The organism is Paenibacillus athensensis, assembly GCF_004514475.2.
Lineage (GTDB): Bacteria > Bacillota > Bacilli > Paenibacillales > NBRC-103111 > Paenibacillus_AL > Paenibacillus_AL athensensis.
Map to the genome: position 1 here is coordinate 1 of NZ_MYFO02000015.1, position 115,343 is coordinate 115,343.

90 protein-coding genes, 2 rRNA genes and 1 riboswitch (1 of these 93 running past the window's edge) are annotated in these 115,343 nt (G+C 53.1%); of the genes, 76 read left to right on the forward strand and 16 right to left on the reverse strand.

The features are described 5' to 3' along the window. The 3 genes from B5M42_RS21010 to B5M42_RS21020 form a co-directional block, all read left to right on the forward strand. Positions 1 to 85, forward strand: a 23S ribosomal RNA gene (locus B5M42_RS21010); the annotation flags it as partial. Between the two features lie 83 nt (positions 86 to 168). Then, positions 169 to 285: ribosomal RNA gene (rrf, locus tag B5M42_RS21015) — 5S ribosomal RNA — on the forward strand. A 179-nt stretch (positions 286 to 464) separates the two neighbouring features. Next, positions 465 to 899 carry a hypothetical protein gene (locus tag B5M42_RS21020; RefSeq protein ID WP_134756583.1) on the forward strand — a complete coding sequence of 145 codons (435 nt, stop codon included), beginning with the start codon at positions 465 to 467 and terminating at the stop codon, positions 897 to 899. Between the two features lie 85 nt (positions 900 to 984). Here B5M42_RS21020 and B5M42_RS21025 read toward each other — a convergent pair whose 3' ends face one another. Further along, on the reverse strand, positions 985 to 2,271 hold the full coding sequence (locus B5M42_RS21025; protein ID WP_134756581.1) for a glycoside hydrolase family 16 protein: 1,287 nt from the start codon (positions 2,269 to 2,271) through the stop codon (positions 985 to 987). Between the two features lie 26 nt (positions 2,272 to 2,297). Continuing rightward, a complete protein-coding gene (locus B5M42_RS21030) occupies positions 2,298 to 5,354 on the reverse strand; it encodes a glycosyl hydrolase (RefSeq protein WP_134756579.1) in 3,057 nt (1,018 codons plus the stop codon). Between the two features lie 461 nt (positions 5,355 to 5,815). Between B5M42_RS21030 and B5M42_RS21035 the strand changes: the two genes are divergently transcribed. Beyond that, positions 5,816 to 8,302, forward strand: coding sequence for a glycoside hydrolase family 9 protein (locus tag B5M42_RS21035; RefSeq protein ID WP_134756577.1), 2,487 nt, complete (start codon positions 5,816 to 5,818; stop codon positions 8,300 to 8,302). 280 nt (positions 8,303 to 8,582) lie between these two features. On the opposite strand, the gene B5M42_RS21040 is transcribed toward B5M42_RS21035, so the two are convergent. Continuing rightward, a complete protein-coding gene (locus tag B5M42_RS21040) occupies positions 8,583 to 9,608 on the reverse strand; it encodes a LacI family DNA-binding transcriptional regulator (RefSeq protein WP_209280782.1) in 1,026 nt (341 codons plus the stop codon). A gap of 432 nt (positions 9,609 to 10,040) precedes the next feature. On the opposite strand from B5M42_RS21040, the gene B5M42_RS21045 reads away from it, so the two are divergent. From B5M42_RS21045 to B5M42_RS21160, 24 genes are all read left to right on the forward strand, one after another. Further along, on the forward strand, positions 10,041 to 12,170 hold the full coding sequence (locus B5M42_RS21045; RefSeq protein ID WP_134756575.1) for a methyl-accepting chemotaxis protein: 2,130 nt from the start codon (positions 10,041 to 10,043) through the stop codon (positions 12,168 to 12,170). A 245-nt stretch (positions 12,171 to 12,415) separates the two neighbouring features. Beyond that, a complete protein-coding gene (locus B5M42_RS21050; RefSeq protein WP_134756573.1) occupies positions 12,416 to 13,774 on the forward strand; it encodes an ABC transporter substrate-binding protein in 1,359 nt (452 codons plus the stop codon). A 95-nt stretch (positions 13,775 to 13,869) separates the two neighbouring features. Beyond that, on the forward strand, positions 13,870 to 14,760 hold the full coding sequence (locus tag B5M42_RS21055) for a carbohydrate ABC transporter permease (RefSeq protein ID WP_134756571.1): 891 nt from the start codon (positions 13,870 to 13,872) through the stop codon (positions 14,758 to 14,760). Further along, on the forward strand, positions 14,760 to 15,578 hold the full coding sequence (locus tag B5M42_RS21060; protein ID WP_134756569.1) for a carbohydrate ABC transporter permease: 819 nt from the start codon (positions 14,760 to 14,762) through the stop codon (positions 15,576 to 15,578). The genes B5M42_RS21055 and B5M42_RS21060 overlap by 1 nt, the downstream gene beginning before the upstream one ends. Before the next feature lie 48 nt (positions 15,579 to 15,626). Then, positions 15,627 to 16,988 (forward strand): GH1 family beta-glucosidase, encoded by a 1,362-nt coding sequence (locus B5M42_RS21065; RefSeq protein WP_134756567.1) that lies wholly within the window; start codon positions 15,627 to 15,629, stop codon positions 16,986 to 16,988. A 195-nt stretch (positions 16,989 to 17,183) separates the two neighbouring features. Then, positions 17,184 to 22,079 carry a carbohydrate binding domain-containing protein gene (locus B5M42_RS21070; protein WP_134756565.1) on the forward strand — a complete coding sequence of 1,632 codons (4,896 nt, stop codon included), beginning with the start codon at positions 17,184 to 17,186 and terminating at the stop codon, positions 22,077 to 22,079. A gap of 243 nt (positions 22,080 to 22,322) precedes the next feature. Further along, positions 22,323 to 22,424: riboswitch (purine riboswitch) on the forward strand. 116 nt (positions 22,425 to 22,540) lie between these two features. Further along, positions 22,541 to 23,026, forward strand: a complete 486-nt coding sequence (gene purE, locus B5M42_RS21075) for a 5-(carboxyamino)imidazole ribonucleotide mutase (protein WP_134756563.1) — start codon at positions 22,541 to 22,543, stop codon at positions 23,024 to 23,026. Beyond that, on the forward strand, positions 23,023 to 24,180 hold the full coding sequence (gene purK / locus B5M42_RS21080; RefSeq protein ID WP_134756561.1) for a 5-(carboxyamino)imidazole ribonucleotide synthase: 1,158 nt from the start codon (positions 23,023 to 23,025) through the stop codon (positions 24,178 to 24,180). The genes purE and purK overlap by 4 nt, the downstream gene beginning before the upstream one ends. Before the next feature lie 22 nt (positions 24,181 to 24,202). After that, positions 24,203 to 25,498, forward strand: coding sequence for an adenylosuccinate lyase (gene purB / locus B5M42_RS21085; RefSeq protein ID WP_134756559.1), 1,296 nt, complete (start codon positions 24,203 to 24,205; stop codon positions 25,496 to 25,498). 16 nt (positions 25,499 to 25,514) lie between these two features. Then, on the forward strand, positions 25,515 to 26,408 hold the full coding sequence (locus B5M42_RS21090) for a phosphoribosylaminoimidazolesuccinocarboxamide synthase (RefSeq protein ID WP_134756557.1): 894 nt from the start codon (positions 25,515 to 25,517) through the stop codon (positions 26,406 to 26,408). A 20-nt stretch (positions 26,409 to 26,428) separates the two neighbouring features. After that, positions 26,429 to 26,668, forward strand: coding sequence for a phosphoribosylformylglycinamidine synthase subunit PurS (purS, locus tag B5M42_RS21095; RefSeq protein ID WP_134756555.1), 240 nt, complete (start codon positions 26,429 to 26,431; stop codon positions 26,666 to 26,668). Between the two features lie 31 nt (positions 26,669 to 26,699). Further along, entirely contained in the window at positions 26,700 to 27,395 is a 696-nt protein-coding gene (purQ, locus tag B5M42_RS21100; RefSeq protein WP_134756553.1) for a phosphoribosylformylglycinamidine synthase subunit PurQ, read from the forward strand. Further along, positions 27,373 to 29,616: a phosphoribosylformylglycinamidine synthase subunit PurL gene (gene purL / locus B5M42_RS21105; protein WP_134756551.1), complete on the forward strand. Its 2,244-nt coding sequence runs from the start codon at positions 27,373 to 27,375 to the stop codon at positions 29,614 to 29,616. Before purQ ends, purL begins: the two co-directional genes overlap by 23 nt. Further along, entirely contained in the window at positions 29,601 to 31,070 is a 1,470-nt protein-coding gene (purF, locus tag B5M42_RS21110) for an amidophosphoribosyltransferase (RefSeq protein WP_134756549.1), read from the forward strand. Before purL ends, purF begins: the two co-directional genes overlap by 16 nt. Before the next feature lie 97 nt (positions 31,071 to 31,167). Further along, a complete protein-coding gene (gene purN / locus B5M42_RS21115; RefSeq protein ID WP_134756547.1) occupies positions 31,168 to 31,779 on the forward strand; it encodes a phosphoribosylglycinamide formyltransferase in 612 nt (203 codons plus the stop codon). A gap of 31 nt (positions 31,780 to 31,810) precedes the next feature. Next, positions 31,811 to 33,358, forward strand: coding sequence for a bifunctional phosphoribosylaminoimidazolecarboxamide formyltransferase/IMP cyclohydrolase (gene purH / locus B5M42_RS21120; RefSeq protein ID WP_134756545.1), 1,548 nt, complete (start codon positions 31,811 to 31,813; stop codon positions 33,356 to 33,358). Between the two features lie 18 nt (positions 33,359 to 33,376). After that, complete coding sequence (gene purD, locus B5M42_RS21125) at positions 33,377 to 34,648, forward strand: phosphoribosylamine--glycine ligase (protein ID WP_134756543.1); 1,272 nt, start codon at positions 33,377 to 33,379, stop codon at positions 34,646 to 34,648. A gap of 183 nt (positions 34,649 to 34,831) precedes the next feature. Beyond that, positions 34,832 to 36,157, forward strand: a complete 1,326-nt coding sequence (locus B5M42_RS21130) for an AAA family ATPase (RefSeq protein ID WP_134756541.1) — start codon at positions 34,832 to 34,834, stop codon at positions 36,155 to 36,157. Beyond that, positions 36,150 to 36,809, forward strand: a complete 660-nt coding sequence (locus tag B5M42_RS21135) for an RloB domain-containing protein (protein ID WP_134756539.1) — start codon at positions 36,150 to 36,152, stop codon at positions 36,807 to 36,809. Before B5M42_RS21130 ends, B5M42_RS21135 begins: the two co-directional genes overlap by 8 nt. Before the next feature lie 115 nt (positions 36,810 to 36,924). Further along, positions 36,925 to 37,788, forward strand: a complete 864-nt coding sequence (locus B5M42_RS21140) for a hypothetical protein (protein ID WP_134756537.1) — start codon at positions 36,925 to 36,927, stop codon at positions 37,786 to 37,788. 338 nt (positions 37,789 to 38,126) lie between these two features. Further along, positions 38,127 to 39,887 carry a cellulase family glycosylhydrolase gene (locus B5M42_RS21145; RefSeq protein ID WP_407946139.1) on the forward strand — a complete coding sequence of 587 codons (1,761 nt, stop codon included), beginning with the start codon at positions 38,127 to 38,129 and terminating at the stop codon, positions 39,885 to 39,887. 279 nt (positions 39,888 to 40,166) lie between these two features. Then, positions 40,167 to 41,867 carry an extracellular solute-binding protein gene (locus tag B5M42_RS21150; protein ID WP_134756535.1) on the forward strand — a complete coding sequence of 567 codons (1,701 nt, stop codon included), beginning with the start codon at positions 40,167 to 40,169 and terminating at the stop codon, positions 41,865 to 41,867. An 86-nt stretch (positions 41,868 to 41,953) separates the two neighbouring features. After that, complete coding sequence (locus B5M42_RS21155) at positions 41,954 to 43,528, forward strand: helix-turn-helix domain-containing protein (RefSeq protein ID WP_134756533.1); 1,575 nt, start codon at positions 41,954 to 41,956, stop codon at positions 43,526 to 43,528. Positions 43,529 to 43,534: 6 nt separating this feature from the next. Further along, complete coding sequence (locus B5M42_RS21160; protein WP_134756531.1) at positions 43,535 to 45,304, forward strand: sensor histidine kinase; 1,770 nt, start codon at positions 43,535 to 43,537, stop codon at positions 45,302 to 45,304. 21 nt (positions 45,305 to 45,325) lie between these two features. On the opposite strand, the gene B5M42_RS25405 is transcribed toward B5M42_RS21160, so the two are convergent. After that, positions 45,326 to 45,457: a hypothetical protein gene (locus tag B5M42_RS25405; RefSeq protein WP_268999306.1), complete on the reverse strand. Its 132-nt coding sequence runs from the start codon at positions 45,455 to 45,457 to the stop codon at positions 45,326 to 45,328. Positions 45,458 to 45,569: 112 nt separating this feature from the next. Here B5M42_RS25405 and B5M42_RS21165 point away from each other — a divergent pair, with 112 nt between their 5' ends. Together B5M42_RS21165 and B5M42_RS21170 are read left to right on the forward strand one after the other, a co-directional pair. Next, positions 45,570 to 46,724, forward strand: coding sequence for a dioxygenase family protein (locus B5M42_RS21165; protein ID WP_167690239.1), 1,155 nt, complete (start codon positions 45,570 to 45,572; stop codon positions 46,722 to 46,724). A 73-nt stretch (positions 46,725 to 46,797) separates the two neighbouring features. Further along, positions 46,798 to 47,745, forward strand: a complete 948-nt coding sequence (locus tag B5M42_RS21170) for a helix-turn-helix transcriptional regulator (protein ID WP_134756527.1) — start codon at positions 46,798 to 46,800, stop codon at positions 47,743 to 47,745. A gap of 452 nt (positions 47,746 to 48,197) precedes the next feature. On the opposite strand, the gene B5M42_RS21175 is transcribed toward B5M42_RS21170, so the two are convergent. Continuing rightward, entirely contained in the window at positions 48,198 to 48,608 is a 411-nt protein-coding gene (locus B5M42_RS21175) for a thiol-disulfide oxidoreductase DCC family protein (protein WP_134756525.1), read from the reverse strand. 188 nt (positions 48,609 to 48,796) lie between these two features. Between B5M42_RS21175 and B5M42_RS21180 the strand changes: the two genes are divergently transcribed. Together B5M42_RS21180 and B5M42_RS21185 are read left to right on the forward strand one after the other, a co-directional pair. After that, a complete protein-coding gene (locus B5M42_RS21180) occupies positions 48,797 to 49,873 on the forward strand; it encodes a DUF3048 domain-containing protein (RefSeq protein ID WP_134756523.1) in 1,077 nt (358 codons plus the stop codon). 224 nt (positions 49,874 to 50,097) lie between these two features. Beyond that, positions 50,098 to 51,003 carry an NAD-dependent epimerase/dehydratase family protein gene (locus tag B5M42_RS21185; RefSeq protein WP_230633101.1) on the forward strand — a complete coding sequence of 302 codons (906 nt, stop codon included), beginning with the start codon at positions 50,098 to 50,100 and terminating at the stop codon, positions 51,001 to 51,003. 716 nt (positions 51,004 to 51,719) lie between these two features. Here B5M42_RS21185 and B5M42_RS21190 read toward each other — a convergent pair. Next, positions 51,720 to 52,247, reverse strand: a complete 528-nt coding sequence (locus tag B5M42_RS21190) for an aminotransferase (RefSeq protein ID WP_167689975.1) — start codon at positions 52,245 to 52,247, stop codon at positions 51,720 to 51,722. Between the two features lie 235 nt (positions 52,248 to 52,482). Between B5M42_RS21190 and B5M42_RS21195 the strand changes: the two genes are divergently transcribed. From B5M42_RS21195 to B5M42_RS21355, 33 genes are all read left to right on the forward strand, one after another. Beyond that, on the forward strand, positions 52,483 to 52,773 hold the full coding sequence (locus B5M42_RS21195; RefSeq protein WP_134753610.1) for a YerC/YecD family TrpR-related protein: 291 nt from the start codon (positions 52,483 to 52,485) through the stop codon (positions 52,771 to 52,773). A 213-nt stretch (positions 52,774 to 52,986) separates the two neighbouring features. Beyond that, positions 52,987 to 53,784 carry a sirohydrochlorin chelatase gene (locus B5M42_RS21200; protein WP_134753612.1) on the forward strand — a complete coding sequence of 266 codons (798 nt, stop codon included), beginning with the start codon at positions 52,987 to 52,989 and terminating at the stop codon, positions 53,782 to 53,784. Next, the gene (locus tag B5M42_RS21205; RefSeq protein ID WP_134753614.1) at positions 53,750 to 54,754 is read left to right on the forward strand and encodes a diacylglycerol kinase; all 1,005 of its coding nucleotides are present in this window, start codon (positions 53,750 to 53,752) and stop codon (positions 54,752 to 54,754) included. The genes B5M42_RS21200 and B5M42_RS21205 overlap by 35 nt, the downstream gene beginning before the upstream one ends. Positions 54,755 to 55,275: 521 nt before the next feature. Further along, positions 55,276 to 56,859: a 23S rRNA (uracil(1939)-C(5))-methyltransferase RlmD gene (gene rlmD, locus B5M42_RS21210; protein ID WP_230633128.1), complete on the forward strand. Its 1,584-nt coding sequence runs from the start codon at positions 55,276 to 55,278 to the stop codon at positions 56,857 to 56,859. Positions 56,860 to 57,066: 207 nt separating this feature from the next. Then, positions 57,067 to 58,089, forward strand: a complete 1,023-nt coding sequence (locus B5M42_RS21215) for a hypothetical protein (protein WP_134753620.1) — start codon at positions 57,067 to 57,069, stop codon at positions 58,087 to 58,089. 380 nt (positions 58,090 to 58,469) lie between these two features. Continuing rightward, positions 58,470 to 59,297: a ParA family protein gene (locus tag B5M42_RS21220; RefSeq protein WP_134753622.1), complete on the forward strand. Its 828-nt coding sequence runs from the start codon at positions 58,470 to 58,472 to the stop codon at positions 59,295 to 59,297. Continuing rightward, complete coding sequence (locus B5M42_RS21225) at positions 59,245 to 60,189, forward strand: ParB/RepB/Spo0J family partition protein (protein ID WP_456238743.1); 945 nt, start codon at positions 59,245 to 59,247, stop codon at positions 60,187 to 60,189. The genes B5M42_RS21220 and B5M42_RS21225 overlap by 53 nt, the downstream gene beginning before the upstream one ends. Before the next feature lie 86 nt (positions 60,190 to 60,275). Further along, complete coding sequence (locus B5M42_RS21230; RefSeq protein ID WP_134753624.1) at positions 60,276 to 60,476, forward strand: hypothetical protein; 201 nt, start codon at positions 60,276 to 60,278, stop codon at positions 60,474 to 60,476. Between the two features lie 3 nt (positions 60,477 to 60,479). After that, a complete protein-coding gene (locus B5M42_RS21235) occupies positions 60,480 to 61,709 on the forward strand; it encodes an SAF domain-containing protein (protein WP_134753626.1) in 1,230 nt (409 codons plus the stop codon). Positions 61,710 to 61,720: 11 nt separating this feature from the next. Next, positions 61,721 to 62,431, forward strand: a complete 711-nt coding sequence (locus tag B5M42_RS21240) for a hypothetical protein (protein WP_134753628.1) — start codon at positions 61,721 to 61,723, stop codon at positions 62,429 to 62,431. A 74-nt stretch (positions 62,432 to 62,505) separates the two neighbouring features. Continuing rightward, the gene (locus tag B5M42_RS21245; RefSeq protein WP_134753630.1) at positions 62,506 to 63,348 is read left to right on the forward strand and encodes a MinD/ParA family ATP-binding protein; all 843 of its coding nucleotides are present in this window, start codon (positions 62,506 to 62,508) and stop codon (positions 63,346 to 63,348) included. After that, a complete protein-coding gene (locus tag B5M42_RS21250; RefSeq protein ID WP_134753632.1) occupies positions 63,345 to 65,207 on the forward strand; it encodes an ATPase, T2SS/T4P/T4SS family in 1,863 nt (620 codons plus the stop codon). Before B5M42_RS21245 ends, B5M42_RS21250 begins: the two co-directional genes overlap by 4 nt. Next, a complete protein-coding gene (locus B5M42_RS21255) occupies positions 65,197 to 67,263 on the forward strand; it encodes a hypothetical protein (protein WP_134753634.1) in 2,067 nt (688 codons plus the stop codon). Before B5M42_RS21250 ends, B5M42_RS21255 begins: the two co-directional genes overlap by 11 nt. Before the next feature lie 111 nt (positions 67,264 to 67,374). Beyond that, positions 67,375 to 67,854 carry an ABC transporter permease gene (locus B5M42_RS21260; protein WP_134753636.1) on the forward strand — a complete coding sequence of 160 codons (480 nt, stop codon included), beginning with the start codon at positions 67,375 to 67,377 and terminating at the stop codon, positions 67,852 to 67,854. A gap of 85 nt (positions 67,855 to 67,939) precedes the next feature. Further along, positions 67,940 to 68,329 carry a hypothetical protein gene (locus B5M42_RS21265; protein ID WP_134753638.1) on the forward strand — a complete coding sequence of 130 codons (390 nt, stop codon included), beginning with the start codon at positions 67,940 to 67,942 and terminating at the stop codon, positions 68,327 to 68,329. Between the two features lie 12 nt (positions 68,330 to 68,341). Then, on the forward strand, positions 68,342 to 68,893 hold the full coding sequence (locus B5M42_RS21270) for a hypothetical protein (protein ID WP_230633103.1): 552 nt from the start codon (positions 68,342 to 68,344) through the stop codon (positions 68,891 to 68,893). Next, positions 68,880 to 69,857, forward strand: a complete 978-nt coding sequence (locus B5M42_RS21275; RefSeq protein WP_134753640.1) for a hypothetical protein — start codon at positions 68,880 to 68,882, stop codon at positions 69,855 to 69,857. Before B5M42_RS21270 ends, B5M42_RS21275 begins: the two co-directional genes overlap by 14 nt. Before the next feature lie 220 nt (positions 69,858 to 70,077). Continuing rightward, the gene (locus tag B5M42_RS21280) at positions 70,078 to 71,190 is read left to right on the forward strand and encodes a copper amine oxidase N-terminal domain-containing protein (RefSeq protein WP_134753642.1); all 1,113 of its coding nucleotides are present in this window, start codon (positions 70,078 to 70,080) and stop codon (positions 71,188 to 71,190) included. 267 nt (positions 71,191 to 71,457) lie between these two features. Continuing rightward, a complete protein-coding gene (locus tag B5M42_RS21285; protein ID WP_230633105.1) occupies positions 71,458 to 75,018 on the forward strand; it encodes a DUF5704 domain-containing protein in 3,561 nt (1,186 codons plus the stop codon). Positions 75,019 to 75,043: 25 nt separating this feature from the next. Beyond that, positions 75,044 to 75,511 carry a hypothetical protein gene (locus tag B5M42_RS21290; protein WP_134753644.1) on the forward strand — a complete coding sequence of 156 codons (468 nt, stop codon included), beginning with the start codon at positions 75,044 to 75,046 and terminating at the stop codon, positions 75,509 to 75,511. Positions 75,512 to 75,524: 13 nt separating this feature from the next. After that, on the forward strand, positions 75,525 to 75,791 hold the full coding sequence (locus B5M42_RS21295; protein ID WP_134753646.1) for a helix-turn-helix domain-containing protein: 267 nt from the start codon (positions 75,525 to 75,527) through the stop codon (positions 75,789 to 75,791). A 925-nt stretch (positions 75,792 to 76,716) separates the two neighbouring features. Further along, positions 76,717 to 76,992: a TnpV protein gene (locus B5M42_RS21300; protein ID WP_230633129.1), complete on the forward strand. Its 276-nt coding sequence runs from the start codon at positions 76,717 to 76,719 to the stop codon at positions 76,990 to 76,992. A gap of 3,677 nt (positions 76,993 to 80,669) precedes the next feature. Beyond that, a complete protein-coding gene (locus B5M42_RS21305) occupies positions 80,670 to 83,174 on the forward strand; it encodes a DEAD/DEAH box helicase family protein (protein WP_230633131.1) in 2,505 nt (834 codons plus the stop codon). 71 nt (positions 83,175 to 83,245) lie between these two features. Beyond that, a complete protein-coding gene (locus B5M42_RS21310; RefSeq protein ID WP_134753648.1) occupies positions 83,246 to 83,947 on the forward strand; it encodes a Fic family protein in 702 nt (233 codons plus the stop codon). An 86-nt stretch (positions 83,948 to 84,033) separates the two neighbouring features. Further along, a complete protein-coding gene (locus B5M42_RS21315; protein WP_134753650.1) occupies positions 84,034 to 84,984 on the forward strand; it encodes a DUF3991 and TOPRIM domain-containing protein in 951 nt (316 codons plus the stop codon). Positions 84,985 to 85,520: 536 nt separating this feature from the next. After that, the gene (locus B5M42_RS21320) at positions 85,521 to 85,889 is read left to right on the forward strand and encodes a plasmid mobilization protein (protein WP_230633107.1); all 369 of its coding nucleotides are present in this window, start codon (positions 85,521 to 85,523) and stop codon (positions 85,887 to 85,889) included. 18 nt (positions 85,890 to 85,907) lie between these two features. Further along, entirely contained in the window at positions 85,908 to 87,296 is a 1,389-nt protein-coding gene (locus B5M42_RS21325) for a relaxase/mobilization nuclease domain-containing protein (protein ID WP_134753652.1), read from the forward strand. 37 nt (positions 87,297 to 87,333) lie between these two features. Then, positions 87,334 to 88,206 (forward strand): PcfB family protein, encoded by an 873-nt coding sequence (locus B5M42_RS21330; RefSeq protein ID WP_230633109.1) that lies wholly within the window; start codon positions 87,334 to 87,336, stop codon positions 88,204 to 88,206. After that, on the forward strand, positions 88,203 to 89,114 hold the full coding sequence (locus tag B5M42_RS21335) for a hypothetical protein (protein ID WP_134753656.1): 912 nt from the start codon (positions 88,203 to 88,205) through the stop codon (positions 89,112 to 89,114). Before B5M42_RS21330 ends, B5M42_RS21335 begins: the two co-directional genes overlap by 4 nt. Before the next feature lie 35 nt (positions 89,115 to 89,149). After that, positions 89,150 to 89,338: a hypothetical protein gene (locus tag B5M42_RS21340; RefSeq protein WP_134753658.1), complete on the forward strand. Its 189-nt coding sequence runs from the start codon at positions 89,150 to 89,152 to the stop codon at positions 89,336 to 89,338. Then, entirely contained in the window at positions 89,325 to 91,094 is a 1,770-nt protein-coding gene (locus tag B5M42_RS21345; protein ID WP_134753660.1) for a VirD4-like conjugal transfer protein, CD1115 family, read from the forward strand. The genes B5M42_RS21340 and B5M42_RS21345 overlap by 14 nt, the downstream gene beginning before the upstream one ends. A gap of 5 nt (positions 91,095 to 91,099) precedes the next feature. Then, on the forward strand, positions 91,100 to 91,399 hold the full coding sequence (locus tag B5M42_RS21350; protein WP_456238744.1) for a glutamyl-tRNA amidotransferase: 300 nt from the start codon (positions 91,100 to 91,102) through the stop codon (positions 91,397 to 91,399). A gap of 81 nt (positions 91,400 to 91,480) precedes the next feature. Further along, positions 91,481 to 92,320, forward strand: a complete 840-nt coding sequence (locus B5M42_RS21355; protein WP_134753662.1) for a hypothetical protein — start codon at positions 91,481 to 91,483, stop codon at positions 92,318 to 92,320. A 52-nt stretch (positions 92,321 to 92,372) separates the two neighbouring features. Here the strand turns inward: B5M42_RS21355 and B5M42_RS21360 are convergent, their stop codons facing one another. Continuing rightward, a complete protein-coding gene (locus tag B5M42_RS21360) occupies positions 92,373 to 92,624 on the reverse strand; it encodes a helix-turn-helix domain-containing protein (protein WP_134753664.1) in 252 nt (83 codons plus the stop codon). Between the two features lie 242 nt (positions 92,625 to 92,866). Here B5M42_RS21360 and B5M42_RS21365 point away from each other — a divergent pair, with 242 nt between their 5' ends. The 3 genes from B5M42_RS21365 to B5M42_RS21375 are packed head-to-tail and all read left to right on the forward strand — an operon-like array spanning position 92,867 to position 95,941. Beyond that, positions 92,867 to 93,211, forward strand: a complete 345-nt coding sequence (locus B5M42_RS21365) for a hypothetical protein (protein ID WP_134753666.1) — start codon at positions 92,867 to 92,869, stop codon at positions 93,209 to 93,211. A 44-nt stretch (positions 93,212 to 93,255) separates the two neighbouring features. Next, complete coding sequence (locus tag B5M42_RS21370; RefSeq protein ID WP_134753668.1) at positions 93,256 to 93,621, forward strand: PrgI family protein; 366 nt, start codon at positions 93,256 to 93,258, stop codon at positions 93,619 to 93,621. After that, entirely contained in the window at positions 93,614 to 95,941 is a 2,328-nt protein-coding gene (locus B5M42_RS21375) for a VirB4-like conjugal transfer ATPase, CD1110 family (RefSeq protein WP_134753670.1), read from the forward strand. Before B5M42_RS21370 ends, B5M42_RS21375 begins: the two co-directional genes overlap by 8 nt. 59 nt (positions 95,942 to 96,000) lie before the next feature. Here the strand turns inward: B5M42_RS21375 and B5M42_RS21380 are convergent, their stop codons facing one another. From B5M42_RS21380 to B5M42_RS21400, 5 genes are all read right to left on the reverse strand, one after another. Further along, the gene (locus tag B5M42_RS21380) at positions 96,001 to 96,426 is read right to left on the reverse strand and encodes a DMP19 family protein (protein ID WP_134753672.1); all 426 of its coding nucleotides are present in this window, start codon (positions 96,424 to 96,426) and stop codon (positions 96,001 to 96,003) included. A gap of 79 nt (positions 96,427 to 96,505) precedes the next feature. Further along, the gene (locus B5M42_RS21385; protein ID WP_134753674.1) at positions 96,506 to 97,156 is read right to left on the reverse strand and encodes a hypothetical protein; all 651 of its coding nucleotides are present in this window, start codon (positions 97,154 to 97,156) and stop codon (positions 96,506 to 96,508) included. A gap of 66 nt (positions 97,157 to 97,222) precedes the next feature. After that, positions 97,223 to 97,375 (reverse strand): sporulation histidine kinase inhibitor Sda, encoded by a 153-nt coding sequence (sda, locus tag B5M42_RS21390; protein WP_230633111.1) that lies wholly within the window; start codon positions 97,373 to 97,375, stop codon positions 97,223 to 97,225. A 59-nt stretch (positions 97,376 to 97,434) separates the two neighbouring features. Further along, entirely contained in the window at positions 97,435 to 97,872 is a 438-nt protein-coding gene (locus B5M42_RS21395) for a hypothetical protein (protein ID WP_134753676.1), read from the reverse strand. Between the two features lie 239 nt (positions 97,873 to 98,111). Further along, a complete protein-coding gene (locus tag B5M42_RS21400; RefSeq protein ID WP_134753677.1) occupies positions 98,112 to 98,306 on the reverse strand; it encodes a hypothetical protein in 195 nt (64 codons plus the stop codon). A gap of 66 nt (positions 98,307 to 98,372) precedes the next feature. Between B5M42_RS21400 and B5M42_RS21405 the strand changes: the two genes are divergently transcribed. The 3 genes from B5M42_RS21405 (at position 98,373) to B5M42_RS21415 (ending at position 105,925) form a co-directional block, all read left to right on the forward strand. After that, positions 98,373 to 100,700 carry an ATP-binding protein gene (locus B5M42_RS21405; RefSeq protein ID WP_134753679.1) on the forward strand — a complete coding sequence of 776 codons (2,328 nt, stop codon included), beginning with the start codon at positions 98,373 to 98,375 and terminating at the stop codon, positions 100,698 to 100,700. A 54-nt stretch (positions 100,701 to 100,754) separates the two neighbouring features. Further along, complete coding sequence (locus B5M42_RS21410; protein WP_134753681.1) at positions 100,755 to 101,963, forward strand: S-layer homology domain-containing protein; 1,209 nt, start codon at positions 100,755 to 100,757, stop codon at positions 101,961 to 101,963. Positions 101,964 to 102,028: 65 nt separating this feature from the next. After that, on the forward strand, positions 102,029 to 105,925 hold the full coding sequence (locus B5M42_RS21415) for a hybrid sensor histidine kinase/response regulator (protein ID WP_134753683.1): 3,897 nt from the start codon (positions 102,029 to 102,031) through the stop codon (positions 105,923 to 105,925). On the opposite strand, the gene B5M42_RS21420 is transcribed toward B5M42_RS21415, so the two are convergent. Next, positions 105,926 to 106,843: a polyprenyl synthetase family protein gene (locus B5M42_RS21420; protein ID WP_134753685.1), complete on the reverse strand. Its 918-nt coding sequence runs from the start codon at positions 106,841 to 106,843 to the stop codon at positions 105,926 to 105,928. A gap of 134 nt (positions 106,844 to 106,977) precedes the next feature. On the opposite strand from B5M42_RS21420, the gene B5M42_RS21425 reads away from it, so the two are divergent. Continuing rightward, the gene (locus B5M42_RS21425) at positions 106,978 to 107,382 is read left to right on the forward strand and encodes a hypothetical protein (RefSeq protein WP_134753687.1); all 405 of its coding nucleotides are present in this window, start codon (positions 106,978 to 106,980) and stop codon (positions 107,380 to 107,382) included. Positions 107,383 to 107,419: 37 nt separating this feature from the next. On the opposite strand, the gene B5M42_RS21430 is transcribed toward B5M42_RS21425, so the two are convergent. Together B5M42_RS21430 and B5M42_RS21435 are read right to left on the reverse strand one after the other, a co-directional pair. Continuing rightward, a complete protein-coding gene (locus tag B5M42_RS21430; protein WP_167689980.1) occupies positions 107,420 to 108,541 on the reverse strand; it encodes a C39 family peptidase in 1,122 nt (373 codons plus the stop codon). 236 nt (positions 108,542 to 108,777) lie between these two features. Beyond that, positions 108,778 to 109,413: a response regulator transcription factor gene (locus tag B5M42_RS21435; RefSeq protein WP_134753691.1), complete on the reverse strand. Its 636-nt coding sequence runs from the start codon at positions 109,411 to 109,413 to the stop codon at positions 108,778 to 108,780. 243 nt (positions 109,414 to 109,656) lie between these two features. Here B5M42_RS21435 and B5M42_RS21440 point away from each other — a divergent pair, with 243 nt between their 5' ends. The 4 genes from B5M42_RS21440 (at position 109,657) to B5M42_RS21455 (ending at position 113,222) form a co-directional block, all read left to right on the forward strand. Further along, positions 109,657 to 109,869 carry a hypothetical protein gene (locus B5M42_RS21440; protein ID WP_134753693.1) on the forward strand — a complete coding sequence of 71 codons (213 nt, stop codon included), beginning with the start codon at positions 109,657 to 109,659 and terminating at the stop codon, positions 109,867 to 109,869. Positions 109,870 to 110,262: 393 nt separating this feature from the next. Then, a complete protein-coding gene (locus tag B5M42_RS21445) occupies positions 110,263 to 110,682 on the forward strand; it encodes an RNA polymerase sigma factor (protein WP_134753695.1) in 420 nt (139 codons plus the stop codon). A 135-nt stretch (positions 110,683 to 110,817) separates the two neighbouring features. Further along, positions 110,818 to 111,228, forward strand: coding sequence for a DUF6075 family protein (locus B5M42_RS21450; RefSeq protein ID WP_230633113.1), 411 nt, complete (start codon positions 110,818 to 110,820; stop codon positions 111,226 to 111,228). A gap of 32 nt (positions 111,229 to 111,260) precedes the next feature. Beyond that, positions 111,261 to 113,222, forward strand: coding sequence for a C40 family peptidase (locus B5M42_RS21455; RefSeq protein WP_209280726.1), 1,962 nt, complete (start codon positions 111,261 to 111,263; stop codon positions 113,220 to 113,222). 130 nt (positions 113,223 to 113,352) lie between these two features. Here the strand turns inward: B5M42_RS21455 and B5M42_RS21460 are convergent, their stop codons facing one another. Then, positions 113,353 to 115,343, reverse strand: the 3' portion of a protein-coding gene (locus B5M42_RS21460; RefSeq protein ID WP_134753697.1) for a hypothetical protein. It continues 295 nt past the right edge of the window; only the last 1,991 of its 2,286 coding nucleotides appear in the window; the start codon falls outside the window, past its right edge; the stop codon is at positions 113,353 to 113,355.

Genomic DNA, 115,343 nt, shown 5'->3' on the forward strand with positions numbered 1-115,343 from the left:
GAAGACGACGAGGTAGATAGGTTCGAGGTGGAAGTGCCGTAAGGTATGGAGCTGACGAATACTAATCGGTCGAGGGCTTAACCACAACACAAGCAACACTCACGCGTAACACAACGACTTGTTTCGTATCTAGTTTTCAGGGAATACCGTAAGGTATTGGACTGACTGTTTGGTGATGATGGCGGAGGGGACCCACGCGTTCCCATCTCGAACACGACCGTTAAGCCCTCCAGCGTCGATGGTACTTGAGCCGCAGGGTTCCGGGAGAGTAGAACGTTGCCAAGCAGACGATAAAGAAGCCTTTTGAGCTGATGCTCGAAGGGCTTCTTTTTTTGCAATTTGTTGCTCTTGCAGACAAGGTTTCCGAAATGCAGTCTGCCCGACGTCGCACATAAAGGCGGAGTGGAAGGCTCATACTGAATAGGTAGCTGCGTGCAAGCTAAGAGAAGCAGGAGGATACGCCTATGAATACAAACCAGACAACATCCGGAATGGAGCACGTGAGCCCATCCGGTTTTACTGTGATGAACGATCCGGGAAGCCGCACGGTAATCCAGGAAGTCGAAGCTTGGCTGCAGGGGCAGGTGGGCCGTGTATTGTATATCCGCAAAGGCGAGCAAAGGGACATGGACCGGATCGGCATCCGGCTGCAGCGCGTAGAGCTGCGGCATCGCGAGGAGCCCGTCGATGCATACGAGAGCGCGCATGAGCTCATTTTGCATGGTCAAGGGTGGACGGAAACGCAAGGCGAGGCAGGTCCGGTAAAAAGCCCTTTGCCGGAGGAGGTCTTTGAAATTCCGCTGCTTGGCCGTTGTACAGCCGTTGAAACCGAAACCGGACTGGAGCTGGCGACGGGCCGCGCTTGCTACTGGATCGAGCGAGAAGCGAGTCTTAGCTGATCAACTAACAAACCGCCTTTCCCCATCCTGGAGAAAGGCGGCTGCATGGAGAGCTCGGCATGTTGCTTGGTGCAGAGCCTGCTTTTTAGAAGGTGAACGATTTCTGCGCGGTTTCCGGTTGCTGGACGCCGTTTTTGGTATAGGTGAACGTATATTTGACGACGTTGCCCGTGCTCAAGCCGCCAATCGTGTACGACCAGCCCCCTGATACGGAGTTCATGTAGACGTTTTGCTGCACGCCGCCAAACAGCGCTGACGATTGGAAGTGCAGAATCGGTGCGGTTGTCGCTACGCCGGAAGCCGGAGTGAACTTAATCGTTGCGTTGCTGCCCGATTTGGTCACGGTCACTGTATAGTCTGCACTTGGCGACGGTGTAGGCGTCGGTGTAGGCGTTGGCGTCGTTGTGCCGCTGCCGGCTTTCGTGCGAACCTGAACGTAGTCGATTTTCATGGCCGCGCCGGAGGTCGTGGAGCTTGTCGGGTTGCCCGGCCAGCCGCCGCCAATCGCTACGTTAAGGATGATAAAGAAGCCGTGATTGGTAGCGTTGTTCCAAGTCGTGGAGTCGACTTGATTGGCATTGATGGTGAAGAAATTAACGCCGTCCAGGTAGTAACGTAGCTGCTGCGGAGAAACGCTTTTGTCGAACTCCACGGCATAGGTGTGGAAGCCGGCTTGCAGGGTCGGCGAGACGCCGCTTTTGTTGCCGCCGATTCCCGTCGTTTCATTACACGGCCCGCCTGGGCTCACGCCGCAGTGGAGGGTGGAGTATAGCGTGTTGACACCGTTGACATTCTCCATGATGTCGATTTCACCCGCTTGCGGCCAGTTGGTATAGTTGCCGCGGAACGGAGCGCCAAGCATCCAGAAAGCCGGCCAGTAGCCTTGTGCGGCAGCTCCTGTGACGTTGGGCAGTTGAATGCGTGCTTCAACGTGCATAATGCCGCCCGCAGGGGGCTGGAAGCTGCTGGATTTGCTTTCGATGCGGCCGGAGGTCCATGTGCCGTTCGAAGCGCGGATCGGCTTGATGTTAAGGTTGCCGGAGCCGTCCTGGAACACGTTGGCGGTGCTGTTGGTCATCGTTTCAATTTCGCCGGTTCCCCAATTGGCTGCGCCGCCCGGATAGCTGGTGCCGAGGTCGTATTGCCAGTCGGACGTATTGACGCCGGTGTTGGCCGCGCCGGTGAAGTCATCGGTGAACACGTTGGTCCACCCCGACGGCACAGCTGGTGCGGACGCATGGGCTAGCGGCGGATTCTGCAAGGTCGGAATCAGCAGGGTGATCACAAGCGCTAGAATCAACAGGGCGCATAAAAGCAGGTGAATCCGGTTGCGGCGATAAGCGGGCAGCAGGGATTGAAGCAGGTTGGACATGGACAGACCTCCCGGTCATTTTAAAATTAGAATGTAAAGGTTTGTTGTGCGCTTTCCGGCTGCTGAATCCCGTTTTTATTGTACGTGAACGAATATTTGACCACGTTGCCTGTGCTCAGACCTGTGACGGTGTAAGTCCATGTGCCGCCGGAGCCTGCGTTCATATAGACGTTCTGCTGAGCGCCGCCATACAGAGCCGTGCTTTGGAAATGGATGATCGGTGCTGTTGTCGCTACGCCCGATGCAGTTGGCGTGAAGGTGAAGATGGCATTGCTGCCCGATTTGGTGATGCTGACGCTGAAGTCGCCGGATACGGCAGTGACGGTAAACGCCGCGGCGCCGCTAGTGCCTGCGCTTGTCGTGACGGTTACATTGGCGCTGCCCGCAGCCAAACCGGACGGAACTGTGGCGACAATGGAGCTGGCGGACCAACTCGTTACAGCTGCAGTAGTCGAGCCGAATTTCACTGTGGAGCTGCCTTGCGTGCTGCCAAAGTTGGAGCCGCTGATGGTCACGCTTGTGCCTACAGGTCCGGAGGTTGGGCTCAGTGAGCTGATCGCCGGGCTGGAAGCGGCCGTTACGGTGAACGCGGACGTATTGCTGGTGCCTGCGCTTGTAGTGACGGTTACGTTTGTGCTGCCTGCAGACAGTCCTGTCGGCACATTGGCTACAATGGAGCTGGCCGACCAACTGGTGATTGTTGCTGTGGTCGAACCGAATTTCACTGTGGAGCTGCCTTGCGTGCTGCCGAAGTTGGAGCCGCTGATGGTGACACTTGTGCCTACAGGTCCGGAAGTCGGGCTAAGCGATGTAATCGCCGGAGCGGTCGAGCCGGTCGAGCCGATCGAAGTCGCGATTTGACCAGCCGGTACGGACAAGGTTTTTCCGTCGGAGAAGGTCACGGTGATCGCCGATGTGCCGGCGTTGTAAGCGACGTAGTTGCGTGTGGAGCCTTTTTTGAATACGCCGTAGGTTGGTACGTTTGCCGTTACGCTGGTATCGACTTGGCCAAGCGCTTGCATGTTGTAGAGGAAGCTGTACGTGTGCGCTTTCGTTTCGCCGTCCTCTGGCGTATAGCCCGTGTTGGCATTGTAAAGAGCAATCGCGCCGGTAGCGTCGTAGAGCGCCTGATACTCCCAGAAAATGTCCGGCCACATGTTCCAGTTGTTGTTGCCGCGTTCGGTTTGCAGCTGGTTGATGAATGATTGCGAATAAGTCGGGTTGTAGCCGAGATACATAGAGGCGCCGGTAACCGGCAAAATATTGATGCCGCGAATGGCTTGCGGATCGGCCGAGAACCAGGTCGCGTAAACGCTTTTGCCGCCCCAGATCATCGACGAGTAGTTGTGATTGTAGCCGGATTTGAAGTTCGTGCCGCTGGTGTTGAACCAGTATTCATTAATGGCATTAACTTCAGTGGTGTACAGGGAAATGCCGAGATCGCGAATGGTCGTATTGCCTGTTGCTTGGCCCCACAGGATCATCGCTTCCCATGCGTTGATGGCTTCGGACGACGACTCCTGATTGTTGCCGTCAGCAAACGGCGAATCCCCGGAGGCCCAAGAGTGGCCGGCATAAGGATCGAAGTTGCGCAGATAAGGAAAACGCGTATCGGTGCGGTCCCAGTTGGCGAAATCTTTGATCAGCAGGTTGACCATGCCGCCCCAGTTCGATTGCGAAGCCCACGTCGGATTGTTGCGGGCGACTTCAGCCGCTGCGCGCACCCAATAGCCATAGTGGAAATGGTGGTCGTTCAATTCGCCATCCGAGCCGTAGCTGGCCGGATAACCGATCAGTGTGCCCCAGTTGCCATCGTAATAGAACAGGTTGTTGCTTTTGCCGGAGGCGTTGAAGTTGCTGCTCAGCGTATTTTCCAGATACGATTCGAAGTTGCTGACCGCGGCGCTGTTGCCCGCTTGTTGAGCGATCGGCAGCAGGTTGGCGATCCGACCGAGATATTTGCCCAGCCAGTAGGTGTCTGTAGCGCCTACCGTATGATTCGCTTCGGTGCGAACCGCTTCGATTTGGCTATTCAGCGTCGAGGCGTTGTAGCTGCCGACAGCCGGGAGGTACGGCAGAATGCCCTGATACGTCATTGTGGTGGAGAAGGAGCTGCCGGAGAGCGTTTTCATCGTACCGCGCACGCTATTGTACGTGTAGGACAACAGCGAGTTGGAGCTGTTTTTCCACTGGTGCGGGTAGAGGGCGAAAATCGTTCCGGTTTGCGTGCCTTCTTTGGCCGATGTGGTTACGTTGTAAGTTGTCGTAACTTTGCTGGTCGAAGCGTTGTAGGAATAGCTTGTTTGCGTATCGGTGATAAATGAGTAGGCATACGTTTTAAAAGCGTTGAGCGTTGCCGTCGTATTATCGGGCAATACGGCTACGGAGAAATACGTTTTGCCGCCCAGATTGTTGGTCAGCGTAGCCGAGCCGATTCCGGACCAGGTCGTGCCGGTTGCGCCGAACAAGGCGTAGTGATGACCGTTTACGGTAACGCCGAGCACGTTGCTGGAAGCGGAGCCAGACCAGACAGTAGGCGTGGAGCTGAATGTCAGCTTGGGATTGCCGCCGGCATAAGTAGCGTACAGATACGGCACGCCGTGACCACTGGTAACGCGCATGGTGCCGCCGCCGCCGTTGTTCCACAGCATGGAGACGGTCCAGTCGGAATAGCCGTCCAGACGCGTGTCGGGGAAGGAGCTGGATGCGCTCGAACCGAGCGTGAAGTCAAGGGAATAAGCGCCGAACATGGCGTCGGCGGATGCCGATTGCACCGGATAGCTGACGCCGAGGCCGTCTGCTTTGGCTTGAATGCCGAACGGATGCGGGAACATCACGTCAGAGTATTGCTTCCAGGCCAGAGAGCTCCACCAGTCGTTGGTAGGTACGGCGCCGGTGACGCTGCTGGTTTTATAAATGGTGCTTTGCGGGCCGGTTGCTCCCGCCGGAAGCGTGTTGGTGTAGCTGCCTGCGCCTACAGTTACCGTAGCGGCCGAAGCGACGCCTGCGATAGAAGCGAGCATAGAGACGGTCATTGCTGCGGATAAGCCGAGGGAAAGCATTTTGTTTTTCCATGAAGCCATGAGTTTATACCTCCTAAATAGTCAGATGCGGTGGACAGAAGCTAATAAAAAGACAACGCCTCCTTCCCTAAAATTTTCCTTGAAAGCGCTTTTCACCGAGCGCTCCACTACATACTATTACGAAAAAATTCGGACGTCAATGAAAATCGTGAACGAAAATTTTCGATTTCTGGATTTTTGCGATAATGCTGAAATATTGGACGAGATATGCTTTGAAACGCTTGTAAATTGCATGATAAAAGCATTTTTGCATGAGTATAAGTGCGAAAAACGGCGAATTAATTAACGATGTAAAGAATGTTTGGAAGAAGAGATAGCGAAAATGTCCGAAAACTTTTAGTTATTTACTTGACTAAAGCTTGGGTTACGAAATATATTAGATGTAATAGTCGGCAAAGGCCGACTAAAATTTGGGGCGAGCTTTCGGCGTCTATATTTCACCATAGAAAGGAACTTGAACGATGGCCAATCGCGAACAATACCAGCAAATGAAATTCGGCAAGCGGATTCCGCTGCCGATTGATGAAACCGCTACCGCTGTACACCGTTGGCTGCACAAGCCTGTGCACAAAAGCCGCTTGCTCGATGCGGGCGAACACCTTGACCGCTGGGAGCATCAGGGACTTGGCGAGTTGGGGCTGACTGAGGAGCGCAGCTTGGACGGACGTCATGCCGTGCGGCTTTCTTCGGCTACCCTTTCAGATAAATCATACCAAACGGAGGCGCCGGGCCGATCCTACGGGAAGGCGCAGGCTTTTTTGAAATTTGACGGTGAGGACTGGACGGAGATGAATCGCATTTCGTTCTGGGTCTATCCGGATTTGCCGGGCTTTCGCAAGATTGTGCTGGAAGTAACGCTGCATAACGAAGGCGAGCTGATCAGCCCGGATAAATACAAGCGTGAAGGCATTAATTACGTGATGCTGGAGCCTGACAAGTGGAATCAAATTGTGTGGGAGATCGAGCATTTGCCGCGTGAACGCGTGACAGGCCTGGAGCTGGCGTACCGGCTTCAGGGCAGCGATGTCGGAGCCGCGACGACGGTGGCTTTCGACTTCAATCGGGTCGAGCTGCAACTGGTTGATCCCGATCATAACGAAGGCTGGCAGGTTGCGCCGGGCCAGATTGCTTTTTCCCATTCGGGGTATGACGTGCACGGTCTAAAGCAGGCGATTGCCAGTGGCGTGGCTGCCGAAAGCTTCGAGCTGGCGCAAGCGGCGGACGGAGCTGCGGTATTCACGGGACCGATTGTGAATGAAACAACGGCAACGGGAACTTTCCAGATTCTGGACTTTACGGCATACGCGGAGCCAGGGACGTATGTGCTGCGGGCAGGCGACATCACCAGCCGGGAGTTTGCGATTTCCGCCACGCCTTGGGAAGACAGCATCTGGAAGTCGATTAATTTCTTTTATTGTGAAAGGTGCGGTACGGAGGTGCCGGGCATACATGGCGTTTGCCACCGCGATTGGCTGGGCACGCATGGCGAGCATAGTATGGTCATCAATGGCGGCTGGCACGATGCCGGCGATTTGTCGCAAGGGCTGGTGAATACAGCTGAAGCGGTATATGCGATGCTGGCGCTGGCGCAGCATGTGCAAAGCACGGATGCCGGGCTGTACGAGCGGCTGCTGGAAGAAGCGCAATGGGGGCTGGACTGGATGCTGCGCACGCGTTTTGGCGACGGCTACCGGATGGTCTGGGCGACGATGGATTTGTGGACCGACGGTATTTTCGGCACTGCGGACGACGAGCAAAGCGAGGCGAAAAATGATCCGTTCTCGAACTTCACGGCTGCGGCGTCGCAGGCGCTGGCGTACAAGATGTATGGGCCGCACGACCGGATTCTTGCCGATTACTGCCTGCGGACGGCGGTTCAGGATTGGGGCTTTGCGCTGGAGCAGGTCAAGGAATGGGATGTGCTGCTGGCGTCGTCTGCGGTCCAAGCGGCTGCCGAGTTGTTCAAGGCGACCGGCGAGCAGGTGTATCTGGACAAGGCGGTGGAGCTGGCGCGTTTCGTGATGGATTGCCAGCAGGTCGAGCTGCCGGAGTGGGAAGTGCCGCTGAACGGATTTTTCTATAAAAAGCCTGGTTCCGGTCAGTTCGTTCACTACCATCACCGCGGGCACGATCAGGCGCCGATTCTGGCGCTTGGCGCTTTGTGCGAGTTGCTTCCGCAGCATGAGGATCAGCCGCGCTGGTATGCCGCGATTGGACTTTATGCGGATTTTGTCAAGAAAACGGCTGAATATATGGCTCCGTACTGGATGCTGCCGAATTCGATTTATTCGCTGGACGAGACGGACAATCCGGATTATCAGGAGCAGATTCGCGCAGGCGTTCGCTTGAGCGACAAGTTTTATTTGAAGAGATTCCCGATTTGGGGTGATTTCCGCGGCAATCTGGGCGTCGTATTGTCCAATGCCAAGGCGATTTCGTATGCGGCACGTTTGCGCGGCGATCGTTCTTTGTACGAACTGGCGCAAAAGCAGCTAGAATGGACCGTAGGCGCCAATCCGTTTGCGCAAAGTCTCATGTACGGGGAAGGTTATGACTATGCGCCGCAGTATACCGCGATGTCCGGCGATATTGTCGGCTCGCTGCCGGTCGGCATCCAGACAAAGCGCAATACGGACGAGCCGTATTGGCCGGTGCAAAATTGCTACAATTATAAAGAGGTATGGGTGCATCCTTCGTCCCGCTGGTTGTGGCTGATGTGCGACATGTCCGGCACGGGCTCCGTGAGCGGCGTCGCTCCGGGCGGCAGCGGGGGGCTTGAGATCCGCGAGCTGCAAACAGGCAAGCGCTACAGCGCGGTGGTGCGGGAGGACGGCGGCTTCGAGCTGCAGCTGCCATACGGCAAGTATGCTTTCGGCGACGGACAGCTGGAGCTGGATGTATTCCCGGGCGGCGTGTATGCCATTGAACTGACGCAAGCGGTCCGCTAAGTCAGCGGCGCGGGCGGCTGAGGGGTAGGCGGCGAGTTTTGCCTCCGCCGAGGCGTCGGCGGGCGTCGCTTGCTGCCGGGGGCAGAAGCTCGGCTTGACGAGCCGCGCCAAGCAGCTACAAATCAGGCTTTCGAGGGTTCTGCCTAAGCAGGCCAGAGCCGAACTACGCGCAAAAAGGACTGCGCCTGCCGGTAATAAACGGCAAGAGCAGTCCTTTTTGGCGTGCCCGAAATTCGTATAGGGAGAAAGCCATGTCCCGATTCACTGGCGAGCGGCCGAATTATAACGGTTCGACCTGCAGGTTGCAGGTTTGGCGGATGATCAGCTCCGGCTCCACCATGACCGAGCTCGACGAAAGCTGATTGTTGATCAGATCAAATAGCATCAAAGCTGCCAGCAAGCCGATTTTTTCCTTGTCCTGGCGTACTGTCGTCAGCGGCGGATCGATATATTTGCAAGCTTCAATGTCATCGCAGCCGATAATCGCGACATCGTGAGGCGTCGAATAGCCGTGTTCCTTCAGTGCGCGCATCGCGCCGATCGCCAGAAGATCGGATGCTGCGAACAAGGCGGTTGGCGGCGGTCCCTGCTGCAAGATGCTGCTCATCGCCGTGTAGCCGCTCTCTTCAAAGAAATCGGAGCCGTTGGCGAACCAGTTGTCGTTGATGGTCAAGCCGAAATTTTGCATCGCTTGCTTGAACGATTCCTCGCGCATCTTGGAAATCGGGCTCATCGTTGCGCCGAGGAAGCCGATTTCCTTGTAGCCCTGAAGGTAAAACTGCTCGACGACCTTGTAAGCGATTTTCGAATTGTCCGACATGATGAAGCCCGAACGCTTGCCCTTGAGCTCCAGGTCGATGCCGATGCATGGAATGTCGCTTTGATCCAGCTCGCTGATGCTTGGCTCCAGCTCATTGCCGTTGATCAGCACGCAGCCGTCGACTTGATAATAGTTGCAGCGGGCCAAGTAGTCCTCGCCGGCGCTATGAAACTTTTCGTTGGAAAAGAAAATAAGATCGTAGCCAAGCAGGCCGATTCGTTTCTTGAAGGAGTTGATGACATCTATAAAGAAAAGATGATTGAATTCCGCATTCACCTTGCCGGCGTAAATGACGCCGATCAAATTGGACTTTTTCGCCGCGGAAGCCCGCGAGGAAAAGGATGGCTGATAGCGATGCTCCTCAATAATTTTCATGACGCGCTGCTTGGTCTCTTCGCTGACGTCGTCGTAGTTGTTTAAAATTTTCGATACCGTCGATATGGAGACGCCGGCCAGCTTGGCAATTTCCTTAATTGTAATTTTCATAATGCTCACCTCGTTCTGTCTCCGAAAGCTTTTTCGTTTAATGAAAGTTTTCGTTAATTTTATATTATCATATTGAGCAATTTCGTCAATTGAATTTGTGCCTGAAAACGAAAAAACAGCAAAAAAACATAATATAACGCAATAAAACACCTAAAAAGCAAATCAAAGTGCATGTACATGGCAGACATTACCACCGTTAATTTTTTCAATGATAGTACGTTCTGCTAAAATTTATGAAAACTTTCGAAAAATCCACCTTTACAACAACGAAATTTTCGCCGATAATGGGGTAAAATAAGCATGCTGCGTTCTGCGTCTCTCCACAATCATGTCGGTTGAGGGGCGACGGAAGCGGCCGGTGAAGAGAGACTATTGCGCGGATCGCGCCGGGCTCTCTTTCCTTTTTACACCATCTAAAAGTGAGGGGACAACATGAAGAAGTCGAAGGTGGTTCCGAAGAGCATTCCTGGGAGAAGCAAGGCGCGGGAGCTGCTGCAAGCGGTGCGGCGCGGCGGGCGCTGGCGTTGGCCGGGCTTGCTGAATTCGGTGGGCAAGAAGCTGTTTTTGCTGTTCTTCGTCAGCATCGTGCTGTTTGTAGGCGTATCGGGGATTACGTCGTATCAAATATCCGGCTCCGTCGTCAAGTCGAAATATGCCGAAGCCACGCAGCAGACGATCCAGGAGGCGACGCAAAAGCTGGACATCTTGTTCCAATTGTATGAGGGTCTGGTGCTGCAAACTGGAACGAACTCGCAGATTCAGGATTATGCCAAGCTGATTTTCGAGAAAAAAGAGACGAGCGCAGTTGGCATCATTACCAATCTGAACAAAGTGAAGGCTTCGCTGCGCAGCAGCCGGCTGACGCTGCCGGGCATCGACAGCATCTCGATCATTCCCGAGGACATGCCGGACATGGTGTTCGAAGGCGGCGACTTGCCGGGGACGGTCCCGCGTGCCGGTCTGAACGAGCTGGGCTGGTATCACGCCATGCTGGAATCCAAGGATAAGCCGATTTGGCTGGCGACGAATCCGCAAGGGCATATTTACGAAACCGGGCATCCGGTGATTGCGGTCGGCAAGGTGTTTACGAATTATTATTCGAACAAGTCGGTTGTGGTGGTCGTTGAGGTCAATACGAAGGTGCTGGAGCAGCAGCTCGGCGGGATCGACCTGGGCACGGATAGCGCTGTGACGATTGTAGGAGCGGACGGCAATACGATTTACCAGAAGGAACAGGAGAAGATCGGCACGCCGTCGCCTTTCAAGGTGAAGGCAGACGGAGGCGTTGCGTATCAGGACGCCGAGGACGGACGATCCTTTCTCACGGTCAGCTCGCCGTCGGAGCGTACCGGCTGGAGCGTGCTCGGATTCGTGCCGGTGAGCGAAACGCTGAAGGATATGGACAGTATCTTCTACGCAACGCTGGTGATTGCGCTGGTTTCGGGCGTTTTCGCTTTGGTGATCGGCAACGTTGCGGTTCGGATGTTCGGCAAGCCGCTTGTCCGGCTGCGCAATCTGATGCGTTCCGGCGAGGAAGGCGATTTGAGCGTTCGCGCCAGCTTCGTATCCAATGACGAGATCGGCCAGCTTAGCGACAGCTTTAACCGGATGATGACGAAAATCAACGAGCTGCTTAGCCATACCCGCAGTTCGGCGAATCAGGTCCTGGAGATGTCGGCACAGCTTACGGAGGTTTCCGAGAAAACGGCGCATACCGCGCAAGAGGTGTCGCTGGTGATGGGGCAAATTGCCGACGGCACGTCGCATTTGGCGCAGGAGGCCGAGACGAGCAACAATATGAGCTTGACGATCAACGACAAGATTCACGATGTGGTGGAAGCGAATGAAGAGATGCACCGGCTGGCGGACAAAGTGCAGTCTTCAAGCGAAGCTGGCGTGCGCTATTTGCTGGAGGTCGTCGGCCATGCCGAGCAGACGGATCAGATGACGCGGGAAATGGCGGAAAAGGTGGAATCGCTCAAGGCAAGCGCGGAGTCGATTCGCAGCATCGTCGATTTGCTGAAAAATATTTCGCAGCAAACGAATGTGCTTTCGTTGAATGCCAATATTGAAGCGGCGCGGGCCGGCGCGGCGGGCAAAGGATTTGCTGTCATTTCGAACGAAATTCGCAGTTTGGCCGATCAATCCAAGGAGTCGCTGAAGGTCGTCGAGCAGTTCACGCTCAATATCCAGCAGGAGGTGGACGGCACGGTGGGCGTGCTGACGCGGGCCCGGCCGCTGTTTGCGCGGCAAATCAGCGCGGTGCGCGAGTCCGGCACGATTTTTCAGCAGGTCGAGCAGCGAATGGGCGAGTACAAGAGCCAGCTGGAGCTGGTGTCTGCCCATATCGGTACGCTGCAGGGCATTCAGGCGAAGATGAACGAGACGATCAGCGGCGTCAGCGCGGTATCCGAGGAGGCAATGGCATCGACGGAGGAGGTTGCTTCGCTTACCGAAAACCAGCTTTTCGTGAGCCGCGAGGTGGTCGATATTGCCCGTCAGCTGGAGCGGCTTTCCGAGGGATTGTCGGTGAATTTGTCCAAATTTAAGGTCAAAGAGTAGGTATTCGTGGAAGAAAGCGGATACACAGACGTTAACTCGAAATATTTTTCGAGCGTGATTTCGTGCTTTTTCGCTGCTTGGTCCAGAATTTGTCGAATGAAAGCGGAATTACGCATATTTTCACGAAAAATAGTACAGGGTATTTAAAAAAAGTACTTTACATTTACGAAAATTTCGGTAATAATATGGTTGTGGGACGAAACAATTTCAGAACAATACTCAAGAAGACTCAAGGGGGAAATGAAATGCTTAAAAAATGGTCTGTAGGACTCGTATCCGTAGTCGTAGCGGCATCTCTCGCCGGTTGCGGCGGAACCAGCACGGATTCCGGCAGCAGCGCAACAACATCGCCAGCTGCAACCGACGCGCCGAAAACTGATTCGGGCAAAGCGGTAACGCTGAAAGTGATTCACTGGAAAAACGAGGCGGCCAACAAATGGTTTGACAAATTCAACAAAAAATTCGAAGAGAAGTACCCGAACATCAAAATCGACTACACGACGGTTCCTTCCGACGATACGTTCAAACAACTGCAACAAACGCGTATCCAAGCGAATGACGTTGACGTCATCACGAACCTGTCCGCTCTGGTAGGCGCACCTGCCGACTGGTCGAAAGGCGCAGCCGACCCAACTTGGAAACAATGGATCGACGCCGGCCTGATCGCCGACCTGTCCGACCAACCATTCATCAAAAACTACACGCCTGAGTCGATTAAAGACGGCGGCACTTACAATGGAAAAGTCTACGGTATCACAACCGGTTCGGTTGCGTTCTCGGGTCTCTTCTACAATAAACAAATTTTCAGCGACAATGGCTTGAAAGTTCCTACTACTTGGGATGAGTTCGTAGCTGTATGCGACGCGCTGAAAGCGAAAGGCATCGCGCCAATCGGTTTCGCCGGCAAAGACATCTGGCCGATCAACCTGGCGGTTCAAGGTCTGCAAGCAAGCGTTCACAAGGATCAGCTGAGCTACATCAAAGGCTTGTGGGACGGTTCCAACAAGTTTAACGATGCCGAGTCGATGGATATCCTGACGAAAGCTCAAAAAATGATGGGTTATGCAGTTGACGGCTTCATGGGTGTTGACTACGGCTCTCTGCCAGGTCTGTTCGCTCAAGGTAAAGTAGCTATGATCGCTGACGGTACTTGGGACGCTCCAACGATTGCCGCTGCCAACCCTAACCTGAAATTCGGTTACTTCCCGATTCCAGGCAGCAGCGACGCCGCTCAAAACAAATCGCTTGCCGGTAAATATGACATGACGTTCATGGTTGCCGAAAAATCGAAAAACAAAGAAGCAGCCCTGCAATACCTGAGCTTCTTCTCCGAGCCGGCTAACTACGCTGAATACGTTAACGACGTAGGCTTCCTGCCAGTTCAACCGAACGTTGATCTGAAAAGCGAATTCATCAAAGAACTGACGCCTAACATGGAAGGCTTCAAACTGGCATGGGATCAGCTCTTCATCAACCGTAACAATGCTGGTGAGCACGTAGCTGGATCCAGCGTTCATGCTGAGTTCCTGGCTCCTGCAGGTCCAATCAAAACCGTTCAAGAGCTGGCTGATCTCTCGCAAAAAGAGTGGGACGCAGCGAAGTAATAATCGAATAAGCCTTTAACCTGATTTAGGGTCTGAGCAACTTGTCAGGCCCTAAATCTATAACAAAACAGCTATGACTGGAATGAGGTGTGAAGATGTATCCATTCGCAAGAGGGTTTGGCAAGCATGTGCCACTGCTGCTTCTTTTGCTTCCCCTGGGTTTGTATGTACTGTTCGGATTGCTGCCGTCACTCGGCACAGTGGTGTTTTCCTTCACAAATATGACCGGTTTGCCAGGTCAAGATTGGCATTTTGTCGGATGGCACAATTTCCATCGTTTCTTTTTCTCCTCTGACCAGCATGAGCGTCTTGTCGCGATTCGCCGCACGCTCGTTTTCTCGGCAGCGGTTACGGTTTTGCAAAACGGCATCGCGTTGTTTGTCGCCGTATTAATTAACCAGCGCCTGAAGGGCGATTCCTTTTACCGCGCGGTATTTTTTCTCCCGGTTGTACTCGGTGTTACGGTTTCCGGCTTGATCTGGAAAATGATGTTTAACTCGATGGATGGTCCCGTGCAAAAATTGATCGGACTGTTCGGCTGGCATTCGAATTTCTTGGGCAGCTACGACGCTGCGTTCCCGCTCGTTATTTTCGTGCAAATCTGGATGTACATGGGCTACTCGATGGTGATCTTTCTCGCCGGTTTGCAAACGATTCCAAAAGACTTGTACGAAGCCGGTTATATTGATGGCACGACGCCTTGGCAAGCTTTCCGCAATATTACATTCCCGCTGATCGCTCCATCCTTTACGGTCAACATTCTGTTGTCAATGATCGGCGCTCTGCAAACCTTTGATACGATTTTTGTTCTGACACAAGGCAAATTCTACACCAACACCCTCGCGGTGGACGTGTTTAACGCAGCGTTTAACGGCACCCTTGATCTGGGTTACGCTTCCTCTGTTGCTATGATTCAGTTCGTATTCGTGTTCGTGGTCGTCATCGTTTCCCAGTATTACCTGAGAAAAAGAGAGGTGCAGATGTAATGAAGGTGAATCGTACGCTGCAGATTGCCTCTTATATTGTTATTTTGGTGCTGATCGCGCTTTACGTGATTCCGCTGTTTCTGGTTCTGAACACATCGGTGAAAACGGTGGAGGAGTTCAATTTAAGTCCGAACGCTCTGGCCACCTCCATTCATTTGGGCAATTTTGTGAAAGCCTGGCAGCTTGGCAATTTTGAAAAATACTTCTTGAACAGCTTGCTGTACACGTCTGTTGCTACTGTACTGACCGTTCTGCTCTCGCTGTTTGCTGCTTTCCCGCTTGCCCGGGGTTATGTCAAATGGAGCTCAGCCATTTACTTATTTTTCTTGCTTTCGATTTTCCTGCCGAACCCGATGGTTCCGCAGTTCAAAATGATTCAATGGATGCATCTGTATAACAATCCGATCGGTTACATGATTCTCAAAACGACGGGAACCGGCATCGTATTCATGATGTTCGTCGGTTACATTAAATCGATTTCGAGAGATTTGGACGAAGCGGCCGGCATGGACGGCTGCGGCTACGGACGCTTCCTGTTCTCCATCGTGTTCCCGCTGATGAAGCCGGTGGTGGCGACAGGCATTACGCTGACGGCGATTCAGACATGGAACGATATCATCGGTCCGACGATTTATTTGTCCAACGAAAAATATGCGCCGGTGACGAAGGGGCTGTTCAGCTTCTACGGGCAATACACGAACCAGTGGCCGCTGCTGGCGTGCGGCATCATGATCATTGTGCTTCCGCTGATTATTCTTTATCTGTTCGTACAGCGCTATCTGGTAGACGGTGCTTTGGCCGGTGCGGTGAAATCGTAAGCCGCCGGAGGAGAACTACAAAATACAAGGGCAAGTGGGGAGAGCTGTATGAGTCGTTTTTTACAGGATTTTATATGGGGAACGGCAACCTCATCTTACCAGATTGAGGGAGCCGCTTACGAGGACGGCAAAAAGGCATCGATTTGGGATACCTTTTGCCAAGTGCCCGGACGTATTGTGAATAACGATCACGGCGAGGTGGCCTGTGATCACTACCACTTATATAAGGAAGACATCGCGCTTTTAAAAGAACTGAATATGCAGTCGTACCGCTTTTCGGTGTGCTGGCCGCGGATTTTCCCCGACGGTGCCGGCAAACCGAACGAAAAAGGGCTTGATTTCTACAAACGGGTTGTTGACGAGCTGCACAAGCAGCAGATTCATCCGCTATTGACGTTGTATCACTGGGATCTGCCGCAGGCGCTGCAAGAAAAGGGCGGCTGGGCGAATCGCGATACGGTGGAGCGCTTTGGTGAGTTCAGCTCCTACATGTATGAGCAGTTTGGCGACGTGATCAACGATTGGGTGACGATCAACGAGCCTTGGGTTATTTCGTATCTCGGACATTACACCGGCGAGCACGCTCCCGGAATTACCGATATATCCGCCTTTCTGAAGTCGGCTCATAATGTGCTGCTGGCGCATGGCGAAGGCGTGCAGCGCTTCCGTCAAAGCAAGGCGAAGCACGGCAAGATCGGCATTGTACTGAATGTGGCGCAGGTGTATCCGGCCAGCGATTCGGCGGAAGACCGTCAAGCGGCTCATGTGTGGGACGGCCTATTGAACGCTTGGTTCATCGATCCTGTCTTCAAGGGGCGTTATCCGCAGTACATGCAGGATTTGTACGGCAAGCTGACCGACCTGAGCTTCATTCAACCCGGCGATCTGGAATTCATCTCGCAAAAAACGGATTTCCTCGGCATCAATTATTATTCGGTAGCCCGCGTCAAGCAGGGCGACAGCGCATTCGGTACGGAGCTGGTCAAGGTGGCCGAGCCGGTCACGCATATGGATTGGGAAATCGCTCCGCAAGGACTGGTCGATATCCTCAAGCGGCTGTCGGCCGATACTGAAGGAAAGCTGCCGATCATTGTAACCGAAAACGGAGCCGTGTACGACGATGTCGTAACGCCGGAAGGCGAGGTTCATGATGACGAGCGTCTTGATTATGTGAAAAAGCATATCGAGGCCTGTCAGCAGGCCATTGCCGAAGGCGTCGACTTGCGCGGGTACTACATCTGGTCGATGTTGGACAATTTCGAATGGGCGTTTGGCTATGATAAACGGTTCGGCATGGTGCATGTCGATTTCGAGACGCTGAAGCGCACTCCGAAAAAAACCGCTTACTGGTACCGTGATTTCATTAAAAACAGCACGACGGGATCGGTTGTAGACACTGCCTCCAGATAAAAGGATGAGGGCAGCCGAGCCGGCTGCTCTCTGTTTCATCCTGTGATGTCCAGCTTCCGCGTAAAATGCGGTCGTTCCATGTCGAAGGACTCCATCCGGAGTTTTTCTATAAAGCTTTTCCGTTGCGTTCGGTGTTTATACCCGGCGTAACAGCTGCTTCAACACGTTTATTTCAGGAAGGAGCAAGTAAGATTTATGAAGAAAAAGATGAATTTGCTCACCCGCAGCGTCTCGCTCGTCATGGCTTCTCTGCTGGTTGTTCCCAGCGTTGGCTTTGCCGCCGACGGCGGACAAGCGTCGCAGGCGTTCAGCGACCTGCCAAGCTCGCATTGGGCTTCGGCTGCACTGAATCACTGGCAGCAGTTGGGTATCGTAGAAGGCTATGAGGACGGAACGATCCGTCCGGAGAAATTGATTTCACGCGCAGAGTTCGCAACGGTGATGAACCGCATCTTCGGTTATCAGGCGGAAGCGGCATCGGCGGGCAACGACGTAGCGGCCGGCGCTTGGTATCGCGCGGATATGGCCAAAGCGCTTGAGGCCGGATATTACACGGCGGATGCCCAAGGCAACGTGATGCCGGATGCACCGCTTAGCAGAGCGGCTGCGGTAGTGGCCCTGCAGGCGATTTTTGGTTTTGTAGGCCAAGATGGAAGCGCATCCACGTTCAGCGATGTGGCCCAATTGGACGCAGCGACGCAAAGCGCGATTGCCGCTTTTAGCTCGCTGGGCTATCTGGAAGGCTTTGAAGACGGCACGTTCCGCCCGGAAGCGACGCTGACGCGCGCGCAGCTGATGACGCTCGCCGAGCGGCTGGTCGGTTATCTGGGCCAAGATGCCGCTGAAACGACAGCAGGCGAAGTAGACGGCAACGTGGTTGTTAATCATCGCGACGTTGTATTAAAGGATACGGTCATTGACGGCAATTTGTATCTGACTCCGGGAATTGGCGACGGAGACGTGAAATTGAATCACGTGACGGTTAAAGGGAAAACGTTTATCCAAGGCGGCGGCGAGCATAGTATCTCGGTCGAGAACTCCGAGCTCGGCGAAGTGGAAGTCAACAAAAAGGACAATCATGTGCGGCTGTTCGTTACCGGATCCAGCTCGGTTGGCAAGGTAACGCTTTCTTCGGGAGCCAAGCTGGAAAGCGCCGACGTCAGCGGCGACGGCTTCCGCGAAGTCATCATTCATTCGAATATCGATCATGCGGACTTGTCCGGCAGCTTCGGCAAGATCAGCACCTTGCAAAAAAATGAAAATGACGCGCCTCCTCTGATATCGATTTCAGGAACGGTCGACGAATTGAACCTGAACAGCAAAACGAAGGTCACCTTGTCCGACAATACGGTCGTGAAAACGCTGAACGCCGATCCGAAAGCGAAGGATTCCAGCGTTGAAGGCAACGGTAAAATCGAGAAAACGAACAACCAGGCGGGTGGCTTGAAGGTTAAGGGCTCGGATGTGCCGGTAACGCCTGGCGGCTCCGGTGCTGAAAGTTCAAACGCTCCGGTATCGGGCGGCTATTCGAATTCGATGCCAGTATTAAACGTGACCGCAGCTCCGGGCAGCGAGGCGAAAACAACCAAGCTTTCCGGTTCAATCCCCGAGGGTCATCATCTGATCGTCAAAGTATCGAATACAAAAGTAAGCACGCCGGCGAACGGTTCCGTAGCGCCAAGCGGTGCGGGTGTGATCGATCCGTATACGATCGGCAACGACATTCCGAACGTCGATGTGGAGAACAATAAATATTTGGCGGTTTACCAAGTAAATCCGAATAACCGTGTTGTGAAGTTCCGCCAGTTTACGCTGACGCAAGCCGAGGTCAACATTTGGCAGCTCAGCTTCTCCGATGAATTTGACGGTACCGGATCGCCGGATTCCAACAAATGGACATACGATATCGGGACAGGCAGCGGTGGCTGGGGCAACAATGAGCTGGAGTACTATACCGACCGTACCGACAACGCCAAGCAGGAGAACGGTGAGTTGGTTATTACGGCCCGCAAAGAAAGCTATGGCGGCATGGGTTACACGTCGGCCCGTTTGAAAACGATGGGAAAACACGCTCAAAAATATGGCAAGATTGAAGTCAGAGCCAAAACGCCGGAAGGCTCCGGCATGTGGCCGGCGATCTGGATGCTGCCAGAAGACAACGATTACGGTACATGGGCGTCATCCGGTGAAATTGACATTATGGAGAATAAAGGCCGCTTGCCACATGAGGTATACGGCACGATTCACTACGGGGAGCAGTATCCGGGAAATACGTACACCGGCAAAGCTTATCAGTTCCCGAACAATGGCACTGTAGCCGATTATCATGTGTATTCGCTGGAGTGGGAACCGGGTGAAATGCGCTGGTACGTCGACGGACAACTGTATCAAACGCAAAATGACTGGTACAGCAAAAGCTTGAATCAGCCTGCGAACAATACGTATCCGGCACCTTTTGACAAGCCGTTTCATTTGATTTTGAACCTGGCTCTGGGCGGTAACTTCGATGGCGGCATTGTTCCTGCCGACTCGCTGTTCCCGAATACGATGAACGTTGACTATGTCCGTATCTACGACATGGTTGGCAAATCTTATCGTCAGCCGACGCCTCCAGGTGTTGTAAAAGAGCCGCTTCCAAGCGATGCGCGTCTGCCTAGACCGGACGGCAACTTGTTGTACAACTCCAGCCTGACGGAAGATGCGCCGGGCGTAGCGAACCTGCTTAACAATCCGAATGATCCGAACACGAGCGTACCGAATACCGACTACTGGTCTCTTTTTCAAGGTGAAGGCGGCGTAGGCTCAGTTTCTGTCGACGATCTGAACGGAACGAAATTTGCCAAAATTTCCATTACTAACGGAGGCTCGCAATCGTATTCGGTCCAGCTGCTGAATACACTTTCGATTGCCAAAGGACGTTTCTACAAGCTGAGCTTTGACGCCAAGTCGACGGCAAGCCGTCCGCTGACGGTGAAGGTGACGGGTGGAGCCAGCCGTGGCTTTGCAGCTTATTCGCAAGCCAACACCGTTTCGCTGACCGATCAGGTCAAGCATTATGAAATGATGTTCCAAATGAAACAGGACACGGACATCGCGGCCAGAACGGAATTTAACTCTGGCTTGAACGCGAATACGGTCTGGATCGGCAATGCCCGCGTCGAAGAGATCGATCATATCGCGGTAGACTATGACGCTGCCAAAGAGCCGCTGGATGGAGACGGCAACCGCGTCTATAACGGTACATTCGATCAGGGCGACCAAACACGTATGAACTACTGGCATCTGACAACCTCTGGCGGAGCAACGGCTACGGGTTCCGTATCCGAGCAAGATCGCTGGTTGGCGGTGAATGTGACCAATGCCGGAGACAGCAGCCTGGGATCGGTGCAATTGCTGCAAAAAGGTGTTCAACTGCAGCAAGGTCAAACCTATGATGTTACGCTTGACGCTTCAACGGGCGCGGACCGTCCGATTGAAGTCGAGCTGCTGAGCAAGGACGGAGCCGTATCTTACGGCAAGCAAAGCGTCACGCTGAATAGCCGCAACTTTGATCAATTTAAAGTGTCCTTCCCGGCTGTATCGGCTACCGATAAAGAAGCACAGTTTGTGATTCGTCTTGGCGGCGCGCAGGCTTCCAACATTTTGCTTGATAATATCAAACTCATTCAAACGAGCGTTTACATCGATCCAAGCGTGAAGCTGTTCCCGCTGACAAACGGCGGATTCGACGGCACCATCGCGCCTTGGCAGGAAGTGAATGCCGGCGGTTTTGCAACGGCGGCGCTGAGCGGCTCCGAAGCGAAGGTTTCCGTAACCAATAACGGCGGCGGCGATCCGTGGGGCATTATGTTTATGCAAGACGGCGTAGCGTTGTCCAAAGGAATGACCTATACGGTTGAATTCTCCGCCCGTTCGACGGTTGCCCGTAAAATGGAGATCGATCTGGAGAATGCTTCGTACACCCGTTTCTTTGATGAAACCGTTAGTCTCACTAACGATATGCAGCGCTACAAATTCGAATTCAAAATGACCAAAGACGATACGGCTGCACTGAAATTCTTCCTCGGCAAAATTGCTGGAGAATCGGCAATTACGACGGCTCACGACGTTTACATTGACGACGTAGTTGTTGAAGTAAAAGGTGCGCGCCAGTATGCGAACATGCTGCAAAGCGGCACGTTTGATAACGGCTCCACAGGCTGGGATTCGTTCTTTAACACAGGCGAAGTAACCGGCAGCCTTGCAACGGTTGACGGCGAGCTGAAGGCTTCCGTGAGCGGCACAGGCGGCCAGAACTGGAACGCGCAGGTGTTCCACAACGGCTTGTCGCTGGTGAAGGATAAAGCATATCAGCTGACCTTCGATATCAGGTCTTCCGTGAATCGAGACGTAAACGTTGTGGTCGAGCATAACGGCGATCCGTACACGAAATATCTGGACAAAACGATTGGCGCTACGGTGACAGGTGCGACTTACAGCTACCTGTTCACGATGCCGGTTAATGACGCCGGAGCGCATTTGAACTTCATGCTGGGTCTGATCAACAACCCTGTCTCGGTCAGCCACGATGTCTACTTCGACAACGTGAGCCTCGTTGAAGTGAATCCGCTGCCGCTGCCTCCGGCTGAAGGCCACGCACTGCTGAACGGCGATTTCGATACAAACGTCGATAACTGGAGCGTCTATAAAGCAGATGGCTCGGATGCCCAAATCAGTGTGGTGGACGGCAAGTTGCAAGTGCTGTTCCCGAACTACGACGGTTGGGAAAAATGGTCGACGCAAGTATACCAAAACGGTCTGAAGCTGGAAGCCGGCAAGACGTATAAACTCAAGTTCGATGCAGCGGCGAATCCTGGCAAAGAGATCAAAGTGGAGATTCTACGTTTGGACAATTCGGCGTTGCTCGTCACGCAAGCGTTGAACCCGGATTCCACGAACCATACGTATACGTATCAGTTCACAGTAAATGGGGATACGGAGCAAAATGCCAAGCTGGCGTTCCTGCTCGGCGGCAATCATCTGGATGGAGCCGATTTCCCTGATGGCGCAACGATTACGCTGGATTCGATCAGCATTACGGAAGTTAACTAACTTGAAGTAAGGCAAGGCCGCTCTTCTGCGACAGCAGGAGGGCGGTTTTTTTGATGTTTTCTGATAAAAAGCACCGAACGACGCTAAAAAATTCGACAAAGCCGTGGCGCAACGGAATGTTCGGATTTTCATGTGAAAAAGCGAACTTTTTAAAAACAAAATACGAAAATCGTTCGCTTTTTCAAATTGACACCCAATGCGGATTGCTGGTAAACTAGATAGGCGGGAAAAGCTTTCCGACTAACTGAAAATGTCGAATTGACTCGTATAATGTCGGGAATACGGCCTGAAAGTTTCTACCCAAAAACCGTGAATTTTTGGACTACGAGGAAGCGAATGCGGGGAACCATAGAAGGACATGGTCTGTTTGCATTCGGTTCTTTTGCTGTCCGGCGAGTAGAATGGCAAATTCTATTTCTGGGCATTTTTTGTTTGCAAAGAAAGAAGAAAGTAGGTTTATCATGACAGTACGTGTGGGTGTCATAATGGGAAGCCAGTCGGATTGGGAGACGATGAAGCTGGCTTGTAACATGCTGGACGAGCTGGGCGTGTCTTACGAGAAGAAGGTCGTCTCGGCGCATCGTACGCCGGATTTGATGTTTGAGTACGCGGAATCGGCGGCAAGCCGGGGACTGCAGGTCATTATAGCCGGAGCGGGCGGGGCGGCGCATTTACCAGGGATGGTAGCGGCCAAAACCGAGCTTCCGGTTATTGGTGTTCCGGTCAAATCGTCCACGCTTAACGGGCTGGACTCCCTGTTGTCGATCGTCCAGATGCCGACCGGCGTGCCGGTGGCGACAGTCGCGATCGGCAATGCCGGAGCCGCCAATGCAGGCTTGTTGGCTGCGCAAATTCTTGGCGCGTTTGACAGCGAGCTGCAGGGACGCATTCGCGAGCGCCGCGAGCGCATTCGCCAGACTGTTATAGAGAGCAGTGACTTGTCATGACGGAAATGAATGTCATTAAGCCGGGCGCGACCATCGGCGTTCTCGGGGGCGGTCAGCTCGGACGTATGCTGGCGCTGGCCGGCCGCAATATGGGCTATCGGTTCGTTACGCTCGATCCGACAGAGGACGCGCCTTGCGGTCAGGTTGCCGACGAGCAGCTCGTTGCCGGGTACGACGACGTGGCTGCAGCGCGACGCTTGGCTGCGTTGTCCGACGTGATTACGTATGAATTCGAGAACGTCGATGCGGAAGTGACCGAGATTCTGATGAAGGAATCCTACGTGCCGCAAGGCAGCAAGCTTTTATATACAACGCAGCATCGGCTGCGCGAGAAGCGGGCGATCGAAGCGGCGGGCGTGCCGGTTGCGCCTTACGAGGAAATCGTCAGCGCTGCGCAGCTGCGCGAGGCGGCGACCCGCTTTGGCGTGCCGTGTGTGCTCAAGACAGCGACCGGGGGCTACGACGGCAAGGGCCAGTGGGTGATTCGCTCGCTGGACGAGACGGACGAGGCTTATGCGACGCTGAGCAAGGCCGGGACGGAGCTCGTGCTGGAGCAGTTCATTCATTTTGAAAAGGAGCTGTCGGTCATTGCTGCACGCAGCCCGCGCGGCGAGACGAAGACGTTCCCTGCGGCAGAGAACGAGCATGTCGAGAATATTCTTCATCTGTCGATTGTGCCGGCGCGCATCGCCGAGGACATTCAACGCGAAGCCGAGCGGCTTGCCGCACGTATTGCCGATGCGTTGGGCGTGATTGGCTTGATCGCGGTAGAGCTGTTCCTGACGAGAGAGGGTCAGCTGTATGTGAACGAGCTGGCGCCGCGGCCGCACAATTCCGGCCACTATACAATGGAAGCGTGCCGGACTTCGCAATTTGAGCAACACGTGCGGGCCATTTGCAACCTGCCGCTTGGCTCAACGGAGCTGTTGTCGCCGGTGGTGATGGTGAATGTGCTCGGCGAGCATGTGGAGCCGCTCCTGGACTGGATTGGCCGGCCGGAATGCGAAAGCGAAGCCGTGTGCGCGAAGGTGCACCTGTACGGCAAGCATGAAGCGAAGCACAAGCGCAAGATGGGCCATGTGAACCTGCTTGTGCAGGACATTGGACAAGCGATGGATTGGATAGAACGCTCGGAGATTTGGAAAAGTAAGTAAATGAGAAAACGGAGGATCGGCCATGATTGATCGTTACAGCCGCCCGGAAATGGCGCAGATTTGGACTGAGGAGAATAAATTCAAGGCTTGGCTGGAGGTAGAGATTTTATCCTGCGAAGCTTGGTCCGAGCTTGGCGTTATTCCCAAAGAGGACGTGCAGACGCTGCGTGCAAACGCCAGCTTTAACATTGACCGCATTTATGAAATCGAGCAGGAAACGCGCCATGACGTCATTGCTTTCACGCGCGCCGTTTCGGAAACGCTGGGCGCTGAGCGCAAATGGGTGCATTATGGTCTGACCTCGACGGACGTCGTTGATACGGCGCTGGGCTACCTGCTGCGTCAAGCCAACGAAATTCTCGAAAAGGACATCGTGAATTTCATCGAAATTCTCCGCGACAAGGCTGTGCAGTACAAGCACACCGCAATGATGGGCCGCACGCACGGCGTCCATGCCGAGCCGACGACGTTTGGCTTGAAGATGGCCCTGTGGCATGAAGAGATGAAACGCAATCTGGAACGCTTCCGCTTTGCCGCCGACGGCGTGCAATACGGCAAAATTTCCGGCGCAGTGGGCACCTACGCAAACATTGATCCGTTCGTCGAGCAATATGTGTGCGGCAAGCTCGGCACGAAAGCGGCGCCGATTTCGACGCAAACGCTGCAGCGCGACCGTCACGCCGAATATATGGCGACGCTGGCGCTGATCGCGACTTCGCTCGACAAGTTCGCGACCGAAATCCGCGCGCTGCAAAAGAGCGAGTTCCGCGAAGTCGAGGAGCCGTTCGCCAAAGGCCAAAAGGGCTCGTCGGCGATGCCGCACAAGCGCAATCCGATCGGCTGCGAAAGCATCTCCGGCCTGTCGCGCGTCATTCGCGGCCACATGCTTTCCGCTTACGAGAACGTACCGCTGTGGCATGAGCGCGATATTTCGCACTCCTCGGTCGAGCGGATCATCCTGCCGGATGCGACGACGCTGCTGAACTACATGCTGAACCGCTTCGGCAACATCATCAAGAACCTGACCGTGTTCCCTGAGAACATGAAGCGCAATATGCGCAGCACGTACGACGTGCCGTTCTCCGGCCGCGTCATGACCAAGCTGATCGACAAAGGCTTCAGCCGCGAGCAGGCGTACGATACGGTGCAGCCGCGGGCGATGCAGGCGTGGGAGGAGCAGCGCTCGTTCCGCGATATCGTGACCGCCACGCCGGCGATCACCGAGGCGCTGAGCGCCGAAGAAATCGCCGATTGCTTCGACCCGAGCTGGCATCTGAAGCACGTGGATACGATTTTTGACCGTTTGGGCTTGAAATAAAGAAGGGACGTGACCTGTGGCAAACGCGGCACTGGATTCCGCACAGGCGCTGATTAAAGCGCCCTTGGTGCACAAAGGCAAGGTGCGCGAGCTGTACGACCTTGGGGAGCATTTTCTGATCGTCGTAACGGACCGCATTTCCGCTTTCGATTACATTCTCCGTCCGGGCGTTCCGGACAAGGGCTACGTGCTGAATACGCTCAGCAAGTTCTGGTTCGACAAGACGTCTGATTTCATGAACAATCACGTCGTACATACCGACGTTGAGCAGTTGACGGACATCGTGCCTGACGCGGCAGCGCGCGAGCTGCTCAAGGACCGGATCATGGTCGCGAAAAAAGCGGAGCGCATTTCGATCGAATGCGTCGTGCGCGGCTACATCACCGGCAACGGCTGGCGGCAATATCAGCAAACGGGCGAAATCAACGGGCAGAAGCTGCCCGAAGGCCTGCGCAAGAACGAAGCGTTCGCGCAGCCGATTTTTACCCCGGCGGCCAAAAACGATGTCGGCCACGACGAGGACATTTCGGTCGAGCAGATGAAGGCGCTCGTTGGCGAAGCGCTGACGCTGGAGCTGCAGGACAAGAGCATTCAGCTCTACACGCTGGCCCGCGATTACTGCGAAAGCCGCGGCATAGTGCTGGCGGATACGAAGTTTGAATTTGGCATCTACGGCGGCGAAGTAATTATTATCGACGAGTTGTTTACGCCGGATTCGTCGCGCTACTGGTCGAAGGACAAATACGCGCTCGACATCGAGATTGATTCGATGGACAAAGAGCCGGTCCGCACCTATTTGGCCGGGTCGGGTTGGGATAAAAACAGCGAGCCGGACGAGCTGCCGCAAGCGGTAGTCGAAGAAACGTCGCGCAGATATAAAGAAATACTCCATCGGTTGATGGGCGAATAGGTGAAGGAGGAGAACGAGAGATGAAAGCGACCGTTTACGTAACGATCAAACAAAACGTTCTGGACGTGCAAGGAACTGCGGTGCAAGGCGCGCTGCATTCGATGGGATTTGAAGAGGTAGGCAAGGTGCGGATCGGCAAATATCTGGAGCTGGAGCTGGGTGAAGTGGGCAAAGCGGAGGCTGAAGCGCGGATCAAGGAAATGTGCGAAAAGCTGCTGGCCAACACGGTTATCGAAGATTACCGCTACGAATTGGCTTAGGCCACACCAAAGGATGAAGGAGGGCAACGCCATGAATTTTGCGGTTCTCGTATTTCCGGGATCGAACTGCGACATCGACTGCTACAAGGCGATCGAAGACACCATCGGCCAGCCGGTCGATTACGTATGGCATACGGCGGACGATTTGTCCAAATATGACTGCATCCTCGTGCCGGGCGGATTCTCGTACGGCGACTATCTGCGCTGCGGCGCTATCGCCCAGTTCACGAACGTGATGAAGGCGGTTGTGAAGGCGGCTGAGGAAGGTAAATACATTCTCGGCATTTGCAACGGCTTCCAGGTGCTGACCGAAGCCCGTTTGCTGCCGGGCGCGCTGCTGCGCAATAACGGCATGAAGTTCCGCTGCCATCAGACGCTGCTGCAGGTCGTGAACAACACGACGGCGTTCACCCGCGATTACGCGGAGGGCGAAGTGATCGACATTCCGATTGCGCACGGCGAAGGCAACTACTACTGCGACGCCGACACGCTCAAGGAGCTGCAAGAAAACAATCAAATCGTGTTCCGCTATGCGGCCGGCACCAATCCGAACGGTTCGGTCGACGATATTGCGGGCATTTGCAACCAAGCGGGCAATGTTGTTGGTATGATGCCCCATCCGGAGCGGGCCATTCACGAGCTGCTCGGCTCGGCGGACGGCAAACGGATGTTCACATCGATTTTGAGTACGTGGAGGGAAAAACATGACGCAGCAGCTATCCGCTAAGGAGCCGAACGCTCAGCAAATCGCGGACCAGAAAATCTACAAGCAGATGGGCGTCACCGACGACGAGTACGCCAAAATTTGCGGCTTTCTCGGACGCAACCCGAACTACGTGGAAATCGGCGTATTCAGCGTCATGTGGTCGGAGCATTGCTCTTATAAAAACTCCAAGCCGGTGCTGCGTAAGTTCCCGGTTACCGGACCGCGCGTCCTGATGGGACCGGGCGAAGGCGCGGGTATCGTCGACATCGGCGATAATCAAGCTGTTGTATTCAAAATCGAAAGCCATAACCACCCGTCGGCAATCGAGCCTTATCAGGGCGCGGCGACAGGCGTGGGCGGCATCATCCGCGACATTTTCTCGATGGGCGCTCGTCCCGTTGCGCTGCTCAACTCCTTGCGCTTCGGCAAGCTGACGAACGACCGCGTCAAATATTTGTTCGAGCACGTCGTATCTGGCATCGCCGGTTACGGCAACTGTATCGGCATCCCGACCGTGGGCGGCGAAGTGATGTTTGACGAGAGCTACGAGGGCAACCCGCTGGTCAACGCGATGTGCGTAGGCATCATCGATCACGATAAAATCCAGCGCGGCGTCGCCAAAGGCGTCGGCAACCCGGTCTTCTACGTCGGACCGGCAACGGGCCGCGACGGCATTCACGGCGCGACGTTCGCGTCCGAGGAGCTGACGGCGGAATCCGAAGCGAAACGTCCAGCGGTACAAGTCGGCGATCCGTTCATGGAGAAGCTGGTGCTCGAAGCTTGTCTGGAATTGATCAATTCCGGCATCGTGCTTGGCATTCAAGACATGGGTGCAGCCGGTCTGACCTGCTCCAGCGCCGAAATGGCTAGTAAAGCCGGCAACGGTATGGAGCTGTATCTGGATGAGGTGCCGCAGCGCGAAGAAGGCATGACCGCTTACGAAATGATGCTGTCCGAGTCGCAAGAGCGCATGTTGTTCGTTGTGGAGCCGCAGCATGAGGCGCAAGCGAAAGGGATTTTCGAGCGTTGGGGCCTGCATTGTGCGAAAGTCGGCAAAGTGACCGACGACGGCCGCCTGCGTCTGATCCACCACGGCGAAGTGGTAGCCGACATGCCGGTAGGCGCACTCGTCGACGAGTGCCCGGTTTATAACAAACCGAGCCAGGAGCCGGCATATTATGCGGAAAGCGCAAGCATCGATACAACTCGTTACGACGAAGTGACGGACCTGACCGGCGCGCTCAAGCAGGTGCTGGCATCCCCGACGGTGGCGAGCAAGGAATGGGTATACAACCAATATGATTACATGGTGCGGACGGAAACCGTCGTGCGTCCGGGCTCGGACGCCGCTGTCGTGGCGCTGCGCGGCACACGCAAGGCGCTGGCGATGACGACCGATTGCAACGGCCGTTACGTGTACCTTGATCCGGAAGTGGGCGGACGGATTGCCGTGAGCGAGGCGGCGCGCAACATCGTGTGCTCGGGCGCCGAGCCGCTGGCCGTGACGGACAACCTCAACTTCGGCAGCCCGGAGAAGCCGGAAATTTTCTGGCAGCTGGAAAAAGCAGTCGACGGCATGGCTGAAGCGTGCCGTGAGCTGAACGCTCCGGTCATCGGCGGCAACGTGTCGCTGTACAACGAGAACGCCAAAGGCGCGATTTATCCGACGCCGGTTGTCGGTATGGTCGGTCTGGTGCACGATCTCGATCATATTACAACGCAAGGCTTCAAAAATGACGGGGATGTCATTATCCTGCTCGGCGAGACGAAAGCGGAGCTCGGCGGCAGTGAATTCCAATATGTGGTACACGGCGTAACTGAAGGCCGTCCTCCGGCGCTGGATCTGGCTGTGGAGAAACGCCTGCAAGCCACGGTGCTGAAGGCGATTCAGGAAGGTCTCGTTGCTTCGGCGCATGACTTGTCCGAAGGCGGTCTGGCTGTAGCGCTGGCCGAGAGCGCCATCAGCGGCGGCAAAGGCGCCAGCGTTGCGCTGACGACCGAGCTGCGTGCGGATTGGGCGCTGTTCAGCGAAAGCCAATCGCGCGTCCTGCTGACGGCAACCAAGGACAAAGCCGATGCTTTGAAGCATTGGGTCGCGTCGCAAGGCGTTCCTTATCAGGAGCTGGGGACCGTTGGCGGCTCCGAGCTGAACGTTTCCGTGAATGGCGTGCAGGGTATCCAGACTTCCGTTAAGGAGCTGGAAACGATCTGGAAGGATGCGATTCCATGTCTGATGCAGTAAAGCTGTGGACAGGCGAATTTTACAACGAGGGTGTCAGCGGCCATAGCGGACTGTTTGACAAATTAAACGAGGAGTGCGGCGTATTCGGGGTGTTCGGTCACCCCGATGCGTCTTCCTTGTGCTATTACGGGCTGCACGCCTTGCAGCACCGCGGCCAGGAAAGCGCGGGCATCTGCACGGCCGACCCGGATCATTTTCAATATTACCGCGGTATGGGATTGGCCAAGGAAGTGTTCAACAGCGAAACGCTGGGACCGCTGACCGGCTCGTCGGCGATTGCCCACGTCCGTTATTCGACGGCGGGCGAAAGCAAGCTGGCCAACGCTCAGCCGCTTGTGTTCAAATACCGCGAGGGCGATCTGGCCATTGCCACGAACGGCAACCTCGACAACGCCAATATCATCAAGCGCAATCTGGAAAAGCAAGGCTCGATCTTCCAGACGACGAGCGATACCGAGGTGCTGGCGCACCTGATCGCGCGTTCAAAGCACGACGATATCGTCGATGCGGTCAAGGACGCGCTGCAGCAGGTCGTCGGTGGCTTCGCTTTCCTGATCCTGACGCGCGACAAGCTGATTGCGGCGCTTGATCCGAACGGACTTAGGCCGTTCGTGATCGGCCGGCTCGGCAGCGCCTATCTGTTCGCGTCGGAGACGTGCGCGTTCGACGCTGTCGGCGGCACGTATTACCGCGATATGAAGCCGGGTGAGCTGCTGGTGCTGGATCGCGACGGCTTGCACGAGGACCGCTTCACCGAAGGCGGCCAGCGGGCGATTTGCGCGATGGAGTACATCTACTTCGCGCGGCCGGACAGCGACATCGACACGATCAACATTCATTCCGCGCGCAAGCGGATGGGCAAGCGGCTGGCGACGGAAGCGTTCGTTGACGCCGACGTGGTGACCGGCGTGCCGGATTCGAGTATTTCGGCCGCGATCGGCTTTGCCGAGCAGACCGGCATTCCGTATGAGCTGGGTCTGATCAAAAACCGCTACACCGGCCGGACGTTCATTCAGCCGAGCCAGGAGCTGCGTGAGCAAGGCGTCAAAATGAAGCTGAGCGCCGTGCGCAAGGTCGTGGAGGGCAAGCGCGTCGTCATGATTGACGACTCCATCGTTCGCGGCACGACGAGCCTGCGGATCGTCAACCTGCTGCGCGAGGCCGGCGCGACCGAGGTGCATGTGCGCATCTCCTCGCCGCCTTTCATGAATCCGTGCTATTACGGGATCGATACGCCGTCGCGCAAGGAGCTGATTGCGGCGATGCACTCGCTGGAGGAAATCCGCAAGGCGATCAACGCCGACTCGCTGCATTTCCTCAGCCGCGAAGGGCTGCTGGAATCGATTGGCGAAGGTTCAACAGGCAAGCAAAGCGGTTATTGCACAGCATGTTTTGACAACAGCTATCCGACGGAAATCGTCGATGTGACCAAAATCGGCTGCGCTTGCGATTGATGCGGCGCCAGTCCGTTTACGGGCGCACACATATTACCGGGAGGCCGGCCTTGCCGTCGGCTTCCCGTACCTATTTTACAAGGAGTCGGTGAGTCACATGTCGCCTTATCGAATTGCGGTCTTTGCATCGGGCAGCGGATCGAATTTTCAAGCGATCGTCGACCGGGTGCGCGCCGGTACGCTGGACGTCAGCATTGAGCTGCTTGTTTGCGACCGACCGGCCGCTTACGTCGTCAAGCGGGCTGAGGAAGCGGGCATTCCCGCCTTCGTCTTCCGGCCGAAGGAATTCCACAGCCGCGAAGACTACGAGGCGCTGATTTTGAAGGAGCTGGAAACGCGCGGCGTCGATTTGATCGTCATGGCGGGCTATATGCGGATTATTACGCACACGCTGATTGATCCGTATTACGGCCGGATGATCAATATTCATCCATCGCTGCTTCCGGCTTTTCCGGGTGTGGACGCGATTGGTCAAGCCTACGAATATGGCGTCAAGCTGACCGGCGTTACCGTGCATTATGTGGACGGGGGGCTGGATTCCGGTCCGATCATTGCCCAGCGCAGCATCGAGATTCACGAAATGGAGACGGAGGAGTCGATTACTGAGCGCATTCATGCCGTGGAGCATGAGCTGCTGCCGCAGGTGATCGGCTGGCACCGCGAGGGCCGCGTCCGGCTGGACGGGCGCAGGGTGACGATTCGCAAGTAAAGTGTCAAGATAAAAAAGGAGGAAGCGGGTAGTGGCTATCAAAAGAGCATTAATCAGCGTATCGGACAAAACCGGCATCGTGGAATTCGCAAGCGAGCTGGCCAAGCTGGGCGTGGAGATCATTTCGACAGGCGGAACGCAAAGCTTGCTGAAAAACAGCGGGGTTCCGGTCATCGGCATTTCAGAGGTAACGGGCTTCCCGGAAATTATGGACGGACGCGTCAAAACGCTGCATCCGGCCGTACATAGCGGCTTGCTGGCTGTTCGCGACAACGAAGAGCATCAAGCGAGCATGAAGGAGCTGGGCCTTGATTACATCGATCTGGTCGTCGTTAACCTGTATCCGTTTGCTGAAACGATCGCCAAACCGGACGTCACCTACGAAGACGCCATTGAGAACATCGACATCGGCGGTCCGACGATGCTGCGTTCGGCAGCGAAAAACCACGCCTTTGTTACGGTTGTCGTTGACGCGTCCGATTACGCGCAGGTGCTGGAGGAAGTGCGCGCCGCTGGCGACACGACGCTCGACACGCGCAAGAAGCTGGCAGCCAAAGTATTCCGCCACACCGGCTCTTACGATGCCTTGATTTCCGATTACTTGTCCAGACAAGTGGGCGAGATTTATCCGGAGCGCTACACCGTCACTTACGAAAAAGTACAGGAGCTGCGCTACGGAGAGAATCCGCACCAGAAAGCGGCATTCTACCGCAAGCCGAACGCAGCGGCCGACAACATCACGACGGCCGAGCAGCTGCACGGCAAGGAGCTGTCGTACAACAACATCAACGATGCCAACACGGCGCTGCAAATCGTCAAAGAATTCAGCGAGCCGGCCGTTGTGGCGGTCAAGCATATGAATCCTTGCGGCGTAGGCATTGGCGCAAGCGTCCTGGAAGCTTATCAAAAAGCGTATGCAGCCGATCCAACCTCGATCTTCGGCGGCATCGTCGCGGCGAACCGCGAAATCGACGAAGCGACGGCGCAGCTTTTGCATGAAATTTTCCTGGAAATTATTATTGCTCCGGGCTTTTCTTCAGAGGCGCTGGAGATTTTGGCGAAAAAGAAAAATATCCGCCTGCTGAAAGTCAGCGGTCTGGATCAAGCGGCGACGCGTACAGCCCAGCCTGTCGTTACCACGGTCGAGGGCGGCATGCTCGTGCAGGACAGCGACGCTTACCAGTTGACGGAAGCCGACTTGAAGGTTGTGACCGAGCGCCAGCCGACGGAAGCCGAGCTGAAGCAGCTGCTGTTTGCCTGGAAGGTCGTCAAGCACGTGAAATCGAACGCCATCGTATTGGCGGCGGACGATATGACGGTTGGCGTCGGCGCTGGCCAGATGAACCGCGTAGGCGCGGCGAAAATCGCCATCGAGCAAGCCGGCGACAAAGCGAAGGGCGCTGTGCTGTCCTCGGACGCGTTCTTCCCGATGGGCGACACGCTGGAGCTGGCGGCCAAAGCGGGCGTGACGGCTGTCATTCAGCCGGGCGGCTCGATCAAGGACGAAGAGTCGATCCGCGTTGCCAATGAGCACGGCATCGCGATGGTGATGACCGGCGTGCGGCACTTCAAACACTAAGGAGAGGGGACTATCGCTATGCGTATTCTCGTTATCGGAAGAGGCGGGCGCGAGCACGCCATTGTCTGGGCATTAAGCAAGAGCCCGAAGGTAAGCAAGCTGTTCTGCGCGCCGGGCAACGGCGGGATTGCCGGCTTGGCCGAATGTGTGCCAATCACCGAGCTGGAGTTTGACCGGATCAGCGCGTTTGCCAAGGAGCAGCAGATCGATATGGTTATGGTTGCGCCTGACGACCCGCTCGCAGCGGGGCTTGTCGACCATTTGGAAGCCGAAGGCATTACGGCGTTTGGTCCGCGGGCCAACGCAGCTATCATTGAAGGCAGCAAGGTATTTACGAAGGATTTGCTGCACAAATACAACATCCCGACGGCGGCTTACGCGAGCTTTGACGCTTACGAGCCGGCGCTCGCTTACCTGCGCAGCCAATCGGCGCCGATTGTGATCAAAGCCGACGGGCTGGCGGCGGGCAAAGGCGTGACCGTTGCGCGTACGATGGAGGAAGCCGAAGCGGCGCTGCGCGACATTATGCTCGATCAAGTATTCGGCTCCGCCGGAGCAAAGGTCGTGATCGAGGAATTCCTCACCGGGCAGGAAATGTCGCTGCTCGCGTTTGTGGACGGCTCGACCGTACGCCCGATGGTGCCTTCGCAGGACCACAAGCCGGTGTTCGACAACGATGAAGGTCCGAACACGGGCGGCATGGGCACGTATTCTCCGCTGCCGCACATTCCGCAGTCGATTGTGCAGGAAGCGATCGACAACATCGTGCAGCCGACGGCTGATGCGATGGTCAAGGAAGGCCGTCCGTTCAAAGGTGTGCTGTACGCCGGTCTGATTCTGACGCCGCAGGGTGTGAAGACGATTGAATTCAACGCGCGCTTCGGCGACCCGGAGACGCAGGTGATCCTGCCGCGCCTCAAAACCGATCTGCTCGACATCTTCATGGCCGTGATCAACGGCACATTGGCCGAGCAGCCGATTGAATGGAGCGACGAAGCGGCGGTGTGCGTCATCGTAGCTTCGCAGGGCTATCCGGCATCGTATCCGAAGGGCCTGCCGATCAGCGGGCTTGATCAGGTGCAGGACGCCATCGTGTTCCACGCCGGTACGGCTTTGCGCGAGGACGGCCAAGTCGTCACGAACGGCGGCCGCGTGCTCGGCATTACGGGACTCGGCAAGGACATTGTGGAGGCGCGTGCCAAGGCGTATGCCGAAGCGGAGCGCATCCAGTTCGAGGGCAAGCATTACCGCACGGATATTGCGATGAAGGCTTTGAAGGCGTTGGTGTAAATGGTTTGACAAAAGGAAGCGGCGTTCCTGATTGCAGGAGCGCCGTTTTTTGCTTTTTCAGAGAATTTCAAGAATTATTTTGAAATATTTTTGTGAAATAGCATAACTTAATTGACTATTGACGACGATAATGCATATAGTAGTCATATGATTTTGCGGAAAATATGCAAAATGGAGGTAGTTATGCTCTTAGAATTCCGTGCAAAAAACTATAAGCAGTTTGTCGACGAGTTGGTGTTTTCTATGAAGCCGGCTCCCAAGCAAAAAGGGCTGGATTACAGCATTCTGCAAGCTGAGTCCGGTTCCCGGACCTATAAAGCGTTAAGTACTGCCGTAATTTATGGACCGAATGCGGCCGGAAAAACGAATTTGATCGGTGCGATGGAAGTATTCAAAGAGATTGTATTGCGTGGCAATATCCGCAATGGCGTTTACAGAAATGAGCCCAATGCTGCCGTTCAGAGGCTGGAGCTGATTCCGAGTGTTGCGTGTACGGAGAGGGTGCCTGTGGAGTTTGCCATCCATTTTTGGGAACAGGGGCTTTTTTTCGAATACGAGCTCTCACTTGATCTTGGTTTTTTTATGGAAGAGGATTATGACCGGAACATTGTTCAGGAAGTTTTGCGTGTGAATGACAAGCTGATTTTTTCTCGTCAGAACGAACTGAGCTTTGGTGATTTGACCGCTATTCACGAATACTGGGTGAACGGTTTTGCCGACAGCAAGGAAGGGGCCGTCACTCTTGCAAAAAACAATTTGCATAACGAAGAGTTGTTTTTGAATAATGGGTTCAAAACGATGTTCAGCGCAAAATTGGTTCAGCTCGTTAACAATTGGCTGGAGAAAAAATTTATGGTGTTTTGCCGGGCCGATGCGATCGAGACGATCAAGCATGTTTCCAATCCCGTCAAGCATATTGCTTACATCGACAAGCCATTTAACGACGCGGCTCGCATATTCGGAGTAACGGCCAATGAATTGGGATTTTTGTTTCACGATGACGATGACGATCCGGCACGAATTTCAATTCTGGACAGCGATAATGCGTTGCAAGCTGAAGTATTTGAATCACTGGGAACGATTCGTTTTATGAACTTGTTCCCTCTGCTGGTTAGAGCTTTGCTTATGGGAGGAACGCTCATCATCGATGAGTTCGATGCTTCTATTCATCCGATGGCACTCATGAGTCTGGTCAATATTTTTCATAATGACGATATTAACAAGCATAAGGCCCAGCTTATTTTTAACACGCATAATCCGATTTTTCTCAACGCTAACTTGTTCCGGCGCGATGAAATCAAATTTATTGAGCGCGATGAGGACACGCATCAGAGTGTACATTATTCGTTGTCCGATTTCGGTACTTCGGGTGAAAAGGGTGTGCGCAAGCATGAGGATTACATGAAAAATTATTTTGTCAGCCGTTACGGAGCGATTAGGGAGGTAGACTTTACTCCCGTGTTTGAAAAAATCATGCAGGATGTAGACGGAGCTGTGTCCGATGACTAAAATGAAAGAGACGCAGCGATTTTATTTCTCGGTTGAAGGCGAATGTGAAGCTTGGTATCTGGAGGCGCTGCAAAAGCTGATCAATGAAGAGCACTCTGCAGCCTACAAAGTGAGCTTCGATACGAAGATTGAGAAAAATCCGTACAAACGGGCGAAGGCGATGTCGCTATTGAGCAAACGGGAGATCACGCACTGGTGTGACTATGAAGACGGGGATGCAGAGAATACAACCAAATTCATGCACACGCTCGACCTGCTCAAAAAGACGTCGACGTTGGGCAAACAAATTGACTACAAGCTGGGCTATAGTAATTTTACATTTGAGTTGTGGATGGTTTTGCATAAAATGGACTGCAATGCGGCTTATGCGCACCGCAGACAATACCTCCAGCCAATCAATCGGGCTTATGGCGAGAAATTCGCCGAACTAAAGGAATATAAAAACGAAACGAATTTCAAACGGGTGCTGGGCAAAATTACGCTGGACGATGTTCAACAAGCCGTGGAGCGCGCCCGCAGCCTAATGCAACGTCATGAGCAAAACGGGATCAAGCAGTATGAATACAAGGGCTATCGCTATTATAAAGACAATCCTTCTTTAACCGTTTGGGAATCCGTGCACACGATTTTGCAAAAGTGCCGTCTTGTTTGAAGCGGGAGCGCCGTTTTCAAAAACTCCACATCCCGATAACATGTCGCTGACATTCATTCGTTAGAGTCAGAATGAAGGCCGATTCAGGCAATGAATGGAAGGGGATGGATGAAGGATGAACAACAAGCGGATCACAATAGGGGCAGTAGCTTTGCTGCTCGGAGCAGTGGGGGTGAGCGTGATGGTGACGCCCAAGCAGCCGGTGAAGGCGGCAGCGAATATGACCGCGGATTACGAGGTCAAGCTGCTGATGGACCCGGCGGTTGTGCTGGGCTCGGACCATAAGCTGAAAAGCGGGGTGCGCAGCGTCTTTGGCATGCCGGACAAGGTAACGAAGATGAACGTGCAGTTCATGGACACCGACGATCAAGATATATACGATGCAGGCTGGATTGCGCGGATTCGCAAGATGGAGGGCGAAAGCGATTTTGAGCTGACGTACAAGAAGCGGTATCCGATTACCGGCGGCAATATCGATGCGGCGCTGACGCTGGCGAACACGGAGGGCTTTGATGCCACGGATACGAATTACGACGCGCAGGTCGAGTGGGGCTATCTGAATCAGACGCTGAGCATCTCCAACGATAAAACCGGCTCCAAGTCCGGCTACAGCGGGATGGACCTGCCTTCGACGAGCGACAGCCGCGATCTGCTGATCGATGATTTGCCGGGTAAGATGGACGACTGGCTGTACAACGGCTGGGGCGAGGACATGCTGGACGATTCGCGCAAATACGGCCCGGTGCTGGCCAAGCGGTATACGGGTACATGGAGCGGGATGAAGACGTACATCGAGATTTGGCCGATTGTGAACGCCGCAGGCACGGGAACCGACTATGTGGTGGAAATTTCGTTCAAAACGACGAGCCGTACGACCGCTTCGCAAAAGCACGACGACCTGATCGCGTACTTGCAAACGCAGGGCTGGTTCTTGGCTCAGGATTCGCTGAAAACGCAGCTGATTATGGATCGGTATTAGGAAAATAGTTTCGCTCATTTTCGCCCTGCAGATGCGCGGCTGCAGGGCTTTTCTGCGCCTGTTTGGCTCGGCCGCGAGCGCCGTGGTTGGGCGCGGGAGCTGGAGATCCCCGCATAGTAAGTGTTTGCTGGCATCAAGCGGTTTGGCGTGGCGCTCGGGTCGGCGAAATTTTTTGGGGGGGAGGTCGGAAGAAAGATATTGAAAAATGAAAACGTTTTCTTATATAATAAATACAAGCGAGATGAAAATCCCGCTAAAACAGTTGAGGAGGGGTGAATCGCAAATTCTAATGATCGATTTTATGAAAACGTTTTAATTAACCCAAGGAGGAATGAATGATGAAAAAAATGGCGTTTCGTTCCATTCTGGCGCTCCTGCTTACCTTCTCGGCGGTTATCCCTTGGCTGCTGGCTGTGCCCGCAGCGGCAGCGACCGGCGGAATCGTGGATCAATACGGCCAGCTTAAGGTCGTGGGCAGCCAATTGCAAAATCAGGCCGGTCAAGCTATTCAATTAAAGGGCATGAGCTCGCACGGCATCCAGTGGTACGGCAATTTCGTGAACAAAAGCAGCATGCAGTGGCTGCGCGACCAGTGGGGATTGACGGTGTTCCGCGTTGCCATGTATACAGCCGAGAACGGTTACATTTCCAATCCGGCAGCCAACAAGGCCAAGGTGAAGGAAGCGGTGCAGGCGGCTATCGATTTGGGCGTGTATGTGATTATTGACTGGCACATTTTGTCCGATAACGATCCGAACATCTACAAAGCGCAATCGAAGGCGTTTTTTCAGGAAATGGCGACCACGTATGGCAGCTATCCGAATGTCATTTATGAAATTGCCAATGAACCGAACGGCGGTGTGACCTGGAGCGGGCAAATCAAGCCATATGCACAGGAAATCGCCTCGGCGATCCGCGCGATCGATCCGGATAACATCATCATCGTCGGTACGGGCACATGGAGTCAAGACGTGCAGGATGCGGCGGCCAGCCCGCTGGCGATCAACAATGTGATGTATACGGTGCATTTTTATGCAGGCACACACGGACAATACTTGCGTGACCGGATCACGAGCGCCATGAACAGCGGAATTGCGGTGTTTGTAACCGAGTGGGGAACGAGCGACGCTTCCGGGAACGGCGGACCGTACTTGACCGATGCGAAAACGTGGACGGACTTCCTCGCCAGCAAAAAGGTGAGCTGGGCGAACTGGTCGTTGTCCGACAAGTCGGAGTCGTCGGCTGCGCTGCTGCCGGGTGCCAGCACCACCGGCGGGTGGACGGACGCGCAGCTTTCCGCGTCCGGCAAATTCGTGCGCGACCAGATGAAGGTCGGCACGACAACGCCGACGGTGCCTGCTGCACCGTCCGGGCTGTCCGCGACCGCGGGCAACGCCCAGGTCGCGCTGAGCTGGAGCCCGTCCGCTCAAGCGACGGGCTATAACGTGAAGCGGGCCACGGCCTCCGGCGGCCCGTACACTACCGTGGCCGCTGGCGTGAGCGGCACAAGCTACACCAACACCGGCTTAACGAACGGCACGACGTATTATTACGTCGTCAGTGCCGTGAACAGTGCCGGTGAAAGCGCGAACTCCAGCCAGGTGAGCGCCGTGCCTGCGACAAGCACGACCACGCCGCCGCCGGCTGGCGGGCTGTCGGTGCAATACCGCGTTGGCGATACGAGCGCCAGCGACAATCAGACGAAGCCGTACCTGAGCATCGTCAACCAATCCGGGGCCCCCGTGAACCTGAGCACGCTCAAGCTTCGCTACTATTACACCGCCGATGGCAAGTCGCAAAACGTCTTTTGCGACTATACGCCGGTGAATTGTGCGAACCTGATCTTTGCTGCGGTCAAAGCGGGCACCGCCAAGCCGTCCGCCGACGCCTACATCGAGATCGGCTTCACCGCTGCTGCCGGCCAGCTCGCGAATAACGCCAGCACCGGCGACATCCAGCTCCGCATGCACAATACGGACTGGAGCAACATGAATGAATCCAACGATTATTCCTATGACGGTACAAAAACGTCGTCTGCGGCATGGACCAAGGTGACGCTCTACAGCAACGGAACCCGGGTTTGGGGCATAGAGCCGTAGAGCCATAGTCGTCAGGAGCAAGTCCTTGACTTGCAGCATAACATGCGCCGGCGCTGCTTCCCGCAGCCGTCGGCGCATGTCGTTTTTTGGGGGGATGTCAAAGTCGCCGTTTCTTCCATATTTACCAAATCGTTGATACCGAATACAATTCGTTGATTCGTTATCTAGATTGTACCCTGCCGAGCGGATAAGATAAATGTAGTCAAGCCGAGAGCCCGGTTCAGCGACAAGAAGCGCAGCAGAGGCCCGAGCAACCGTTGTCAGGAGGAGATTTTTCGCATGAAGTTTTTGAAATCGCATTCATTGGTGTTGGCCACCCTGCTTAGCGCCGGGCTGACCTTGTCTGCCTGCAGCAGCGACACAGCGTCGCCTGCCCCGTCGGCTTCGCCGGCAGCAACGACGGCTGCGGAAACGACCGCGCCAAGCGCGAATCCGAACGCCGATGCCCAGAGCAAGGTGAAGCCGATCGAGTTCAGCATGTACGTCAATTACGATTGGGTGACGTTCCACAAATGGGACGATTTGCCGCATACGAAGTGGATTACCGAAAACCTCAAGGTCAAGGTCGATCCGATCGAGCCAAATGGCGCAGCGGCGCAAAAGCTCAATTCAATGATCGTGTCCAACGAGCTGCCGGACGTCATCGTGCTCGACCGCGGCAAGGACGTCGAACGGCTGCAGCAGGCGGGTAAGCTGGTAGCGCTGGACCCGTATCTGGACAAATACCCCGAGTTCAAGAAAAACATCGGCGAACAGACGCTCAACCTGCTGCGCAGCCCGGACGGCAAGCTGTATCAGCTGCCGAACTGGTTCATTAGCGGCGACAAGGGCAACGGCAACGCCGCGTACATCGTCGAGAAAAAAATCTACAAAGCGCTGGGCTCGCCAAAGCTGGAAACGTGGGACGATCTCTACGCCTACTTGAAGATGGTCAAGGAAAAGTATCCGAACGCCGTGCCGTTTGATGCGGGCGAGGTGCGTGACGGCGCGGATGTGCAGATGGTCGGCATGCTTTACAGCGGCGCGGCCAACGACCGGACGCCGGGTTTTATTTCGCCGGGAGCGGGCTTGATTTTCGGCGTGCCTGACGGCAATCAGCTGAAATCGATTTATCAGGATCAGGCGTTTCTCGATACGGTGACGTTCGCCAGCCGCCTGTACCGCGAGAATTTGACGACGAAGGACCTCTTCACGCAATCGCGCGAAATGATCAAGGAAAAGCTGATGGCAGGCCGTACTGCCGTATTCGCCGCTTACGACGCTGTAGTCGAAGGACTCGGACGCGAAGCGAACAACGCGCTGCAAGCCAAAGATCCGGAAGACGGTTATCTCGTCATCTGGCCGATTCACAAGGAAGGCGTGGACAAAAATAAAGTGTACCCGTCCGGCTACAGCTCGCTGGGCTGGAACGTCAACGTCATTACGAAAAACGCCAAGGACCCCGAAGCGATTTTCGCCTACATGAACTGGGCGTCAAGTCCGGAAGGCCAGCAGGTGCTGTTCTTCGGGCCTCCGGGCATGTTCTATGACAAGATCGAAGACGGCGTGCCGATTCCGAACGACGCGTACATTCACCGCGATCCCAAGGCTTACGACGAGCTGCACATCGGGGAATACGACTGGAACGGCAATACCTCCTACGTGGACGGCACGAAGGCGAAGCGCGAGCAGCTGCTGCCGGCGGAAGCGCAGGATTGGGGCGCGATGGCGCAAGCGAACATTTCGTTCAAAACGTCGATGAACACGACGGCCTTCGCCAATCTCGACCCGGCTCCGAATTCCGAGGAAGGCATCATCATGCAGCGTCTGAAGGATCAATACAAGCAAGCGATTGCCAAAATGATTTTCGCCAAAAGCGACGAGGAAGTGAAAAAGGTCGTCGAGCAAACCCAGCAGGACGCCGTGAAAATCGGCTACGACAAGGTGCTGGCTTGGAAAACGAAGGTCTGGCAGGATAACGTCGCCAAGATGGGAAAATAGGACGGTCTTCACGCTGGCTCGGCAAGAGGGTATACTTGGATTACAAGTATACCTTTTTGCATGCGCTCGGAAAGGAGACGATCCCCTTGTACAAAGCCGTTCTGGTGGATGATGAGAATTACGACCTGGAGGGTCTGGTCCGCTTTGTACCGTGGCGGGAGCTCGGTATCGAGGTGGTGCACGCCGATTATCGGCCGCTGCAGGTGCTGCGTTATCTGGAGGAGCATGAAGTCGACCTGCTGATCAGCGACATCAAGATGCCGATGCTGTCCGGCATTGAGCTGGCGAAGAAGGCGTTGGAGTTTCATCCGGAGCTGAGCATCGTATTTATAAGCGGCTACGAGGATTTTCAATATGCCAAGCAAGCGCTTGCATTAAAAGCCGACGGCTATATCCTCAAGCCCGTGGACGATAAAGAAATTGTGGATACGCTAAAAAGAACGGTCGCCGAGCTCGACGAAAAACGCAAAAAGTCGGCTCCGCCCGAACGGCTGCAGCCCGGCGCGCGCGAGTTCATCCGCAGCAATTTCGTGCTGCAATTGCTTGAAGGGGGACTGGCCGGCGAGACGCTCGACAAGCTGCTGCGGGATTATGCCCCTGAGCTGCAGGGCCGCGCGCGGGCCGCGTTCATCGAGGTCGACGACGTGGCCAAAAGCGGCGCGTCGTCGGGCGAGCAGCTGCAGGGCGTTACCGAGCAATTGCTCAGCGAGATTACGGCCTATATCGAGGAGCGCAGGCTTGGCTGGACGTGCCGCATATCGCATTACCAGATCGGCGCCGCGTTGTGCGAGCCGCCCGAGCGGGATAACGAAGCGGAGCTGCAGCAGCTGCTGCGCCATGTGACGGAGGCGACGGGGCATTCGGTGACGATTGCGGCCGGAGAAGCGGCGGCCGGGCCCGAAGGTCTAAGCGGATCGTACCTGCAAGCCAAGACGCTGATCGGCGGCAAAATGTTCCTCGGTAAAAACCGGCTGATTACGGCCAAAAGCGAAAAGCAGCCGCAGCCCGGCGCGAGCAAGGATATCGACGATATTTTAAACGACATGTTTGCGGCAATGGCTTCCTACAGTCTGGTCAAAATCGTCGATAGTCTGGAGGAGCTGTTCCAGCTCGTGCGGCGGTTTGAGCACCGGATTACGGTGTACAATTTTTCGATCCATGTGATGACCAAGCTTGACTCCTACCTGCGCCAATTGAACGAAACCTTTCAAAGCCTGCTCGGCTGGGACCTGAAGCAGTGGGACATCGTCCACTCGTTCGACACGGTCGACGACATCCAGCGCTGGCTGCGCCGCGTGCTGTTTGAAATTTCGGAAATGCTGTATTTGAAAAAGCAAAATAAAAACCGCAAGCTGTTCCAGGAAATTGAGCAATATATCGATGAGCGGCTGGCGGAGGAAATTACGCTGCGCGAGGTCGCAAACTATTTTTCCTATTCGCCGAATCATTTGGGCGTGCTGTTCAAGGAGCAGATGGGCGAGAATTTCGGGGAGCACGTGACGCGCAAGCGGATGGAGCTGGCCCGGCAGCTGCTGGTGAATTCCAAGCTGAAGATTTATGAAATTTCCTATCAGGTCGGCTTTAAAAATATGGCGTATTTCAGCCGGCAGTTCAAAGAGTACTTTGGCATCCCGCCGGGCGACTACAGAAAGCAGAGTTGATCCACGATGACCAAGCCCAAACGTTTTATCCCGTTCAGCTTCAAGCTGCTGATTTCGTATTTGCTGCTGGTGATGGCCCCGCTGATCACGATGGGCACGTATTATTACTATTCGTCGATTCATGCTTTGGAAGCGCAAACACGCAACAACCTGCAAATTGCGATGCAGCAAATCAGCAATAACATCGATTTCCGCATGCAGGACATCGTGCGCGGCTCGGAACAGCTGTATTCCGACCAGCTGCTGGCCAAATACTTGTCGAACAGCATCGTCGACTGGGAGCGGTTCTACGTGACCACGCAATACGTCGTGCCGAAAATCGAAAGCGCGATGAACATGCCGAACACGGAAGTAAGCGTTAAGCTGTACTTGTACAATCATTGGCTGAGCGAGCTGTATTTTACCGATGTGACCGATTCGGAAATCAAGGGGCGCCAATATGCGCTGCTGTATGCTGATCGGATTATGTCGGAGGATTGGTATCGCAGTCTGCATTTGACCTATAACAGCATGGTCTGGAAGCAGGTGGGCGGCGACAAGGCGAGCGGCAATATTTCGCTGCTGCGGCCGATGGTCGATCTGGAGAGCCTCAAGGAAGTCGGGCTGCTGCGGTTTACGGTCCGCCTGTCCGACGTGCTGTCGGCGGCGGCCTCCGACAAGCTGGGCGCTGCCGCCGAGCTGATGGTGCTGGGCGACAACCAGCAGCCGCTGCTGATCAGCTCCTCGACCGAGGGGACGGGGCAAGCCACCCTCAGTCTGGACCGCAGCGATGCGCTGCGCATCGATATGCCGCTGCGCAATTTGAACGCGACGCTCACCGGCTTATTCCCGACCTCGACGCTGCGCGAGAACGCCGACCGGGTGCGCAATGTTACCATTGGCGTCTGCTTGCTGCTTGCGCTCATTCTAAGCGCGATCAGCTATGTAATCTCGAAATTTTTGGCCAAGCGGATCGACAAGCTCGGCTCCTCGCTGAACGCATTCCAGGAGGGCCAGTTCAACAAGCGGATTCATTACAAGGGCAACGATGAGTTTACGCTGGTGGCCAACGCGTTTAACGATATGGCTTCGACCATCGACAAGCTGATCGAAGAGGTGTATCTGAGCAATTTGCAGAAAAAAGAAATCGAGCTGAATATGCTGCAGTCGCAGGTGAACCCGCATTTTTTGTACAATACGTTTTCGTCGATCAGCCGGATGGCGCAGTTCGGGGATGTCGAGAAGCTGCATGAGATGATTCGCAATCTCGCGCGGTTTTACCGGCTGACGCTAAGCAAGGGCGAGACCTTCACGACCATTGATCGGGAGGTCCAGCAAATTCAGGCCTACATGGCGATTCAAAAAATCCGCTATGCCGACCGGATCAAGGACGAATACGACATTGATCCGGACATTATGCAATACCGGACGGTCAAGTTTATTTTTCAGCCGTTTGTGGAAAATGTACTGGAGCATGCGTGGTACGACGATACGATCTCGATCAAAATTACCGGGCGTCGCGAGGGCGATATGTTTATTTTTGAAATTATCGATAACGGGCTGGGCATAAAGGAAGAAACGATCCAGCAGATCTGGAACACCAGCGGAGCGAATATCGGCTACGGTATCCGTAACGTCGACGAGCGGATCAAGCTGTTGTCGGGCAAGGAATACGGCGTGACGATCCACAGCTGGAGCGGGGAGGGGACGACGATTCGCTTGCGGCTGCCGATGTTCGACGACAAGCCGGTGGAATACCGTCCCTCGGAGAAGGAGCGCAAGCTGTTTGAGGCATAGCGGACAAAAACAAGGACAGCGCTACTTGCGGTCATCGGGCCCGAGCAGCAGCTTGTCCTTATTTTTGTAGACGTAGTGGATGGCGAACGCCGCACCGGCGAGCACGCAAATCGAAAGCCAGTATTCGGCCAGAAAACGCCAAAGGGTGTGCATGGCAGGTTCCTCCTTTACAGGGCGAGCATATCCTAGTTTGGGCGGATGATGCGGGATTCATGCATCTGGGGTATGATAGGAATACATGTGCCAAGGATCGGGAGGGATAGGATTGACGACACCTTTGCCGTCATTGTTTGTTGCCGGGGGCGCGCCTGAGGATGTGGGCGAGGCCATCGCGTATGCGCGGTTTATGCGCCGTCTCGGCGGGCTGCTGCCGCGTCCCCAGGCGGTTGTGGCGATCAGCTCGTCGTGGGAGAGTGCGTTGCAGCAGGTCGGGCCTGCGCTGCGTCCCGCGCTGGGAAGCGGTATGGAGAGTAGCGGCGGCGAAACGCTTGGGCTGGGCAGTGCGCAGGGAAGCGTGCAAGGAAGCGCGCAGGGGGGTCTAGCGCTGATCGATGCGGCGCTACCGCTGGAAATTGCCCGGCTGCTGGAGCAGGAGGGCATCGCTTGCGAGCTGGACGAGGCTCGCGTATTGGACGACAGCATTATTGAGCTGCTGACGCTGCTGTTTCCCGCCGCCGAGCTGCCCGTGGTCGCGTTGTCGGTGAACCCCAAGCGGGCTCCCGAGGAGCATTACCGCATCGGGCAAGCGCTGGCCGAGCTGCGCCGTCAGGGCGTGCTCGTCGTCGGCTGCGGAAGCGGCGCGTTCGGTCGGGAGCTGCCGGCTGGTGAGAGCGATGAGGCGAGTCGGGCTGGCGGCGCGAACGGCGGCTCGGGTGCGAGCCGGATGGGGAGCGCAAGCGGCGGCGAACGCGAGAGCTATTACGGTGGAGAGTGGAAGGAAGGCCGGGAAGGCGCGGAGTCGGAGCATGGGAGCGCGGATGCGAGCCAGACCGGGAGCGCGGACTGGGGCGAACGCGAGAGCCATTACGGTGGACATAGGGATGAAGGCATGTCTGCGGCGTTGGTGTCTCGTTTACTGCATGAGCCACGTTTTGATGAGTGGTTGGCGGAGCAGTTGGAGACGTGGAATCTAACTGCGTTGTTTGCTTGTGAGCGACGCGCGCCAGGTAGCGGCGAGGTATTGCCGGCGTCCGGTCGCTGGGCGGCGCTGTTGCTGGCAATGGGAACAGCGGATGCCGAGCCGAGGGCGCTGAGGCTGTACAGAAGCGACTGCTTTGACCCGCTTGGTCCGGGTTGTTGGGGGTTTGGAGCCGGGGAGCGGCTGACTTCAGAGTTGGAGATGGCGTTTGGCAGCGAAGCGGGCGATGAAGAAAACGGTGGTGCTCGTGAGCTTGATACGGAAGAAGACGATGGAGATTGACCGTTGGACTTTTCAGGTGAGACAACGCAGCTGACGAGGCGATACAATGCGAATAACGAGAGGAGGAAGGGCAATGAACCGGACGGACCGGCTGCTGGCCATTGTGCTGGAGCTGCAAAGCCGCAAACGCATGCGCGCTGAGGATCTGGCTGCTCTGTTTGAGACGAGCGTGCGCACGATTTACCGCGATATGCAAGCGCTGAGCGAAACAGGAGTGCCCGTCGTCGGCTCTCCCGGCCAAGGTTATTCGCTGATGGACGGCTATTTCCTGCCGCCGCTGACGTTCAGCGGCGAAGAGGCGCTGACGCTGCTGCTCGGCAGCGATAGTGTGACGGCCTATCTGGACCGCCACTACCAGCGCTGCGCCGAGTCGTCGCGCAGCAAGCTGGAAGCGGTGTTGCCTGCGCCAGTACGCCGTGAGGTGGAGCAGCTGCGTTCGCAGCTGCGCGTACTTCAGCTGCCGAAGGACATTGTACAACTGGACGTCGGTCACGGTGAAACGCTTGTGCTGCTGCGCGAGGCGATTGCCGCTGAGCGTTCCGTCAGCTTTGGTTATGACAAACGTAGCGGCGACGGCGAGATGGACCGCGAGGTCGATCCGTACGGGCTGGCGTTTGCCGGCGGCCGCTGGCTGCTGGTAGCGTTCTGTCGGCTGCGCGGTGCGATGCGGCATTTTCGCGTTGATCGGATGAGCGGGGTGCGTTTCTCCGGACAAACCTTTCGCCGTCCGGCCGATTTTAGCATGCAGGAATATGCACCGGAGGACAACCGGACGCTGGAGGTCAAGGTGCTGTTTCCGGCGGAAGCGGCGGCAAGGGTGAAGGAGGCGCGAGGATTTTTTCCCAGCTCGTGTGAGGACACGGCAGATGGACTGCTCGTTACGCTCCATGTCCGGCAGGAAAGCGACGCGCTGCGTTGGCTGCTTGGCTGGGGCCGGCTGGCTCGCGTGCTGGAGCCCGCGACGTTGGCTGAGCGAATCGCCGAAGAAGCCCAAGCGATGCTTGGGGTGTACGGGCACTAGCGGACAATAGCGATAGAGCAAGAGTAAGGTTGGGGAAGAGCAGAGACGGGCAGCGAGTGGGCAGCGGCTAGGGTACAGTGGAGTAAGGATGAGTTGGAGATGATCGAGCCGATCAGGTTCGAGCAAAAGCAAGCAAGAGCAAGCAAGAGCAAGCAAGAGCAAGCAAGAGCAAGCAAGAGCAAGCAAGAGCAAGCAAGAGCAAGCAAGACCAACTAAGACCAACCACACTGACAAGACTTTGCAAAGCTAATAGTCCGGTGAAAAAGTGGCCGGAGACTCGACAGGGAGTTGGAACAGCATCAGCGGTCCCCTTTGTTGACGCATTTTCACCGCAAACGGGGTTATTCCATCGAAAAATCCGGCTACAACAGCGAGTGGAAACCGCTATCGACCGGAGGAAACTGGTTTTTCACCGGACTTTTAAGATGAGCTCGCAAAGGGTCACAAGCTGTTTACTCCAAAAACCTTCTCCGAATGTCCGGCGTAGGCAGCATACACGACTCGCGCTGGCCGAACCAGCGGTAGCGATTGGCGGCGAACCAGCGGTACAGCCCGTCCCGCAACGGACGGGGGATAATGATGCCGCCATACAGCAGCGGCCAAGCGCCTTTCAGCCCACGCACGACGCGCAGGATCGCTGTCGATCGCGTATAGCTGCGGCCGTTTTCGATCAGCACAATCGTATCGATACGATCAGCCGGCAGCCCGTGACGCAGCAGCAGCTCCCGTCCGGCTTCCGATTGCAGCGAGGCGAAGCGGAAGCGTCCCGCCGGGTCGCGGCGAATGATGAACTGCACGGCGCTGCTGCACACGTTGCACACGCCGTCAAACAAGACGATAGGCGAAGCGGTTGGATCGTTCATCGGACGGGCCTCCTTTTTCTATTATTATAGCGGATCGGACAGCTGCAAAAAAAGGTTTTGAGCCTTGATGTCCCGAATACGTAGTGAAAGCGTTATTTTGCCCATTGACGGGCTTGAAAGTCTTCTATTTGGTGCGACCCTAGCATATAGCTTTACGAGAGGAACTATAGAAGGGGTGGAGTTTTTTGATGAAACGATTCACAGCTGTACACGGTAAAAAACGGAGCGCCTGGCTGCTGCTTGGCTGCACGGCCCTGCTGCTCAGCGGGTGTGGGGGCGACGCGGGCAATTCCGAAGAAAGCAAAGCGTCTCCGACGGCGCAGGTTACAGCCACTGCAAGTCCTTCAGCGAAGCCGGCTTCGGCTCAGGTGGACAGCAATCTGCCGTTCCGTTTTCCGCTGACGGGCCTGCCGACCGAGACGGATGTGAAAACCCGGCCTTACATGGTCATGGTCGAAAATGCGCCGCAAGCGCGCCCGCAAACCGGACTCGATCAGGCGGACATCGTGTACGAGATTTTGGCCGAGGGCGAAATTACGCGTTTTGTCGCGGTGTATCAAAGCCATGCGGCGGAGACGATTGGTCCGGTGCGCAGCATCCGGCCGTATTTTGTAGAAATCGGCGATGCGCTGGACGCGGTAATCGTGCATGCCGGCTGGAGTCAGGACGCGATGGCGATTCTCGCCGGGCGGAAGCTGGCGCATTTGGACGAGGTGTATGGCGACGGGGCGTATTACTGGCGCTCGACGGAGCGCAAGCCGCCACACAATTTGTATACCTCTGTGGATAAAATCAAGATGGGTGCAGCGGCTCATAAATTCCGCCCGGAGTGGAACGGTCCGATCCTCACGTTTGCGAAGGATGGGCAGAGCAAGCTGACGGGGCCGGCAGTCACGCAAATCAGCATCCCGTATATTATGGGATATGTGGTGTCATACGCTTACGATGCCGCTGACGGCACGTACAAGCGCTCGATGGACGGCAAGCCCCATCTCGACAAGGAAACGGGCAAGCAGCTTGCGACGACGAATTTGCTTGTGCTGGAGGCGGAGCACCGGATTCTCGACAAGGAGGGTCGGCGGGACGTTGATGTTTTTGGCCCGGGTAAAGGCAAGGTGTTCCAGCAGGGCAAATCGCAGGACGTAACTTGGGAGCGTAAAAACGGCATTATCCGCGTTTACGCCGACGGCAAGGAGGTTCCGCTGATTCCGGGGACGACCTGGGTGCAGATTGTGCCCAAGGGCTCAGCGGTGACGACACAGTAGGGACAATGGGCGTTGACTTGCGGTTCGGGAAAAAGCCGAGCGCAGGCGTGTTCGACCGCTTTCGGCGCGGTCTGACCGCTGGTATGCGGCCGCTACTGCGGCTTCGGGCGTCGTGCGTGGTGAGGGAATGACGCGTGGCGATTGGTCGATCGGTCGGATGAACAGGTGAAAGTTACATATTTTTACAGTAATTTTGGGTGCAGGCCCTTTGGCGGAGGAACAACATGAACATCATGGTGACGGGCGGGGCCGGGTTTATCGGCTCGCATATCGTCGACGCTTTGGCGGAGGCCGGGCATCGCGTGGCGGTTGTGGACAATTTTAGCACGGGAAAAAGGAACAATGTCCATCCGGATGCCGAGCTATACGAGGTGGATATTCGAAATGGGGACGCTTTGGCGGCTGCTTTTGCCGCGGCTTGTCCGGAGGTAGTCATTCACCATGCGGCGCAAGCGAATGTGCGGACATCGATAGAGCAGCCGCTTGCCGATGCCGACGTGAATATTATCGGCTCAATCCAGGTGCTGGAGATGTGCCGCCGGTACGGGACGCGCAAGGTGATTTACGCGTCCTCGGCGGCTGTGTACGGCGTGCCGGAGTTTTTGGGCATCACGGAGCAGCATCCCGTGAAGCCGCAATCGGCTTACGGGATTTCCAAGCACACCGTCGAGCATTATCTGGACGTGTACGCGCAGCTTCACGGTCTTGATTACACGGTGCTGCGCTACGCGAACGTCTACGGGCCGCGTCAGGACCCGCACGGCGAGGGTGGGGTGGTGTCGATTTTCGTCGACAATCTGCTTAGTGGCAAGCAGCCGGTTGTGTATGGCGACGGGCAGCAGACGCGCGATTTTGTATACGTCCAGGACGTGGTTCGCGCGAATCTCGCGGCGCTGCATGCCGGCAGCCGCGGGGTGTTCAACATCGGCACGAACGCCCGAACCAGCGTCAACGAGTTGCTCGTGACGTTGGGCCGGGCGTTCGGCCGCGCGATTGAGCCGGCGTATCGCGATAGCCGGCCCGGCGACATCGAGCACAGCCGGCTCGATGTCGCATTGGCCCGTGAACGTCTCGGCTGGGAGCCGACGTTCACGCTGCTCGACGGCCTCGCGGCAACGAGCCGTCGTTAGCAGCAGCGCCCACCTGCGTACCTGCCGTGCTGTGCACGGGGGCTGCGGGTGGGCGCTGTGCGTTGGACGCCGCCTGCCCTGGGGCGGGCGGCGTTGGGGTGAAGCGTCCCCGTGCCAGCAAGGGGACGTTGGGGCGCGCGCGGCGGCGAGGCCGGAGGCCGGCGCGGAGGCGGCGCTGCGCGGGGCATCGGCGGCGGAGCGGCTGGCCGCGCGTGGGAGCCAGCCGCCTGCAACCGCAGGCCGCCAATTGGTGCGAGCGGCGTTTGGCGGGCAGGCGTCGGGGGGCTTGCTGACGTCGCCCCGTGTTTCCCGGCGCGCTGGCCCCCGCTTTGCGCGGTGCAACGGCGTTGGCGTGAGGCGGCTACTCCTCGGGAGCTACTCTCCACGATTCACCGCCGCGTTGCTAGACCCTGTCTACCTGCCGCGCCGCTAGGCGACTTGTGGCCAGCCCGCAATCCCGCCACCGCGGCGTGCTACCGCCGCCCGTGCCCTACCACCGCAGGCGCGTATCCCGGCCCCGCCCCAGTCCACGCTCCCGCTCTACCGCTGCCGCAGGCGTGAACGTCCCGCGCCAGCCCGCAATCCCGCCGCCGCGGCGTGCTACCGCCGCCCCCGCCCTACCACCGCATGCGCGTATCCCGGCCCCGCTCCGGTCCACGCTCCCGCTCTACCGCTGCCGCAGGCGTGAACGTCCCGCGCCGCCCGCCGTTCCCGCCCTACCGCCGCCGCCGGCGGCTGCTGCCGCGCGCCTTGCGCCGCCGTCCGCCGCGGCGCCGCTTGCGCCGGCGTGGCAGGTCGGCGAAATCGTCATCGTCGGTCGACTTCACTTTGCCCCCGAACGAATTGAACATGACCTTGAACATCGGGGCCATTTGCTGGAAGGTCGTGACGAATTTTTGCACCTTGCCCATTGTGCCCATAATGCCCTCGATGCCGCCCATGCGGTCAACGAAGCCCTTGATCTGGTTGAAGTTAAGGCCGTTCAGCAGTCCGGCCGCACCGCCGCCTCCCCCGCCGCCCGCGCCGCCGCCGCCGCCGAACAGGCTGCCTAGCCCGCCGCCGCCGCCCGCCGCGCCGCCGCCTTCATAGGGGACCGGCAGTCCGCCGCCCTGCGGAAAATCCGCAAACGGCGCGCCGCCCAGCCCCGGATACTGGCCGAACCCTTCCCCCGGGAACCCGCCGCCGCCAAAAGCGCGCGTGTGAACCTCGGGACCATTGCCGATAATCGGTTTTTTTGTGTTCACGTAGAGTCACTATCCTTTTTTGTAAATTGGTTTAGTATAGCGTATGTCATTGGCCTACCCGCTGATTGGACGGATGCCCGGGTCGGGCGTTTTTCCTGCAATTTAACGATTTAACGCATAAAAATTTTAACGTTTCGCAAACTTAAAGGAAGGATTTGCGAAGCCTTGTGTCGAAGGAGTACTGCAGAGCTTAAAAACCTAAGCTACCAAGACGTTCTGCCGGGAGTTGATATCGATGCAGCTGAAAAAATTGAATGATAAAGCGATTGACCAGCTTTTTGAGGCGATTTTGACACTCAAGGATCTGGAGGAATGCTACGTCTTTTTCGACGATCTGTGTACGGTCAATGAAATCCAATCCTTGTCCCAGCGGCTGGAAGTCGCGCGGATGCTGCGCAAGGGCTGCACCTATAATCAAATTGAAGCGGAAACCGGAGCCAGCACGGCGACGATTTCGCGCGTCAAGCGCTGCCTGAACTACGGGAACGACGGCTACGTGCTGACGCTGGACCGTTTGGGCCGCTAAGCGGAACGAAACCGCGATCCGATGACGACAAAATCCTGCTTTGCCGCGCTTGGGCAGAGCGGGGTTTTTGCATATTTGAGCAGCAAAAAAGGCCGGCGTACCGGCTTTTTTTCACCCCCTCGGGGCGTCACCAGTTGTTCGATTGACATGACGGTTTACATTCGATAGCATAGACAATACAGGAGTTTGCTGCGGAGCGGGTGAGACATTTTGATGAGAAAATTCGGAGTGCTGGTCATCGGCCACGGGTCGCGCGACGCGGACTGGGTGCGGCTGGTGGATGAGGCTGTGGCGGGCGTGAAGCTGCCGCCGGACATGCCGATTGTTGCCTCCTATCTGGAGCTGGTCGAGGGCCGGCTGATTCAGGACGGCATCTGGAATCTGGAGGCGCAGGGCGTCACCGACATCATTGCTGTACCGCTGTTCGTCTCATCGGGCAGCACGCACATCGACGAGATCAGCTATGCGCTGGGCGTCAAGGAGCAGCCGCTGCTGGAGACTGATTTGCAGCCGTTTGCGCGGCGGGCCAATCTGCTGTTCGCGTCGCCGATCGACGACGATCCGGTGATTGCCGAGATTGTGTATGACAAGCTCAAGGATGAATCCCGGCGGCCGGAGCGCGAGATCGTGCTGCTGATCGGGCACGGCAGCGTCGAGAAGGGCTTTCATCTGACATGGCGGCGCGGTCTGGAACAGCTGGCGGCGCGGCTCAAGGCGCGCGGCGGGTTCGCCGAAGCGGACGTGGCGATGCTGCTGCCCGATCAGGTCAGGCGCAAAATGACGTGGTGGCAGACGCGGCGGCCGGATTGCGACGTGCTGATCGCTCCGCTTTTTTTAAGTGAAGGGTATTTTACGCGCAAGGTGATTCCCTCCCGGCTGGAAGGGTTTACTTATAGATATAACGGGCGGGCGCTGCTGCCGAGCCCAGGGATTTCCACATGGATCGAGACGCAAATAGAACGGGTGATGGTGAGCGATGGCCAAGGTCAAACGAGCAAGATTAATCTATAACCCGACCTCGGGACGGGAAGAAATGAGGAAACGGCTGCCGGAAATTCTCCAGCGGCTGGAGCGCGGCGGTCTGGAGACGTCGGCGCATGCAACAACCGGCGAGGGCGACGCTACGCTGGCCGCAGCCGATGCCATCGAGCGCGGCTTTGATGTGATTATTGCGGCCGGCGGTGACGGCACGCTCTGCGAGGTCGTTAACGGCATGGCGGAGAAAAGCGTCCGCCCGCCGCTTGGCATCATTCCTGTCGGGACGACGAATGATTTTGCCCGTGCCCTGAGCATTCCCAAGAACTGGGAGCAGGCCTGCGACCTGATCGTTCGCCAGTACACCCGCGACATCGACGTCGGTAAAATCAACCAGCGCTACTTCATCAACATCGCCGGCGGCGGTTCGATGACCGAGCTGACCTATGAGGTGCCGAGCAAGCTCAAAACGATGCTGGGCCAGTTGGCCTATTATATGAAGGGGCTGGAAAAGCTGCCGCGCTTGCGTCCGACCGAGCTGTACGTCAAATCTGAGGAGCTGGAATTCCACGGCGAAGTCATGATGTTCCTGATCGGCAACAGCAATTCCGTAGGCGGCTTCGAAAAGCTGTCCCCCGACGCCAGCCTCAACGACGGCTTGTTCGACGTCTGGCTGCTCAAGCGCTGCAACCTCGCGGAATTTATCCGCGTCGTCAGCCTCGCCCTGCGCGGCGAGCATATGAACGATCCGAACGTCGTCTATTTTCAGACGCGGCATCTGGAGGTCAACTCGCCGGACTACGTCCAGCTCAACCTGGACGGCGAATTCGGCGGCACCCTGCCGTGCGTTGTGACGAATCTCAAAAGCCACCTGAACATTTTTGTCGACGAGTCCGGCCAAAGCATTTACAAAAAAACACTGCTCGACACCTTGACCACCCCTTTCCAGATGAAAAACGGCGCCGATGACGATCACAACGAAGGCGCGGACGAGCCGCGGGGATAAGGGCTGGCTATACGCGAGCCAACATTATAGAGATGAAAGAAAACGAGGTTGCTATGGACGGGAAAAAAAGAAACGGCGGCCGCGAGGCCGACCGCCAGCCGGGCCGCGCGGCAGGCGGGCAGGGAGCGCGTGCGGGGAAGTCGGTTGCGAGGGATGCGGAGCGCGGGGGAGCGGCCCCGGCCCGCGAGGGCAGAATTAGAGCGGATGCTGCGCCATCGGAACGCGCACCTAGGGGAAAGTCGTCTGGAGGCGCGAGGGATGCGGGACGCGTCTCGCGTGGAGCTAGAGTGGGAGCAGGCACATCCGCTGCTCGCGAGCAGGCGGAGCAGGCGACGGCCAGAACAAGTGACGCGGGACGCACTCCCCAAGCTCGGCGTGAACGCCGGGGTGACGAGCCGCGGCGGGCGGGCGGGCCGGCCTTTGAGCGAAAAGCGGGCAACGGCTCGCTGCATCGCGGCCGCAGGGACAACGCGACGCCAACGCCTGCATCCGGCGGGCGCGCGCCCGCTTGGGAAGCGGCGCTGCCGGTACGTCGCCACCAGCAATACGAAGCTGAGATCGTCGGACTCAGCCATGAAGGGCATGGGGTAGGCCGCGTCAACGGCTTTACCCTTTTTGTTGCGGGCGCGCTGCCGGGCGAGCGGGCGCTCGTGCAAGTCGAGCATCTCAAAAAGCAGTACGGCTTCGCCCGTCTGCTCCGCGTGCTCGAAGCGAGTCCCGACCGCGTGGAGCCGCCTTGCGGCATCTACGCGGCCTGCGGCGGCTGCCAGCTGCAGCACCTCAGCTACGACGCGCAGCTGAGGGCCAAACGGCAGCAGGTCATCGACAACCTGCAGCGGATTGGCAAGCTGCAGGTGCGCGGGGCGGCGGCGGGCGTTGCCGCCGCCGGGGACGGGTCAGCAGCCGACGGAGCTGCTGACGGGATCGGCCGCGCCGCTGCGCCGGGCGAGGCTGGTTTAGCCGCCGCCGTTGCTGCGTCAGGCGGCCGCGTTTCCGCCGGTGCCGCCGCCGCGCACCGGACTGAGCTCGACGCCGCCGACAGCGGCGTCCTGGTGCACGCCACGCTCGGCATGAGCGAGCCGTGGCGTTACCGCAACAAAGCGCAGGTGCCCATCGGCGCTGAGCAAGGCGGCTTGGTCGGCGGCTTCTACGCCCAAGGCAGCCACACCATCGTCGACATGGACGCCTGCCTCATCCAGCATGAGGCCAACGACGCGATCGTCGCCGCCGTCAAAACCATCGGCCGTGACCTTGGCATCACCGCCTACCGCGAAGACACCCACACCGGCCTGCTGCGGCACGTAGTCGTCAAAGTGGGCTTTTGCACCGGCGAAATCATGGTCGTCCTCGTCACCAACGGCGACGCCATCCCGCGCGAGCGCGAGTGGATCGAGCGCATCCGCGCCGCCGTTCCCGGCGTGCAGAGCATCTGCCACAACATCAACACCCGCTCGACCAACGTCATCTTAGGCGACGAAACGCGCGTCCTCTGGGGCCGCGACGTCATTTACGATTATATCGGCGAGATCCGTTTTGCCATCTCGGCGCGTTCCTTTTTTCAGGTTAACCCGGTCCAAACCGAAGTGCTGTACGGCAAAGCTCTGGAATACGCCGGCCTGACCGGCGGCGAAACCGTCGTCGACGCCTACTGCGGCATCGGCACCATCTCCCTTTTCCTGGCCCAAAAAGCCGGTAAAGTCTACGGTGTAGAAATCGTCGAAGAAGCCATCGCCGACGCCCGTCACAATGCCGAGTTGAACGGCATCACCAACGTGCATTTCGAAGCCGGCCCGGCTGAGAATGTCCTGCCAGCCTGGCAACACCAAGGCATCGTCCCCGACGTCATCGTTGTCGACCCGCCGCGCAAAGGCTGCGATGCGGTGCTGCTGGATACTATTTTGGAGCTAAAGCCTCAGCGGGTTGTATATGTGTCGTGTAATCCTTCCACGCTGGCAAGGGATTTGCGGGTATTGGAGGACGGCGGGTATCGGACGGTGGAGGTGCAGCCGGTGGATATGTTTCCGCATACGACACATGAGGTTTCTGTCGTTTTGGACTTGGATTTGGATGTCGGGTGGGTAGATATGTTGAATTCGCTAGATTGAGGTTCACAATTTTACTGGAAGGTGACCAGTTTCTTTCTTAGTGTGGGATGCTCTACTAATTAGAGCAATGTTCCGAAACGCGCTTCCATCGCGCGTTTCGGTGTTGCAAGGAGAATGGTCAAATATTAGGGCCATTGTGGATTAGCAAACGAGCAGATTGATTTCTATGCGAACCCTTTAATTGATAATGGGGAGGATCGAATTTCTTTGAAAAAATGTATGTATTGTTTAGAGGATAAAGTGGCTCTTACAAGAGAACATGTCATACCATCCGGTCTGTTAGACATGTATCCTTCTCAGGATGTGACATATAACACAACAACTTATAAGAATCTACGCTATAAAGACAACGATGGACTCACAATAAAAGACGTCTGTCAGGATTGTAATAATAACCTATTGAGCCCTTTAGATAGCTATGGAAAAAATATGATAAGCAAATATTTTTCTTCAAAGTTTGTAGGTGACCCTACGGTAATAATGCATTACGATTACCATTTGCTACAGCGGTGGTTACTAAAAATTGCATATAATGTCGCTCGTTCCTCCGGCCTAAATTTTGACTGGTTTCGTGATGAACTTGACTATATATTACATAACATTCAAGAGAAAACACCTCCGGTATCGATATTTGGAGGTTTGCATGTCGATATGACTGCATTTGGTGAAGATAAGGCGTTGCTACTTAGCCCAATTAGTTCATTTAAGCCGTTATACGTTTATCATTCACCCCGAATTTTGCAAAATGGGGTAGCTTTTTCAATGAAACGTAAGATTCCGATTAAAAAGGATTTAATGAAGATTCGTAGAGCAGAGCACGTATTCACTATAAGATTTGGTTCAGCAATGTTTTTACTTTTCTTATGGAATAAGCCCAGCATTTCATCCGCTGTAGATAAGTTTAATGATACATTCGAAGCCAAGTATCCTTACACATTATTTAGAGAAGACCGTACGGAAATTGCTTTACATCGGGTGACAGATAGTATCAACTGTTTCCAGCCTGGGATAATACAAAGCAAAACAGCCATGATGGAAGCAGATGAAGGTATTCGGCAAGTGTTAGGTGGCAGAACCATTTTAGAAACTCAAGCTGAATGGGATGAGATTTGGTCAGAAGAAAAACAAAGGGAAGGCAGACTGATTATTGATAGGTTAACATTCCCCGATAATAAAAGCATCGAGAAGGAATATAATAATTATTTTGCTAAAAAGCATAAAAACCAATAATTGATTTGTCAATGACACGAAACCAAGCACCTATCTGCATTATCGGAGTAGGCAATCTGTGCTGATCAAGCTAACTGATACAATAATCGAATTGATAAATGGAGAGCCATTTCAATTAACTGATGGCTTTCTTCATTAACAGGGGCTCTATTAATTATCACTGTGGCTCTACTTCATAACCGAATGGTTCCGCGTACCGAAATATTGACTAATTCAATGAGACAAAGAGGAATTACCTTAAAATATTATGAATATCCAAGAGAACGCCTTTTAATTCCGAAGGCGTTTTCTTTTCATATAGATACTTTTCAAGAAAGCCGATTATCTGAACTTGCAAGTTCAGCGTAATCGGCTTTTTTGCGTGAAAGGAGATGTGTGGGATGGCCAAGGTGATCGCTCTCGCCAATCAAAAGGGCGGCGTGGGCAAAACGACGACGGCGGTGAATTTGGGCATCGGGCTGGCTGGCCAAGGCAAGAAGGTCTTGCTGATCGATGCGGATGCGCAAGGCAACCTGACGGATTCGCTCGGTTTTCATGAGCCGGATAGTTTGTCGGTATCGCTCGCCACGATGCTGACGAAAGCGATGCTGGAAGAACCGTATGATGCGCGGGAAGGTATTCTGCATCATCACGAAGGCATTGACCTGATGCCCGGTAATATTGAACTGTCGGCTGTTGAAGTATCGCTTGTGAACACGATGAGCAGAGAAATGATTTTGCGCTCGTACATTGATGCGGTGAAAGCTGACTACGATTACGTGCTGATCGACTGTATGCCGAGCTTGGGCATGCTGACGATCAATGCGCTCGCGTCGGCGGATAGCGTCATCATTCCTGTTCAGGCGCATTATTTGCCCGCCAAGGGAATGACGCAACTGCTCCAAACGATTGCCAGAGTGCGGCGGCAGATCAATCCGAAGCTCGTCGTAGATGGCGTGCTGCTCACGATGGTAGATATTCGGACGAGGTTCGCCAAGGATATTTCCTTCGTCCTTCGGCGCGATTACGGCGACAAGCTGCGCGTATTTGGCACGGAAATTCCGCTGTCAATCCGCGCGGCGGAGACGAGCGCCAAAGGACGAAGCATCTACGTTCATGATCCTAGTGGTCAGGCAGCAAAAGCATATGCCGCATTGACGAAGGAGGTGCAGGGCATTGGCAGCGAAAGACGACATGCGCGCTCACATCAAGCTGACCACAGTCGCTGATTTGTTCTCCACGGAGGAGAGCCGCGCCGATGCCCAGCGGGAAAAGGTGCTGGAGGTGCCTTTGGCGGAAATCAGCGATTTTCCTGGCCATCCGTTCAAGGTGAAGGCCGATGAAGCGATGCTGGAAATGGCAGACAGCGTGAAGCAATACGGAGTTCTTGTTCCTGGCTTAGTGCGCCCCAAACCGGACGGTGGCTACGAGATGGTCGCTGGACATCGACGTAAGAAAGCAAGTGAACTGGCGGGCATTGAAACGATGCCCTGTATTGTCCGTGAGCTGGACGACGATCAAGCGACGATCATCATGGTGGATAGCAACCTGCAACGGGAAAATATATCTCCGAGCGAGAAAGCATTCGCCTATAAGATGAAGCTGGAAGCGATGAAGCGGCAAGGACAGCGAACTGACTTAACTTCCGCCCGAGTTGGGCGGAAGTTAGACAATCGAGAATCCCGAGAAATTCTTGCCGAACAAGTTGGAGAAAGCAGGAATCAAATCTCCCGCTATATCCGCTTAACCGAACTCTCACCCCCCATTCTCGACATGGTAGACGATAAACGAATCGCCTTCAATCCAGCCGTCGAGCTTTCCTACTTGACCGAAGAAGAACAGCAAGCCCTGTACGATACGATGGAGTCCGAGGATTGCACCCCTTCATTGGCACAGGCGCAGCGCATGAAAAAGCTGAGTCAGGATGGAAGGCTGAATGTGGATGTCATCTTTTCGATTCTCACGGAGGAGAAGCCGAACCAGAAAGAAAAGCTCACCATTCAGCGTGAGCGGATCGACCGCTTCTTTCCGAAGGAGTATTCCGAAAAGCAAAAGGAAGAATTGATCATTCAGCTATTGGAAAGCTGGTATAAAAAACGGCAGCGAGAGCAGGAACGGTAGTCATCCGACAAGCGCTCCTGTTCACCAAGCACTCTCCCTTCGTTGGAGAGCTTTTTTTATGCCCAAATTTGGGGAGGCGATACGAGATGTATTTCACGCAGGGCAAGCGACGGCGCTATGAACGGTTAATGCAGACTCGTCCCGGCTTCGACCGCGATGAGCCTTTGCAGGATGAGGCGGAGAAGCCGCACAAGCGTAATGGCAGCGCTCATGAAGCTGGCCAGTCAACGCGAGGCCAAGGAACGAACAAGCAAGGTAACAACAACTACCCGAAAAAGGAGAAATGAACGATGTCGTGGACATATCGGCACAGGAAGGCACTAGTGATCGCTGTCATGGCTGTCGGCGTTGGTTTGCTGGTAGCGGCGGCTATTTTTGCGTTGATCCGGCAAGCGGAGCAAGCGCAAAAACAGGAGCAAATGAAGGAGCAGTATGAAAAGCAAATTCAGCAGTTGAATATGGCGGCGGAGCTGTCACAGCGCAACGTCTGGACAGTAGCACGAACGATTCCCGCTGGCGGCGCGGTGACAGCCGATGACCTCTTGGCTGTCACCATGCCTGAGAGTCTGGTTCCCCCTGGAGTGATGACCAGCCGGGAAACCATCATCGGCAAAAGCGCCAAAATTGAGCTTCAACCCGGTACGCCGCTTATGCCGTCTTTGCTGTACGAGAGCACACCCATCCCGAAGGATTGGCGCGTGCAAGAATTCCAGGTCATTCAGCTTCCCTCCAATTTGCTAAAGGGGCAGTTCATTGACGTGCGCATCAACTTCCCAACTGGGGAGGATTTTGTACTGCTGGCGAAAAAGAAGGTGCGCGATGTGTCCGGCACAGCGATCTGGCTGGAAATGAACGAGACGGATATTTTGCAGGCGTCGAGCGCGATTATCGACGCTTATTTGCAAGGCGCTCGGCTGTACGCCCTGCCCTACATTGAGCCTGGCTTGCAAGAAGCGGCGCTCGTGAACTACCCTGCCAATCCGAAGGTGCTTGATCTGATGGCACATGACCCGAACCTGCTCGAAAAGGCAACGACCGAGCTTGCCCGCAAGCTGCGCACGACGCTCGACGACAATCTCAAGGCAATGAGTGAATCGGACAAGCTTCGCGTAACGAGTGGCAATGTAACGGTACAACAACAACTGCAAAATGAGCGAATTGTGACACAACAAGGCAATAGTATGCAAGGAGTGACGGCAACGCAATCGACCGGCAATTCGGGGGCGGCAACGGGACAATCGGGCAATACGTCGTCACCGACAACGCCGAGTTACGATTCGACGACTCCCCCAAACGCATACACGGAGAAAACGTCCCAGCAAGACGGTAGTCCGGCGACCAACAATCGCCAACAATCGAACAGCAGCCCCGCGGATTCATCCGCTGTTCAGCCTACTCCCTCCCCTTCTACGGCAGAACAGGGAGCGACCAGTGGAGCAGTCACATCCACGCCAGCAAAGGATGCAGCGTCGGAATCGGCTGCCGACAAGCAAAAGCTGGAGCAAATTTTTAATCAGTGAAGGAGACCGTTATGAAAAAAGTCGTCTTTTTCGGAGCGCCGGATAAAAGTCATTTGCTTCTCGTGCTGGGCAAGCTGCTCACCGCATTGGGACAACGGGTGCTGATCGTCGATTCGACTCATGCCCAAACGATACGGGGCTATTTGCCGCAATTGAATGCGGGTGTTTCACTGCGGGAGTTTGAAGGCATCGACATCGCGACGGGACTGATCACTCAGATGCAATTGAATAACAACCTGCTTCAAGCTGGCAGCGAGGATGCTTACGATGTCATGCTTCTCGATACAGATCACGCTGAACTGGTCAATGGACGTGAACTGTCAAGCTACCACAAGCGGGTATGGTGCAGCAATTTGAACCGACTCAGCATGTATAGAAGCGCGGAGCTGATGCAGCGCTTGGGCCTGCGTGAAGCAGCAGGTGCGCCGCTATCGTTTTTCAAGCTGCTCACGCCTACGTTGCCTCTGTCGATTCCTGAGAGCTATGTCGATGCGCTGCTGCCACAGCAAGCGGTGCGCTGGGAAGAAACCGTCTTTCGTTTGCCGCTCGACGAACGGGACATGTCCGTTGATCTGGAAAACCAGCATCATGGCCGTATCGACATTCGGCGGCTGTCCGGGGCGCACCGCCGCACCGTTCAGGATATGCTCGTCAAGCTGTTCGATTGCGATATCAAATCGGCTCGGCGGGCGTGGGCGCAAGTGCGAAAGCGCAAGCCGTAAGCTGGCATCGCGACGAAATGACTTCCATACAGGAATGAGCTTCGTCGCGAATTTATATGAAAGGAGATGAAGAAATGGGTTCTACCGTAGTATTTTGGAGTCCCGTTTCGGGGCAGGCAGGAACGACGAGTAACCTGATCGCCGCTGCTGCGCTGCTTGGGCTGGAGTATTCCGCGCATCAGCTTCTGCTCGGGCATGTGCAAAGGGACTATGCTCCCGTTGAACGTGCTTTTTATCCGAGGCGGGCATGGGTAAGCCAAGCGGAGGCTCCCCCCGATGCGGGCATTGACGCTCTGCTTCGACTGCTCCAAAACCGGAAGCTGGAGCCGAAGCAGCTCAGGGATTATACGTTGCCGCTACTGGCCGAACGGCTCGACATTTTGCCGGGGACACACAAATCGGAGGCGTCGTTTACGTCAGGCGCACAGGAATGGCTTGCTCCTCTGCTGGATGTGGCGAAACGTGCTTACGATCTTGTACTGCTGGATGCTGGCAGCGGCAGCATGTCGGCATGGGCCTACGCGCTTATCCGTCAGGCGGATGTGCTGGTCGTAAACTTACCGCAAAATCGGCTGCAACTGGAACAAGCATTTTCATCGTTGGACGATGAGCTATTTCTCTGCCGCAAGCTTCTGCTCGTATTCGGACAATACGATCCAAGGTCGATGTTGACCGTCAAAAACATCACGCGCCAGTATCGGCGCAAAGAACCTGCTTGTCCCGTTGCTCATAACACAGGCTGGCTTGATGCGACACAGGAGGGTGAAGCTGTTCGGTTTCTGTTTCGTAACCGTAACGTGCAGCGGGGCCACGAGAACGCGCTGTTTATGCAGCATGTTCGGGCGCTCGCTCAGACAACGGTTCGCCTTGCGGGGCTTAACGTCCCTCTGTTTGGCGGGAAGGAGGACGACCGATGATCGTTCTGCTCAACGGCTTGCTGATCGCGGCCATCCTGATCGCCGCTCTCACCCTGCTCTATTTGCGCATGAGCCGACGCTTGCCGGAGAAGTCGGAGGAAAAGCTGGTGTACACGCTTGAAGCGATGACTGCCTTCATCAAAGAAGCCCTGCATGAGATGACGAGCAGCAGCCTGATCGACTTCGGCTTGTCGGAGGAGGAATACCGCCGCCGCAAAAATAAGCGGGCTGAACTGAAAAAAGCGCTGCGCGGCTGCACATCAGGCGATTTGCGGGACAAGGCGTATGTGAAGCTGGTTATTGCCGATTTGCTGGACAAACGCTACGTCCTGAGCGACGAGCATTTGAATCGACTGCTGCCGTTTAACGACCCGCCATCGCTCACGCCGCAAGACCAGTTCGACATTTTGCTCCATGTGTATAAGAAGCAGTATCGTGCTAAAGCGCTGGATGAATTGATTCGCAAGTACGAGCTGGACCGCGCCAAACGCAGCCCGGACGACGAGCAAAGCGAATCGTACCGCATTACCGCAGAGGAAATCCGCGACATGTATGAACAGGAATCGCCGAAGCTGTCGGCCGAAGACAAAACGCAAATTATCGTGCAGCGCATTTATCAGCAATACAAAGGGTTCAGCGTCATCGACGACATCCGCGACATGAAAATTGACGGTGTATCGGGCGGCGTGTCCGGCATTCCACCTGCCATGTGGGAAGGCTTCGATGAAGACGCCCGACTGCGCGATGCGCCTAAATCGCACGACAGTGTATGGTTGTTTTACAAAGGAAAGTCGATTCATCTGAGCTTTCTGTCGTTTGGCTCGGAGCAGGAGCTGCGGCGCGTTTGTCAGAACATTTATAAGCATAATTTTCCCGGCCAGTTGTCCGAAGCCAACGGCTTCAAGGTGAATGAAATGGCAGACGGCTCCCGCGTCGTCGTGCTGCGCCCAAGATTCAGCGAGTCGTGGGCTTTTTTTGTGCGAAAATTTGATGTGCAGAGCGCGACGCTGGAACAGCTCATTCAGGATGACAATGCCGAGCTTCCGATTGGTCTTATTCGTTATCTGGTCATGGGCGAACGAATTACCGCCATTACTGGCGCGCAGGGAAGCGGCAAGACGACATTGCTGATGGCGATGGTGCGCTACATTCCGGCCTACCTGCCGATTCGAGTGCAGGAAATGAGCTTCGAGCTTCAATTGCGGAACATCTACCGGGATCGCAACATTTTGAGCCTGCGGGAAACCGAAACGATTTCCGGGCAGGATGGCCTGGATATTCAGAAAAAGACGGATGGCTCGGTCAATATTTTAGGCGAAGTGGCGACTGACCCGGTCGCAGCGTGGATGGTGCAGATGGCGCAGGTCGCCTCGCTGTTCACGCTGTTTACCCATCACGCCAAAACGTTCCGCGATCTCGTCTTCTCGCTGCGCAACTCGTTGCTCAAAACGAAGGTGTTTACGAACGAGCGCATCGCCGAGCAACAGGTGGTCAGCGTTGTCAACTTCGATATTCATTTGCGCCGGGACGCAGACGGGCATCGCTATATTGAACGCATTACCGAATGTGTGCCGGTCGAGCTGGAAGCCGCTTATCCAGCTACATTCCACGACGCACAGACAACAGAAGCGAAAATAGCAGCGTTCATGGAGACGACGCTGGAATATTTTCGACGCACGACAGATCGCCCGTTGTATGAAGCGCGGAATGTGGTCGAGTATCGCGATGGACAATACGTAGCCCTCCATCCGCTATCTGAACGCAGCCGCAAAGACATTGCCGCTTGCCTTTCGGGGCCAGACCAAGCGGCGTTTGAGGCGTTTATGTCCTATCATTGGGGGGATGGCGATGAAGCTTGAGTGGCTGTCCCTCCTGCTCGGCGTTGTTACCGTGCTGTTTCTTGCGGCGGTGGTGGCATTTCAATGGCTGTCCCGTCATGGTGCGGATTCGATAGCGTTTCGGCAATACGAAGCGTTGCGCAAGCCGGGCCAAGCCCAAAAGAAGCAAGCGTTATATAGCTTCATGCAGCAGTTGTACGTCGTTTGCCAGCGGGTTCCGCTTTTGCGTGCCTACTTGCTGCATATCCGCAAGCGGATGACGATTCTCCAGCTCGGTGACGAATGGAAGCTGCGGCTGGAGACGATGAAGACGGCGCTGTTTATTTGGAGTGTGTTGCTCGCTGCGGCTGTGCCGCTTGCCATTGGCATGCGCGACCCGGCCTCGCTCGGGATGATCGGCATCGGCTTTTGGGTTGGGCATGGCATATTGTCGGATCATTTCGTGCATCGGCTGGATATGCGGCTGCTGCGGCAACTGCGGCTTTTTCTCTCGGATGTGCGTCACCATTACCATCGTCATGGCATGGTCGAGGAAGCGATTTACGAAGCGGCGGACAGCGCGCCTTATGAGATGGCGCTTCATGGGCAGGAGCTGTACGACGTATTAACGGCGAGTGACGCAGAGCAGCGGCTGGCGGAGTATATTGAAGGTGCGCCGAACCGCTATCTGCAAGGCATGGCGGGATTGTCGCATTTGGTAAAGGAGTACGGCGACAAGCGAACCGCAACCGGCTCGATGTACTTGAAGGCGCTTGGCAAGCTGGCGACGGAATTGAATCTGGAGCTGCTCCGCCGAGAGAGGCTTGGCTTCCTGTTGCAGGGGCTAACGGTAATCGCGTTATTGCCGCTGCTCTTTACGCGCCCGATTGAAGGCTGGGCAAGCCGCTACTTCCCAGCGATGGATGCCTTTTATGCGAGCACGACAGGCTGGTGCGTCAAGCTTGGGCTGATGGCAGTCGTCTGGCTGTCTTATGCGCTGCTTCGCAACATTCAGGAGCTGGACGCAGGTCTGAAACCGACCAGCCGAACAAGATGGGAGAAGCGCATGTACGAATGGGCATGGATGCGCTGGCTCGCCTTTCGTCTCGGTCCTGCTCCCGGTTCCCGTGAAGCTGAGCGCGTGGTTAAGCTACTCAAGGAAAGCGCGTCACCGCTGCGTCTGGAATGGCTTGTTGTGCAGCGTATCGTGGCGGGAGGGCTGGCATTCGCAGCGGCCATCGGCATGTTTGTGGCGCTGCACGCGGCAAGCAGGCATCAAATCCTGTACGCTCCGGTAAAGCCAACGACGCTGTTTGGGCAGCTTTCTCCATCGGAGGAGGCAAAGGCGCTGGAAGCGGCGGCACTGGATCGGCGGGTCATCCATGCTGTGAAGGGGGTGAGCGCCCAAACAGAAGAAACCATGATCGCACTGCTTCGCCGCGAGCTGCCTGCATCGACGCAAGCCGAGCTTCGCATGACGGCTCGGCGTATTTTGAGCAAGCTTTCGATGCTGGACGGCGAGTACGTCAAATGGTGGGAGGTGCTTCTTGCATTGCTCGCAGGCTGGGGCGGCTACGCGCTGCCTGTTGGCATTCGCAGGTTCCAGCGGCGTATGCGGCAAATGGAGATGAAGCATGAGGTCGATCAGCTTCATGCGATCATTGCCATGCTCGCGGACATGGATCGAATGTCGGTTGAGCAGCTGCTGATTTGGATGGAGCAATTTGCCCGCGTGTTCAAGGAGCCCTTGCAGACATGCTTGCTCCATTTCGAGCATGGTGCCCAGCAGGCGCTCGCGCAACTGAAAGAGGACGCGCCGTTTTTGCCGTTCGTCCGCACCGTAGAGAAGCTGGAGCAGGCTGTGCAGAGCTTGCCCATCCGAGAAGTATTCGACGATTTGGAATCGGAGCAGGCTTACGCGCAGGAGCAGCGCAAACAGGAGTATGAGCAGTTGATCGAGCAAAAGGCGGGCTGGGGCAAATGGATTGGCTTTGCGCCGATGATGGCGCTTATTTTCGGCTATCTGGTTATTCCGCTCGTCCTTGCAAGCCTGAACCAAATGTCCGCTTATTATGAGCAGCTCCAGCGGATTCAGTAAGAACCCAAAGCTATTCAAAAACGTTGTTCAAGCAGATAGCACTCACGGCACTCCCGAACGGGCGGTGTCTTTTTTGCATGACCAGTATTCATACAAAGGAGCGATTTTCTCATGTCCAATGCACAAAAAGCACTTGTCATGGCAGCAGGCATTTTCCTCGCCATTGCGCTGATTACACTCGCGGTCGTGCTGTTCATTTCCGCTCAGGATTCGACCAAGGCGGCGCAAAGCAATTTCTCGAACCTCCAAACCGAGCTTTCGCAAACGGCGTTTACGGTGTATGACAACACGACGCTGTCGGGCAGTCAGGTTGTCAACGCACTGCGCAAGTTCAGCGATCAAGACCAGTTCGGCATTCAGATCGTGACGGGAAAAAATCGAGCTGGACAATGGTACGGCAAAGTCATCAATACGGGTGTTCCGCTCGATAGCGTCACCTACGGCTCCGTGCTCGGTGCTGCACCAGGGCAACTGAGTCAGACGATGGATGAAGCGAATGTGAACTATGTAAACCCGAACGGCAAGTTTCGAGCGCAAATCGTTAAAGACAGCAGCAACGTCATTCGCGGCATCGTGTTTATTCAGCAGTAAGTCGTATGAGGCTAAAAATCAACGGGGCGTTCGAGCGTACACAGCTATTCGCGCGGACGCTCCGGCTTTCCAGGGAGGAATCAAGGTGGATCATGCTCCAAGAACGATGATCGAGATGAGCGTGTCCGTGCTTCTCTTTCTGACGGCCGCCACGAGCGGTCTGCTGCTTTTCCAAACAGGAGCCGCGTTGAACGCTGCCGCCTATGTATCAGGAGCAACGCAGGATCGTAGCCTGCGACAGACGCTTTCTCCGCTGGCGGGCGATGGCTCCGTATCCGGTGCAGAGGTCGTTCAATCCATTGTCCGGCTGGAATCGGGAGACGGGGAGATTGTCGTGGACGGTGTTCGCTACGCGCCGCCCATAGATCGATACGGCTTCATCCCCACCGGGATTCGTCTGAACGGTCGGTATAAAGTGACCGTCGAACGGGATGCGTCTGGAGCGCTGTTGCGTACCATTTTTGTTTCACGGTAAGGAGAATGCCCGATGATGAACAGTTTCCTGAAAGCTTTTGCAGTCATCGTTGCCGTCCTTCTGTTGTACGTCTACCCCATTTCGGCGGCGCTGCGTCAGCAGGACGATGTTTCCGAGCTGGTCGTGATGAAGGCGACAGCATCATTTGTAGATGCGGTGCGGGACAAGGGCTTCGTATCGGCGACGATGTACACGGATTTTATGAACACGCTCGCTGCAACGGGCAACACGTTCGACGTGCAGATGGAGCATGGGAGCAAAAAGTACGTGCCTGTTTACGATGACCCGACCAGGCCGGATACGTTTCGCGGCAGCTACGAGGTGCAATTTGATGCGTTTTATAACGCGCAAATTTTGCCCGTTTTGTTCCCAAACAACACAGCGGGTAAGGACGACCCGGCACGGCGCTACCCCTTGCATGTTGGGGATACATTTACCGTGACGGTCAAAAATACGAATCGGACGCCCGGCACGATGTTGTCCGACTTTCTGAACGGTGCGATCAGCCCAAGCGAGCGCATCTTCATTCCCTACGGCGGGGTGGTGCGCAATGAAATGGATTGAATGGGCGCTTGTCGGGGCGATGATCTTCCTGCCGTTTGCGACGGTGAACCAGCTCGAAACGGATATGCAGCGAAAGACGCTGCTCACCGAGCTGCGCTACAACACCGCGCTGGATACGGCAGTTGATGATGCGGCGCGGATGCTCGTCGTCAGCAACGATCAAGGACGAGAAGCGCAGTACGAATCGGCGAAACGAATCGCGCTGAACAAGGACGAGGCCATCGCCGCTTTTTATCAGACGTTGTACGCAAATTTCGGCGTTGCCGACGATCCTGTTTCGCAAGGCGTGCTGAGTCGGTATATCCCGGCGGTTGTTGTGATCGGGTACGATGGCTTCTACGTCTATGCGGAGGACGAATGGACGGGCGCTGACGGCCATGTAGAGCGGAAAGCGGTTTGGGGGGCGAAGAAGCCCTATGCCTACGCCGATTCGGCAGGCAACAGCCTTTCGTTTACGCTCGACGACTTTGTTCTCGCCTACGACGCCAGCAGCCGAAGCTGGTGTGAAGGCTTGCGAATGGATGTGCAGCAGCAGACAAATATCCCACTTTTGCGGGACGCCGAGCTATTTGAGCAGACGCGCCGCACCACCATCATCCGCGCGATTGAGGATGAGCTTGCGTATCGGATCAACCAGCATAACGAATCGGTTGCCCGAAACGGCGTTGCCTACACGCTTACCCTGCCGACGATTTCGCAGGAGGAGTGGAATAACACCGTCGATGACGTAGGTGTTCTCGCCTTTCTTCAAGGGATTCCGATGGGCGGCAAGCTCTACAACAGCTACGCGCTTGGCGGGAGCCGCGTGTTGAAGAAGCCGGAGATTGTCGGGGTGAGGAAAAACGGTATGAAGGTGTATTACCGCAGTACGTGCGGCTTCGGTTACCCGGTGGAAGAAACATTCTCCAGTGAGAGAGCGGCAGCGAAACAAGGATACCTGCCATTTGCTTGCCCGCCGTCGTGATGAGCGGCTGTTCATCCGGGATACGTAGAATTGTCCCCATTGTATTCGAGGAATGCAGACTATCCATGAGTGAACCGCCCCTTCTCTTCACGATGGGACGCAAGTCTGGCTTAGCGCTTTTACGGAGTGTGGACATGTCCCAAGATCGGTTTTATGATAAACGTAACGGTTGCAATCACTTTCAAGACAGACTCGATCTTATCTGAGAGGAGCGAAACGTATGAAGAAATGGGCATTGACGGGGCTGATCGTGGCGATGCTCGGCACACTGTTCAGCATGACGGCCAGCGCGGCGAGTAAACCGCCGACCTTTGTCAGTGTCGTCGTGGACGGCAAAAAAATTGGGTTCCCCGACGTACAGGCGTTTATTGATGCGAACGGGCGGACGCTCGTGCCGGTGCGTTTTGTCGCCGAATCGCTCGGGGCTAAAGTGGGCTGGGAAGCGAAAACGCAGTCGGTTCCAATCTCGCGTGGCGATCAATCCATCGTCCTGACGATTGGCCAGAACATCGTGCAAGTGAACGGCAAAGCGGTTACGCTCGATACGAAGGCGATTTTAAGCGGCGGTCGGACGCTTGTGCCGCTTCGTTTTGTCAGCGAAGTGCTTGGAGCGAAAGTCGAATGGGATAACCCAACGGAGACGGTGTTTATCCAAACCCACGAGGACAGCGACGCCAAGGTTGATGAGTGGGGCCGCTTGATCCGCACGACCGATTTGCCGACAAACGCGAGCGACTATCCGTACATTCTCGCGGATGTTCCGAATGAGATGTACGAGTTGGGCTACCCGCATTCTCACCCAACGGACAGCAAGGTTTCATCTGTCCTCTTTTCGACAATCCCGGAATTTAACAAGTACAACGTCGATATTTGGATGAGCCGATTGAAAACATTCGGCGCACTCTGGCTGAATGTCGATTACAATACGATTGATGAGGCGTGGGTGCAAGAGGTATTTGCTACCAAAGTGCAAAGCTCGGATGCGGAATTGAAATACATCCGGCGATACATGGACTGGGTCAAAGCGAACAAAATCCAGACCGAGGGATATCTTGATCCCGAACCATCCATGATTTACAAGGATGGTTTTGGTGACAATTTTGTGCGCACCAAGTTCAGGATAAAATTCATCTCTTACAAGGAAAGCAAAGACTTGATCTATGATGAATGGTTTCCCAAAAAACAAGCGTTTGAAAAAGGAGTTTGGTACGAGGGCTATTCCGACATTGCCTTGTCCACTAATGTGGGCGGAGATTGGGGTAGTACGTTGAAAGTAAGTCCGGGTGCCAGTTTGTTCTTCAATTACATCATCCGAAAGGCGGTTTCGGAATAGATGACCAAGTACAACTTCATCCGAAAGACTTTGAGCATGCTGATAGCGTGCTCTTTTTTATTCAGTCTCTTTCCTGTTTCGGTATTTGCGGGGGCTCCTGATGTCAAGACGGAGAATGGTTCCATCAAATTCAAAATTACTAGCACAGCGGCAATATCGTCCATCCGTTATAAAACGGTTGGCTGGACGATACGGCGCGACCAAATCTGCACAGGTACGTCTCCCAAGCAGTGTGGCGATCCGCGCAACGGCAGTCATGCCTCATTTGTGAATCAGCAAGTACAGCAAATTGATCAATATCCGAATCCTCCAATTCCCGGCGAACCGGTCACGACCTACTACGAGGTCAGCGAAAGCCTTGTCACCGAAGGCATGTGGCAAGCGGGCATGGGCGACATCAAGGACAACGACGACTTGTATTTATATGCAATCATGGTATCCGTCGATGGCAACGGCAATGTGCGCAAAGGCCCATTCTATACGCTGAACGAGATCAAGAATGCCGAGCCTTGGGCGCACCCAGAGGATTTAGACGATTATTTCGGCTTGCATGTCCCGTATCGCAGCGCCAATTTCCCGGTCGATGTCGTGGTAAAAACGGTAAATGGCACGGTCATCCAGCTTCCAGAGGTTACGTTCCATAAGGGCGACTACAAGGTTGGCGAGACGATCAACCACGAGTTTCCCGAGACCATCACAGTTAACGGAAAAACATACAGCATCGTCCGTTCCTATTTGTCGCCGAAACAGGACTTATCGCAGAAAAACTGGTTGCAGGAGAATCCCGATACCAACCCGAAGGTGCGGACGCGAAGCTTTACCGTAGCGCTTGGCGGCACCGACGCGATTGCCGAATACGACGAGTACAATCCGGTAAAGGCCATTTACCAGACGGAAGACGGCACAAGGCTCAAGGAAGTGGAGAAAGGCGTCTACGGTGCAGGCGAAGAAGCGAATTATACGTTCGATCCGCAAATCACCTCCGGCGGTCAGACCTATGAGATTGTCCGCTCCTACATTACGAATAACAGCAAACCGGATGAGAGGCTGTTCATTCAGGAAAAGGGCGACGCGAAGCTGCTGGAGCGTTCCATTGTCGTTGGCTCTGGCGGTTCCAATTTCGTCGGCATTTATAAAATCCCCTCCCCGGTTACGGTGACCTCGCATATCGACGCGCCAAGCAGCGTCGATGCTTCGATCACTTCGGTGGACGGGGATTTTGTGTTTGAAGCGAAGTCGCTGGCGGCACTCAAATCGTATGAAATCACCCGCATCGAGAACGCCTCGCTGGTTACGCCAAGCGATAAGTCCGGGACGCTCAGTGGGCTAACCGTCAGTAAAACGCTGCCGATCAAAATTCCGTTCACGTCCGGCTCCAGCGTCACCGTCAAAATGACCGTCGTCGTAAAAGATGCGAACGACAACTCCGGGGATTCGACCTCGGAGCATACGGTACGCAAGGGCGACGACGGTGGGAATGCCTCACAACCCGGCGCGACCCGGCAAGCTGAAGTGATGGACGCTGGCGCGTCTGCTGTTATCAAGGCAGATACGCGCGGTGCGGAACGTTTTGATGTGCTTCAAGGCATCCCGACCTCCGAAAGCCTATACGCGAATGTGTTAGCCAAATCGTACCTGTACCGCCACACGTTCGTAGAGACAGCGGGCACAAAGCAATACCCGATTCAGGTCAGCAAGACGTATACCCTCACATGGACGGAAACGCAAGCCGGACCGCCCGATGCCGATGGCAACCCAACAATGGTCTTGGTTCCGCACTCCGAGACGCAAACCGTCACAATGAATTATACGGTTGAGCGCAAATACAGTTTTTGGACAATTTCAAATCTCGAAGTATACGGCTTGCAAAAGGCAACAGTGTCCAATTACGCGCTGCCCTCGGGAACGGTGACGCTCCAACCGAGCGGCTATACGGCACCCAACGTTACAGCCACGCACGATGCAGCACTTAGCGCGCATGTGACCGACCCGGTTTATGCGAACGTGACGCTACCGGGGCAGACGATTTCCGGCGGCCTCGTCCGTCCCTCCATTCCGAATGAGGAATGGAAATCCTATGCGGAAACCGCTATCGGCAAAATCAAAGTGAAAAACGATTCGCTCGTGTTTAACGGCAGTACCGTGATGGACAACCGGACGGTCGAGGAAAAAGCTCCGACGCCCGGCGCGATTCCGGCACCTGCCTCCATCGGACAGGACGTGCTCTACGGGTCGGGGTATACCATTGACGCAAGCAAGATGAACAAAGCCAGTCAACCCAGCTCAGGCATGATCTATTACACACTCATTAAGGGAATTGGCGGCGGTGACAACAAAAGCTTTCCCATCGACGGCATCAACCCGGTTACGGTGCATACGCCCGTTGTTAATCAGGCATCCATCTCCGACGATCAGGCGCACAACCAGAAAACGACACCTGCTGCCGGTCGGTCTGCGCTCATGTTGGACAGACCGTTTACCGTGACGATTCCGACCAGCGGCCCGCACAAGAACATTAAAGGCTACGGCAATCGCGATTACGCCAAGTACATGCGGGACAAGCAGGTATGGTTCCCGTTTGATGTATACAAGGCGGATCGAACGACGTTCATCCCAAAGGGAACGTGGGTGTCCATCCCTGTTGGGCAGCTAGAGACGACGTTCTATTTGCCCGTATGGGTAGATGAGGGCAACTATGACGTGTTGTTCCGCACGTTTGCCGAAAACAGTCCCTCTCCCTTCACATCGCAGATGAATGCCAATCTGGACGTGTCGAACCATGTGGCGACGCAAGTGGTTCCCGTTGAAGTGATCGGTCGCCTTTATGATTTCCGCATCACCGACATTGCTGACTTTGCATGGGAATCGGTGTTCCGTAAGCAAAAGGGTAACGCTGTGCCAACAGGCAACGCTTATTGGGTCGGCACGAAGGGCATTGACGGCGCAGCTCGTGGCAATACACCGCCCTATGTGCTACCCGTTCGGCCGGGCAGTCACCCGGAAAGCGGCAAGAAAAATGTGGCCGTGAAGACGGGCTATCACTTCAAGTTTGAAATGCGGACGATAGGCAACATGTTTGGCACGGGGGACGGGATTGCCATTACCCCGACATTTTATTTCGTAGACAGCAAGGGGCTTAATCGGCAAGAAGTCGATCTGTACTATCATTCAGCAACCAAGCGATTCGTGCAGGTCGGCTCCAGCGACGATGTGGAAAAGCGTTATGTGACGCTTGACGCTCGTTTGCGCAACGTGCCCAGGCAGGAACTGATCGATACCGCTGCCACAATTTGGTCTCTCAGCGGATCGTCCGGCGCACAGCAGCCATTTATCGAACAATATTTGAAAAACTCGCAGAAGCCGACGTATGTGGGCGGCTACGACATCCTGCTGCTCCCGCCGCAGCTACGGACGTTTGTCGGCAGCATGCAAGTGCCTTCTGGCGTGAACGCAGCTCGTGCCCATGCTTCGATTCAGCGGTGGTATGGCGAGTACAGCTTGCCTTCCGCGCCATACGTCGTGCCGAAAGGCTTTAACCTCTCGGAATACGGCCGCACGCATCGGCTCGACGATCATGCGCCTATTTTTCTGAAGGACGGGTATATCATCGTCAATTTCAATATCGAGACGATTCAGAATCGGGAATTGACCCATCCGCATCTTCAATACAAAAACGCACCGCTGGACAATCAGTGGCAAATGGAGGGCTATCAGCGCAGCTTTGTCGATCCTTACGGCGCAACGTTCCCCCTACTGGACGGTGATATTGTGTTTTATCACGCCGATTTGTCCAGCTATGACGACTTCGGGACGGGAGGCACCCACTAAATGAACCAGCCGGGAGGAAAAGAGTATGCTTGAAAGCTTGCAAGCAGCTACATCGGAGGATGCGTCCTATTTCTATTCGGCTGCTGCTGAAAAGGAGATCGAGCGCGGATGTATCGGTCACCTGCGCGGCGATTTTGGTCGCTCAGGTGAGGAGTTTTGGGTGAACTGGTTTACCCGGCGTTCTCCCCTGCAAACTCCGGCTTTTGAAGCGGAACTGGGAAAGATTATTCAAGCGCTGGGAGATCATGGTGTGCTTCAAAGCCGCATGCAGATGCTCAGCTTTTGCAGGCAGCACCCGGAGGCTCGCATCCGTGGCGGCTGGAATAAGGATGTGTACGGTTTTTGCCTGCACACGCCGGAGCACCGTTACTATTTGCGTTGTTTTCCCCATGCCGGGGATTACAACTTCTATTTATACAGCTACGCCCAGCCAGAACGTCTGAAAGGGCAACCGTCGCCCACGCCAAAGAAAAAGCAAGAGCCCCAGCGATAGGAGGAACACGCCAATGAGCGATCTTGCCCGTTACCGGCTGCTGGCCGGAGTAACGATTTCCCCGGCAGCGAAGCTGCTATACAGCTATCTATTGGATCGCGCGGGCGGGCTGAATGGGACGGTGCTGCTATCTACCACACGGCTGGCCAAGGAGATCGGTCTTTCTCCGTCCGCCGTGCGCCGCAATCTGCACCGTTTGCAGCGCGTCGAGCTGATCCGAATCTCAGCCCGGTATTCAGAAGAAGGCATACGCCTGACGAATCAGATTACCTTCGTTTGAGGAGGTGCAGCCTTGATTGCCAAATTACAGCGAATGGCTGAGCTTGCTGCAAGCACGGCCCATGCGGTCGCGAATGATCCAGATCGATGGGCCGATTTTTTGCGAACAGCGGCGTGGAACTACAAGTATCCCTTTCAGGATCAATTGTTGATTTATGCGCAACGTCCAAACGCAACGGCTTGCGCCACGATTGAGGTGTGGAACAAACGGCTGAATCGCTGGGTCACACGGGGCGCGAAGGGCATCGCGCTGATTGAGGATCGGGGCGATCATTTCGGCTTGCGGCATGTATTCGACGTTTCAGATACGCAAAGCCGGAACCAGCGTCCGGTATCGCTATGGAGCATGCAGGACAACGATGCCGTGCATGTGATTGAAACGCTGGAAAATGCGTTTGGCGAGCTCGGGCAAGGCGCGGATGTGTCTCTCGCGCTGATCGCTGCCGCGCAGAACGCCGTGGACGACAACAGCGCCGATTACGTGACCGCGCTGCTAAGAGAACGGGATAACAGCCTGCTCGAAGAACTGGAGCCGCGTCATGTCGAAACACTGTTTAAAGAAGCGGCAAAAAGCGCCGTCGCCTTCATGGTGATGACTCGCTGCGGGCTGGAGGCTTCACATTACGTGAGCAGTGAGGATATTTCCGGCGTCGGCTACTTCAATACGCTGCTTTCGCTTTCTCATCTTGGGGCTGCCGTCAGCGACATCTCGGAAATGCTGCTGCGGGAAATCGAGTCCACGATTCGCGCATTGCGGCGAGAAGATCGGCTTCAGGCCCCTTCTCGCACCATTGCGAGAGTGGAAGCAATGGTGCACAATGAAAGCAACCACTTGGAAAGGAAGGATGAATACGATGAAAGCAGAACTGACGTATACCCTGCAAGGGGACTACTTGCTTCCCGAACTGATGACGGCGGAAGTCACAATGCCCATCGGGAAGTATGGGATGTTGCGCAAAACGTACCTGCAAACGCAGCGGAAGGGCTTGTACACAAGCCTGATGCTGTCGGAGGAACTGTACCAGCATTTGACGGAGATCGATCGGACGGCGAGAACGCATATCGAGCAGACGATGCAGGAGTTGCTGAACGCTCACCCCGCGCCAGACAAAACGACCGACCCGCTGGCATGGACGGGACATTTGAACAGCCTGAAGCAGCAGGCGGAGGAGCTCGTTCTGACGGAACTGATTTATACGTAAAATGGCATGATCGGCAAACGGAGGACAAAGGTCTTCCGTTTTTTCATGATCAGGCGATGATCAACAATATGCTCCGTTCCGCTCCGCTCTTGGAGAGCAAGACGGATATCGAGGCTTTTTTCTCGGCGCATGATGACGGGCTGGAACGCACCTTGTACGTTCGAAGCTTGTTCCCGCACGGGGTAACAGAAATGATATTGGACGGCGAGCGGCATGCCGGGTTTGAGCCATACCAGAACGTGCTGCACCTGTGGGAAGGCGCGGCAGACAGCCGAACGTCGCAAGGGTTTTACGATTGGGAAGTGATTGCCGGGCATATCGCCAGTATGATTGTACTGGGCGAATTCAACCCAACACGGCAGGAGCCATCCATTGAGCAGCAGCAGCTTTGGATGGAACAGGCGGAGGACGACAAAGCCTCCGCTTTTGCCATTCCACAGGCAGCGATTGATGCGATTCTCCAGCGCGGCAGCGGTTATGAAAATGGCAAGCTGCGGATTGCGCTTCATTTTCAAGAGCAGTTGTCAGCGCAGGAGAACGCAGATTTCTTAAAACAGGAATATGGTACGGGCGGCCGTTTTCCGGCGCTGATCGGGACGAATATTCATGAGCAGCATGACAGCAAGGGCATTCACATTACGCGCGGGTCCATCATGAAGCCCGATGCGCAGATCCTCCTGTCCTGGATGAAGGTGCAAAAGCGGATTGGCGAATTGCTGGTCGTAGGACGGTACTTGAATCGGCAAGAGTTGGGACGTTTGCCTGTCTTTGCGCAGGAGCAAGAGGAACGCCGCTTGCAACGCGCAGAGGAAGCCCGCATCCGCGAAATGGCGAAAGGCGAATCGACATTGGGGCAGACATCAGTGACGGGTCTGCCCTTGCCGCCGTCGGCTGTGCAGCACGAAGCGTTGCCCAACGCCAAACCGGAACCACCATCTGCTGCAAGGCCCAAGTCGAGCAACAGAACCCGGGCGCACTATGCGTATGCTGAGGGGGATACCGTCTTCTACGGCGCGGACGAGTATACGATTTTAATGATAAATGCAAGCTCCATCATCTTGCAGGATGCGCAATTTCCGCTGTTCACTAAGGAAATGCCCCATCGAGACTTCGAGCGGATGCTGAGGGAAAATCCGTTGAACGACCACCTGATGACGGGTGAGCAAGAACCGGCGTTGCCTGTGGACGGGCTGCTTGAAGAAGCTTCGCTTTCTGCTACCGCCACATTGGAACCCGACGTCAGTACGGGCATCAATGAAGGGAAGCAGTCCCCGGACGCTTCCGACATGAATGACCGGGAGGAATCGCATGCCACCGCGCCTTCCTCCCTGCCATCTGTCGAACCATTACGAAAAGCGCCCCGAACGCCAGCGACGAATTACCGGATCACCGACAACGAATTAGGACGCGGCAGCGCCAAGACCAAGTTTGGCTTTAACGTCGCAGCGATTCGGTTGCTCAAGCAGTTGGAGCAGGAAGACCGTCCGGCAACAGCGGAGGAGCAGGCGGTATTGGCTCGCTATGTCGGCTGGGGCGGCATCCCACAAGCGTTTGACGAAAGCAATGCGCAGTGGAACACCGAATACGACGAGCTCAAGGCGCTGCTGGAGCCAGAGGAATACGAATCAGCGCGTGCTTCGACCTTGAACGCCCATTACACCTCGCCAACCGTCATCAAGGCGATCTATAGATGTCTGGAGCATATGGGCTTTCGCAGCGGCAACATTTTGGAGCCCTCCTGCGGAATAGGTCATTTCTTCGGGTTGTTGCCGGAGTCGTTTCAGGATTCCCAACTGTTTGGCGTCGAACTGGACGGAATTACCGGGCGCATTGCCAAGCACCTCTACCCGCAAGCGTCCATTGCCGTGAGCGGCTATGAGGAAACGAGCTTACCGGACAGCTTTTTTGACCTTGCTATCGGCAACGTGCCATTTGGCGGCTACGGCGTGGCGGATAAAAAGTATGACAAGCACAAGTTCCTCATCCATGATTACTTCTTCGCCAAAACGCTGGATAAGGTGCGACCCGGAGGCATCATCGCATTCATTACCTCAAAGGGAACGATGGATAAGCAAAATTCGGCTGTTCGTCAATACATCGCTCAGCGTGCCGAGCTGCTGGGCGCGGTACGGCTGCCCAACAACGCATTTCTCGCAAATGCCGGAACGGAAGTGACGACCGATATTCTGTTCCTGCAAAAACGCGACCGCATGGTGGCCGCTGCGAATGAGGACTGGATTCACCTGTCCACGACCGAGGACGGTGTACCGATCAACGCCTATTTTGTATCCCATCCCGACATGGTTCTTGGGACGATGGCTTACGATGACCGCATGTACGGGAACAAGCAAGAAACGACCTGCCAGCCTTTCCCGAATGCCGATTTGGGCGAGCAGCTGCAGGAAGCGCTTGAAAACATTCACGCCGAATGGACAGAGGTCGAACGGGAGGAATTGCCTGAAGCCGATGAAGCCGCTTCCCTCCCCGCCGACCCGACCGTGCGCAATTTCAGCTACACGCTGGTGGACGGCCACATTTACTATCGGGAAAACAGCCGAATGCACCGAATGGATACGTCTGCGACGGCGGCAGGCCGCATCAAAGGGATGATTCAGCTACGAAACATCGTCCGCGACCTGATTGACTATCAGACGGAGGATTACAGCGACGAGGTCATTCAGGAGCAGCAGAAAAAGCTGAACCGTCAGTATGACCGTTTTACCGCACAATACGGTCTCATTAACAGCCGGGCTAACAGTCTGGCTTTTGCCGATGACAGCTCCTATTTCCTGCTTTGCTCGCTGGAGGTGCTCGATGAGGAGGGGCGTTTGCAGCGCAAAGCCGACATGTTCACGAAGCGCACGATCCGACAGCGAGCCAGCGTCAGTCGCGTGGACACCGCGGCGGAAGCGCTGGCCGTCTCTATCGGCGAAAAGGCCCGCGTCGATTTGGACTTTATGAGGCAGCTTACTGGATTCACAGCGGAACGGCTGATCCACGAGCTGCAGGGCGTGATTTTTCCTAATCCCGCAAGGCTGGACGAGAACGGTCAGCCGGTGTATGAAACGGCGGACGCCTATTTGTCCGGTCAGGTGCGCGACAAGCTGCGCATTGCCAAGCAGTTCGCCGACCAAGACCCTGAGCGATACGGGGGCAACGTAACGGCTCTGGAAGCGGTGCAGCCGCAAGACCTGGACGCCTCCGAAATCGATGTGCGGCTTGGCGCAACCTGGCTCCCTCCTGCTGTTATCAAGGAATTTATCTTTGATTTGGTCGAGACACCTCCAATGTTCCGTTCATCCATCGACGTGCTTTACTCCGAATATACCGCCACATGGAACGTTCGCGGCAAAAGCGATGACCGCAGCGGCAATATCAAGGCGAATCTCACCTATGGGACGAGCCGCATCAATGCGTACAAAATTCTCGAAGAAACACTGAACCTGCGAGATGTGCGCATTTTCGATACGGTTTACGAGGATGGCGTGGAAAAGCGTGTTTTGAACAAGCAGGAAACCGCTATCGCCCAGCAAAAGCAGGAAGCGATGAAGGACGCCTTTCGCGACTGGATTTGGAAAGACCCGCAGCGGCGGGAGCGGCTGACCCGGTTGTACAATGATCGCTTTAACTCGATTCGTCCCCGCGAATACGACGGCAGCCACATCCGCTTCACAGGCATGAACCCGGAAATTCGGCTGCGTCAGCATCAGGTGAACGCAGTCGCCCGTGTACTGTATGGCGGTAACTCGTTGTTTGCGCATTGCGTCGGGGCGGGCAAAACGTTTGCGATGACTGCGGCGGCGATGGAAAGCAAGCAGCTTGGCCTTTGCAATAAAAGCCTGTTCGTCGTACCCAACCATCTGACGGAGCAGTGGGCAGCGGAATTTTTGCAGCTATACCCCTCCGCCAACGTGCTGGTCGCGACCAAGAAGGATTTTGAGACGAAGCACCGCAAGACGTTTTGCGCGCGCATCGCCACTGGCGACTACGACGCCATCATTATCGGACATTCCCAGTTTGAAAAAATCCCGATTTCCACAGAACGGCAACGGCAGCAATTGTCAGAGCAAATCGCTGAGATTACAGATGGCATTCGAGAGCTAAAGGAAGCCCGAGGCGAGCGCTATGCAATCAAGCAGCTGGAGAAAACGAAAAAGACGCTCAAATTGAAGCTGGAAAAGCTCCATGACGCCAGTCGCAAGGATGATGTGGTCACGTTTGAGGAATTGGGCATTGATCGGCTGTTTGTGGACGAGGCAGATTCGTATAAAAATTTGTTCCTGTACACGAAAATGCGCAACGTCGCCGGGCTGGCGCAGACGGAGGCCCAAAAATCGTCCGACATGTTCGCCAAATGCCGCTATCTCGACGAGCTGACAGGCGGTCGGGGAATTATTTTCGCAACAGGCACACCGATTTCCAATTCCATCACCGAAATGTACACGATGCAGCGCTATTTGCAGCACGAACGCTTGCGAGAGCGAGGCTTGCAGCATTTTGATTCATGGGCTTCCACATTCGGGGAAACCGTAACGGCCATCGAACTGGCACCGGAGGGAACGGGCTATCGCGCGAAAACGCGATTTGCCCGTTTCTATAATTTGCCGGAGCTGATGAACATGTTCAAGGAGGTCGCGGACATCCAGACGGCAGATATGCTCCAGCTTCCGGTTCCGAAAGCCCACTTCCATAATGTCGCCGTGCCGCCAAGCGATTTTCAGCGGGAAATGGTCGCCGAGCTTGCCCGCCGCGCGGAACGGGTGCGGATGAAGCAGGTGGAGCCGCACGAGGACAATATGCTGACGATCACTAACGATGGGCGGAAGCTGGCGCTCGATCAACGGCTGGCGAACCCTCTGCTCCCTGATGACACGGGCAGCAAGGTCAGCGCCTGCGCAAACAATGTGTATCGATATTGGGCGGAGCATCGGCAGGAGCGGCTGACGCAGCTCGTGTTTTGCGATTTGTCCATTCCGAAGCAGGACGGCACGTTCAACGTGTATGACGAGCTGCGGCGAAAGCTGACAGAGCGCGGCGTTCCTGCCGAGGAAATCGCCTACATCCATGATGCCAATACGGAAGTGAAGAAAAAGGAACTGTTTGCCAAGGTGCGCACAGGGCAGGTGCGGGTATTGCTCGGTTCGACGTTCAAGATGGGCGCGGGAACGAATGTGCAAACGAAGCTGATCGCGCTTCACGACCTCGACTGTCCGTGGCGGCCGCGCGACTTGGAGCAGCGCAGCGGGCGCATTATTCGTCAGGGCAATCAGAACAGCGACGTGCATATCTTCCGCTACGTGACAGAGAACACGTTCGATGCTTACCTGTACCAAACGCTCGAAAACAAGCAACGCTTTATTTCACAAATTATGACCAGCAAATCGCCGGTACGTTCCGCCGAGGACATTGACGAAACAGCCCTCTCCTATGCGGAAGTCAAGGCGCTGGCGACGGGCAATCCGTACATTAAGGAGAAGATGGACCTGGACATCCAGGTATCCAAGCTCAAGCTGCTCAAGGCAAACCATCTCAGTCAGCGGTATGCACTGGAGGATCGGTTGCTGAAAATGCTGCCGCAGCAGATCAAATCCACGGAGGAGCGGTTAGCTGGCTATGAGCAGGATGTTGCTTTGTTTGTGCGTTCGCAAGCGGCGGAGATGGACGGTGCGGATGACGCCAAATTTTCGGGCATGACGCTCAAAGAATATACGTACACGGATAGGGCAGCAGCGGGCGCGGCATTGCTTGACGCTTGCAATGGCATGACTTCGCCCGAGCCGCAGGAGATCGGCAGCTACCGGGGCTTTTCCTTGTGGCTTTCGTTTGATAGCTTTGGCAAGGAATACAAGGTGACGCTGCGCGGGGCGCTTGGGCATACGGTGACGCTCGGCGTGGATGCTGGCGGCAACATCAGCCGCATCAACAACGTCCTCTCGGACTTACCTACAAAGCTGGCGATTTGCCGAGAGCAGCTTGCCACCTTGCGCCAACAGATGGAAACGGCGAAGGAACAGATTGCGGCTCCTTTTGAGAAGGAGCAGGAACTGCAAACGAAAGCAGCGCGGCTTGCGGAGCTGAATGCCCTGCTGAACATGGACAAGCGGGAAAACGAAGCCGTAGACAGCGTGCCGGACGAAGAACCGGAAGCGTCAGAACGGCGAACTGTAGGACGTGAACGGTAATGGATTAACGTTCCTTCTCATGCTTTCCGTCGTTTACGTGCCAGCCTGAACAACAGACGGAGGAATATGGTATGAACCCCTTTGAAGATCAATTTTTATTGACCAGACAACAGAGCCTGTTTCTGGCTAAAAAGAAATGGGACGAAAATATATATTGCGGCATGAGAATGGAAAATCGCAACATCACCTTCCCGCAGACGCAAACGATTTTGAGCGGCGTAAACGTACCCAGCGTCACCCTGGAAGACATTCAAACCGTATTGAATATGCGGGATGCGTGGCGCTATCTGCTCTCTGCCGTTGACGAGCCAATTACACTATCCTTTATATGCAAATTGAATGAGTATGTGGCGCGAAACGAGTCGCTCGAACGGGGAGTGCTTAGAACAGAACGTGTCGGGATTTCCAGTACGGATGACGTGCCTCATCTTCCTGTAATCATTGAAATCGAGCAGGAATTAGCTGCGCTATTGTCAGCAGAGATGACCACTACAGAAAGGGCGATTACCTTTCTTCTGTGGGGAGCAAGGCGACAAATGTTCTCAAACGGCAACAAACGGACTTATCTTTTGCTGGCCAACAAGCTTCTTTTGGAGCGAGGATGCGGTATGCTGACGATTAGGGAGAAGAACATGAAGCAGTTTAACGAGTTGCTCTCTGCTTATTACACCACGAACGATATGCGCAACATCAAAGTTTTTCTGTATGAGCATGCGATCAGCGGCATCGAGTTCGGGGAACCGGAAAAAAGGAAACCTGACCGAGAAAAATAACGTCATCGACAAAATGATAAATAAGCTTGTCACGTCACAACGCGGCGCGACAGGCTTTTTTGCATTCTTTGAAGGGAGCTGCTGTCATGAGCTATGTTAGCAAGGAGCAGATCGAACGCGCTAAAAGCGTGGATTTGTTGACCTATCTGCAAATGGTTGAGCCTGCGGAGTTAGTTCGTTGCTCTCGCAATGTTTACGCGACCCAAACGCACGACAGCCTTAAAATCTCCAACGGCAAATGGTACTGGTGGTCACGAGGGATCGGCGGACGCACGGCACTGGATTACCTCATTAAGGTGCGTGGCATGTCATTTCCTGATGCAGTGATTCTGATTGAGGGCATTGATTCCAGCAGCATGCCCGCGGTTTCCCAACCCTATCAACAACGCCCATCGTCGGCACAATTTGAGCTTCCCGAACCATACGATAACGCTAATCGTGTCATTGCCTATCTCAGCAAGCGTGGAATTCATCGAACGTTAATCGACTACTGCCTTGAAACGAGCAGGTTGTATGAAAGCCGCCGTTACCACAACGCGGTATTCGTCGGATTTGATCCCCAAGGACTTCCCCGTTATGCGGCGATACGCGGTACGACAAGCACCCGATATATGGGGGAAGCCACCGGCAGCGACAAGCGGTATTCGTTCTCCATACCTGCATTGGAAAACAGCACAGAGCTTCACTTGTTTGAGAGCGCCATTGATCTTTTATCTTACTGTACACTGGAGAGTTTGGCTGGTCGGAACTGGAAGCAGAACCATAAGCTTTCGCTGGCCGGAATCTTCGGCTCCAAGGCGGTTCAGGAACAAAGCTTGTTGCCTGCTGCTCTCACGGAATACTTGCGGAACTTTCCGCAGTTGAGTCGGCTTGTGCTGCACCTGGACAATGATGAGCCGGGGCGATTGGCAGCAGCGACGATACAGAGAATCTTGGCCCCTGCCCTTTCCATTTCTGATGAGCCGCCCACACATGGCAAAGATGTAAACGATGAGCTGATGAGCCGCCGGAACCCGCATAGAGAGCGCTCCCGGTAAAAGGAACAACTTCCCCGCTCCCGTGCAAAATAAGAGTGAAGCAAGCTTAATTCTGATCTTGATGGAGGGATAAACGTGGAGGAGAAGGAAACAAACGAGTGTCAAGAGTAGGTCGAAAAGGCACTTTTGGAGGCGGAGCAACAAGCGCCGGATGACTCGACGCGATTGGATCACCCGACGGTTTTTTCCAATTTCCGGCGGAGGATTGATGACAGAGAACGTTGATAGCCTGAATCGGAGGTCCAATAAAATATGGATTACAGGAAGACGCTGAGGGATCGGCGTCTTTTTTAGTTTGGGCCGCCTCTCTTTTTTCTCGGTCGGTTCCTTTCAGGGGCAATGCGAGACTACTGTCTCGCGTTGCAGCAAGCACTGAATTTGGTCTCCCAAATTCGGCTTGTTAGGGGCAAGCCCCTAATACCCCTGTCTAACAGCATGCTGTTATATCAAGAAAATAGGTGTTAAAAATGATCGGTTCGGTTGTTTCAGAAACGATTGAAGCCATTTAACGTTTTATTCGGACTAAGGAAGTGAACATGATGAGAAGACGACCGATTCGTATTCAGGTATGGGTGAACGCTGATGAAAACGCAAGACTTCAGGCAAGTTCGAAGAAATCGGGACTTTCACAGGAAGGTTATATCCGATCTCTGATTAACGGCTATCTTCCGAAAACGATGCCACCACCGGATTATTACGCCATGATGCGCCAGCTTTATGCCATCGGCAACAACCTGAATCAACTTGCAGCGAAGGCCCATGCAACCGGCCATCTGGATCGGATGATGTTTCAACAGGAGGCCGACCAGCTACGCCGTGCGATACAAGATATCCAGCAGGCGGTGACTTCTCCGGAACGCATAGCCAAGCCTAATTCCACAAATCCCGAGGCACATCCGCCGTAGACGAAGGAGGTGTGACGCATGGCAACGACGGCGATTTGGGATGTGACGGATCGATTAAAGCGCGTCATTGACTACGCCGCCAATCCTGAAAAAACCGCGATGAATCGAACGCAGCAGCAAAGCTTGCAACAGGTGCTGGCCTACACGAGAGACAGCGACAAAACGGAAAAGCAGTTGTACGTGGGCGGCATTAACTGTGACCCGCTGACCGCCTACGAGCAGATGCAGCGGACGAAACGGCAATTTCAGAAAACGGCTGGCATTGTGGCGTTTCATGCGTACCAAGCGTTCGCGCCGGGTGAGGCAACGCCGGAAATAGCACATGCCATCGGCATGAAGCTGGCTCAGGAATTATGGGGCGAGCGTTTCGAGGTGATCGTCTCGACCCACTTGGACAAGCAGCATTTGCACAATCATTTCGTGCTGAACTCTGTTTCTTTTCTGGACGGCAAACGCTACTACGACAACAAAGCGTCCTACGCCCGGCTGCGGCAAACGTCAGACCGGCTGTGCCACGAGCATGCGCTGTCGGTGATCGAACATCCTGAACCGGGTAAGGCCAGACACTATGGCGAGTGGAAGGCCGATCAGGAGAACAAACCGACATGGCGGGGACTCATCCGTACCGATGTGGATCAGGCGTTAGCCGCTTCCATGACGTGGACGCAGTTTATCGCTACGTTGCAGAAGCAAGGTTACGAGGTGAAACCAAACGTCAAGCATTTGGCGGTACGTCCTCCCGGCAAGCAGCGCTTTGTTCGCTTGCGCAGCCTGGGGGACGCCTATACCGAAGAAGCACTCAAGCAGCGTATTTTGCGAAATCGTATCCCCCATCGTCCTCCGTCCTCTCCGAAGTCACGACGCAGACCTGTTATCTGTAAGGGGAAGCTCAAATCTACCAAGCGGTTTAGCGGGCTACAGGCATTGTACATTCGCTATTTATATCAACTGGGCATATGGCCAGCTCGTCGCGCGTCCTCCAGAAGGACGCCTTTTTTATTGCGGGAGGATTTGCGGCATATGGCAATCATCACGGCACAGACGAAGCTGCTTTGTCTGCATCGTATTTCGAGCAAAGAGCAGCTTTTAGCGTTTGCGTCGGCTACAGATCAACAGATCCATCAGCTTTGTGGCGAGCGCAAGATGCTTTACAATCGCATCCGCCGCGCGAACGACGCCGCTCGGATCGAGGCGTGCAAGACGCAAATTGCCGAGCTGTCGCGGCGCATTTCCGGGCTAAGAAAGGAGGTGAGGCTGTGTGCGGGCATCCTTGCCCGTTCCGTTGAAATGAGTCAGAAGCTTCAAGTAAGCCAGCAGCACAATCCAACCCGAAAGGAGAACACCCGCCATGAGCAGTGGAGCCGAAGCGGCCGATCAGGTAGTAAGCATGAGCCTGCGGGGCATTGAGGTTATGGCTAAAATTTCCGGCGAAGGCGCTAAACATTTGGCTGTCTATTTGTTTGCCGCCCTGCAGGGGCAGAAACGGACAAAGGGTAGCATTCGTTTGGAGAACCTGCTTCGCAGCGGCAAGGAGTTGAAGGTGTTCGCGGTCAAAAATGAAGACCTCCCCACCTTCTGCAAAGAAGCAAAGCGCTACGGCGTTCTGTATTGCGCGCTGCGGGACAAGAACCACGTAGACGGCTTGTGCGACGTAATGGTGCGAGCCGAGGACGCAGCAAAAATTAATCGCATCGTCGAGCGCTTCAAGCTGGCAACGGTCGATACGGCGAGCATTCAGAGCGAGATCGAAAAAACACGCGCTGAGAAGCGAGCCGATGAACAAGCAGCGGAGCAAACGCAACAACCCGAATCGGGGTCAACATGGGAGCAAGACGCCACGGGCAAGGGTACACCATCGGAAAAGAGCGTGGACGATTTTTTGGACGAACTGATGGGCAGCCCCGAAGCAGCGCAAACGGAACAGCAGCCCGAACCGATACAACTCGCGCAGCAGCCGGACGAACCGACGCCCCCAGCGACCCAGATGAGCGACAACAAAGCCCCCATGAAGGCAACGATGGAGCTCCCTCCTCCGTCCGAGCCTATCTCCGAGCGCAACGCGGCATCCGCAAGGGGTACTACGACTGAATTCCAGCAGCACCAAGCGCCCCAGCGCCCGTCGATTCGCGAACTGCTTCGGGAAATTCGGGAGGAAAACCGCAAAGCGAACAAGGAACGCCGTCAACTGGACAAGGAGCCGTCGCTACCGAAACGGAGCGCGCGTCAGGCTGCAAGCACGAAGGCGGCTCCAGCGAAGAACAGCCGGACGAAAACGAACAAGCCAAAATCTGCAAGAAAGCGGGGTAACGCCAAATGAGCAATTTTGATGATCTGTTTCGCCAAGAAGCGACAGGCCGCTCTGGTACGAATACTTCCGAGCAACCCTTCGATAAGGATGCCTGGGCGCAGAAGAAGCAGGAGCTGCGGCAATGGACGTATGATACGGTCGATGCTGCCACAACCGCCATCGCTCAAAGCGGCCAGCAGTTCCAGCAGTATTTGGACGTGCAAAGCCGCTTTGACCGCTACAGTGTCTCCAATGCGCTGCTGATTCTCACCCAACGTCCGGATGCGACGCGTATTGCCGACTTCGAGGCATGGAAGGAACAGGGCGTATACATTCGGCGCAAGGAGACCGGCTTTTACATTCTGGAGCCGGGCGAGGAATATCAGCGAGAAGACGGCACGAAGGGCATCAGCTACAATCCGAAAAAGATGTTCGACATCGCCCAGACAACCGCCAGCCAGAAACGGGAACAGCCGCTGCCGCTGGATGACCGAACACGCATCAAGGCACTTATGGAGCGCTCCCCTGTTCCGATTGCGATGAGCGATACGCTGCCGCCCGACGTGCAGGCGCTCTACCAGCCGGATACGCACAGCATTGTCATCCGCCGCGGCATGGACGCCGGGGATATTTTCCGTTCACTCGCTCAGGAGCTGGCTCATGCCGAGCTGGAGCGCGGCGATAACGGCTACAGTCGTTCCGCATACGCCTTCCATGCGTACTGTGCGTCGTACATGTTGAGCAAGCAGTTGGGCGTTCAAACCTCGTCCTTTCGTTTTCAACGTGCGCCGGAAAAGCTGAAGGACAAGGAGCCGCAGCAAATTCGCGCCGAACTGGCGACCATGAAGGAGGCCGCGCATGAGATCGCTCGCCGAATGAATCGGGTGCTGGCACAGCAGCAACAGCGGCAACCGAGTCGGTCAGACAAAGCAAGGTAGAAACGCCTGAATGACCTTCACAGGAGGGAATGCCTATGCGGGAAGAACGGATTCTCAGCCTGGATCACTACGAGCACGGCATCGTGGTGCGTGCGCTCAACACGCTGCGCAATGATCTGATCGGCGAGCAGCGTCCCACCGACGCTGTAGACGATCTGCTGCTCAAAGCGATTCATGCTCCATACCATAGCCATAAACGCCGAGGGAATCATGAGGCGCGTTGAAACCGCAAGGAGCGATGGACTGCTCTTTGCGGTTTTGTTCATTTTCGTCGTATGGGCGGCGCTGCTGACCGCACCCTCCCTGTCCGGCGGGCTACCGGCCATGCTTCAGCAGCTTAGCGTGGCGATTCATCACCCGTTCTATATTCGTTGGGTGAGTGATACGCCGCGCTGCTTGTTCATCTTCATGCTTGCTTATGCGCTCGGTATTGGCATCTACCTTTCCTCCCCGCGCAACTATCGCCGTCGAGAGGAGCACGGCAGCGCCCGCTGGGGGCGAGCGAAGCAGATCAACGCCAAGTACCAGAGCAAGCCGCCGGAGCAAAACAAAATATTAACCGATCACGTCCGCATCGGTCTCGACGGGCGCAAGCATCGACGAAACCTGAACGTACTTGTCGTAGGCGGCTCCGGTGCGGGAAAAACGCGCTTTTATGCCAAGCCCAACGTCATGCAGGCGCATACGTCGTTTGTCGTCCTCGACCCGAAGGGTGAAATTTTGCGCGATACGGGACATCTACTCAAAGCCAAGGGCTACGACATCAAGGTTCTGGACTTAATCAATCCGCACCGTTCCTACGGCTATAACCCGTTCGCCTATTTGCAGGACGACAAGGACGTGTTGAAGCTGGTCACCAACCTCATTCGCAACACCACACCCAAGGGCAGCAACACGAACGACCCGTTCTGGGAACGCTCCGAAACGGCGCTGCTCGAAGCGCTCATCTTGTATTTGCTCTACGAAGCGCCGCCGGAGGAGCAAAATTTCCCGATGGTGATGGAGATGATTGCCGCCGCCGAAGTGCGTGAAGAAGACGAGACGTACCAAAGCCCGCTTGACGAGCTGTTTGAACGGCTGGCGATGCGCGACCCGGAGCATTTGGCGGTCAAGCAGTACAACATTTTCAAGCTCGCAGCGGGCAAAACAGCCAAATCCATTTTGATCGGTCTCGGCGTGCGATTGGAGAAATTCAACCTGCACACGATTGCCGGGATGAGCCTGGTCGATGAAATGGAGCTGCCGACGATGGGCACAAAGAAAACGGCGCTGTTCGCCGTCATTCCCGATAACGACAGCAGCTTCAATTTCATCGTTGGGATGCTGTACACGCAGTTGTTCCAGTGCCTAATGTATGAGGCGGATTATCGTCACGGCGGACGGCTACCCGTCCATGTTCACTTCGTTATGGATGAATTCGCCAACTGTGCATTGCCGTCAGAGTTTGATAAGCTGCTCTCTACGATGCGCAGCCGTGAAATTTCCGTTTCCATTATCCTGCAAAATCTGGCGCAGCTCAAAGCACTGTACAAGGACGAATGGGAGTCCATCGTCGGCAACTGCGACACGTTTTTATACCTTGGTGGCAATGAGCAATCCACGCACAAATACGTCTCCGAGCTGCTCGGCAAAGAGACGATTGACACGAACACCTACGGTCAAAGTAAGGGACGCAGCGGCAGCTATTCGATCAATTACCAGCAAGCTGGCCGCGAGCTGCTTACACCAGATGAGGTGCGGCTGCTCGACAATCGCTATGCGCTGCTCTTTATTCGCGGTGAGCGCCCGGTGCAGGACGACAAATACAATCTGCTCCGGCATCCGCATGTGGCGTTCACCACCGACGGCAGCGGTTCGCCTTATCAGCACGGCGGGGCCGAGCACGCCTTGGATTGGCAATCGGTTTGGCTCCATGAGCATGGGGAGTACGAATTGCTGTCGGAAGAAGAACTGGAGAGCCAACTTTTGCGAAGGGAATGATCGCTTTGAATTTCAAAATGAAACGGATGCTGGCGCTGTACATCGTGCTGGTACTGATGGGAACCGTATTCACCGCCACTGCCTACGCCGAGGGCGATCCAATGGCAACGATTAATAACTTGTCCGCATTTATCTTCGGTCTCATTCGGGCTATCGGGATGATTATTCTCGGCTTCGGCATCGTGCAGATTGGTCTGTCGCTCAAGTCGCACGATCCGTCGCAACGGGCCAACGGCTTCTTGACGCTCGCAGGCGGGGTCATCATTACGTTTACGAAGGAAATTCTGAACCTGATCACTGGTTAAACGAAGGTGATGCAAAAGGTCAGGGGGGATAGGCTGTGCCGTTGGCCGTCCCCTTTCTAGCGAAGGAGGTGAGCCTGCAAAATGTCCGATACTAGCTGGATTATCGACAATCTCGAAAACGCCCTGGATACGTGGAACGACAAGATGAATGAAATTTGGCAGCTCGTGACCCAATCTCCGGCTGATTTCAAGGGTGGTGGCGTCTGGCATGTCATCACCGATATTCACGGCGCCTTGCAAGCAACGGGGCTGGCACTGCTGGTATTGTTTTTTGTGATCGGGGTGGTGAAGACAACCGGAAGCTTTGCCGAGATGAAGCGACCTGAACTGGCGATCAAGCTGTTTATCCGTTTCGTGCTGGCGAAAGCGGTCGTCACCTACGGACTGGAATTGATGATGGCGCTGTTTACGATTGTTCAGGGCATCATCTCCACCATGATGGGACGCTCCGGGCTCGGTTCGATGGAGACGATGAGCTTGCCAAGCTCCATCGCCAAAGCTATTGAAGACGTTAGCTTCTGGCAAAGTATCCCGCTGTGGGTCGTCACGCTGCTCGGCAGTCTGTTTATTACGGTGCTGTCGTTTGTGATGATTCTCTCGGTGTACGGGCGCTTCTTCCGCATTTATTTGTATACGGCGATTGCCCCTGTTCCACTGTCCAGCTTTGCCGGGGAGCCAAGTCAAAGCATCGGCAAATCCTTTATCAAAGGGTATGCAGCGGCTTGTTTGGAAGGGGCCGTGATCGTGCTCGCCTGCATCATTTACTCCGCCTTTGCCACCGCGCCTCCGGCAGTGGATGAGAGCGTGGGCGCGGTGACAATGGTATGGACCTATATTGGGGAATTGATTTTTAACATGCTCGTTCTTGTCGGCACGGTGAAGATGGCGGATCGCGTCGTGCGGGAAATGCTGGGGCTGTAGCGATGGCATTCTTCTGACCCATCGAGCTAGGGTCGAAACAAGGAACGTAGGCTCACTCCGACGCTTCGCCTAACAATTCCTGAACGGACACCTCCAGCGCTTTGGCAATGGCCACAACCTCATAGTCTTGGACAAGCCGGTATTGCCCTTCCAGACGCGATAGGCTGGTAGGGCTGATATCGAGTCCGGCCGTTTGCAATCTGGCGAGAAATTCCTTCTGCTTCATCTTCTTCGCCTTGCGGAGAGCAATTACGCGGGTTCCGATAATATTTTTATCACCCGGTGGTTCTTTTCGATGCTTCATGAGTACGCACCTCACTTTACAAGCCCCATTGTACGTGAGGACATCGTTGTTTTAATGCTATTATCGCATTAAAATGAAATAAACCGATTATCGCATTAAAATGGAAGAGCCACTTCTTGTCAGGCAATCCAAGATGTCGCTCTCAACATGCACCGCGGCTGCCCGGTGATTCGTTTATTGAGTCTAGCGCCAGCCGAGTTGCTACTTGCGATAAAGCGTACTCGTACAAGGAGGAGATATTGATGGAATTTCCGTTATGGCTTCAAGATGCCATTCAGCAGCGCTTGGATCACGTTTCAGAACGGGGCGAACAACAGCATGAGATGAATCCATGCCACGATGAAGAAAATGCCGCTTTTCGTGCCCTGTTTTCAAGCATGGACAACCTTCAGCTGCAAGCCTTTATGGACTGGGAGGGCAAGTTTCAATTCACGCAGGCTTTGGAGAATGAACGATTATATGTTCAGGGATTGCGGGACGGAGCACAACTGGCATTTGCGCTGCTCACCGATCCTTTTTCATCCGGCGACAACGTGGTTGAAGTTTTTAAAAAGGCAATGTTAACCTCGAATACACCAGAGGCTTAGAGCGAGCGGCAGTCTGAAAGTACACATAAGCAGGAGGATTGGAAATGGAAGTGAAAATTAACCGGGAAATCCGGGATTATACGGAAAGCTTATTCTTTGGACTGTCCTTGCGACAGTCCTTTTTTTCGCTTTTGGCAGTCATCGTGGCGATTGGGCTGTACTTCGGCTTACGCGGTCACTTCGGCTTGGAAACGCTCAGTTGGATGTGCGTGTTGGGGGCAGCTCCTTGCGCTGCGCTTGGCTTTATCCGCTATCACGGCATGTCGGCAGAGCAACTGCTGTGGGCATATGTGAAATCGGAATTTTTGATGCCAAGACGCCTACTCTTTCGCTCGACGAACATCTATTACGAAGCGCTGCGAAGCGGTATCCAGCAGCGGGGGCAAGAAAGGATGAAGCGCAATGATTAAGACGCTTCGGCGCACGATCAAGCAGGACAAGGAACCGTTCGTCATCCCGAAAAGTGTACAACAAGCGATCCCGATCCGCGCCATTTGGCCGGACGGGATTTTTGCTGTCGGCAATAAATTCTCCAAATCGTTTCGGTTCGAGGACATCAACTACGCCGTAGCGTCCAAGGAAGATAAGGAATCGATGTTCCTTTCCTATTCTGATCTACTTAATTCCTTCGACAGCGGCGCAACAACGAAGATCACGATCCATAACCGGCGGCTCAATCAGGCAGATGTGAAAAACTCGATTTTGATTCCATTACGACAGGATCATCTCGACGTATACCGACAGGAGTATAACGACATGCTGCTGGGCAAGGCTTCAGGCGCGAATGGAACCATTCAGGAGAAATACGTCACGATTTCAGTTGTTAAGAAAAACGTGGAGGAAGCCCGTCATTACTTCGCGCGGGTAGGTACGGAGCTGATGTCGCATTTTTCCCGTCTTGGCTCGCGATGCACGGAGCTGGATACCACCGACCGTTTGCGTATTCTTCATGATTTTTTTCGGATTGGCGAGGAGGAGGCTTTTCGCTTTGATCTGCTGGAGACGATGCGCAAGGGGCATGATTTTAAAGATTACATCTGCCCGAATACATTGGAGTTTGCGAAGGACCATTTCCGTATGGGGGATTACTATGGGCGTGTGATCTTCCTGCGGGAATACGCCAGTTATATTAAGGACAGTATGGTGGCCGAGCTTTGCGACCTGAATCGAAATCTGCTGCTATCGCTCGATGTCATTCCGATTCCTACCGATGAGGCCGTCCGCGAGGTGGAAGGTCGCTTGCTTGGCGTGGAGACGAACATCACGAACTGGCAGCGGCGGCAAAACCGCAACAATAACTTTTCAGCCGTCGTACCTTACGACATGGAGCAGCAGCGCAGGGAGAGCAAGGAGTTTTTAAGCGACCTTACGACCCGCGACCAGCGAATGATGTTCGGATTGCTCACAATGGTGCATGTCGCCGATAGCAAAGAACAACTTGACAGTGATACGGAGACGCTGCTCACAATAGCCCGCAAGCATTTATGCCAGTTTGCTACACTGACGTATCAGCAAATGGATGGGCTGAACACCGCGCTGCCGTATGGCTTGCGGAAGGTACATGCTCTGCGAACGCTAACGACGGAAAGCACTGCCGTATTCATTCCGTTCCGGGCGCAGGAGGTGAGGCATCCGGGCGGCATTTACTACGGGCAGAACGCCATCAGCAAAAATATGATCGTCGCCAATCGCAAGCAACTGCTCAACGGTAATAGCTTCATTCTCGGTGTACCTGGCTCTGGAAAAAGCTTTACCGCCAAACGGGAAATCATTAACCAAATGCTCGCGAGCGACGATGACATTATCCTGATTGACCCTGAACGCGAGTATTCCAAGTTGGTGAACGCGCTGGGTGGCGAAACGATCCATATCTCTGCTACGTCGCCGAACCATATCAATGCAATGGATATGAACCGCGATTATGGCGATGGCGCGAATCCGATTATCTTGAAGTCAGAATTTGTGCTGTCGTTATGCGAGCAGTTGATCGGCGGACATCAGCTTGGGGCGAAGGAAAAATCGCTCATCGACCGCTGCACCGCTGCTGTGTACCGCAAATATTTGCAGAGCAACTATAAGGGCGAGCCGCCGACCTTGCAGGATTTTCGCGCGGAGCTGCTCAAGCAAGCGGAGCCGGAAGCGCAGGACATCGCGCTGGCGATTGAACTGTTCACATCCGGCAGTCTGAACACATTCGCCCGGCCGACCAACGTCAACGTGAACAACCGGCTCATCTGCTACGACATTCTCGACCTGGGCAAGCAGCTCCTGCCCGTTGGCATGCTGGTCGTACTCGATAACATTCTGAACCGAATCACGCAAAATCGCGCCAAAGGCAAAAACACCTTCATCTTCATCGACGAAATTTACCTGCTGTTCCAGCACGAATATAGCGCCAACTTTCTGTTTACGCTCTGGAAGCGCGTCCGAAAGTATGGCGCTTTTTGTACGGGCATTACGCAAAACGTAGACGACTTGCTGCAAAGCCACACCGCCCGCACCATGCTCGCGAACAGCGAATTTATCGTCATGCTGAATCAAGCCAGTACCGACCGAACGGAGCTTGCAGAGCTATTGAATATCTCCGATTTGCAGCTCTATTATATGACAAACGTTGATGCAGGGAATGGACTGATGAAGGTCGGAAGCTCTCTTGTGCCCTTCACCGACAGCTTCCCGCGCAACACGAATTTATATAGGTTGATGACGACGAAGCCTGGAGAGGTGTAACAAACAGCAGCAAGCGTCTGGCTGCAACAACGACCAGACGCTTGCTTATTTTTGGCTTCTTACTGCGTAATTATTTGTTCAATAACAGGTACTAACCTTGCTTCCAATTCGCCTACCAATTCGTCAAACTCACTATCCAGTTCTTCTAATAACTCATCAATTGACTCATCCTCCCAAGAACTGATAATGTCGTTCCTGGCGTCAATATCTTTAGGAGGGACTCCATTTGGAAAGAGCTGATTTAGTTTTACAACTAATTCAAGAATATTTGCTGCCCCCAATTCTTTCAAGTTATCCATCATGTCCTCTAAATAATCAGCACCATGATTGTAATAGTAGCTAATGAGTCCACCATCGTTGAAGCTGTCGATTAAATCTCTAATGTTAACCCAGATTCGTTCATTTTCTGTTAATTGGTCATACCCAAGCTCATCCAGCTTGTTGACGAGCTTCTGCCATGTCGGCATCCATATTGTGTCTTCCATCGGGAGCCCCCCTTAAATTATTAAAATTATCAAGGTTAAAAGCTACAGCCGGGGGTATCTCCACGACTGTAGCTTTGTGTTACATACTCGGAATTTCCCTAAACTCCAACCCTGTTAGTTGATGCTTGTGGTAAATCTCATAAAATCGTTCAGAACAGCAATAGCGACTAACATGTTTTAATCGAAAAAGGTCTTTTCCATCCCACGTGTTTCTATCCAAAATTTTAGGATGATCAGGCTTTACATAAGAATAACCGGGAGTTACCACATCAACATACCCGCATGTTGAGCAGTTAGTAATCTCTAATCCTGACTGCTCATGCAACTCCGCATTCCCAGCAATATCCCAATAGAAATACTTGGGAGGATTTTCGGGCATTTTTTTAATATTCTCGCCTGCTGAGCGAAGCAATTTTTGGAAGTCTATAGGCGTATTTTTGGGCGAAGCAGTTGTCATTTCCTTTAGACAATATCCTGTGACATTCTCCATTTTCAAAATATCTGCTGCCTTTAGAGATAATACTTTTTCAGTCCCAGAAAGCCTCATAAAATCAGGATAATTGTCATTTGTTAAAACAATCGTTAAATTACTGAATTCACGAGCTTTGTTCCACTGACGCCCACAATCACTGCAATTAACAGTCTCGCATGGAGCCCCGACGTCAGTTTCAATTCCATGAGCAAATTTTTTTCTTTTACCTTCATCTGCGTAAAGATTAAAAAAACGCAATCCTCCACCGCCTAAAAGTTAATCGTATACCCATACCTTTTAGCCAATCACGAGCGAAGCAAAGTATCATTTCTCAACAGAGTCTCGTTCAGAAATATTTAATTTCCTCCTCTGCATTTCTTTCCCGAGTAATTCGATAAATTGTTCTTCAATCTGTAATTTTTCTGCCTCCAAGTATACCTCAATCAGCCTCTCATTTGAAAGAAGATTCAACATCATACCTCTCCCTCAGATTTCCATTACTTGTCGTTATGCGTATACAGATTACCAAAGACGTGTTACCTTTTCTTTCGACTATTTTTTATGAGTCCCATTCTTCTGGAATGTCGCAGCCAAGAGTAATAGCTCTTGATATCACGTAATTCTAATGATTGCGACATTTTCCCCAGAAAGGTCAGAACCGTCATTCGATGCAACGGCCCTCCGATCAGGTCCACTTCATTTTCGATCACAGAGAACTTCACAACGACGAGCAAATCATCATCGATGACGTATACTTCTTCTTCCGTTGTGTAGTAGGGCTCAAATTTTTTGCTTTTCAGCTTAAGCCATAAAAAATCACATATATCCTTTACCTCGCATTTTTCATCAGTTACACGTTCAATCCAGCGGGTTTGGGCATGCTTCGTAATAATAATGTCGACCACTTTTTTATCAGAAACCTGAACAAAGAAGGGGCAATAGGTACTCCAGCGATTCATTATTATATCTCTCATAAGTTCAACTCCCATTGGAATTTCATGTTTTTATAGTAACTCCAATGTTTCTGGATATCCGCGTAATTTTTGTGCATGAAAATTCCCTGCGTTTGCCCATAAAATGAAAAGCCTTGCGCAAATCGCGCAAGGCTTTAACCAATGATATCTAATAGCAGTGTGTTAAAATCAAACACCATAGCAAAAGGATGATTGCAATATACAATCATCCCGTAATTTGGTAAAATAATACTTGGTTTCTACCATTGTCCTTTAGGTTCGTTGGGCGCTTCTTTCCCTATGCTTGTGAATGTATTATTGATGATTTCTCTTTCTTCGTTGGACAAGGCAAATTTCATTTGAGCCGAAAGCAGGGAAATTTGTTCGTGTGAATCGGCATTTTTCAATGCGTTAATGGCATGGTGTAAGTGCTGAGATAGCCGGATATTAAGCATATAAGCACCTTCTTCTTTCTCGTTTGCTATAATATCAAATTATATCAAAAGGACGGAATTATTTCCATGAAAAATAAATCTTTGACGGGGATTGGAATTTCAATTCTTTGTATGGCTCTCGTCTGGTGCATATACATTACATGTAAATTTCCTTATGTTGGATTGGATTTGGAGTTCAATCAGGATAAACAATGGGTGGTCAAGTACGTAGATACCCAGGGGGTTAGCGTTCAGTTAGATATCAAGGCTGGTGATATGATCAAACAAGTCGATGGCGTAAATCCAAGCGAATTTCCTTCGGTTATCAAATGGAGAACGATTGAGCAAGCGCATAGCCTTACTGTCCTTAGAAATGGTTTTGAACACGAAATTACTTTTGATAAAGAGAATCCGGCAATGGATGTGTGGCTTCCACTTTTGGAGGGAGCGTTTAGCCTGATCATTGGGATATTGCTTTTCATGAAGATGCGGCTCTCTCCCTCGGCTCGCCAGCTATCCCTGTTTTTTCTAGCAGGAGCCGTTATTTGGTTTAGCTTCGGAGCATCCATAAGAGGAGATACGACCGGAAAAGTTTTAATCGGTGGCTTTATGACGGCCTTCTCTGTGATGTTTTACCATTTTCTTGTCTTGTTTTTCAAGGAAAAGGTGAACGTTGATTTGCCGAGGAAGGTCATTTCTTATTTATACGCCTTGGCCCTTTTTATTTCAGCCGTGAGGCTCCTGTATTATGCACCGTGGCTAGCCTCTCTGATTTATCCTTATAACTCCTTTATAACACTAACATTTTTTAGCAGCGGTTTTCTCATTAATCTAATTATGCTTGCTTTGGTGTACTTTAAATACCGAAAGGACGATCTGTATCTATCCGCTATTATCAAAAACGTATGGTTTTCTCTACTCGTCTCCGTTTTGCCGATCATTACGTTGTCATTTCTCCCGTTACTGGTTACCGGCGAATACTTCATTCATGCCAACCTGACAAGCTGTTTCCTTTTATTTTTCCCGCTCTTTTCTGTGTACCTGATCGCTTCGAATCGGTTATATGATATCGGAATTATATTGCGAAGGGTTGCTTTTGCGGGGGTGCTTGCGATCTTGCCTGCAGGCTTGTTTACAGCAGCGTATGTCATATTCTTTGCTGATAGGATCAGCGGGGCGCAGATTCTTTTTCAATTTGCCGGTACGCTGGTCATCGTTACATTTGTTTTATATTCGGCAGAATATGTGACAACAAAATTTGAAGTGCTTCTGTTCCCCAGAAAATTCATGCTCAGATCGACACTGAAAAGAATATCCAAAAATTGCGAGGGCATATCCAGCTTTCGCGATTTGAAAAATAGTATACTCGTTGATATTGTCAGAACCCTCCAAGTGATGGGAGGGGCTATTGTATTTCTCTATAAAGATGATATTGAAATTATTTATGAGGGTGAGATTGATCCAGAAGAAATCGAGAGACTGATGAAATCGTCGGCTTTGTTAGGCCATCCTCTGTATACATCCACAGAAGTGAACCGCCATGAGGAGTACACGAGCTATTTGATTATGACACGCAAGAAGTCAAATATGCTGCTGGGTCAAGAGGAACGCCAATGGCTCAATATCGTTGTCAGTTATTTGGCAGTTAGCTTGGAAAATGTCTATTTGACACGTAAGCTGACAACTGGGCTGCAGCAGCTAGCCTCCCAGCTTCCAAATGAGCAGACAGCCCAAGAGATTCAGTGGTTCCGAAAAATCATGTTTGAGCTTCAGGAGGAGGAGCGTATTCGTATTGCTACCGACCTGCACGATACAACGATGCAAGACTTATTCTTTTTAAAAGGCAAGCTCATCCCCCTCCTGGACAAATATCTCATGAGTGAGGAAGACGAGGCACAATTGAAAAGCTTGATTAAATTTGTGGAAATGATCAACGTGAGCCTGCGGCAAAGCTGCTTCGAGCTAGATCCCTATTTACTTCAAGAAATCGGCTTTGTCAGTATGATCAAAATGTATCTGGACAAGGAACGCAGCAATAGTCCGTTTCAAATTGACTTTATTGCGCAGGAGACACCCGCCATTGAGCAAAGGGATTTGAATACCAAAAGGCATATTTTCCGAATGGTTCAAGAATTGCTCAACAATGCAAAAAAGCATTCCCATGCCTCTAGGGTGACATTTACATTAACAGAAAGCCATGAATGGTTCTGCTTGATTTACGAGGATGACGGGGTTGGCTTTGACAAAGGGAACGCTTCCCCGGAAATCGGTATGTCTGGCAAGGGAATCGAGCAATTAAAGGGCCGGATTTTGCATTTGGATGGCCAAGTACAGCTTGAAACACAGAAGGGTGATGGAGTCAGGTTTATCATTACGATACCTGTTTTGAAGACAGGCCAGGATCGGGCAGGATGATGCTGCGAACAGGTCGGATTAACTTATTAATTATCTGGATTAGGGGACAATTTTATGAAGGCTGTAAGTATATGTAAGCTGGTTATCATCGTATTTCTTTTAAGCTGGGTGGCTCATACATCTAATGCGGCTGCCGAGTTTACTTTTCGTGATGTAAGTGCGAAGCATTGGGCCTATCCAACGATTACATGGGCGATCTTCAACGGAATCGCAAATGGTTTTGAAGACGGTACATTTCGTCCAGATGAAGCAGTTACCGAAGAACAATTTATTTCACTGCTTGTCAGAGCCTTTGGTGACATTCCGGATAGTGTCTCAGCTACGGCTTGGTCGGATAAATATTATACGTATTTGAGCAATAAAAATTATCCTCTCGCCCATGCTCGAAATACTGCGGCCACTCGCACATTTATGGCAGAAATCATTTCCTCTACGCAATCGGTTCATTATTCGGGAAAATTTGCGATTCAATATCTGTTGAACTTGGGGCTTGTGAATGGAAAAACCTCGGCTACCATCCAGGGGTTTCGTGGAAATGATTATTTAACACGTGCAGAAGCGCTGCAATGCATAAAGAATGTGCTGGAGAAGGTAGACAATAAAACGCTAGGCGACAGACCGCTTGACCCCAGCGATACCACAGCGTTGAATGTACCTTTGCTGCCCGTTGAGAAACTGAAAACGATAGGCAACGCGGAGCAGGTTATTCTGGTGACGGCCGCAGACTATAAACAAGTGGCAGTAAAGGTGGAAACCTTCGAGAAGGTAGATGGCGTCTGGTACGAGAAATTTCCTGCTATGGATGGGACAATCGGTGAAGATGGCTTTACTTCGGCGATGAGTGAAACGGTTAAAAAATCGCCAGAGGGTGTGTTTACATTAACGGAGGCCTTTGGGAAATATGAAAATCCAGGCACACAGCTTCCCTACAGGCAAACTGATGCCAATGATTACTGGGTAGATGATCCCCAATCCTCTTTGTACAATACGTGGCAGGAAGGCCCCTCCAAGGGAAGGTGGAAGTCTGCAGAGCCGCTGCTGCGCAAGGATTCGTTATATGATTACGCGGTCGTCATCAACTATAATACGAGCAGAACGCCCGGTAAGGGCAGCGCGATTTTCCTTCACGTCGGGCAAGGAAAAGGAACTGCGGGTTGTACAGCGATTTCCAAATCTGATCTGGTTCAGGTTATGAAGTGGCTGGCTCCCCAAAAGCATCCGGTTATTGTTCAAGCTGTAGAGAGCAGCTTAGCTAAGCTGTGAGGTCTGGCGAACCAGAGCTTCGCAATCGCACACCCGCAAATTTAACCTAGAGTAAGGTGTTGAGCATGTTTACTACAAGCAAAATTGGAGCTATTTTTCTCTGTTGTTGGATGACCCTGTTGTTCATCCTCCCTCACCAATCGGTTCAGGCTCAAAGCGATTTGCACCGTATGAAATTTGAACATTTTGATATTATGAGTCACAACCTATCCCAGAACAGCATTTTCAAAATTGTACAAGATCATGAAGGCTTTCTGTGGTTTGCTACTCAAAATGGGCTGAACAAATTTGATGGCTACCGTTTTCAAGTTTACAAGTCGAACAGGAAAGATCCTAACTCGCTTTCTGATAATTGGATTAATACCCTCTATATAGATAGAGCCGGTGTGCTATGGGTTGGAACCTTAAACGGAGGGGTAAACAAATACGATTCGAAAAATGACAGCTTCAAGCAATACACGCAGCAGCAAGGTCTCATTAGCTCTAATACAATTAGTCACATCGTAGAGGATAACAACGGATTTATATGGATTGGAACGGATAATGGCCTGAACCGTCTTGATCCTAAAACAGATGAGGTAAAGGTTTACCACCATGATTCGAATCATTCAAAGGGGATCAGCTCGGACAATATTATCGATTTATTTATAGACAGAGATGGGCTATTGTGGATCGCGACGGAAGACGCAGGGGTAGATCGATTCAACCCTCAAACAGAGGAGGTTGTCAATTATCGAAATATAACTGGAGCCAATAGTTTAAGCGATAATTACGTAGCTTTCGTTTATCAGGACAGCGGCGGAATGTACTGGTTTGGAACAGATCATGGGCTGGATCAATTCGACCCCGCTACAGCTACCTTCAAAAATTTCAGAAATGATCCGAACAAGCCGAATAGCTTGAGTAACGATCAAGTGCAATATATTTATGAGGACCGGGAGCAAAAATTGTGGGTCGGTACGAATCAAGGGTTAAATTTGTTTCTTCCTCAAGAAGAAAGGTTTATCAGATACTTGCATGACTCTACAAATGCCTACAGCTTGAGCGATGATAATATACGATCCATATATGAAGATGACTCAGGAATTTTGTGGGTAGGCACGAATTCATCGGGGATTAATAAGTACAGTAAAGAGAAGGACAAATTCGAGCATTTTTATAACGAGCCTACCAACCCTAATAGTCTGGATAATAATAGTGTTTGGAGCTTTTATACAGATAAGAGCAACCAGCTCTGGGTGGGTACATCGGCGGGCTTGAATATCTATGACCCATCACGGCAGCAGGTGAAGCATTACCAGCATGATGCAGAGAATGAGGATAGCATTAGTGCGGGGAGCGTTTGGGAAATATTTGGGGATTCCTCCGGAGCAATCTGGATTGGAACGCAAACAGGTCTGGATCGATTTGACCAGACAACCGGGAGGTTTAGTCACTATCGTTACGATTCCAGTAATGGCAATTTGCTTGTAAATATTCGTGTCCTATTTGAAGATAGGCAAGGAGTATTGTGGATCGGAACGAAGACGAACGGTCTCTTTTCACTTGATCAAACACGCTCCATATTCAGCCAGCTTGCTTCCCCGACTCTAAATCAAACAGCATGGATTACAGCTCTTGCCGAGGACAGAAATGACCGATTATGGATTGGAACGAATACAGGACTGTATCAGCTTGACGCAGGAACTGGAGCTATAGTGGCTTACAAGAGCGATACTACCGCTCAAAATCATATTAGTCATGATCGAATTCGCTCCATTTATCAGGATGCAGAGGGAATGCTATGGGTTGCAACTGCTGGTGGAGGCTTGAATCGCTTAAATGTTGAAACACAAGCTTTTACTGCTTGGACTGAGGATGATGGTCTCTCTAACAATGCGGTATACGGAATATTGCCGGACGATCAGGGGAACCTTTGGTTAAGCACTGATCTTGGAATCTCCAAATTTGATCCACAGCAAAACAAATTCAGGAATTACGATATTAGAAATGGCTTGCAAAGCAATGAATACAATGGAAATGCTTATTACCGCAGCAGCAGTGGAGAAATGTTTTTTGGCGGTGTCAATGGATTTAATGCTTTTTACCCGTCGGAAATTAAGGAAAGCTCCTACGCTCCACCGATACGAATAATAAGCTTTGCTACGAAAGATCAGACTTTTAAATTCAATGACTCATTTTGCTGCTCAGAGCCTTTACGTCTGACCTATCGGGATAATTCATTTTCAGTGGAGTTTGTTTCACTCGATTTTTCAATGCCGCAAAAAAACGAATATGCGTATAAACTAGATGGGTTTGACAGCGATTGGGTTTACTCGGGTAATCGAAGGTTTGCCAGCTATACGAATCTCGGCGCGGGGAACTATACATTGCGGGTTAAAGGTACAAATACTGACGGGATCTGGTCCAATAAAGAGCTGGCCATTGATATTCATGTAGGATTACCTTTCTGGAAAACCTGGTGGGCATATTCGTTATATGCAATTTGCCTTGCTTTCATCTTCTGGGGATACAATCGGTTCCGTTTGAAAATTCATGAAAGAAAGCTCAAGGCACAGCAGATCATCAATGAGGAATTGTTAAAAATGAATCGTTTAAAAGACGATATTCTGGCAACAACCACGCATGAGCTCAAGACCCCGCTGCACGGTATTATCGGCATAACGGAATCGATTCTCGACGGACTGGGCGGCTCCCTCAATGAGATGATACGAAAAAACCTGAAAATTGTGGTTTCAAATGCAAGAAGATTAAATACACTGGTTAATAATATCCTCGACTTTTCCAAAATAAAGCAAAGTGGGATACAGCTGAATCTAAAGCCGGTCGATATCTCCACTTTGATGGAAGACCTATGTGTCATGGTTCGTCCACTGATATTTGCCAAACATGTAGCACTAGAAAATAAAATTACAAGTCCTTTATATGTAAACGGCGATGAGGATCGGATTCAACAAATTTTATTTAATCTCTTAGGTAATGCAATAAAGTTTACTGAATCAGGTAAAATCGAAATTGCCGCCCAAGCACAAGATCAGTTTATCGAAATTTCCGTGACTGACACAGGAATTGGAATACCTCCAGACAAGCTCAGTTCTATATTTGAACCCTTTGAGCAAGTAAATGGTTCCATTTCTCGGGAGTATGGAGGCACAGGCTTAGGTCTAGCCATTACGAAGTACCTGATACAGCTTCATAATGGCTCGATACAAGTTGAGTCTGCTGTAGGCCAAGGATCGAAATTTGTTATCACGTTACCTATAGCAGCTATACCCGCTCATACGGCAATTGCGGACCATGTGGACATAGCTGCCGGGCAGGATGAATGGGCAGTAGCGAGCGAAAACAAGCCAAACGCAACGATTCGTATTCTCGCAGTCGATGACGACCCAGTTAATTTACAAGTCATCGTCAATTATTTGGCCATGCAAAACTGGAGCATCGTGGTTGCGCGTGATGGCTTTGAAGCGCTAAGCCTGATTGAAAATGAATCGATTGACTTGATCTTGCTCGATGTCATGATGCCGCGAATGTCGGGCTTTGAGACTTGTAAAAAAATTCGTAAAGCCTACAAAAAGGAGGAGCTACCTGTCATCTTTCTTACAGCCAAAAACACACCGGACGATTTTGCAGCAGGCTTTGAGGCTGGTGGGAATGATTATTTGACAAAGCCTTTCACGAAGTATGAATTGGTCTCCAGAGTAATGGGCCATCTTAAACTAAAGCTCATGGTTGTAGAAAATCAAAAAAACAGTTTTACAAAAATCGAGAAAGAAATATTAGCTCTTGCTTATCAATATCCTCGTCGCGAATTGCTTGCAAGGTACAATGAACAGCGAGAGCATAGTATTGTCGAGAAAACCTTGGAAAATCATATCAGTAAAATATTAAGGAAGCTCGGTGCAGAAGGAGAAGGCATTGAAAAGGGAGCCAAGCTGGCAAAGAAAAAAGGGATTATATGACTAGCGAATAAACGATGCATAGGTGATCTCCCTGAAGCGCTCCTTCCAGGGGGATCGTACCTGTAGCTTCCTCCAAATGTCTTCGGCGGTTTGAATGCAGACGGCTTGAACAACCTGAGCATACTCCATACAGCCGGAGCTATTTACAGCCTCTATATATTCTTGTTCATTTTTGATTACATGCTCCAAGGGAAGATTACCTTTATAAAATTCGCGTAATGGATTGTAGGGATTGCTATTCGTGGAAAGCAGATAGATGGCCGGAAGGGTACGTCTTTTTAAATGCAGATCACTTTTAAGCCGATATTGAAGCAAGTCGTTGATATCACTTTGAACCTGATGAATAATGCCAATACAATCAGCCAAGTCATTAATTTGCTCAAGCAGCTCCTTCGAGCATTCCAAGGAAAAGCACCCCATAAAACAAGCGAGCTTGAAGATGGAGCCGGATTTTTCGCGAGTTACGGTTAAATAATCCTCTACGGTCGATGTCGTATTGTACAAATCCTTATGTTGTCCATTAATTGATCTCGCTATGATTTTGCTAATTTCCGAGAACGTTTTTGCGTGTATAGCGTGTTCTCCGAGCTCTCCGATAAACCCAACGAAAAATGCTAAAACTGCGTTTAAGGCGGTCGCATGGGAGCATTGCATCCAAGGCTTGTTTATTTGGTCTTGATCCTGCAGGTCATCCAAAATATCTGATGATAAGATAACCAGCTCCGTCGCGGCCGCAAATCTGTAAATCTCAGGAGAGTCCCCACCCAGCATATAGTGGGTACATAATACAATATCTGACCAAGCTTTGTTTTTGGGCTCAATTTCTGCGATGAAGGATTTCAACATATCATTTAAGGCTTTTTCTTGGAAATGGTCATCGACAATGCGATACATATGCTGTAGTACCTCGTGTTTCATGCCTGTTCCTCCTGTTTCGTTCAAATTAGCTGCGTCGTATGCAGGTATTTGGGAAAAATAACTTTTTTAGAAAATATTATTTTTTTGTAACAAAAACGCAATTGCATGCGTCTGGTTATCTAGGAGGGGATTAAATGAAAACTTTTGCACTGTCAATGATGTTATTCATTTTGTTGGTTCCAGTTTGGGGCTGCAATAGCGAATCGATGAATACAAACATCTCTGAGAAAATAACGATGCCAAAGGAAATAAAAGTTAAATTCGGAGATGGCAATGAATTCACCTTGCCGGATCAAGCAACCATTGAGAAGGTTGTCGGTGAGATTAAATCCATGAGCTTTGAGCCTATAGAAATTCCCGATTCTGTTGGCCAGAACTTTACTTTACTACTTGGGAACGGCATAGAATACAGCAGCGCTGGTTATTTAAAAGTGAATAAAGCCTATTATAAGGCACAGGATAAAACAATCGTTGTTAATTTAGACAACTACCTCGTAGCCTTAGGCAAGGAACAAATACCTGGTTTGCTTGGTAGATAAAGGAGAGGTGCCGCATGAGCACCTCTCCTCTTTTTCACTAAGGCTTTACTTTTACAGTTTCATTCCATGAGAGCTGCGGTAAGTAGATGTACACGTCTTTGGGTGTTGAGTTCCATGTATCATGTACAATGACGTATCTGTACCATTTAAAGTTTTCCGTGGATTCTTGATATTCTTCGAAACCCACTCCCGTCATATCGTGATTCGAATAGGTTGCATCCCCAACAACATTGATGATATCAGGTCGGTTTGCATTGATTTCTGTTTTATGATCCGTGAAGCTGGCGGAATTTCTGGTTACAGATACCGTATAGCCGCGGTCAGACCAAAACTTTTTCATACCATTAACGCGGTCGTCCCAGCCAGTTGCTCCACTCGAATTTGTATTCATATATGTCGAGCTTGCCAATACATCGATTAAAGTGTCAGAGGTGGTTGTGCTTTGGAGCAGGTTGGTGTAGCCCTGAGAATATCTGTAGTACCAGATAATGTTTGAGAAGCTGGTAGGGCTACAGCCTTTTCGCCAAGAAAAGTCTGGAACTGTAGAAATAATTTTGGAGGAATAGCTCACAACAGAATTAATTCCAACTGTAGGAGCTGACAATAAGCCAACCTCCGCACCATCAAGCCCTGTTTCCGGCGCTTTTTTAGAACCATTTAATGAGCCGTTGGATTTCAGATTTGTCTTATTTTTAGATGCATGCTCACGGATGTCATAATACGTATCGTCCCTCTTTTTTATGAAATACTGTGTAGGGCCTACATATAAGGCTTTTTCGTTCTTTTGTATGGATACATAGGGGCTAACGCCTTCACGGGCCGATTCAATGACGACCGGCGAATCCTCGGCACTAACCACTACATAACCAGCAGCACCTGCTGCGTTAGTAATATCAAACAGGAACGAAGTGATCTCATCCTCAAAATCAAACAAAGGGAATTGGTAGGTGATGCTGGCAGATTGCCATGCTTCAAATCCATTTTGACTTACAACATTAACATACTTTTCCGCTGCTAGCAGGGCATTATGCTGCAATTCTTTAAATTGAGATTTGGATAACACATTCCCGGCTGGAGCAGCAGAAAAAGCGGATACAGGCGAAACTGCTGCGATCAAAATCATGGCTACCAAGGTTAACCACATTTTCTTTACGTTCACTCTTTGCACCATCCTAATATTGTAGTTGATAAAATTCGCACATTGACTACTGGCCAGAAGTTCAATTTGCACAATTATTAATATATTCCATTTTTTGATAGATTGGTATAGGTTGTTTGAAATTTGCATAAATCGCGCAATGCCGTTTCGCTATTCGCGCAATTTTCTATTTATGTATTGGTGAAGCGGGATATGAGCGTGATATTCTATCATTCAGAGCAAATTTTCAGTTGAGCCTATGATTGCTGATACATACTTTTCAAAAATTTTTCTAATGCTTCGGCACGTGTCTGCACACCCATTTTTTCATAGATTTTCCTCAAATAATTATCGACAGTACGTTTGCTCATATGAATATGCTCAGCGACCTGCTCAAGCGTAGCACCTTTGAGCAAGAGGTTCATGATATGAATTTCCTCTTGATCAAGAACAAAGCTTTCGGTTAGAGCTGAAGTATCTACATGGGCTTGATGATAAAGGGAAAAAGGAAGCATGGAATGGTTGTCCAAAATACAGTTGACCATATTTTTAATCGTCCTGGTGCTGGATTCCTTTGAGAGAACCCCACTTAGCTTCAGCTCAATAGATTTATTGATAATGTCAGTAATATCGATTCCTGTAAAGATAACAATACGTATATCCGGGTAGCTGCTCTTGATTTGAGCAGCTACTTCAATACCGGATTGATCGGGAAGCCGATAGTCCAGAAAGATGAGGTCGGGCCGGTTTGAGGATACCTCCTTCATACATTGGCTGGCGCTACCCGCAATCCCGATTACCTCAATACCCTCGATATCCTCCAGCAATGCTTTGGTGGCGTTTGCGACTAAAGGATGATCGTCGACTACCAAGGCTTTTACGAGTTTGGTCATATGTGGTGAACCCCCCTGTATTCCGCGAAAAATAACAACACAATGCCGCCCCCTTCTTTTATCTTATATTCTACATATAGCATCATATGAAATTATTTGTAAACTGTTCTGCTAGGTTTGAATACCCCTAAAAATTTTTAGGGGGTTATTTTGCTTCTTTTCAGCCCTCAAATATTTTTGGGAGTACAAGCAAGGGAATTTCTTCGTATATAATTTGCTTCAAAGCAGGAGCTGCTTTGAAGCTTGAAAATGGATCAGAAGCATTCATTTAAGGAGGGAGTTACAACGATGTTTTACTGGCAGACAGGAGTGGTGATTTTCATAGCGATTATAGTTATCTTTCCTGTAATTCTGGAGTATCGAAAGCTCAATAAATACTCTACTGGAAATGATGCTGCACATGACAAAGCAAGCGCATCAAGAGTTAATTACAGTAAAAATGGTTGTAATTTTTAAAGGAAAGCCGCGAGCATGGCCTGAAAACCTGATATTAAAGGAATGCTTGATTTGAGTTTACAACTAACCACTGAATGACAACACCGATTACGTGATAACTAAGCTTTTTCCTCACCATATGGTGTTGCCATGTGAGGAGGCAATGGTATGTTGTATTCTTTGTCGTATGCAGTATCCAAAAATAAGCTTTTGATAAACCCTCACCGGTTATATCTACCAACCACACAACAAAATTCAAATTGGGATTTTGCCGCAATGAAGCGCTGGTATGCGCTGCGGCAAAGTCCTTTTTGTATTCTCTGAAGCTGCACCCCAACGTTTATTAGGAAGTGTCGGTTGCCGCTCTCCTCCCTCTGTTTTGGTTTACCAACAAACCAGAACGGAGGGACGAATATGAAAAAAATCAATTTGCGGAACGTGTATCCTTCAATCAAAGCGGATACGTGGGTCGAAGTGAACGATGAGATAGCGGAAGAAATTCACCGCTTCGATAAAGCTGAAAATGCCTACAGGCTTCGCACATACCGTCATCAGGCATATTACTCGCTTGATCGAGAAGACGGAATTGAGCATGACGTTCTATTTCGGCTCATTACCCCGGAAGAATATTACGAACGGAAGCTGACGAGCCAACAATTGTACGAAGCGCTGTGCCAACTGTCGGAGAAGTCCTCTCGACGAATCTACGCACACTTTTTTCTCGGAATGAGCAAAGTCCAAATTGCGGCAGCCGAGCAAGTGGACGAGCGAGCGGTTCGCACATCGATTGAGCGCGGGTTGAAGCAAATGTCGCAATTTCTAAAAAATATGTGATCAATCATCGCCTGCCGGTTCCGAATTTGCCCGAAAAATGAATAGGTAGATAGAAGCGCTTGTCCTTTTGGGGCGGCTGGTTTGACATTCTTGAAGCGACCAGTCGCCCATTATCTAAGAGAGGAGCCTAGTAGTATGATGAACCCTACTCAGTTTCACGACGCACAGCATGAAGATTTCTACTATCGGATGCTGCATGAACGAAATTGCAGCGACGCATACCATCGGGCGCTGTTTTATACGCTCGGCATTTCCCAAGAAACTCGCAAGCATATCCGCGATTTATTTGATTTTTCTCATGGGGGCATTAAGCCAGAGGGACTTGCGGCTTCTTGGCAAACGGGCAGCACCGTGCGCATCTGTCGCCTCGCCTTCAATCTGTGGAATGGTTGGACGGAGGAAGGCGCAGAACGCTACTCCGCTCCAAACGAGTTGTTTGCATGTGGCTACGCCCCTTATTTTTTTGAAGCTATCCACCTTCGTTATCCAGAATTTTGCCGTAGTCATGATCAGATTTTGAAACGGCGGACGGAGCAGATTCGCTAAATGACCGCTTGTGACGGGAGTGGAAACGGATAATGAAGAAAATCAAAATGAGGGCTGTGGTAAGGGACATCAAACGGTTGGACAATCTCCCTAAAGTAATTGAGCGGCAGGCAGATCATGACAAAGCGCATGGTCAAACTCCCGAAGCATATGCAAAGCATCGCTCCGAATCGACCATGAAGAAAATGGTGCGACCTCAAATGGGAATGAGCATCCGTGTGAGCAGCAGATTGATTCAACTAATTCTTAAAAAGCAGGCGTTACCGAACGGTACTCGTGTTGTGGGAGTCCCCCCCGTTGACACGAAGCCTGAGCCTTCGATTACGCCAACATTGCGGCAAGCACGCAGGGTTCGTCTTCGTAAGCCGATTGATGGCAAATATCTCTTGCGTTCAGATCAACAATCAGGAGAACAACGCTTCATACGGAGCCGGGCCAATGCCCGGCTTTCTCATCGTTCAAGCGATAGGTATCCTGTTGCGGCCACGAAGCAGAACGTTAAACTATCCGGGAAAAAGACACGCGCCGCCGCGCCATCGCATTTTGCAAATATACGAGCGCCTCGTCTTAATGCGCTCGTGTCTGAACTAGCAGGTCAAACGATCAAGCGGAAAGAGCGAACGTTAAAAGTATTGTCGCCGTTTATCAAAACGGGGCAGCGGCTGGGACAGGCTAAAAACGATGTTCGCGCGAAGCCGAAAATGAATGCCGTCGAGACAGCTAAACGGGCTACTCAAATGGCGATGGCGACACGCCGTACACTTCAAAGGGCGCAAATTGCTGCAAGACTGAATCTTCGTATTATTAAAATGGTTGTAAGAGCCGCTGCGATGTTTGTCAAAGGACTGGCGGCGCTTTTGGGGGTCAGCAGTACAGTGATCGTATTGCTGTGCATAATGATGGCGATAGCTGCCGTCATTTCCTCTCCATTTGGTATTTTCGTATCCGGAGAAAATAAGGATGCTGATGTAAAGCCGCTTCCTCGAATCGTTCAGGAGTTGGACGCTGAATTTGAGGCAAAGCTGCGAGAAATGCAGCAGTCCGCTGGAAACGTAGACCGGGTGGAGATTCATTATACTGATAGCGCAGACAACACGAGAATCGATAATTGGGCGGACATTATAGCCGTCTTTGCTGTAAAGACAGTCACGGATACCAAGAACGGAATGGATGTAGTTTCACTTGATGCTACAAGAATCGGTATCATCCACGAGGTATTTTGGGAGATGAATCAGTGGGAATCCCATGTTGAAATGATTGAACATAAGGAAACAGTTACTGTCCAGCATAAGGACGGAAGCTATAGCGAAGAGACGACGACAAGCTACGAGCACATTTTGCATATTACTATTAATAGTAGAACCGCGGAGCAACAAGCAGAGGCATACCATTTTACAAGCGAGCAGATGGATTTGATGAAGGAAATGTTGTCGGCAGAGTTCCGACCGATGATGTTTGCAATACTAGGCAAAGAAGCGGACAATGGCTTAACGCCGAAGCAACTTGAATTGGTTCAACAGCATTTGCCTGAGGGCGAGTTGGGCAGTGAGGCCGTTAAATTGGCGCTGACTCGTTTAGGCGATCCGTACAGCCAACCGAAGGCTGGTCAGGACAACTTTACGGATTGTAGCTATTTGGTTCAGTGGGTCTATCGGCAGTTTGGCATTTCCTTACCGCGAACTGCGGCGGAGCAGGCTCGATATTTGCTGGAAAACGGACTGACGATCAACTTTGCCGAGTTGGCGCCGGGCGATCTGATATTCTGGAGCTATGAGCAAAATGGACGATTCATGAACATCTCGCACGTGGGCATATATGCCGGCAACGGCAAGGTTATCGATGCCTCATCCAGTAGGGGCCAGGTGATGTATAGGGATTTGTTTGACAGGAATAAGCAAGTGCTATTTGGGGGTATACATAATGAAGTCCAAAAAATAAATGAATTAACTATCCTTTCCACAGATAAAGGGGCTGTCCGAAAAGTCAATTTGTGATTTTAGAGCCCCACTTGAAGTAGCAAAATGCCCATAAAAAATGACCCCTTTCTCCACTTTACTGTGGATTTTGGGGTCATTTTTGGGTTATACCCTATAGTACGATCTCTTTTCGGACAGCCCCGATGTATTAGGCTTGCTTCACGTGATAATTAAATACAAACATTAGAGCAGCATTTAGAACATCGGCCAATGCAGAAGTCATCTTTTGCACATGCTCTGCTTTATCTGGCACCACATTTTGCTTACCGCCATTTTCAATAAACTCATGGTAGAGCCTGAATTGATTGTCGCTTGTTCGAAGAAGCTCATCGGATGCTTTTAAAAACTCTGCAAAGCGCTCTTTTCCGTATTTCGTAGATAGAACATTTGCCATGATATGGCGGTACAGTAATGCTGCGGCGAACGTTGCTGGGTTTGAATAATGAATGACCTTCTTGCGAAACTCTTCCTTGTCCTTTTCTTCTGTAATTTCCCCGTTAAATTCTACCGCTGAATCAAGTAGAGCAATAATAAGGCCCGGTTTAATAAAGTTTTGAACATTTGTGGGGAAAGTAATAGTTATATTTTTGCAATTACCGAAATAATCCTCATTAATGTTTGAAACCCATCCACAGCCGTTTCTCAGATGATTAACAAGCGCATTCCAACTGTTCCCATGCGGAACTAATCCTGAATTTTTTGAAATATTATCCAAGGAAGGGTCGATCACTTGTGATTTAACAGATGGTTCATGGAGCCAAAATTTCCTGAGAACTTTAAATACCTCTGATTTTTGTACCCTGAAGGGAGCGCCCTCGTTTTCCAATTCAAACCGAATCCGTGTATTTGAGAGGAGGAAATCCTTGGCTAATGCGCTCAAAATCATTGGAACGACTTGTAGAGGGCTGAATAAAGGATATAAGGATTTACGGTCCAGCTTATCAAGAGGTTTTTTGAACATCACCGGCATTGTTATTGCCGGATTCTTGCGAACCATACTCTCCCGAATGGGACGCGTAAGATCCTCATACTCAGCCTTGAGTAACACAGCCATATCCTTTGGATCAATGGTCTCCTCGAGATCGTCCTCCTCTGCCTCCGCTTCGTCTTTTCTAATAGAATCAGCGAATTCATCTGCTTTTGTACCTATTAGGATAAAGGGCACTTCTTTTCTGTAATGCTCCAGAATTTCAGACAAATGACCAATCATCTTTTTTTGATTGGGATTATTCACTAATGGGAGCACGACCAATAGTGCATCGTATTGCTTATTATAAAGAAAGTTCCTCAGATTCGCTTTTTCGGCCTCGTCGTCCTCGCTGTTGTGATAAAGCCCACGCGTGTCCTCTAAAGAAAATGAATAGTGTCCATCGAACGTGCCATAAGCTTGTTGAAGCTCTTTGTCAACGTAATTTTCATTCATTTCATTTGGAACAAAATTCATTTCAAGTGCTGAATTCATTGGCATATATATGAGGATTTCCTCGCATAGTACCTCAATGGAGAGACGCTTTCCCTTCTGAAGGTCATTATTTGTAAAGAACGCCTTGGCAAACTCACAATCCATTTGATGATGATGTAGCTCAACAAAGAAGTAGCCATCGTCGGAGACATCACTATCGTTAAAGTAAGTTAGGAATTTTTGGCCGAGCAAGAACTCGAGCTCATTGTACAATTCATCCAAGACCTTACGTGTTTCCATGTTTGCCTGGAGATGGGTTACTGTATTCATCAGGATAAGCTCTTTTAGCTTTCGAGAGTGCTTCTTAATATCCTTATCGTCAGTGTTGTTGACGGACTCGTTATAAATCCAGCTTGCATTTTCAAGGGCAAAGGGACTCAAGGCTTTTGAGAGTTTTTCGACAATAGCATCTATTATCTTCTCATCAATCAGATGATACTGAGCTTCTGTGTTATTTTTTGTGAGAAACTGCTGTGCGATTCGTCGTGTCAGTTCCTCATCAAGTTGCTTCTGCTCCATTTCTCTGATTTTCTTATGATCACGAGAAATCAAGTCTGCGAGTGGACCTGCCGCTTTATTTACAAAATCATCATAAGGCACGTATGGCTGTTGCGGCTTGACGGCAACAATTAATTGATCCTTCAACGCAGTAGTAAAAATAAATCTTTTTTCTCGAA

What these genes read in the sequence shown, in the direction of transcription:
- B5M42_RS21020 (WP_134756583.1), top strand. Translation starts at nt 465, where the DNA reads ATGAATACAAACCAGACAACATCCGGAATGGAGCACGTGAGCCCATCC.
- B5M42_RS21025 (WP_134756581.1), bottom strand. Translation starts at nt 2,271, where the DNA reads ATGTCCAACCTGCTTCAATCCCTGCTGCCCGCTTATCGCCGCAACCGG.
- B5M42_RS21030 (WP_134756579.1), bottom strand. Translation starts at nt 5,354, where the DNA reads ATGGCTTCATGGAAAAACAAAATGCTTTCCCTCGGCTTATCCGCAGCA.
- B5M42_RS21035 (WP_134756577.1), top strand. Translation starts at nt 5,816, where the DNA reads ATGGCCAATCGCGAACAATACCAGCAAATGAAATTCGGCAAGCGGATT.
- B5M42_RS21040 (WP_209280782.1), bottom strand. Translation starts at nt 9,608, where the DNA reads ATGAAAATTACAATTAAGGAAATTGCCAAGCTGGCCGGCGTCTCCATA.
- B5M42_RS21045 (WP_134756575.1), top strand. Translation starts at nt 10,041, where the DNA reads ATGAAGAAGTCGAAGGTGGTTCCGAAGAGCATTCCTGGGAGAAGCAAG.
- B5M42_RS21050 (WP_134756573.1), top strand. Translation starts at nt 12,416, where the DNA reads ATGCTTAAAAAATGGTCTGTAGGACTCGTATCCGTAGTCGTAGCGGCA.
- B5M42_RS21055 (WP_134756571.1), top strand. Translation starts at nt 13,870, where the DNA reads ATGTATCCATTCGCAAGAGGGTTTGGCAAGCATGTGCCACTGCTGCTT.
- B5M42_RS21060 (WP_134756569.1), top strand. Translation starts at nt 14,760, where the DNA reads ATGAAGGTGAATCGTACGCTGCAGATTGCCTCTTATATTGTTATTTTG.
- B5M42_RS21065 (WP_134756567.1), top strand. Translation starts at nt 15,627, where the DNA reads ATGAGTCGTTTTTTACAGGATTTTATATGGGGAACGGCAACCTCATCT.
- B5M42_RS21070 (WP_134756565.1), top strand. Translation starts at nt 17,184, where the DNA reads ATGAAGAAAAAGATGAATTTGCTCACCCGCAGCGTCTCGCTCGTCATG.
- purE (WP_134756563.1), top strand. Translation starts at nt 22,541, where the DNA reads ATGACAGTACGTGTGGGTGTCATAATGGGAAGCCAGTCGGATTGGGAG.
- purK (WP_134756561.1), top strand. Translation starts at nt 23,023, where the DNA reads ATGACGGAAATGAATGTCATTAAGCCGGGCGCGACCATCGGCGTTCTC.
- purB (WP_134756559.1), top strand. Translation starts at nt 24,203, where the DNA reads ATGATTGATCGTTACAGCCGCCCGGAAATGGCGCAGATTTGGACTGAG.
- purS (WP_134756555.1), top strand. Translation starts at nt 26,429, where the DNA reads ATGAAAGCGACCGTTTACGTAACGATCAAACAAAACGTTCTGGACGTG.
- purQ (WP_134756553.1), top strand. Translation starts at nt 26,700, where the DNA reads ATGAATTTTGCGGTTCTCGTATTTCCGGGATCGAACTGCGACATCGAC.
- purL (WP_134756551.1), top strand. Translation starts at nt 27,373, where the DNA reads ATGACGCAGCAGCTATCCGCTAAGGAGCCGAACGCTCAGCAAATCGCG.
- purF (WP_134756549.1), top strand. Translation starts at nt 29,601, where the DNA reads ATGTCTGATGCAGTAAAGCTGTGGACAGGCGAATTTTACAACGAGGGT.
- purN (WP_134756547.1), top strand. Translation starts at nt 31,168, where the DNA reads ATGTCGCCTTATCGAATTGCGGTCTTTGCATCGGGCAGCGGATCGAAT.
- purD (WP_134756543.1), top strand. Translation starts at nt 33,377, where the DNA reads ATGCGTATTCTCGTTATCGGAAGAGGCGGGCGCGAGCACGCCATTGTC.
- B5M42_RS21130 (WP_134756541.1), top strand. Translation starts at nt 34,832, where the DNA reads ATGCTCTTAGAATTCCGTGCAAAAAACTATAAGCAGTTTGTCGACGAG.
- B5M42_RS21135 (WP_134756539.1), top strand. Translation starts at nt 36,150, where the DNA reads ATGACTAAAATGAAAGAGACGCAGCGATTTTATTTCTCGGTTGAAGGC.
- B5M42_RS21140 (WP_134756537.1), top strand. Translation starts at nt 36,925, where the DNA reads ATGAACAACAAGCGGATCACAATAGGGGCAGTAGCTTTGCTGCTCGGA.
- B5M42_RS21145 (WP_407946139.1), top strand. Translation starts at nt 38,127, where the DNA reads ATGAAAAAAATGGCGTTTCGTTCCATTCTGGCGCTCCTGCTTACCTTC.
- B5M42_RS21150 (WP_134756535.1), top strand. Translation starts at nt 40,167, where the DNA reads ATGAAGTTTTTGAAATCGCATTCATTGGTGTTGGCCACCCTGCTTAGC.
- B5M42_RS21160 (WP_134756531.1), top strand. Translation starts at nt 43,535, where the DNA reads ATGACCAAGCCCAAACGTTTTATCCCGTTCAGCTTCAAGCTGCTGATT.
- B5M42_RS25405 (WP_268999306.1), bottom strand. Translation starts at nt 45,457, where the DNA reads ATGCACACCCTTTGGCGTTTTCTGGCCGAATACTGGCTTTCGATTTGC.
- B5M42_RS21170 (WP_134756527.1), top strand. Translation starts at nt 46,798, where the DNA reads ATGAACCGGACGGACCGGCTGCTGGCCATTGTGCTGGAGCTGCAAAGC.
- B5M42_RS21175 (WP_134756525.1), bottom strand. Translation starts at nt 48,608, where the DNA reads ATGAACGATCCAACCGCTTCGCCTATCGTCTTGTTTGACGGCGTGTGC.
- B5M42_RS21180 (WP_134756523.1), top strand. Translation starts at nt 48,797, where the DNA reads ATGAAACGATTCACAGCTGTACACGGTAAAAAACGGAGCGCCTGGCTG.
- B5M42_RS21185 (WP_230633101.1), top strand. Translation starts at nt 50,098, where the DNA reads ATGAACATCATGGTGACGGGCGGGGCCGGGTTTATCGGCTCGCATATC.
- B5M42_RS21195 (WP_134753610.1), top strand. Translation starts at nt 52,483, where the DNA reads ATGCAGCTGAAAAAATTGAATGATAAAGCGATTGACCAGCTTTTTGAG.
- B5M42_RS21200 (WP_134753612.1), top strand. Translation starts at nt 52,987, where the DNA reads ATGAGAAAATTCGGAGTGCTGGTCATCGGCCACGGGTCGCGCGACGCG.
- B5M42_RS21205 (WP_134753614.1), top strand. Translation starts at nt 53,750, where the DNA reads ATGGCCAAGGTCAAACGAGCAAGATTAATCTATAACCCGACCTCGGGA.
- B5M42_RS21220 (WP_134753622.1), top strand. Translation starts at nt 58,470, where the DNA reads ATGGCCAAGGTGATCGCTCTCGCCAATCAAAAGGGCGGCGTGGGCAAA.
- B5M42_RS21230 (WP_134753624.1), top strand. Translation starts at nt 60,276, where the DNA reads ATGTATTTCACGCAGGGCAAGCGACGGCGCTATGAACGGTTAATGCAG.
- B5M42_RS21235 (WP_134753626.1), top strand. Translation starts at nt 60,480, where the DNA reads ATGTCGTGGACATATCGGCACAGGAAGGCACTAGTGATCGCTGTCATG.
- B5M42_RS21240 (WP_134753628.1), top strand. Translation starts at nt 61,721, where the DNA reads ATGAAAAAAGTCGTCTTTTTCGGAGCGCCGGATAAAAGTCATTTGCTT.
- B5M42_RS21245 (WP_134753630.1), top strand. Translation starts at nt 62,506, where the DNA reads ATGGGTTCTACCGTAGTATTTTGGAGTCCCGTTTCGGGGCAGGCAGGA.
- B5M42_RS21250 (WP_134753632.1), top strand. Translation starts at nt 63,345, where the DNA reads ATGATCGTTCTGCTCAACGGCTTGCTGATCGCGGCCATCCTGATCGCC.
- B5M42_RS21255 (WP_134753634.1), top strand. Translation starts at nt 65,197, where the DNA reads ATGAAGCTTGAGTGGCTGTCCCTCCTGCTCGGCGTTGTTACCGTGCTG.
- B5M42_RS21260 (WP_134753636.1), top strand. Translation starts at nt 67,375, where the DNA reads ATGTCCAATGCACAAAAAGCACTTGTCATGGCAGCAGGCATTTTCCTC.
- B5M42_RS21270 (WP_230633103.1), top strand. Translation starts at nt 68,342, where the DNA reads ATGATGAACAGTTTCCTGAAAGCTTTTGCAGTCATCGTTGCCGTCCTT.
- B5M42_RS21275 (WP_134753640.1), top strand. Translation starts at nt 68,880, where the DNA reads ATGAAATGGATTGAATGGGCGCTTGTCGGGGCGATGATCTTCCTGCCG.
- B5M42_RS21280 (WP_134753642.1), top strand. Translation starts at nt 70,078, where the DNA reads ATGAAGAAATGGGCATTGACGGGGCTGATCGTGGCGATGCTCGGCACA.
- B5M42_RS21290 (WP_134753644.1), top strand. Translation starts at nt 75,044, where the DNA reads ATGCTTGAAAGCTTGCAAGCAGCTACATCGGAGGATGCGTCCTATTTC.
- B5M42_RS21295 (WP_134753646.1), top strand. Translation starts at nt 75,525, where the DNA reads ATGAGCGATCTTGCCCGTTACCGGCTGCTGGCCGGAGTAACGATTTCC.
- B5M42_RS21300 (WP_230633129.1), top strand. Translation starts at nt 76,717, where the DNA reads ATGCCCATCGGGAAGTATGGGATGTTGCGCAAAACGTACCTGCAAACG.
- B5M42_RS21305 (WP_230633131.1), top strand. Translation starts at nt 80,670, where the DNA reads ATGAACCCGGAAATTCGGCTGCGTCAGCATCAGGTGAACGCAGTCGCC.
- B5M42_RS21310 (WP_134753648.1), top strand. Translation starts at nt 83,246, where the DNA reads ATGAACCCCTTTGAAGATCAATTTTTATTGACCAGACAACAGAGCCTG.
- B5M42_RS21315 (WP_134753650.1), top strand. Translation starts at nt 84,034, where the DNA reads ATGAGCTATGTTAGCAAGGAGCAGATCGAACGCGCTAAAAGCGTGGAT.
- B5M42_RS21320 (WP_230633107.1), top strand. Translation starts at nt 85,521, where the DNA reads ATGATGAGAAGACGACCGATTCGTATTCAGGTATGGGTGAACGCTGAT.
- B5M42_RS21325 (WP_134753652.1), top strand. Translation starts at nt 85,908, where the DNA reads ATGGCAACGACGGCGATTTGGGATGTGACGGATCGATTAAAGCGCGTC.
- B5M42_RS21335 (WP_134753656.1), top strand. Translation starts at nt 88,203, where the DNA reads ATGAGCAATTTTGATGATCTGTTTCGCCAAGAAGCGACAGGCCGCTCT.
- B5M42_RS21340 (WP_134753658.1), top strand. Translation starts at nt 89,150, where the DNA reads ATGCGGGAAGAACGGATTCTCAGCCTGGATCACTACGAGCACGGCATC.
- B5M42_RS21345 (WP_134753660.1), top strand. Translation starts at nt 89,325, where the DNA reads ATGAGGCGCGTTGAAACCGCAAGGAGCGATGGACTGCTCTTTGCGGTT.
- B5M42_RS21355 (WP_134753662.1), top strand. Translation starts at nt 91,481, where the DNA reads ATGTCCGATACTAGCTGGATTATCGACAATCTCGAAAACGCCCTGGAT.
- B5M42_RS21360 (WP_134753664.1), bottom strand. Translation starts at nt 92,624, where the DNA reads ATGAAGCATCGAAAAGAACCACCGGGTGATAAAAATATTATCGGAACC.
- B5M42_RS21365 (WP_134753666.1), top strand. Translation starts at nt 92,867, where the DNA reads ATGGAATTTCCGTTATGGCTTCAAGATGCCATTCAGCAGCGCTTGGAT.
- B5M42_RS21370 (WP_134753668.1), top strand. Translation starts at nt 93,256, where the DNA reads ATGGAAGTGAAAATTAACCGGGAAATCCGGGATTATACGGAAAGCTTA.
- B5M42_RS21375 (WP_134753670.1), top strand. Translation starts at nt 93,614, where the DNA reads ATGATTAAGACGCTTCGGCGCACGATCAAGCAGGACAAGGAACCGTTC.
- B5M42_RS21380 (WP_134753672.1), bottom strand. Translation starts at nt 96,426, where the DNA reads ATGGAAGACACAATATGGATGCCGACATGGCAGAAGCTCGTCAACAAG.
- sda (WP_230633111.1), bottom strand. Translation starts at nt 97,375, where the DNA reads ATGATGTTGAATCTTCTTTCAAATGAGAGGCTGATTGAGGTATACTTG.
- B5M42_RS21395 (WP_134753676.1), bottom strand. Translation starts at nt 97,872, where the DNA reads ATGAGAGATATAATAATGAATCGCTGGAGTACCTATTGCCCCTTCTTT.
- B5M42_RS21400 (WP_134753677.1), bottom strand. Translation starts at nt 98,306, where the DNA reads ATGCTTAATATCCGGCTATCTCAGCACTTACACCATGCCATTAACGCA.
- B5M42_RS21405 (WP_134753679.1), top strand. Translation starts at nt 98,373, where the DNA reads ATGAAAAATAAATCTTTGACGGGGATTGGAATTTCAATTCTTTGTATG.
- B5M42_RS21410 (WP_134753681.1), top strand. Translation starts at nt 100,755, where the DNA reads ATGAAGGCTGTAAGTATATGTAAGCTGGTTATCATCGTATTTCTTTTA.
- B5M42_RS21415 (WP_134753683.1), top strand. Translation starts at nt 102,029, where the DNA reads ATGTTTACTACAAGCAAAATTGGAGCTATTTTTCTCTGTTGTTGGATG.
- B5M42_RS21420 (WP_134753685.1), bottom strand. Translation starts at nt 106,843, where the DNA reads ATGAAACACGAGGTACTACAGCATATGTATCGCATTGTCGATGACCAT.
- B5M42_RS21425 (WP_134753687.1), top strand. Translation starts at nt 106,978, where the DNA reads ATGAAAACTTTTGCACTGTCAATGATGTTATTCATTTTGTTGGTTCCA.
- B5M42_RS21435 (WP_134753691.1), bottom strand. Translation starts at nt 109,413, where the DNA reads ATGACCAAACTCGTAAAAGCCTTGGTAGTCGACGATCATCCTTTAGTC.
- B5M42_RS21445 (WP_134753695.1), top strand. Translation starts at nt 110,263, where the DNA reads ATGAAAAAAATCAATTTGCGGAACGTGTATCCTTCAATCAAAGCGGAT.
- B5M42_RS21450 (WP_230633113.1), top strand. Translation starts at nt 110,818, where the DNA reads ATGATGAACCCTACTCAGTTTCACGACGCACAGCATGAAGATTTCTAC.
- B5M42_RS21455 (WP_209280726.1), top strand. Translation starts at nt 111,261, where the DNA reads ATGAAGAAAATCAAAATGAGGGCTGTGGTAAGGGACATCAAACGGTTG.